The organism is Archangium lipolyticum (assembly GCF_024623785.1).
GTDB classification, from domain to species: Bacteria; Myxococcota; Myxococcia; order Myxococcales; family Myxococcaceae; genus Archangium; species Archangium lipolyticum.
This window is the reverse complement of sequence record NZ_JANKBZ010000002.1, coordinates 288,357-403,699: the sequence shown is the minus strand read 5'-3', so window position 1 is coordinate 403,699 and position 115,343 is coordinate 288,357. Positions and strand designations below refer to the sequence as shown.

The window sequence follows — 115,343 nt, the reverse complement described above, 5'->3', positions numbered from 1 at the left end:
GGCGATCCTCCGGCTTCAAGTCGTGCACGCTCAGCCGTTTCATTGAAACACCACCTCGACTCCCGGAACCACTGCCTTGGTTTCGTTCACGGCTGCCTTCAATACGTCTACATTCTTGGGCTTGAGGTCGCCTCCCTCGTAAATGAGACGAACCCTTGGAACCTGCACTTCGCCGCCCCCTGGGAGCAGGGACTGGAGGGAGCCTCGGCGGATATCCAGCGTCTCGCCGTAGTTCCGCAGAGCTTCCCTCGCGTCCGCCTTCATCTGCGCCTTCAATGCCTCTTCCTCTAATAGTGCGAGATTTCGGCTCTTGAAGCTGAACGTCTCCACGCGCCGTGGCTGCCCGCCGAGCCCACCCTCCTCGATAACGAGCACATCCGCGTAACGAAGGCCGGGGCCCGGCTTCCTCACGCCCACCTGCGTTTCAATGCGGGGCTTGTCGAAGTCCCCGAGGAAGCGGCGCTCAGCCCGCGGCTTCTCCGCGTCAGCCTTCAACACCTTCACCATGTCACGCTCAAAGGCCATGCCCCGGGCAAACCAGCCGCGCAGCCGCTCGTAGCCCGCCCATTTCAGGGGGCCTTCGACGGCCGTGCCCTCCTCCACCTCGATGAAGCGCTTCTTGTAGTAGTCGACGTACTCGCGCCAGCGCGGGTTGCCCCGGGCCTCCGGCGGCGGGGCGTCGAGGATGGGGCGGTGCTGCTCCAGTACCCTCACGTCCTTGGGCAGGCGCGGGCCCGTGGCCTCGTGTTCCGCCGCCGCCAGCTTTGCCTCCACCACCTGCCGCGTGTGGCCAACCCCCTCATCCACCAACGAGTCCAGGGTGCCATGGCGCTCCGTGACACCGGCCTTCTTGACAGAGGGACGCGCGGCGTCGTCCGCCGCGCCGACGGCTTCCCCAGCGCCGACGCCCACGCCACCCTTCACGGGCGGGGAGCCCGTGGCCCCAGGCCTGGCCTTGGACATGAGCGGCCGCGCCTTGGCCACATCTCCCCGGGCCTCGTAGAGCGCCAGCGCGGCGTCCCCCCCACCCACGGAGACGAAACGGCCTGCCTCCCGGCTCGCCTGGAGGTAGCGCACCAGGTCGCGCAGGCCCTCCAGGCTCATCACCCCTCGGAGCTGCCGCGCCGTCTCCGTCAGGGCCCGCAGCCGCGCTTCCGCGGCCTCGAGCCCGGTGAGGAGGTGCAGGCGCACACCCGCAGCGCCTTTCCCCTTGGAGAGGTAGCGCGGGCCCTTGCCACCCGCGACGAGGGCCACCACCAGCGCTGGTGCTACCTCGCGCGTGCCCTTCTCCAACTCTCCCTGCCAGAGCGACCGCCCGCCATGGAGGGTGGTGGTGACAAAGCCGTAGCCACCCAGCGGCACGCCAAAGGTGAGGTGGTCAAACACACTCAGCGCCAGGGTGTCCGCCGAGGCATCCCGCACCAACTCCTTCTCGGCCGTGGCGAGGGCCTCCTGGTACTCCGGCGGCAGTTGGCCTCGTATAGGGAGGAATGCGAAGTCCCCTCCGTCCGAGCTCATTGGAGAGCTGGAGAGCACGTCCCTTCCAGCTCGGACCAGGCCCCGGCCCACGTCTCCGAGCTCGGAGTCCCGGTCCACACGGGCCGTGGGTTTCAACCCCCGCTTCTCCAACGCCACCTGGAACGCGGGCAGCAGCGCGAGGGTTTCCGCCAGCCGATTGTCCTGGGCCAGCAGGAAGAGGATCTCCCTCAAGTCATTGTCGTAGGCCGAGTCGACAATGAAGACGGAGAGCACCTGCGCGTTGAGGCGCCCATAGGCCTCGGGAGCATTGAGGAGCAATGAGGTGCGCTTTTTATTGAGCAGGAGGGCAACGTCCTCGCGCGGTGGGCCCAGGGCACCGAGTCGCACGGCACGCCAGTCGTCCAAAGCGTCCACCAGCCTGGGCATGTCCACCCGCTCCTGCAGGGCGAGAACTTCCCCGGGCGAGGTGCAACTGAGGAAGGGGGCGAGCAGTGCCTCCCTGTCACTGGAGGAGAAGTCGGGCCACCCCGGGGGCAGCCCTCCGCACGAGGGCGGATTCTGGGAAGCAGGCCCCGCGCGGGCCACCTCGTACGCGGACGCCTCGCCCGAGCTCGCCGTGGAAGCAAGAGGAAAGGGCGCCTCGAGCGGGGGCGTAATGGTCCCCGCCTCTCGCAACGTGGAGAGGGAGAGGGGTCCCTCCGCGGTGCTGCCGGCCTGTCGCGGCGCCAGCGTGACGCAGCCGGTGAAGAGCAGCACAGCCCCCAGCAGCGCGGCCCACCTGTGCAGCAGCACGGCCCACGGGTAAGTCCTCATCGTGCACGCCCTCTCGAAGCGCCCCAGGCGGTGGCGCTCAATCAAGCAGTACCTGCCCACTCAGACAAGACCCCATCCTACGAGGAGAGCCCTGCCTTCCTACCGGGTCGTCCGATCACGAGCGATCTTCGGGCGGTTGTGCTCAAGGACGGCGAGCGCGTGGATGCGGCCAAGGAGGCGGAGCTCATCCGTGAGGAGGCGGCGGCCCGGAACGGCTGGAAGGTCATCCTCGGGCGATGCGCTTCCATCCGCCGGCCGCTCTCGAGCCCCTCGATCTCAAGAGCCACATGACGACGCTGGTACGCGTGTCGCGCTGAGGGCCCAGGGCCGACTACAACCTGCTTACCGCGCAAGAGGCTCGATGCGGCCCAGGTGCTTCTCGTGAAGAACGGGATGAGGGTCTACGCGAGGGCCCGGGTCCCCGAAGCGCCTCTCTTGGCAGGCCCGCTGGGGGCGGGAGGCACGGTGGCCCCTCCGTGGAGCAGCAGGCTCCGCATGAAGCGGAAGGCGAGCACGCTCTCACGGGCCGAGCCGAGGAAGGCCTGGGCGAGCACGCTGGCCTCGACCCGCAGCAGCTTCAAGGCGCCAGGAGAGGGAGCATCGGGACGGGGGGGGTTCACCAGGGACGCGACGTTCATGTGCGGCTCCTTTCGAGGAGTCAACACGCATGCTCCTCCACCCGTGCAAAGGCCCTGTTCCAGCCGGGTCAATTCGCGGTCACATCCGACTCCAGCGGTTGGCTCGCCCGGTGCACGAGCAAAGGAGCGGGCACTTCCTGTAACGTACTCTCCCACCACACCACCCCAGGGGGGATACCAATGAACGCAGACAAGGCGGCGCGCGCGTGGGTCGAGGAGAGCGCACTCCGCGCGGCGGGTGCCGCGGCCATTCCCATTCCCGTTCCCGGCGCGCACACGGCGGTCACGTCGGCCATCGAGGCCTACATGATCTACCACGTGGCCGGCATCTACGGAGAGAAGCTCTCCCTGGGCGAGGCGCTCGGGCTCATTCCCACGCTGGGCGCGGGCATCGTCGCGCGCAAGGCCGCCACCGCCGTGGTGGGCGAGACGGTGGGGTGGATTCCCGTCGCCGGCTGGCTCCTCAAGGGCGCCGCCAGCGGTGGCACCGCCTTCGCCATGGGCGTGGCCGCCGTGAACTACTTCGAGAAGAAGTACCCCCAGCGCCAGGCCACCGCCTTCGAGACCGCGTCCATCAAGGACTGGGTCAAGAACGCCGTGGCCCACATCATCAGCAGCACGGCGAAGAAGTAGGGCCCGGCCGTCAGAAACGCACGTTCGCGCTCACCAGGGCGTAGAGCGGCGGCAGCATCGCGTCATAGCGGCCGTGCCACTCGTAACCCGCTCGGAGCAACAGCTCGAACCGCTCTGACGAGAGCAATCCCACTCGCGCGCCCGCGCGAAGGGTGACGGCGGAGCCTCCGTACCAGCCAGAGCGCGCATCGGCGTAGATGCGGCTCCGGTGCTCGGCCGTGGGCTCCAGGTAGGTGAGCCACTGCTGGTCCCACGAGAGCTCCGCGGCCAACAGCCAGCGCTCTGCGTACCAGCCCGGTTGTACCCCGAGCTCGGTACCCCATCCCCTCGCCGAGAAGGAGACGTTTCGCGTACCTCGCAGCAGGACCGCCGCCTGCACGGGCAGCTCGAACCGGCCCGAGCGCAGGAGATGCACTCGCGCGCCCGAGCGCAGCGCGAAGTCACCGAAGTCCGGCCGCAACAACGGGATGGCCGCGTCGGCGAACACCCACGTGGGAGCCACGAACCCTGTCCCCAGCGCTCGCGCATAGCCCAGCCGCCCCGTCACGGGCGCACCATCCACCCCGAGGTCCAGATACAGGGCGTTGGGATGGCCCTCGGTGGGCCTGGAAGCCACGTCCGCCACCGCCCGCTGCGGAAACAGCACCACCCCGGCCAGGAGCCCCAGCAAGAGAGAGACGGCTCTCATCGGGCCCCCTCCAGGTCCAGCGTGCGCAGGTAGTCCCGGATGAGCGCCACGGACTCCGCGGCCCGCCAGTAGACGATGTCGTTGTGACCGGCGTCCGGAATGACCTCCAGACGCGAGCGCCGGAAGAGGACACGCTGCTTCTCCTGGAACGCGGCACCAAGGTCCTCGGTGGCTCCGCCCACGATGAACAGCACCTCCGGCTGGACCCGGTCCAGGTTCGCGGTGAAGTCGAAGCTCCGCTCCGAGAGCTGCGCCAGGTAGACGTGCACCTTCGACGCAACCCCCGTGCGCCAGGAGGGCACCGGCCTGTCATTGCGGCCCGGCTGGGAGTTCTCCGCGAGCAGGCCCACCGTGAGCGCGAAGTCGGCGCGAGCATGGTCATCCGTCGCCAACAACTGACGCGCCCACGCCCAGTCGTTGACCCACTCGGCGGTCAGGTCCGGGGCGAAGCCCGGCACCAGCTTCCCCAGCTCCGTGCTGAATTCTCCCGGTTCGAGCAGCACCACCCCCGCCACCCGCTCGGGATGCGCACTCATATACAGCGCGGCGTACTGGCCTCCCCACGAGTGACCCACGAGCACCACCTGGCGCTCGCCAGCGACGCGCTCCACCAGCTGCTCCAGGTCGCGCAGGTGGTTCTCCAGGCTGAGCGCCTCGGGAGCCGAGAAGCGCTCCGATAAACCCGCGCTCCGCTGATCCCAGAAGACCAGCCGATGCTCGTCCGCGAGACTCACCCCGTCATGCCGGTCCGCGAGCGGCAACAGGTACTGGTAGTCGTCGCCCGGGCCGCCGTGCAGGAAGATGAGCACGGGGGCTCCCTCGGGCCCGAGCTCCTCGATGTGGAAGGAGGCACCATTCCAACGCGCCCGCGGCAGCGAAGGGTCCTCCACCACTGTCGCGGGCACCAGATTGCCCGGCTCCGAGGCATCGAGACAGCCCACCGACGCGGCCACTGAAACACACAACCCCAGCGTCAACACCCGGCACAGGACACGCATACGTCCAGCCATCGGCTCCTCCCTGGCGGCCGAATGGATGAGCATCCTCGCGCCGCGCGAATGGAACACCCGGCGCGAAGACAGGTGTCACCCCTTGGCGCGCGTAGGGTCTACGCGAGCGGCAGCTCCAGCGTGGCCGTGGCGCCCTTGTCCGGCCCCTCGCTCTCCAGGGTGAGCCGCCCTCCCAACGACTTCGCCGCCAGCGCGCTCGAATAGAGCCCCAGGCCCTGCCCGTCCGCGCGGGTGGTGAAGCCTTGCGAGAACAGCCGCTCGCGGTGCTCCGTGGCGATCCCCTTCCCGCTGTCCACCACCTGGATGCGCGCCGTGCGCCCCTCCGCGTCGAGCCGCACGTGCAGGTGCCGCTTCGGCTCGGGCTGCCCGTTCATGGCGTTGCGGGCATTCGTGATGAGGTTGATGAGGATTTGCAGCACCCGGTGCTTGTCCAGCCGCGCCTTGGGCAGCACGTGGAGCTCCCGGGTGACCGTGATGCCGTAGCGCTGGAGCGCCGGCAGTTGGATGCTCAGGGCATCCTCGACCAGCTGGGAGAGCTCGCACTCCTCGGGCAGGAGCGTATGCCGTCCATAGGCCTGCTGGACGTGGAGGATGGCGCGCATGTGCTCGATGTGCTCCTTCAACTTCCCCACGCTCTCCTTCATCGACGCGTGCTCGCGCAGCAACTCATCGGCCAGGCCGAAGAGGTAGCTCATCAACTGGGTGCCTCGGGAATCCTTCGTCAGGAAGCCCGCCAGGTCCTCCTGATGCTCCTGGAGCATGACCGTGAGCTGCTTGAGCCGGACCATGCGGGAGACGTCCACCTTCTCGCGCAGCATGTGCGTGTTCAGGACGGCACTGGTGAGGACGTTGCCCACGTTGTGGAGCACGTTGGCGGCCACCTCGCTCAGGCCCGCCTCGCGCGTCGCGTCCATCAGCCGGGCCTGGGCCTGCCGGAGCTCCCACGCACGCTCCTCCAGGCGCTGCGCGAGCTCCTCGTTGACGTGGCGCAGGGCGGCCTCGGCGCGCTGGAGCTCGGCGTGCCGCCGCGCGTTCCCGAGGGAGATGGCGGCTTGTGAGGCCAGTTGTCCCAGCAACGCGAGGCGTGCCGGGGTGAACGCGTGCGGAGCGAGCGTGTTTCCCAGGTACAGCACTCCCTGGAGCACATCCTGGCGCACCAGCGGCAGGCACAGCACCGACCGGACCCGGCCGCGCTCGAAGCAGGCGTCGGACACGAAGGGGTGCGGCAGGGAGGCGTCGGCGACGAGCACGTGTTCCCCGGTGCGCTTGACGTAGGAGAGAAGGCTCCCTGGCAGGTCCTCCTCACCAAGCCCCGAGAGCGCCGCCACCGTGAGTTTGTCATCGTCCACGAGCAGCAAGGCGCCCTGTTGGGCCCCCGCGTGCTCGGCGGCCACGCGCACCAGCGTCGCCGCCAGCTTTTCGAGGTCCAACTCACCGGAGATGGCCTGCTGCACCCGCACCACGGCGAGCGCGTCGACCTGCTGGCCCGCCCCCGCGTCGGAGAGGGGAGCCTGAAGGGCCGTGAGGGGGACCAGATGGGGCCACTGATCATCCAGGTGCCGGACCTTCCCCAGCGCGCCCCACTTCAGATAGGCCTCCCGGGCATGCCGGGCGTAGGTGTCCGAGAGGGTCGGGACCTGGTGCTCGCGCCAGAACCGCGCCGCCAGCTCGTTGGCGAGGCCGACGTTCTGGATGAAGCCGTGCACGCGGGCGGAGTGGATGGCCTCCTCGTAGGCCCGGAGCGCCTCCTCCATGTGGCCGGTGACACGGAAGAGCTCCGCGGAGACCATCCGCTCGGGGGCGCGGAAGTTCTCGGGGCAATAGCCCGCCCACTCCGCCAGTTTCCCCTGGTACTCCCGCATGAGCTCGAGGTACCGCCGTTGCTCCTCCGGCGCCGCCGCCCGGTAACAGGCCGCCAGCGCCAGCGCGCGATAGAGGTAGAAGCTCATCAGCTGGATGTGGCCCAGTGAGGTGCCGATGAGCTCGGCGGCCCGCTCCCCCACCTCCAGCACCTGCGCGTAGGCGCCGCACATGAAGCGCGACTGCATCTTGATGATCCAGTACCAGCACCGCATGATGCTCATGTGCTGGGGGGTCAGCCTGGCCTCGAAGGCCTCCTGGTCGAAGTCGTCGCCGCTCATCGTGTCGAACGAGCGGGACAGCCCTCGCAACTGCTGCACGTAGCGCTGGACGTGGTGGATGACGTCCTCCACCGCCGGGTAGCCCGCCTGACGCGCGAAGTCGAGACGCGCGACGGACTCCTGGTAGACCTCCTCCAGGGGGTGCCCCAGGGTGAGGCGGTTCGTGACGATGTGGTTGCTGCAATAGCAGGCGATCTGGAAGTCCCCAGCCCTCAGCGCGTGGTGGAAGGCGTCGCGGACGTGCTCCAGCGCGACGGAGAGGGGCTGGACCCAGCAGCTGGTCATCTCCAGGCTGTAGAGCGCCCTCCCCCGCGCGGAGGTGAAACCGTGGCGCTCGACCAGCTCATACGCGAGCACACTGAAGGCATGGCCTTCCCGGTAACGCTTGAAGATGGACCCCAGCATCAAGCCGTACCAGCCGAACCCGTGGACGGATGCCTCGGTGTTGCCGTACCGCAGGCTCAGCGAGAGCATCCGGCACAGGTGGAGGACGAGCAGGTTCTGGTCGGTGGTGATGGCCGGCGTGAACAGCGAGGAGAGCACGTCCATCAACGCCTTCGTGTCCGGGTTGGTCATGAGGGGCAGCTCGATGAGGCTCTCGATGGGGCGCTCGCCCAGCAGGGCCCACGCCTCCTCGTTGGCGGTCACCACCTCTTCCCAGGAGGGATGGGGCGACATCGGCATGCCCATCTGCGCCAGGCCATCCAGCAGGCAGGTGACGGCGCCCTCGATTTCGTTGGCCGCCAGGAGGAGCTCACTCTCCAGGCGGTAGACCGCCGCCAGCTCCGAACGGGCCCTGGCCCGGAGCCGGAGCGCCTTCACCAGGCGGCGGGCCTCGGCGGCGTTGCCGCTCATGAACTCACTGTGAGCCCGGTCCAGCTGGAGCTTGAACGCCAGCTCCGGGTCCGTCTCCCAGGGGTCGCCTGGAATGAACGTGAAGGCCAACGCGAAGAAGTCCGCGGCCGAGCGGAACGCCGTCGAGGCCCGGGCCTTCCAGCCCGCCTCCGCGTTCAACCCTGCGACGCGGTGGCGCTCCCGCGCGTCGGCGATCAGCTCCGCCCCCTCGTTGAGCTGCCCCACCACATCGAAGATCTTCTCGCGCACCTCCTCCGGAGACAGGCTCGCCAGCATCAGGCGGCCGATGCGCAGGTGGACGGCCTTGCGCTCCTGCGCGGGGATGAGCTCGTGGGCCGCCTGCTGGATGCGGTCGTGGAGGAACCGGCACTGCTCCGAACCGGCGCGCACCAGCATGCCCTCCCGGAGCGCCTCCTCGAGGCCCGCCTCCACCTCGCTCGGCTCCGCGCCGGAGATGATGACCAGCAGCTGGCGAGGGAAGACGTTGCCCACGCAGGCGGCCAGTTGCAGCAGGTGCTGCGTGCGCATGGGCAACTGGCGCAGCCGGCTCACCATGAAGTCGACGACGTTGTCGGAGTAGTCCTTCGCCCGGACGCCCGCGGCATCCCACCGCCATCCGCCCTCGGGCGTCCGGGTCAGCAGGCCGTCATGGTGCAACGTCAACAGGAACTGGGTGAGGAAGAACGGGTTGCCGCCGGTCTTCTCGTGGACCAGGGCCGAGAGGGGCCCGACCGTGCTCTCCCCCGCTCCCGGCAGCGAATCCGCCACGAGCTGCTGGATGTGCTCGCGGCTCAGCGGCTCGAGCCGGAGATCCGTCATCCGCACGCCCGCCACGCGGAGGTCCGTCAGGAGCAACGCCAGCGGGTGGGAGGGGCTCACCTCGTTGTCACGGTAGGCGCCGATCAGCAGCAGCGGCGGCGTCTCGGGGTGGACGAGCAGGTGCCGGAGGAGCTCGAGGCTGGCCAGATCGGCCCACTGCAGGTCATCCAGGAACACGACGAGCGGGTGCTCGGGCGTGGCGAACACGCCGAGGAACTTCTGGCACACCCGATGGAAGCGGTGCTTCGACTCATTGGCGGGCAACTCCGGGACCGCCGGCTGCCGGCCCACCACGAGCTCCAGATGCGGCACCACGTCCACGAGGACCTGGCCCAGCTCTCCCCAGGCCTCGCCCAGCCGCTCACGCCACCGGGCGAGCTCCTCACCCGGGCCCGCCAGGAGTTGCTGCGTCAGCCCGTCGATGGCCTGCGCCAGGGTGGCGTAGGGGATGTCCCGCTGGAACTGATCGGACTTCCCGCTCAGGAAGAATCCGCCCCGCCGCACCACGGGCGCGCGCAGCTCGTACACCACCGAGGACTTCCCGATGCCGGAGTATCCACGAACCAGGATCAACTCCGACCGGCGTCCCTGGGCGACCCGCCCGAAGCCCTGTAGCAGCGTGGCGATGTGCGTATCCCGTCCGTAGAGACGCTGGGAGAGTTGAAAACGGAGGGGAGTGCCGGGGTGGTCTTGCATGGAAATGGAACAGCGGGAGGCGAAAGCGATTCGGTTCAATAGAGAGCATGCCATCTCCCCGCCTCAATCGCGCCAGAGGCCAATCCCCTGTCCCCTTCCTTCCATGGAGTTCCTCTGACCACAAAACGACAGCGGCAACCGGCCCGCCAAGGCCCTGCACGGTGAGGTCTCCAGACTTTCGAGTCCAACTATCAGCGGCCATCACCGCAGGTACACCGCTGGCGCCCGCCCGGCGCCAACCCCGTGGCAGCCCTCGCCCAGCGGGTGCATAGCAGAGGACGTGTCCGCCTCTCCCCTTCCCGCGAACCCGTCCGCGCAGGAGCCCACCGGATCGGCTCGTAGCACCCGGCTGGCCTCCATCGCCGTGGCCAGCGCGCTGTTCATGGAGTTCATCGACTCCACGGCGCTGTCCACCGCCCTGCCAGCCCTGGCGCGCACGTTCGGCGCGGATCCCGTCCACCTGAAGCTCGCGCTGACTTCCTACATCCTGGCGCTGGCGGTGCTCTCCCCGGCGAGCGGGTGGATCGCCGACAAGTACGGGCCCCGGCGCGTGTTCATGAGCGCCATGGCCGTCTTCCTGGTGAGCTCGGTGCTGTGCGGCTTCTCGCGGTCCCTGGCCCAGCTGGTCCTCTTCCGGACGCTCCAGGGACTGGGTGGAGCGTTGATGGTGCCGGTGGGCCGGCTCATCGTGGTGAGCTCGGCGCCTCGTGACAAGCTCGTCTCCGCGATGAGCTGGTTCACCATGCCAGCGCTCGTCGGCCCGCTCGTCGGGCCCCCGCTGGCCGGCCTCATCCTGGGCGTCGCGGACTGGCCGTGGATCTTCTTCATCAACGTGCCGGTGGGTGTGCTCGGCATGCTCGCGGTGGCGCGGTTCGTTCCGCCCCTGCATCAACCGGATCCAGGCCGGTTCGACGGCAAGGGCTTCGCCCTCGCGGCCCTCGCCATCACCGCCACCATCGGGGCGGCCGAGCTGGTGGGCGTCGGCCTCGTTCCAGTCCCCGTGCAGCTCGCGCTCGTGGCCATCGCGGCCGGAGCGCTGGTGGCCTACGTCGCGCACGCGCGTGGGAGCGAGCGGCCGGTGCTCGACCTGCGCCTGGCGAGCATCGACACCTATCGCGCGAGCCTGACGGGCGGCGTCCTGCTCCGCCTGGGGCTGGGCGCGACACCCTTCCTGTTGACGCTGCTGTTCCAGGTCGGGCTGGGTTGGGGTCCGTTCGAGACGGGGCTGGTGACCCTCTTCACCAGCGCGGGGGCCCTGGCGTGCAAGCCCGTGGCGCCCACGCTGCTGCGGCGGTACGGCTTCCGCTCCATCCTCATCGCCTCCAACCTCCTCACCGCCGCGCTGACGGCCGTCCCGGCCTTCTTCCGCGCCGCGACGCCCATCCCCTTCATCATCCTCGTCCTGGGAGTGAGTGGTTTCGTGCGGTCCCTGCAGTTCACCGCCCTCAACACCGTGGCCTACGCGGACATCCCCCCGTCCTCCGTCAGCAACGCCTCCACCCTGGCGGTGGTGATCCAACAGATGAGCGTGAGCATGGGCATCAGCTTCGGCGGTCTGATGCTGCATCTGGCGCGCGGAGGTGAGGAGGCGCACCTGACGCCCGAGCGCTTCATGCTGCCCTTCATCGCCGTGGGCGTGGTGTCCATGCTGGCCGGCCCGCTCTACCGGCGGCTGTCCCCCGACGCCGGCGCCAGCATCGGTGGGCGCCGGGTGGGATGACGGGCCGTCGACGCGGCGGCGCTACTTCAGCTCCCTGGCCAGCTCCTCGTACAAGTGGATGGCACTGCGCACCGCCTTCTCGTAGTCACCCAGGTGAAGGCTCTCGTTCTCCGAGTGCGCGTTGGTGTACGGGTCCTCCACGCCGATGAGCAGCGCGGGCACCCCGCCCAGCTCCCGGGCGAACGGCTCCACGAAGGGAATCGACGCACCGCATCCAATCGCCACCGGCTCCGTCCCGTAGCCCTTGCGCAGCGCCCGGAAGGCCGCCTGGAAGGCGGGATGCGAAATATCCGTGAACCACGGGCCCGCGGGCGGGTCCTGCTTGATGTGAAGCTCCAGTCCCCAGGGCACCACCTTCTCCAGGTGCTCCACCAGCCGCCGCTGTACCTCCTGGGCGTCCATGTCGGGGACGACGCGGATGCCCACGCGGGCCCACGCCACGTCGCAGATGATGTTGCGCGCGTCCTTGCGGCTGCTGGCCTGGATGGCGTTGATGGCCAGCGCCGGCTGCCGCCAGTTCATCTCCCACGGGTGGCGCCCCCCCAGCAGCTCGGCCTTCGGCACCATGCCCACCTGCTGCTTGAAGTACGCCGCGTCACCCGGCAGCGACTGGATGCTCTTGCGCTCGGCCTCGCTCAGCGGGCGCACCTTGTCGTAGATGCCCTCGATGGCGATGGAGCCGTCCGCGTTCGTCAGCGTGGCGAGCATCCGGCACAGCGCCATCACGGGGTCCGGCACCGGTCCGCCCCACATGCCCGAGTGCACCGCCTGCTTGAGCGCGCGCACCTCCACGTCCACCGTCACCAGCCCGCGCAGCGCCGTGGTGATGGAGGGCAGCCCCGTGTCGAAGTTGGTCGTGTCCGTCAGCACGATGGCGTCCGCCTTCAGCAGCGCCGAGTGCTTCTTGAGGAACGTGCCGAGGTGCTCACTTCCCACCTCTTCCTCGCCCTCGATGACGACCTTCACGTTCAGCGGCAGACTCCCCGTGCCCTTCAGCCACGCGTCCACCGCCGACGTGTGCACCACGATGCCCGCCTTGTCGTCCGCCGAACCGCGGCCGTACAGGCGCCCGTCCCGCACCTGCGGCTCGAACGGCGGGCTCTTCCACGCCGCCTCGTCCCCCGCCGGCTGTACGTCATGGTGCGCATACAGCAGCAGCGTGGGCTTGCCGGGCGCTTTCAGGATTTCGCCGTACACATAGGGGTGCGCGCCCTCTATCTCCAGCAGCCGCACGTTTTCGAAGCCACGCGACTTCAACAGCCGCGCTGTGGCTTCCGCGCTCTGGCGCACGTGGGCCGGATCGAACCCATCGAAAGACACACTGGGAATGCGGACGAGTTCCTTCAAATCTTCGAGATAGCTGTTCTTCCGCGCTTCGAAATGGGCGAGAGCCTGGTCGGTGGACATGCTTTCTCACTTACTCCAAAAACAGGCGGATTCACGCGGTGCGTCGACTTTCAGTCCATCATCTTTCACCGCGCGTTCATCGTTGCACGTGTTTCCCGACTCCACGGGCATTCAAGAGCCAGCTGGCTTATCATTCATGCGCATGTCCACCCCCACCCTTCTACTCGTCGACGACGATCGGTTCGTCCGCAGCCTCCTCAAGGATGCCATCCAGGAGAGTGGTCTCGAGGTGAGACTGCTCGAGGCCTCGGATGGTCAGGAAGGTCTGGAAGTGGCCGCGCGCGAGCGCCCCGCGGTGATGCTGCTGGACCTCTTCATGCCCCGGCGCAGCGGGCTGGAGGTCCTCGCGGCCATGAAGGACTCCTCTCCGGACACGCGGGTGCTCATCATCAGCAGCATGGACGCGGAGCCGGTGGTGGAGCAGGCCATGTCCGCCGGGGCGGTAGGCTTCGTGGGCAAGCCCTTCCACCCGTTGGAGATCGCCCTCGCCGTCCGCAAGGCCCTGGCCCACTGATTCCCGAGGAGTGCACGTGTCGAACTACTGGATTGGAGACTCCATTGGTCGCGTGCTGGGGCCCCTGACGCTCCAGGCGCTGCGTGAGCTCATCGGCTCGGGGCGGCTCAAGGCCGTCACCCGCGCCTCGCGTGATGGCACCTCGTGGCTGCCCATCGAGCAGCTCAACGAGGTGAAGGATCTGCTGAGCGCGAACGCGGCCAAGGCCCAACCGGCCAACGAGCTGCAGCAGGCCGAGCGGCTGCGGCAGCAGCTGCGCCAGATGCAGAACATGCCCGCGCACCAGCTCTTCGGCGTGCAGCCGACCGCGCCCCTGGAGGAGCTGCGCGGCGCCTTCTTCCGGGTGGCGAAGCGCTTCTCACCGGAGCACCACTCGCCCGACACCCACCCCGAGCTGCGCAAGGCCGCCGCCGAGGTGTACGAGCTGCTCGCGCGCCGCATGCGCGAAGCGGAGGCCAGTGCTCCCGCGCGTCCCGCCCCGCAGCCCGGAGCACGGGGGGCCACGGCCCAGATGTCGCGCGCGGCCCAGCAGGCCCCGGCCTACAGCTACTCGGCCGAGGAGTTCGTCGGGATGCAGGTGCGCAACGACAGGCTCCAGATCGCCATCAAGGTGACCGCGCGCAACGTGGGCATGTTCACCGACCACCGCATCATCAACATCCAGGCCGGTGGCATGTTCCTGCCCACGGACAATCCGTTGAAGCTGGGAACGCGCGTGGACCTGGTGCTCGACTTCGAGCAGCAGCAGCGTCAAATCAAGCTGCGCAGCTCCGTCATCTGGGAGTACACGCTGGATGACGGCAAGCAGCCGCGCGGGTATGGGCTCGGCCTGGCGGATCTCCGCCCGGAGGAGCGGTCCTTCGTGGACGAGTTCCTGCGCAACAGCCGTGTCCCGGCCACTACATCATCCGGCTGAGGAACACCGCGGTCAGCAAGAACCAGGTGGCGGCCACCACCACGACCGCCTTCAGCTCCAGTTCGTCCGGATTCGTCACGTTGGCGAAGCGCATGTGCGTACTCCCAGGAAGCCCTACGCTCTTGCATACGGACCACCCTGGAGGTGATTGCATGCGGAGCCACCCGGCGCCTGCCCGGAGGGTGACGAAGGGAGGAAGACGTGTCCGACACGGCTGAGTACCGGCCGCTCGATGGGCTCCCGGTACCGGCCCTGGTGGTGCGTGGCGACCAGGTGGTCCACGCCAACCCGGCGCTGCTGTCGCTGCTCGGCCTCGGCCTGGAGGAGGTGCGTGCCACCCCCGTGGCGCGGCTGCTGGCCCGCGCCGCCCCCTCGGACCGCGCGTGGCTGGAGCCGCTCCACCCGGAGAACGCGCTCGGGAAGATGGCCGCGGACACGCTGTGGCTGCGCGTGCGCGTGGCCGGCGGCCAGGAGCGGACGTTCTGCATGCGCCGGGGCAGCGGGTTGAGGCCCGAGGACACGCTGCTGATGCTGCTCGACGCCGAGGGCGAGGCCAGCATGCGGCGGCTCATCGACGCGCTCGTCACGGCCTCCAGTGAGATGGTGCGCTGCCGCGACGAGCAGGCCGTGCTGGAGATGGTCGTGGAGACCATCCACCGGCAGGGCTTCTACATCTCGGTGATGCTGGTGGAGGGGGACACGCTCCGTCATGGGCCCATGCGGCACGAGCCGGCCGCGGTGGCCGCCGCCGAGAAGCTCTACGGATGCCCCATCTCCGAGGTGCGCTTCCCGCTCTCGAGCGTGCCGCACCTCGAGGACGTCTTCACCCAGCGCAAGGCGGCCTTCCACCAGGACATCTTCCTCGCGCTCCAGCGCTTCCACAGCCCGGAAGTGCTGGAGCTGCTGAAGCGCACGTACACGGCCCGGCGCGCCCTGGACGCCCCCCTCTTCGTGGAGGGAGCGCCCTACGGAGTGCTGTCGGTGCAGGGCGAGGCGCTCACGCCAGCGAGCGCGGCCACGCTGGAGCTGTTCGCGCGGCAGGTGGGCGGGGCGTTGGAGAACGTGCGCCACCACCGGCTCGCCGCCGCGCGTCTGGCCGAGGTGTCGCGGCTGCAGGCGGAGCTGGTGGCGCAGGAGCGGCTGACGGTGCTCGGCGAGGCCGCGGGCGTGGTGGCCCACGAGGTGCGCAACCCCCTGAGCGCCATCCTCAACGTGGTGGCGGTGCTGAAGCGGGACACGCTGGGCCCCGTCAGCGCGAGCGCGGTGGAGATGTTGGAGGAGGAGGCCACGCGGCTGGATGCGATGGTGCGCGACCTGCTGGACGTGGTGCGCCCGCTGGAGCCCCGGCCGCGCACGCTCCACGCGGGTGAGCTGGCGCAGCGCACGCTGGAGCTCTTCCAGGAGCGGCGGCAGCTCGGCGGCGTACGGGTGTCGCTGGACGAGGAGCCGGACCTGCCCACGCTCCAGGCGGACGAGACGCTGTTGCAGCTCGCGATGGAGAACCTGGTGCGCAACGCGGTGCAGTCCTCGCCCCCGCGAGGCGAGGTGCGCATGGCGGTGGGGCGTGTACCGGAGGGCATCCTCATCACCGTGGAGGACGAGGGCCCGGGCGTCGCCCCGGCGGATGCCCAGCGCATCTTCGAGCCCTTCTTCACCACGCGCGCCACGGGCACCGGACTGGGACTGGCCGTGGTGCGCCGGGTGGTGCTGGCCCATGGCGGCACGGTGTCGGTGGGCCAGCGGCCCGGAGGAGGCGCGCGCTTCGAGCTGCGGCTGCCCCTCCACCTGGAGTCCAGGCCCCTTCCCCCCTCGAGGTGATCAGCGCAACGTGCACAGCAGGAGGCGGCAGCGCAGGCCTCCGTTGCGCACCGGGAGGTTCCGCTCCTCGGGCAGCCCCAGCGCGCGGATGAGGCCCGTGTCCTCCGGGACGAGCACCGCGGCACGCCAGCCCGTGAAGGCCCGCCGGAACGTGGCGCCCAGCGCCCGGTAGAGCCCCGGCAGATCCTCCGCCTCACCCACCCGCTTGCCATAGGGCGGATTCACCACCACCAGGCCGGGCCCCAGCCCCGCGGGTGCCGCCAGCGTGCGCACGTCCTGGCGCTCCAGCGTGAGCGTCACTCCCGCGCGCCGTGCGTTGCGCCGGGCCGTCCCCAGCGCTCCCGCGTTGATGTCGTAGCCCCGGAGCGCCGAGCGCGGCGCGGGCAGGGACTCCGCCTCCGCCCTCGCCTTGCGTGCACCCCAGTCGGCCGCGTCGAAGCCGGGGAAGCGCTCGAAGGCGAAGGCACGCTCGAGCCCCGGCGCCCGCCGCCGGGACATCCACGCGCCCTCGATGAGGAACGTGCCCGAGCCGCACATCGGATCCACCAGCGGCTCCACCCCGTCATACCCGGCCAGCACGAGGATGCCCGCGGCGAGCGTCTCGCGCAGGGGCGCCCGGCTCACCTCCTGCCGGTACCCCCGCCGGTGCAGCGGCTCCCCGCTGGTGTCCGCGCTCACCGTGCACGTGTCGCCTTCCAGCCGCACCAGCAGGGTGAGGCCCTCGGAGGACTCCTCGTCCAGCACGCCCGCGCGCTCCACCGAGGACAACCCCCAGGCCCGCGCCGCGGCGGCCAGCACCGCGTCCGGCCCCTTGAAGCGCGCGCGGTGCAGGGCCACCGAGAGCCTCGGTACCGCCCGCCCGTCCCACACCGAGGACAGGGGCAGCCCCGCCAGGCCCCTGGCGAGCGCCCCGGCATCCGGCGCGGGGAAGCGCCCCAGCCGCAGCAGGACCCGGCTCGCCGTGCGCAGGCGCAGGTTGGCCTCCTGGTGCAGCCCCGGCGCACCCGTGAGCTCCACCCCGCCCTCCACCCGCCGGGGTGAAAAGCCCAGGACACCCGCCTCGGACTCCAGGGCGGGCTCGAGCCCCGGCAGCGCCGAGACGAAGATGTGCTCCCTCTGTTGGACGTTCGTCACCTGAAGCGGCATTGTCCGCGCCCGACGCCCGGCCGCAACGCTTTCCTGGGAGGAACGTCCACCGGGCTGGTACGGAGGAGTCCATGAGCGCAACCGTGACGACCGCCCGGAACCGCCCCCGGGAGTACGAAGTGACGGTGACCGACGTGCGCCTGGAGACGCACGACACCGCCACCCTGTATCTGGACTTCGGCCCGGAGCGCCCCGAGTACCGCGCCGGCCAGTTCCTCAACCTGGATCCGCACCAGTTCCACGCGCTCGGCCGGTTCGCCACCTATCTCCAGGAGCAGAAGGGGCGCAAGGAGCCCGCGCGCTCGTACTCGCTCGCCTCCGCCCCTCACGAGTCCCTGGTGGCCATCACCGTGAAGGACGAGGACTACATCCCCGGCTTCACCCGCTACCCGCCCCTGCTCTCGCCCTACCTGGTCCACGCCCCGCTCACCGGCTCGAAGATGCGCGTGCTGGGCTTCATGGGTCCCTACGTGCTGCCGGATGACGTGGAGGAGCGCACGGACCACCTCGTCCACATCGTCGCTGGCTCCGGCGCGGTGCCCAACTTCGCCATCATCAAGGACGCCCTGCACCGGGGTCTCAAGCCGCGTCACACCGTCATCTGCTCCAACAAGACGTGGGGTGACATCCTCTACCGGGAAGCCTTCGAGGCGCTCGAGCGCGCGCACCCGGGGAAGCTGCGCGTGGTGCACACGCTCACCCGCGAGACGGACGAGTCCCGCTTCGGACCCGCCGTGCGCAAGGGCCGCATCGGCGAGGCGCTGCTGCGGGAGTTCCTCCCGGACCACGCCACGTGCCTCATCTACGTGTGCGGCCCGGCGATCACCCCGTGGGACCGGAAGAAGGCGCTGGAGACGCGCACGCCGGCCACGCCGCGCTTCATGGAGACGGTGCTCGGCCACCTCCATGACCTCGGCATCGAGGACAAGCGCATCAAGCGGGAGTCGTACGGGTAGCGCGGTGCGAGGCGCTCAGCCTGGAATGCAGTACCAGGGGGCCCGCGGGTCGCATGCCTTGCGGCATTCGTAATCGACACACACGTCCCCCTCGGGACAGGGGGAATCATGGCACCACGGTCCGCGCCATGAGACGCAGCCGGTCCACTCTTTGACCTGATAGGTTGACTCGCTGGAGGAACCTCCCGAGTGACCCTGGCCCTCACGCGCCGCGCCCTGTGTCTGTTGCCCCTGGTGGGTACCGCCTCGGCGGTGGCCCAGCCGCGTCTCCTCTCCGACCCCAGGCTCGAGGCCCGCGCCCTCGTGCTCCCCGACAGCCCCACCGCTCCCGCGCCCACGGTGCGCGCCGCTCCCGGCTACACCACCGTGCTCGAGTTCGATGCGGCGATCGACCCGGACTCGCTCTCGGTGGAAGGAAGGGAGGAGCGCTTCGCCCTCGTGGAGGTGACCACCCGCATGGTGGTGCTGCGCCCGGCCCTCGCGCTGCCCGAGGACAGGCCCCTGCTGCTCAAGGTGGGCTTCGCGGATGGCCTGCCGCCCACCCACGCCACGCTCGCGCTCGTGCCCGCCACCACCCAGGTGGATGCGCAGGTGCGGGTGATTCGCCACCCGCGCTCGGTGCCAGCGCTCGAGTCCGAGCTGGAGGCGATGCGCGCCCGGTGCGAGGCGGGCAACCTCGTCAAGCTCGCGCTCTCGGGGGAGCTCCAGGGGGGCGTGACCCACGAGCGGCTGCCGTCCGCGCTCTTGTCGAGCGAGGTGGAGGTGGTCGCTCACGACGTCTACCGCACGCTCGCCCATGCCTTGGTGACCGTGCAGCTCAAGCTCGCCCCGGGAGCCCAGTCCTGGGCGCCCGGCGAGGCGTGGCTGCGGGACGCGACGGGCCAGGTGCTCCGGCGGCTGCCCGTATGGATGGACGGAACGTGGCTCCAACCCGGAGAGGCCCGCTTCCTCGCCGTGGAGCTGGAGCCTCCCTCGCGGCCAACGCGGCCGCGCTGGAGCCTGGAGCTGCGCGAGCGTGACGGTGAGCGCCACCTGGCCCTCGCCCCCTTCACCCTCTGAGGAGAATCATGCACGAGACGACAACCTTCTTCCGGCCCGAGGCCCTCCCCTCCGGAACAGACATAGGCCAGTGGCGCGTGGTGGAGCCCCTGGGCGTGGGCGGCTACGGCGCCGTCTACCGGGTGGAGGACATCCACCACCCCCGCCTGCCGCTCGCCCTCAAGGTGGCGCTGCGCCGCGAGGATCCGCGGGCCCAACGCGAGGCAGTGCTGTTGATGGAGCAGGCGGTCCACCCCAACGTGGTGCGCTTCCACGGCTGCGGGCGCTGGCCGGACCCGAAGGGCCACACCTTCCACGTGATGGACCTGGTGCCCGGCCCACCGCTGGACCGGTGGGCCGAGACGCTCAACCCCTCCTTCCTCCAGTTCGCCGAGGCGGGGGCGAAGCTGGCCGGGGCGCTCGGGGAGCTCCACGGCCGGGGCGTGCTGCACCGAGACGTGAAGCCGGAGAACATCCTCATCCGCGAGCCGGACGGAGAGCCGGTGCTGGTGGACTTCGGCATTGGCACCTACGCGGGCGCGACCTCGCTCACCTCCACGCCCCTGCCACCGGGCACGACCCACCTGCGCAGCCCCGAGGCCATGCGCTTCTGGGTGGAGCGGGGCAAGCTCCCGGGAGCCTCGTACGAGGTGGGCGCCGCGGATGACCTGTACGCGCTCGGCGTGAGCCTGTACCGGGCGGTGACGGGGCACTACCCCTTCCCGCCCGAACTGCTGGGCGATCTGCTCCCGCTGGCCATCACGAGGAACCGGCCGCACGCGCCCCGGGACTTCAACCGACGGGTGCCCCAGGCACTGAGCGATGTGCTGGTGCGCATGCTGGCCAAGAATCCCCGGGAGCGCTACGCCACGGGAGCCGAGGTGCGCGATGCACTGGTGGAGGCGGCGTCCTTCGGCCGGCGCGCGGCGTGGGAGGCGAGCCTCTTCGAGTGGGAGCCCGTCCCGGCACGCGAGGCGGGAGAGGCACCGGGACGGCGCATCCGCCGGCCTGCCTTCCCCACCAGCCCGATGACGGTCACCGAGCCCGGAGTGCGGCTCCTCGAGGGAGGCTCCTCCGTCCGGCGGCGGAGAAGAGGAGCACCCGCACCGGCCCCGGAGGCGCGCCAGGCCTCGGGCCGGGCACTTCCCGGGAGAGCCCTGGTCGGGGTGCTGGGGCTCGGGCTCGCACTGCCCGGCATCTGGGTGGTGCTGGGAAACAAGGCCCCCGCTCCGCTCCCACCGGAGCCCGTGTTCCGAGGCGGCGAAGTGGCGCGAGCGCCGGAACCCTCCGATGCTGGGTCGGCCGCGGCCCCACTACCTTTGGAGTCAACCCCCGCGGCTGCCGCCCCCGTGGAGGCACGAGCCATGAAAGGCGCTCCCATGAAGAAGCCCCAACAGATGACCCCTGATGCATCCCCCCAGCGCGAGCCCGGCTCCGCGGGCAAGGCCCTCGGCACCGCCGCCTGCGTGGGCCTGGCCTGTGCCAGTGCCCAGACGCGCCCCGCCAGTACCGACTGCCCTCCCGAGTCTCGCATCGTGATGAGAGAGCTCCGTCTGGCCTGGGGGGACGGCCCGAGCATCATCACCGACATCCAGCAGGACAAGCCGACCCCGGACCAGCCGTACACCACAGTCCGCTCCGGCTCCATCGTCAGCAGGACACGCAATGACAGGGGCCTGCTCCCACGGGGCACGCTGCTCTTCGGCGAGCTCTTCACCGAGGGCCCCCGCGTCTACGGCCGCTACGAGAGAGCCCAGACGCCCGACGGCAAGGAGTACCCCGTGTGCTTCATCCTGGGCAACGTGGACGCGCAGGGGGAAGAGAAGCTCCCGGGCTCCCGGCCAGGGGCCGCCCGCATCCCGGGCTTCCCGTTCGTCACCGCCGTCAAGCGCTTCGTCTACAAGGAGCCGGGCGAGAACACGAAGCAGGACGAGTAGTCCGGGCGCGTCTCACCCGGACGACTCATCCTCCGGTGCCGACAGCCGCGCACGCGCCGACCACGCCGCGTCTTCCTCCGCCTGTCTCCGGGCCCGCGCCTCCTCGCGGGAGGCCACGAGCTCCTGGCCCCGCTGCAGGAAATCCGCGAACACCGGCCAGTGCTCCCGGAAGAACTCCATTTCCACCTTCGGGAACGGGGCGAGCCCGTACAGCGTCAAGATGATGGAAGCGGTATGACGCTCGGGGTCCACCTTGCTCTGCGCGTAGGCGCGGAGCAGCCGGATCCGGTCGCACGCCAGGCCATCCTTCACCACCAGCGGCCAGCTCTCGTCCAAGAACTTCAACGCCGCGCCCACGTGCCCGTCCCGGCAGAGAATGGCGACCCAGGGCATCACCAGGAAGGTGGGCATTCCATTGAAGCGGTGGCAGGCCTCGTGGATGAGGCGCGAGGCCCGCCGGGTCTCGCCCAGCATGGCCAGGCACAATGCGAGGTGCCCATGCAGGGCGATCTCGTCCAACCACAGCGAGCGCGGCAGCGGCTGCCGCGAGAGCGGCTCCAGGATGGCCGCGGCCTCGGCGTACGCGCCCTGTTTGAGGCGGCAGACGGCCACTCCCGAGAGCGCCACCGTGCGACGGAAGCCATACGACACCCGGGCCACATCCCGGAAGCGCGCCTCCGCCAGAACGCTCGAGCCCTGGTACAGCAGCTCGCGAGCACGGCCGTAGGAGCGCAACCAGTGGCGGTGCACGAGGTACTGCACCACCAGGGCGCAGGCGAACAGCAGCGCGCCCAGCGCCACCACGATGAGGACACCGCGCGCCAGCATCGGCAGCAGCGGCGGAATGGACGACAACCATGGCATGAGGAGGGCTCCAGGTGACGGCAGAAGTCTGGTTCCCCACACTATTTCATACGTCACCCGCAGTCACGCGCCACGGCCTGGCCCGCCCGGGCACGATTCATACAGATGAGGGATTCCCGGGTGCTCAGCCAGCGGTGGGCGCCGTGCGCGACGCGGGCTCCACGCCCAGCAACCGCGTCAGCTTGGGCCGCACCCCGAAGGAGCCCAGCAGCGACTCCAGCTTCGCGCGCGCCTGCCGGTTCTCCTTGTGCACCCGCCGGCCCAGGATCAGCTCGTTCTTCAGCGAGTGCTCCCAGCCCGTCAGCTCCGTCACCGTCACCTGGTAGCCGAAGGCCTCCAGCGTCAACGCGCGGATGACGTTGGTGAGGTGGCTGCCGAACTCGCGCCGGTGCCACGCGTGCTGGTAGAGCAGTGCCAGCGTCGGGTCCACCGCCTGCCGGCTCTCCTTGAGCTGCGTGGCCACCTCCGCCTGGCAGCACGGCACCACCGCCACGTGGTCCGAGCCCTTCTGGATGGCCACCGCCAGCGCGTCATCCGTCGCCGTGTCGCACGCGTGCAGCGCCGTGAGCAGGTGGATGCGATCCGGCCACTGCGCCGTCTCCAGGTGCGCCGTCTGGAACTCCATCCGCCCGAAGCCCAGCCGCCCGGCGCGCTCCTTCGCCCGCTGCGTCAGCTCCGGCCGCCCCTCGACGTTCAGCACCGTCCCCGCCTCGGCGTCCTTGAAGAACACCTCGTACAGGATGAACCCCAGGTACGCGTTGCCGCTGCCCGCGTCCACCACCACCGGCGCCCCGTGCCTGGACTGCACGTCCTCCATCGCCGGCTTGAGCAGGCCCACCAGGTGGTTCACCTGCTTGAGCTTGCGCAGGGCATCCGCGTTGAGGTTCCCCTCGCGCGTGAGCAGGTGCAGCTCACGCAGGAGCTCCTTGGACTGGTCCGGCAACAGTTCCCGCCGGACCTGCTGGCCTTTGACCTGCCGCCTCAGACGGACACCACCTCGGTGACCTCGGGGACGAGCTCACGCAGCCGTGACTCGATGCCCATCTTCAAGGTCGCCGTGGACGAGGGGCAGCCCGCGCACGCGCCCTTCATGTGCAGGTAGACGATTCCATCCTCGAAGCGGTCCAGGGTGATGTCCCCACCGTCCTGCGCCACCGCCGGGCGGATCTCCCCATCCAGGATCTCCTGGATGCGCGTCTCCACCGAGCCACCGCTTCCTCCCGCCGCCGCCGCCGCGCGCGCCGCCGCGAGCACGTCCTCGTTCACCGCCGGCAGCCCCGCGCCCAGGTGCTCGTCCAGCGTGGCCATCACCGCGTCGTTCAGCTCGTCCCACTCACCCTGCTCGCCCTTGGTGACGGTGACGAAGTTGCTGCCCACCATCACCGCCGTCACGCCCTGGATGCCCATCAGCTTGAGCGCCAGCGGCGACTTCTCCTCCGCCGCCTCCTTGCTCGTGATGTTCACCGCCCCGGACGACACGAGCCGCCGGTCCACCACGTACTTCAGCGTGCTGGGGTTGGGCGTCCACTCGAGTTGGATGTTCACCGACATGTCGAAATCTCTCCTGTGCCCTTCCTCTAAGCCGCCAGCCCGCCCCTGGCAACCACGAGCGCGGGGGAATGTCCCCCATGTGAGTTGCTCTATCGGACAATCAGATTCTTACCCGACTTCAGCGATTCTCTGTCGAGGCATGATAAGTTGAGAGAACGGTTGGACACCCAACCGGGGAGATGTGCCATGGAAAGTCCGAGTCTGCCGGCGAGGACCCCCAGCCCCGTCGTACAGCCCCGCATCCCCTCGAGTGTGTTCGAGGGGCTCTTCGTCCGGGGGCTGGAGCCGAACAGCCAGCTCGCCCGAGCGCTGGAAGCCGAGGGCTATGACCCGCGGTGTCCCGAGGTCGACTACCCGGTGCAGGTGTGGAAGCGGTGCGTCGCGCTCGCCAGGGACCTGGTCTGTGGCGAGCTCGGGGACGCGGACGCCTACCGGTTGCTCGGCCGCAAGCTGACCATGGGCTTCGCGGAGACGCTGGTGGGCCGGGTGGCCGCCGTGGCGCTGCCGATGATTGGCGCGGCGCGCGTGGTGGAGCGGCTGCCGCGCTACCTGGCGATGATGGGGCGGCCGGACCTGGAGGTGCAGCTGGTGTCCGTGGGCGAGCGCGCCCGGCGTGTCAGCATCATGGACGTGCACAACCGCCCCGAGCTCATCGCCGGTGCGCTGGAGGTCGCCCTGGAGCGGGCCCACGCCCAGCCCCTCATCACCGTCGAGGATCGCTCCCACCAGGGTTTCCGCCTCCTCGTCCGCTGGTAGAAGGCACAACACCATGGCCTACCCTCCCCGGCTCGCACACCTCGCCACACGCTCCGTCGTGGTGGCGAAGTTGACCCCCACCTACTCGCGCGCCCACCACATCGACGAGGAGGAGGCTTCTCAGCGGCTCTCCTCCGCCCTCCAGGGCCGGCTGTGGAGCTCGCTGCTGGAGGAGGCGTGGCTGGCCATGCGGGGCAAGTCCAAGCGGCTCGATGACGAGGCGCTCGTGGAGAAGGTGGCCACCACGCTGCGGGACAGGCCGATGCGCCCCGGACGGGTGGCGGAGCTGACCCCCGGGTGGAGCGCCTTCCTGGTGCTGGCGGATCTGGAGGCCGGTACCGCCAGCGACTCGGCTCGCCGGGTGATGGAGTCTCCCGAGGGCCGGGAGCGCGGACGGGCCGGGCTGGCCGAGGTGGGCGGCTTCCTGGCCGCCGAGCTCACCCGGGGCCGCTAGGCGGGGTCCGAGCTGGCTGGCGGGTCCACGGTCAGGCCGTTATAGGCTGACACCGCCCGACGATGTCCGACCCGCTGCCGCTCACCCTGCGCCTCCATCGCGCCATCACCGAGGTACCCCGAGGGGCCTGGGACGCGCTGCTCGACGACGCGGCACGGCCCTTCCTGGAGTGGGCCTTCCTCGCGGCGTTGGAGGAGAGCGGCAGCGTGGGCCCCCACACCGGCTGGCACCCGCGCCACCTCACCCTGTGGCAGGGCTCCCGGCTGGTGGCGGCGGCCCCCGCGTACCTCAAGGACGACAGCCACGGTGAGTTCGTCGCCGATGGCGCCTGGGCCACCGCCGCCGAGCGGCTCGGGGTGCGCTACTACCCGAAGCTGGTGCTGGCCGTGCCCTTCACCCCCGTCACCGGACGCCGCCTGCTGGTGGCTCCAGGCGAGGATCGGGCGGCCCGGGAGCAGGAGCTCGCCCGCGCCGCCCTGGAGTACGCCCGCGCCGAGGGCTTCTCCAGCGTCCACGTGCACTTCCCCACCGAGGCCGAGGCCACCGCCCTGGAGGCCGCCGGCTATGCGGTGCGCCTGAGCGTCCAGTATCAATGGCGTAACGCCGGCTACGGCTCCTTCGAGGACTTCCTCACCCGCTTCCACACCCACCGGCGCAATCAGATCCGCCGCGAGCTGCGCGCCCCGGCCGCCCAGGGCCTCACCCTGCGGACGCTGCGCGGCGAGGCGCTGGCCGAGGTGGACCCCGTCGACCTCCATCGCCTCTACGTCTCCACGGTGGACAAGTACCCGTGGGGCCGGCGCCTCCTCACCCCGGGCTTCTTCGCGCGGATGCTGTCCACCTTCCGCCAGGCCTGCGAGCTGGTGGAGGTCCGCCGGGACGGACGCCTGGTGGCCGGGGCCTTCAACCTGGTGGGGCCCCGGGTGCTGTACGGCCGTTACTGGGGCTGCTTCGAGGAGCACCCCTTCCTCCACTTCAACGCCTGCCTCTACCACCCGGTGGCCGAGGCGATCGCCCGGGGATTGGAGCGCTTCGAGCCGGGCTCCGGCGGGGAGCACAAGCTCACCCGGGGCTTCGAGCCACAACCGACCTGGAGCGCTCACTTGCTATTCCACCCCGGGGTCGACCGGGCGGTACGCTCCTTCCTGGAGCACGAACGGGCAGCCGTGCTGGCTGGCCTGCCCCGGTGGCGAGCCGAAACAGGATTCAAGCGGGGGCCGTTCGTGCCCCCTACTCGTTAGAGGGAGACCATGTCCCGAGAGAAGTCCGATCCGGATTCCAACGTCGTCACGGAGACGGTACCGCAGAAGAAGCTCAAGCGGCCCACCCTGTACAAGGTGCTCCTGCACAACGACAACTACACGACGCGGGAGTTCGTGGTCGCGGTGTTGAAGGAGATCTTCCACAAGTCCGAGACGGATGCCGTGCAGATCATGCTGCACGTTCATTACAACGGAGTCGGCGTAGCTGGCGTTTATACGTTCGAGGTCGCCGAGACGAAGATCAGGACCGTGGAGGCGGCGGCGCGGGAGAATGGCTTCCCGCTGCGCCTCTCGATGGAACCAGAGGAAGGTTGAAATCGTGGCAGGACCGCTGATTGCCAAGGAGTTGCAGGCCAGTTTCCGCAACGCGCTCGAAGAGGCGCGGCGGATGCGGCACGAGTACCTGACGCTCGAGCACCTGCTGCTCGCGCTCACCAAGGACGCACGCACCCGGGAAGTGCTCAAGGGCTGCGGCGCCAACGTCAAGCGGCTGCAGGAACGCCTGGAGGGCTTCCTGGAGGAGACCGTCGAGCGTCTGCCCGATGGGGTGGAGGCCGAGCCGCAACAGACCATCGGCGTGGAGCGGGTGCTGCACCGCGCCGCCATGCACGCCCTGTCCGCCGAGCAGAAGTTCATCGACGGCGGCGACATCCTCGTGGCCCTCTTCCGCGAGGAGGAGAGCCATGCCCTCTACCTGCTGCAGGAGGAGGGCGTCACCCGGTTGGACCTGCTCAACTACATCTCCCACGGCGTCTCCAAGGACGAGTCCTCCGACGGGAGCGAGTCCGAGAGCGCGCCGCGCGGCAGTGCACCCGCCAGTGACGACGAGGAGGGGGAGTCTCCACGCAAGAGCCCGCTGGAGGCCTACACCACCAACCTCAACGAGGAGGCGAAGCAGGGCCGGATCGATCCGCTCATCGGGCGCGAGAAGGAGCTGGAGCGCACCATCCAGGTGCTCTGCCGGCGCCGGAAGAACAACCCGCTCTACGTGGGCGAGACGGGCGTGGGCAAGACGGCCATCGCCGAGGGGCTCGCGCTCCACATCCACGAGGGCAAGGTGCCCGAGGCGCTGAAGAACTCGGTCATCTTCTCGCTGGACATGGGCGCGTTGCTCGCGGGCACCAAGTTCCGCGGCCAGTTCGAGGAGCGCCTCAAGGGCGTGCTCAAGGCGCTGCAGGACCACCCGGACGCCATCCTCTTCATCGATGAGATCCACACCATCGTCGGGGCGGGGGCCACCAGCGGCGGCTCCATGGATGCGTCCAACCTGCTCAAGCCCGCGCTGGCCAGCGGCCGGCTGCGCTGCATCGGCTCGACGACGTACCAGGAGTTCAAGGCGTCCTTCGAGCGGGACCGGGCCCTGTCGCGGCGCTTCCAGAAGATCGAAGTGGGCGAGCCGTCCGTGGAGGACACCGTCCTCATCCTCGAGGGGCTGAAGAGCCGCTACGAGGACCACCACGGGGTGAAGTACGCGCCGGAGGCCATCCGGGCGGCGGCGGAGCTGAGCGCCAAGCACATCAACGACCGCTTCCTGCCGGACAAGGCCATCGACGTCATCGACGAGACGGGCGCGGCCGAGCGGCTCAAGCCCGAGGGCAAGCGCACCGGCCAGGTGACGGTGGCGGACGTGGAGGCCGTCATCTCGAAGATGGCGAAGATTCCGGCCAAGAGCGTGTCCGCCAGCGAGGGCGTGCAGCTCAAGAACCTGGAGCCCGAGCTCAACAAGGTCATCTTCGGGCAGGAGTCGGCCATCAAGTCGGTGGTGGACGCCATCAAGCTGGCGCGCAGCGGCCTGCGCGCGCCGGAGAAGCCCATCGGCAGCTTCCTCTTCTCGGGCCCCACGGGCGTGGGCAAGACGGAGCTGGCCAAGCAGCTCGCCTCGGTGCTGGGCGTGGAGTTCCTGCGCTTCGACATGAGCGAGTACTCGGAGAAGCACACGGTGAGCCGGCTCATCGGCGCGCCTCCGGGCTACGTGGGCTTCGACCAGGGTGGTCTGCTCACCGACGCCATCCGCAAGCACCCCTACGCGGTGCTGGTGCTGGACGAGATTGAAAAGGCCCACCCGGACCTCTTCAACATCCTGCTCCAGGTGATGGACCACGCGACGTTGACGGACAACAACGGCCGCAAGGCGGACTTCCGCAACATCATCCTCATCCTCACCACCAACGCGGGTGCGCGGGAGATGAGCACCAAGTCCATCGGCTTCGGCGACAAGCAGGCACCGGCGGACGCCCTGCGCGCGAAGAAGGCGATCGAAAACACCTTCACGCCCGAGTTCCGCAACCGCCTGGACGGGTGGGTGCTCTTCTCCGGCCTGCCGCCCGAGGTCATCCTCAAGGTGGTGGACAAGGAAGTGGGCCTGCTCCAGAAGATGCTGGACGAGAAGCGGGTGAAGCTGGAGCTGACGCCGGCGGCCCGGGCGTGGCTGGCGGAGAACGGGTACGACCCGGCCTTCGGCGCGCGGCCCATGGCCCGGCTGGTGGACAACACGCTCAAGAAGCCGCTGGCCGAGGCGCTCCTCTTCGGCGAGCTGAAGGACGGCGGCACCGCGCGCTTCGACGTGGAGGGCGAGGGCTTGAAGCTCAAGGCGCTCCCCGCACCGCAGCCGGCTCCGGCGGCGTAGAAGCAGTGGAGGCGTAGAAGCAGTGGAAACGACAAGGGCCAGGTCGAGGGTCTCCCCTCTCCTGGCCCTTCGTCCTTCCCAGCTCCGTGACTACTGCACGCGGTAGGTCTTCACTGCGCTGTTGAGCTGGTCGGCGATGACCTGCAGCGTGGTGGCGGCCTCACCGGTGGCGCCGATACGCGACACGGTCTCGTCCATCATCTTGGACAGGTCGCTCACGGCGGTGGTGATCTGGTTGATGCCCACGTTCTGCTGGCCCACGGCGGCGGCGATCTGCCGCACGGCGGCGGCGTTGTCCTGGATGATGGAGGACAGCTCGCGCAGGTTCTTGCCGTAGGTGCGCACCTGCTCCAGGCCCGCCTCCATGCGCTGCGAGCCGCGCTCGGTGATGCGCACGGCCACGCTCACCGAGTTGCCGATATCGTCCAGCAGCTCGCGCACGCGGTCCGTGGACTCGATGGACTGGTCGGCCAGGGCGCGGATTTCACGAGCCACCACGCCGAAGCCCTTGCCGTGCTCACCCGAGCGCACCGCCTCGATGGCGGCGTTGAGCGCCAGCATGTTGGACTGGTCGGCCAGGTCCTTCACCGTCTGGGTGATGCTGCCGATCTGCACGGTGCGCTCGCCCAGCTCGAGGATCTTCTGGGCGATCTCCTGCACCTGGATGCGGATGTCGTTGAGGCCCACGAGCGTCTGCTCCAGGGCGGCCTCGCCCGTGCGGCTCAGCTCGTCGGCGCGCTCGGCCACGGAGAGCACCGAGTCGGCCTTCTGGGCGGCCAGGAGGCTCGTCTGGCGGATCTCCTGCGCGGTGACCTGCGTCTCCTGCAGGGCGGAGGCCTGACGGGACACGGTCTGCGACTGGTCGGCGGCGGAGTTGTTGAGCTGCTCGGTGGCGCCCTTGAGGGCCCCAGCGGCCTGCTGGAGGTTCTGCGTCACCCCGCGCAGCCGGCTCACCATCTGCTCGAAGGAGTGGGCCAGCTGGCTCACCTCGTCACTGCCCTTCACCTGGATGGGTCGGGTGAGATCGCCGGACTCGACGATGTGGGCGGCCACGTCGGTGAGCTCGCGCAGCGGGCCCACCACGGAGCGGCTCAGCAGGGCCGCGGCCCCCGCGCCACCGGCGGCGAGGAGCAGGCCCAGCAGCGCCATGTTGAGCAGCAGCATGTCCACCTGCCCGTCGATGGCCTCGTACTTCATGCCCACGTGCACCACGCCGCGCACGCCACCGGACAGGGGCAGGGCCAGGTCGATGACCTCCTGCTTGCCGGTGTCGAGCACCACCTTGGCCGGGTCAGCCACCTGCACGTTCTGGCCACCGGCGGGCGCCTCGGGCTTCAGGCTGTTGATGCCCAGCAGCACCTGGGGGAATTCCTTGGGGAACGAGTGGGCGATGACTTCGTTGTCGCCGCCCACCACGTACACGTAGCGCACGTTGCCAACGTTCTGGAACGCGCTCAGCAGCGGCCCGAACGAGGTGACGCCGTCCGCCGAGGCCCGCTCCGCGGCCGCCGAGAAGCCGACGATGATCGCCTTGCCCTCGCTCACGGTGGTGTCCAGGAGGCTGCTCCGCAGCCGCTGGGCGGCGACCACGGCGAGCACGACGGCCACGGCGAGACTGACGGCCGCCGTGATGAGGATGAATTTGGGTCCGATGCCCAGTGACTGCTTGGAGGTGGCGTTGGCGCTCACGGAAGCTCCTCAGCGGAGAAGATCGAAACCGGCACCAGGCGCCGGCGAACAGGAAGACTCAAGACACACCCTCCGGACCAGAAGTGCGGCCAGACATGGGGCCACGACGGCAGCTCATCCGGATGATGTCCGGCATGGCGGACAGGGGCACGCCCCGGTCCGCGGCCTTCAGCTCGATGGCCACCCGGGGCATGCCGAAGACGACGGAAGACGCCTCGTCCTGGGCGAAGGTGACGCCGCCGGCCTTGCGGATGTCCAGCAGGCCCCGCGCCCCGTCCTCGCCCATGCCGGTGAGCACGCCCCCACCGGCGCGGCTCCCATAGGTGCGCGCCAGCGAGGCCAGCAGCAGGTCTCCCGAGGGACACGGTCCGCCGCGCGTACGCGTCAGCCGCACCACCCCGGCGCCCTCCACCGTCAGGTCGTGCCCATCCAGCGGGAAGTACACCCGGCCCGGCTCCAGCCGCTCACCCTCCCGGCCGATGACCACCTTGAGGGGCGTCACCTGCGACAGCCAGCGCACCATGCCCGGGGTGAAGCCCTCGGTGATGTGCTGGGCGATGACGATGGGCACGGGCAGGTCCGCCGGCAGGCGCGAGAGCACCTCCGACAGCGCGGGCGGTCCACCGGTGGAGGCCGCCAGACCGAAGATGTCCACCCGGGCGCCCATCACCGGCGGCGGCGGCGAGGCGATGCGCATCCGCCGGGAGATGACGGGCACCTCCGCCATCAGACACACCGACTCGGCCAGCTGCCGGCCCCAGCGGCGCAGCTCCTCGCCACTGGTGACGGAGGGCTTGCCGATGAGCTCCAGCGCGCCCGCGCTCATCGCCTGGAAGCACACCTCCAGGTTGCGCTGATCCGCCACGGCGCTCACCACCAGGATGCGCGCCGGCGCCTCGGCCATGATGGCCGCGATGGCCGCCGGGCCGTCCAGGTCCGGCATCAGCAGGTCCATGGTGATGACGTCCGGGCGCAGCAGGCGCGCCAGCGTCACCGCGCGGCTGCCCGTGTTGGCGCGGCCGACCACCTCGATGCGGGGATCGTCCGTCAGCAGCGCGCTGACCGCGTCCGCCATCGTGGGCGAGTCGTCCACCACCAACACGCGGATGGGGTCCTTCCCGCCGCTCATGCCCGGGCCCCCCTCCGGCTCATCACGTCGAGCACCTCGGCGAGCAGACGGCCCGCGGCGCACTCACGCTTGCTGAGGAACCCGTCGGCTCCCGCGGACAGCCCGCGCGCACGCGCGCCCGCGCTGTCGTTGGCCGAGACGAGGATGACGGGGATGTCCTTGGTGTCCGGCTGCACGCGCAACTTCGCGATGAGCTCGGTCCCGTTCATCTCCTCCATCTCGAGGTCACAAATGATCACGTCGTAAGTCTCCGTCTGCAACCGCTCCATGGCACGAGCGCCACTGGCGGCCAGGTGCACCGTGAAGCCACCTGCCTCCAGCATCGCACGATGGAGGGCGCGCGCCGTGAGCGAGTCGTCCACCACGAGCGCCCGGCGGCTCTGCGGCATGGCGACCGTCTGCGGAGCCGACTCGCTCACCACCCAGCCAGGGCGGAGGATGAGCAGCAGCTCGCCGCGGCTGAGGATGGCGGCGCCCTGGTAGGCGGGCACGTCCCGGACCTCGGCGGGCAGCGGGCGGATGACGAGGTCGCGATCACCCACGACCGCATCCACCGCGAGCGCCATGCGCTTGCCACCACTCTGGACGATGATGAGCGGCTGGCCCTCGGACGGAGGCGCCGAGGCGCGCAGGCCCAGGCGGGCGCCCAGGTCCACCACCGGAACGAGCTGGCCGTTGTAGTCCAGCTGCGTCCTCATGCGGCCGATGCGCAGGTTCTCCTGGGAGGCCAGCTGGGTGGACTCCACCGCCAGCATGGGCAGGCCCACCGCGGTGTCGATGGCGCGCACCGTCAGCACCGGCGAGCTGCCCAGCTCCACCGGCACGGTGAGCATGAAGCGCGTGCCCGAGCCCTTGGTGCTCACCACCTCGATACGGCCCTGCATGGACTCCACCGCGGAGCGCACCGCGTCCAGGCCCACGCCACGGCCCGAGGTGTCGGTGACATCCACGCGGGTGCTGAAGCCGGGGCGGAAGATGAGGTCGCGGATCTGCGCCTCGTGCATCCGCGCGCCCTCGTCCGCGGTGATGAGCCCCTTGCGCTCGGCCGACGCGCGCACCACATGGACGTCGATGCCGCGCCCGTCGTCGCTCAGCTCCATCATGAAGATGTTGCCCTGCTGCTCCACGCGCAGCGTGAGGGCACCCTCATGGTGCTTGCCGGCGCGCTCGCGCTCGTCGGGCATCTCGATGCCGTGGTCCACCGCGTTGCGCAGCAGGTGCACCATGGCGCCCTTGAGCTTCTCCAGCAGCCGGCGGTCCAGCGACACCTCGGCGCCCACCACGGAGAGCCGGGCCTGCTTGCCCAGCTGACGCGACAGGTCGCGCACCATGCGCTGCAGCGGCTCGAGGATGGTGCGCACCGGGCGCGTGGTGATGGACTTGAGGCCCTCCTCCAGGCTGTCGACGATGTCGGTGGCCTCGTGGCCGTCCGAGCGGACGCCAGCCGTCACCGCCGCCAGCACCGCGCGCGCCCGGGCCGTGGGGGCCATCAGCTCGCGCACGGCCAGCAACTCCACGGCCTTGGAGATGTCCCGGAGCCGGTCCTCCAGGCGCATGCGGAACTCGCGCAGGCGCTCCACTTCGCGCATCAGCGCCGTCACCTGGTGCGCGGCCACGCGCCAGCCAGCGTCGAGCGACTCGGAGTCGTCCGCCGCCAGGGACAACGCGGGGGCCGCCGCGGCCGGAGCGGGCGCGGGCGCGGCCTTCGCGGGCGCGGCCTTCGCGGGCGCGGGCTCCGGCTCGGGGGCGGTCATGCCGGCGGCGGCCTCGGGGGGCGGCGCCTCCGCCACGAGCTGGGCCAGCGCATCCGTCGGATCCGGCAGCGCGTCTCCGCGCCCGTCCGCGTGCGCCTGCGCGCGCAGCAGGAAGAGATCCAACCCGTGCAGCAGCAGGTCCACCATGGACCGCGGCATGGGGATGATGTCCTTGCGCAGCGGCGCGAGGGCATCCTCCAGCTTGTGGGCGATGGCGCTCAGGTCCTGCAACCCGAGGCTGGCCGCACTGCCCTTGAGGGTGTGCAGGTGCCGCGCGAGGCGGGTGTACACCTTGCTCAGCGCCTCGTTGTCGATGCCCTCCCGCTCCAACTCGAGCAGGTCCAGGGTGACTTTCTGACAGACTTCCTGCGCCTCGGACGAGAAGCCCGCCACGAGGCTCTGCAGCATGGGGTCAACCGGCATTGCGAGCCCCGGCGCCGCGCGCGAAGAGGCGCGGCAGGTCGATGAGGTGGATGATCTGACGGTTGTTCTTGAGAGGGACCTCGACCACGGGACCCTCCGCCTGCGTGCGCGCCGCCTCCACCGCCGCGGTGGGCAGGCTGAGCGGGCGCGGAATGGCTTCGCAGTCCAGGGCGCACAGCTCCCCGTCACCACGGTCCAGCACGAGCAGCACGGCGGGGTCCTGCCGCCAGCCGTGGCCGCCCATCAGCGCCGCGAGGCTGAGCGCCGCGAGCACCTGGCCCTGGTAGCGCAGCACGCCGATGACGTGCGGCATGGACAGGGGCACCGGCGTCACCAGCCGCAGCGGCAGCGCCGCGCGCAGCGACTCGAGCGGAATGGCGTACCGCTCCTCGCCCAGGGGGAACTCGGCCACCATGAGCACCGTCTCGTCGGCGGTGCCATCGGCACGTCCACGAAGGCGCGTCGCGCGCTCCTCCAGGAGGGCTTTGACCTCCTGATCCTGGACTTCCTCGGGGCCTCGGGGGGTGGAGGATGTCATTCGATGGCTCCCAGCGTGAGGAAGGCGTCGGCGGACGCCCTATAGAAGCGGGCCGGTAGCGGCTCTGGCCCCTCGATGATCAGATCCGGCGGAAGCCGGGCGGCGTTGTCGCGCACGGTGTGCATGAGAGCGAAGGCTGCCTCGCGTGCCCCCGCGCGCTCGCGCAGGAGGGCAAGCTCCAGCATGCCGGGCAGGTAGTCCCTGAACTGCTGCAGCAGCTTTTCCAGGACGGTGGCGGCGCCGGCCTCGTCGCCCCCCTCGATGCGCTGGAGCGCCTCCAGGTGGAGGCGCACGGGCGAGGGGGCGGGTTGGGGCGGCGGCGGCGCACGGACGGGAGCCGGCCGGGGAGGCTCGGGCTCGCGGACCGCGGCGGCGGCTCGGGGCGGCGGCGTCAATTCCCGCGGGAGCGGGCGGCGGAAGGCCTGCAGCTCCGGAGGCCCCACGCGCACCAGCCCCGCCGGAGGATGATCCACCTCCACCGTGCCCAGCAGCAGGAAGCCACCCGGAACGAGCGCGCGCGCCAGGTGGCCCAGGGCCACCTGCACCGCGTCCGGCGAGAAGTACGTCAGCACGTTGCGGCAGAAGATGACGTCGAAGCTGCCGTGGACCTCCGGCAGGGGCTCCAGCAGATTCGTCTGGGCGAAGCGGGCGACGGCGCGCACGGAGTCGAGGATGCTCACCCGGCCCTCCGCGGCGTCTTGATAGAGGGGATAGAGCAGCGGCCCGGCCTCGCGGCGGGACCAGGAGCCATACACACCCCGGCGCGCGTATTCCAGGCGGCCCTCGTGCAGGTCCGTGCCGAGCACCTCCACGCGCACGCCCTGCGGCACCGTCCCCTGCAGACACGCGGCGATGGAATAGGCCTCCTCGCCCGAGGCACAGCCCGCGCTCCACCCACGCACCACGGGGCCACCCCGGCGCAACGCCGCGGGCACCGCCTCGGCGGCGAGGAACCGGAACTGCTCCGGGTGGCGGAAGAAGTACGTCTCCCCCACCAGCACGGCATCCAGCAACGCCCGCTCCAGGGCCGTGCCGGAACGCTGCAGCTCCGCCAGCAGGTCCGACGCGCTGCGGCCCCGCGCCAGCTCCGCGCGCACGACGCGATCCACCGCCGAGGGCGAGATGGCCGTGTCACGGAAACCCGTGCACGACGAGACGACCTCACGCGCTCGCGCGAGAACCTGCTGCGGCTCCACCCCCGTACTCATGCGCTGCGCTCCACCTCCGCCGGGCGCAGCACCGCGAGCGCCTCGCGCAGCAGTTCCTGCGTGGCGAAGGCGCCCGGCTCGAAGATGGGCACCGAGCGCTCACCCGCGCGCAGCATGCCCACCAGGGTCTCCTTCAGCTGCCCGTGCCCGGAACCACCCACGCGCTCGGCCCGCTCGATGTCCGAGGACTGGTACTCCTCGGGGTCCTGCACGGCATCCACGCTCAGCGCCAGCTGCACGCCGTTGATCTCCAGGATGACCAGCTTGCGCTCCTCGACGACCTCGCGGTGGTCCACGTCCAGCCGGCGAGCCAGGTCCAGCACGCACACCGGCTGGCCCCGCAGCTCGAAGAACTCGGACATGTACGAGGGCCCCAGCGGCAGCGGGCGCGTGGCGGGCTGGAGGATGACCTGACGCACGGCATCCAGGGGGATGGCGAACTCCAACCCACCCACCGTCAGCCGAAGCAGGGCCATGGAGCCGGCCCGGGCGCGGCGCCGTGCGTTGGCCAGCGCGTTCTCCACCGCGCTCAGCAGCTCATCGGCGCGGAAGGGCTTGGCCAGGAACAGCTCCGCGCCCAGCGACAGGCACGCCTCCGCGCGCGCCGCCTCCGAGGAGATGATGATGACGGGGATCGCCGAGGTGACCGGGTTCGCCTTCAAACGCCGGAGGACCTCATCGCCGTCCATCTCCGGCATGGAGAGGTCCAGCAGGATGGCGGCGGGCTGCACCAACCCCACCTTCTCGAGCGCTTCCTTGCCATTGCTCGCGGTGTTCAGCGCGTAATGGCCGGAGAGGATCGCGCGCTCGAGCGCGAGGATGGCATCACTGTCGTCGACGAGGAGCAGGGACGGGAGGCTCACGGCTCGACTCTCAGTTCTGGGCCAGGAACTTGCGCACGGTCTCTGTCAGATCGTGATGCGAGACGGGCTTGTTGATGAAGGCATTGGCTCCGGCTTCGACGCCTCGCTGGCGCAGGTCTCCGCCCCGCTCCCCCGTGAGGAGGATGACGGGGACGTCGCGCACCTGAGCCAGGGGGCTCATGCGCACCTGCTTGACGAAGGTGATGCCGTCCATGCCGGGCATGTTGATGTCCGCGATGACCAGCTTCACCGGTACCAGCCGGAGCAGCTGCAGTGCCCGCGTCGCATCCTCCGCCTCGACGAACCCCATCTTCAGGTTCATGAGGTAGATCTTGAGGATGTTGCGTACGGTCGGGCTGTCATCCACGAGGAGGATGTTGGCGCTCAAACCCAGGCTCCTACCGGGCCCGAAAATCGGGACCTGGTTGAAGGAAACGATCAGACTGTAGCGTGACCCCGCCGTTCAGCAAAAGCGGGGGCCATCAAAACTCGGGCTTCAGAGGGAAGAGCGAGCTCGTCCCACCGGGAGGCGGTCAGCCGGCCGAGCCGGTGGAGCCGGACTCGCCGCCACCTTCCTTCTCCTCCGGGTCCGGGCTCACCGGGGGCGCGCCGATGGCGTGGTAGCCGCCGTCCACGTGCACCATCTCTCCCGTGGTGGAGGGCAGCCAGTCGGAGAGGAGCGCACATGCGGTGCGAGCCACCATGTCATGGCTGTTGCGGGCATCCCACCCCAGGGGCGCCTGGGTGCCCCACCCCTTCTCGAGGGCCTTGAAACCCGGAATTCCCTTGGCCGCCACGGTGGCCAGCGGGCCGGCGGCCAGGGCATTGACCCGGATGCCCTTGGGCCCCAGGTCGCGCGCCAGGTAGCGCACGGTGGACTCCAGGGCCGCCTTGCACACCCCCATCCAGTCGTAGATGGGCCAGGCCACGCGGTTGTCGAAGTCCAGCGTGACGATGGAGCCGCCCTGGGTCATCAGCGGCATGGCCGCCACGGCCAGCTCCTTGAGGGAGAACGCCGAGATGCGGAACGCGGTCTGCACACTCTCCCAGGGGGTGTTGAGGAAGTTGCCGCCGAGCGCGTCCTCGGGAGCGTAGGCGATGGAGTGCAGCACGCCGTCCACCCGGCCCCAGCGCTGGCGCAGGGCCTCGGTGAGGGCGGGAAAGTGGGCGGGGTTGGAAACATCCAGCTCCAGCACCTCGGTGCCCGCCTTGAGGCGCTTGGCGCTGCGCTCCGTGAGGGAACGCGCCCGGCCAAAGCCGGTGAGGATGATGTCCGCCCCCTGCTCCAGCGCGTGCTCGGCAATTCCGTAGGCGAGCGACTGGGGGGTGAGCACTCCGGTAATGAGGAGCTTCTTGCCCTGCAGCAGCATGCGAAGGCCTTTCTCGATAAGTAGAAGGAAGTCCGGGCGGTTTATCACTCCCGGAGGCCCGGGTAATCCAGGAAGAGGCCCGGCTCCTCCATCCGCCCGGGAAAGACAGGGGTGAAGTTGCGCTCACGTGGCGCATCAATCCTGCTGCTCGCCCCAGGGTGGATGGGGCGGCGATCAATGCTCCCCTGATCAACAAATCGTGCCGAAAACCCCCCAACGGGGCGGCCTTCCAGTAAAAGACAGCACGCCATGGCGAATTTCCAGGACTCGTACCTCTCCGGCGGAAACATCGACTTCATCGAGGGGCTCTACGCGCGCTACCTCGAGGATCCGTCCAGCGTGGACCCGAGCTGGCGCGAGTTGTTCGAGCGCAACGACGGCGCCGGCCGGCCCATCTTCAACCGCACCCTCATCGAGCCGCCCGCGCCCGTGGTGCCGGGCAAGGAGGGCAAAGAGGGCAAGGGAGCCAAGGCGGCGCCGGCTCCGGCCGCCGCCGCGGTGGCGCTGGCCCCGCAGACGGCCCCCACGGTGGCCTTCGAGCAGGACATGAAGCTGCAGTCCCGGGTGGATCAGGTCATCTCGGCCTTCCGCCTGCGCGGCCACCTGCGCGCGAAGCTCGACCCCCTCGGCCGGCCGCGCCCGCCCCTGGAGCACGTGGCCGACGTGGGCCTGGTGGACGACTCGCACTTCTCCACCACCGAGCTGGAGCAGATGGTGGAGAGCTCCAACGTCTTCGCCGAGGCGCGGGTGAAGCTCAAGGAGCTGATGGGCCGGCTGCGCCGCACGTACACCGGCTCCATCGGCGTCGAGTTCATGCACATGCTCGACAGCGAGCGGCGGCGCTGGCTGCTGCGGCGCATGGAGTACACCGAGAACCGCACGGAGTTCACGGTGGAGGAGCAGCGCCACATCCTCACCAAGCTGTCCTACGCCGAGGGCTTCGAGAACTTCCTGCACACCAAGTTCGTCGGCGCCAAGCGCTTCGCGCTCGATGGCGGTGAGGCCCTGGTGCCCATGATGGACGCGGTGCTCGAGGTGGGCGGCGACCTGGGCCTGCGCGAGGTCGTCATCGGCATGGCCCACCGCGGCCGCCTCAACGTGCTGACGAACATCCTGGGCAAGAAGCCGGACCAGATCTTCAGCGAGTTCGAGGGCCCGAAGGATCCCAAGCAGCACATGGGCCGTGGCGACGTGAAGTACCACATGGGCTTCAGCTCGGACCACGGCACGCGTGGCGGGCAGAGCATCCACCTGTCGCTGGCCTTCAACCCCAGCCACCTGGAGGCGGTGAATCCGGTGGTGGAGGGCCGCGTGCGCGCCAAGCAGGATCGCGGCGGAGACGGCGAGCGCACCAAGGTGATGCCGCTGCTCATCCACGGCGACGCGGCCTTCATCGGCCAGGGCGTGGTGGCCGAGACGCTCAACCTGGCGCGGCTCAAGGGCTACGAGACGGGCGGCACGCTGCACCTGGTCATCAACAACCAGGTGGGCTTCACCACGGATCCGTCCGACTCGCGCAGCTCCATCTACTCCACGGCGCTGGCGCAGATGCTGGACGTCCCCATCTTCCACGTGAACGGGGACGACCCGGAGGCGTGCGTCCACGTGGCGCGCCTGGTGGCCGAGTACCGGCAGACCTTCAAGAGCGACGTGGTCATCGACCTGGTCTGCTACCGCCGCTACGGCCACAACGAGGGCGACGACCCCTCGTTCACCCAGCCGGCGATGTACGACATCATCCGCAAGCACCCCACGGTGCGCACGCTCTACGCGCAGCAGCTGGCGGAGAAGGGCCGCGTGCCCGCGGACGAGTCCGAGGCCATCAAGCAGCGCTGCCTGCAGGAGTTCGACGCGGCGCTCAGCCGCGCCCGCGCGGAGAGCCAGTTCAAGGAGCCCAACGCGCTCGAGGGCCTGTGGAAGCCCTACAAGGGCGGGCCCGAGTCGGGCGTGCCCGACGTCACCACCGGGGTGAGCAAGGAGACGCTGCGCTCCGCCCTGGCGAAGCTGACCGAGGTGCCCGAGGGCTTCAACGTCCACCGCGACGTGGAGCGCACGGTGCTCAAGAAGCGCCAGAGCATGTTGCAGACCGAGGAGTTGCAGTGGAGCGAGGGCGAGTCGCTGGCCTACGCCACGCTGCTGTCCGAGGGCTACATGGTCCGCGTGAGCGGCCAGGACGTGGAGCGCGGCACCTTCAGCCACCGCCACGCCGTGCTGAATGACGTGAAGACGGGCGAGAAGTTCGTGCCGCTGCGGCAGTTCACCACCGGCAAGGCCCGCTTCGACATCTACAACAGCCCCCTGTCCGAGATGGGCGTGCTGGGCTTCGAGTACGGCTACAGCCTGGACGTGCCCGACGGCCTCATCATCTGGGAGGCCCAGTTCGGTGACTTCGCCAACGGCGCTCAAATCATCATCGACCAGTTCATCGCCGCCGGTGAGAGCAAGTGGCGGCGGCTCAGCGGCATCACGCTGCTGCTGCCGCACGGCTACGAGGGCCAGGGTCCCGAGCACTCCAGCGCCCGCCTGGAGCGCTTCCTCAGCCTGAGCGCCCAGGACAACATCCAGGTCGCCTACCCCACCACGCCCGCGCAGATCTTCCACCTGCTGCGGCGCCAGGTGCTGCGCCCGCTGCGCAAGCCGCTCGTCGTCATGTCGCCCAAGAGCCTGCTGCGCCGCCCCGAGGCGGTGAGCAAGCTGGACGAGCTGACCAGCGGCACCTTCCAAGAGGTCATCCCGGACAAGGTGGACCCGGCCGGCGTCACGCGGCTCCTGCTGTGCAGTGGCAAGGTCTACTACGACCTGGTCAAGGCCCGGGACGAGCGCAAGGACGACTCCATCGCCATCGTGCGCCTGGAGCAGCTCTACCCCTTCCCCTTCGACGAGCTGGCAGGCCTCGTCGCGAAGATGCCGAAGCTCACCGAGCTCTTCTGGGTCCAGGAGGAGCCTCGCAACTCGGGTGCCTGGCACTTCATGTTCCCCCGCCTGCACGACCTGGCCGCCGCTCGAGGCCAGGGTCCACTGAAGCTGGGCTACATCGGCCGCGCGGAGGCCGCCAGCCCCGCCACCGGCTTCACACAGACGCACAACCTCGAGCAGCAGCTCATCGTCGAGGAAGCCATCCTCCGAGGAACCAAGAATGGCCGTTGAACTGAAAGTCCCGCCCCTGGGCGAGTCCATCACTGAAGCCGTCGTCGGGAAGTGGAACAAGAAGAAGGGCGACGCGGTCTCCGCGGACGAGCCCCTCGTCGTCCTGGAGACCGACAAGGTCACCATCGACGTGCCCGCCCCCGCCGCCGGCTCCATCGTCACCATCGCCTTCAACGAGGGCGACAAGGTGCGCGTGGGCGACGTGCTGGGCACCATCGAGGCCGGCGCTGGCGCCACCGCCACCGCCCCCCAGGCTCCCGCCGCCGCTCCGGCTCCCGTCGCGGCCGCGGCTCCGGCTCCCGCCGCCTCGGCCTCGTCCGATGCGCGCATGACGCCCACCGCCCGGAAGATCGCCGAGGAGAACAAGGTGGACGTGGCCCAGCTCAAGGGCTCCGGCACCGGCGGCCGCATCACCAAGGAGGACGTGCTCGGTCAGCTCAACCGCCCGGCCGAGGCTCCCGCCCAGCGCGCTCCGGCTCCCGCTCCCGCCCCCTCCGGTCCGCGCGCCCGCGCTGACCGCGAGGAGCGCGTGAAGATGACGCCGCTGCGCCGCCGCGTGGCCGAGCGCCTCATCCAGGCCCAGTCCACCGCCGCCATCCTCACCACCTTCAACGAGGTGGACATGGGCGCGGTGATGGACCTGCGCAAGCAGTACAACGAGAAGTTCCAGGCCAGGCACGGCATCAAGCTGGGCTTCATGAGCTTCTTCGTGCGCGCGGCCGTCGAGGCCCTCAAGGCCTTCCCCCAGGTCAACGCGGAGATCGACGGCGACGACGTCATCTTCAAGCACTACTACGACATCGGCGTGGCGGTGAGCGGCTCGCGCGGCCTCGTGGTGCCCGTCGTTCGTGACGCGGACACCCTGTCGCTCGCCGACCTGGAGAAGAAGATCGGCGACTACGGCACCCGCGCTCGCAACGACAAGCTGACGCTCGCGGAGCTGCAGGGCGGCACCTTCACCATCTCCAACGGCGGCATCTTCGGCTCGATGCTCTCCACCCCCATCCTCAACCCGCCCCAGACGGGCATCCTGGGGATGCACAACATCGTGGAGCGCCCCGTGGCCCGCAACGGCCAGGTCGTCATCCGGCCCATCATGTACCTGGCCCTCTCCTACGACCACCGCCTCATCGACGGCCGCGAGGCCGTTCAGTTCCTCGTGCGCGTCAAGGAGTGCATCGAGGACCCCACTCGGCTCCTGCTGGAAATTTGAAATCCGGATAAACTGACCAAGCGGGAAAACAGGGCAGCCGACTGGACAGGCGCGCGGCTGCCCGCCTACAACTTCACTTGTCACCCGACGGACGGGGGACGGGAAAGCGAGCGGATTCCGGTCCGCTCCTGACAAGGAAGCACCATGGCAACTGGTACCGTGAAGTGGTTCAACGACGCGAAGGGCTTCGGATTCATCGTGCAGGACGGCGGTGGTGAGGACGTGTTCTGCCACCACACCGCCATCAACATGGACGGGTTCCGGACCCTCGCCGAGGGGCAGAAGGTGGAGTTCGAGCTGGCTCGCGGTCCCAAGGGACTGCAGGCTCAGAACGTTCGCGCGGTTTGATGTCGCCCCGAGCCACTCCGTACAAGTAGTGGCCTCGGAAAAAGGCCCGGCCCCCACGAGGAGAGCCGGGCCTTTCTCTTTGCGGGCAGTGCTCGCGGGCTACTTCGCCAGGTGCTGCTTGAAGTGGTTCATCACCCACTCGTACTGACGCTGGGTGACGAGCGGATCCGGCACCATGTGCGTGAGGCCGCTGAGGGGCAGCAGCTGGTGCGGCTTGCCGGCGCGGAAGAGGGCGTCGGACAGCTTGAGCGTGTGGAAGAAGTAGACGTTGTCGTCCGCGGTGCCGTGCATGAGGAGCAGCGGGGAGATGCCCTTGCCCGTGTCACGCGCGTAGGTGAGCAACGAGCTCTTCTCATAGGCCTCGGGGTGCTGCTGGGGCAGGTGGAGGTAGCGCTCGGTGTAGTGGGTGTCGTAGTCGAGCCAGTCCACCACGGGAGCGCCGGCCACCGCGGCCTTGAAGAAGTCCGGGCGCTTGAGGGCGGCGAGCGCGGACATGTAGCCGCCAAAGCTCCAGCCCTCGATGCCCACGCGCTGCAGGTCCACCTCGGGCACCTGGGCGGCGAGCGCCTGGACGGCGGCGACCTGGTCCTCCAGCGTCACGCCGGAGAAGTCGAGGTGCACGGCGCGCTGCCACTTCGCGCCGCGCAGCGGAGTGCCCCGGCCATCGAAGCGGGCGATGAGGAAGCCCTGGTCCGCCATCCACTGCGACAGCAGGTGCGGAGCCATGCTCTTGTGGACGACGGTGACGGTGGGGCCAGCGTACACCTCGATGATGACGGGCAGCTTCTGGCCGGGCTTCATGTCGCGCGGGCGCACCAGCGAGGACTGGAACTTCAGCGGGCCCACCTCGCGGTACTCGACGACGGGGGTGAAGCCGGGCTCCACGGCCACGGAGGGCAGCTCGCCCACGCGGGTGCCGTCCGCGCGCGCCACGTAGGTGCGCGGCATGGAGGTGGGGCTCGCGTGCGTGATGACGACGAGGCCACCGGACTTGGACACGCTGCCGCTCTCCACGGCCGGGCCGGTGGTGCCGGGACGCACCACCTCGGGGGCGCCGCCGTCCTTCACGCGCCACAGGTAGCTCTCGGAGGGGTTGGGGCCGCCGACGAAGTAGAGCGTGCCGTCCTTCTCCGAGTAGCGGGCCAGGGCGCGGAAGCCCGCCTCCGGCTTCACCAGCGAGCGCACGAGGCTCCCGTCCGCCTTGCGCAGCTCCACCTCGGGGCCGCCATTGCGCTCGGTGTACCAGAGGAAGCCCTGGCCACTCTCGAGCCACTTGGGGAAGGTCTGATCCAGTTCGAGCCAGGCCTCGTCCTTCTCGGTGAGCAGCTCACGCGTCCTGCCCGTGGCCGTATCCACCGCGAGCAGCTTCTGCTCCGTCTGCGTGCGGTTCTGCACGAGGACGGTGAGGGAGCCCGCCTTCGGCCAGTCCACGGTGGCCAGGTAGGGGTACTTCTCCGCGTCCCACTGCACCCAGACCGTCTTCCCGCCCGTGACGGGGGTGATGCCCAGGCGCACCCTGGCGTTGTTCTTGCCCGGCCGCGGGTACGCGTAGTCCTCCGCGCCGCGCTCGGGGTGCATCACGTCGACGATGGAGAGGTTCTCCACGTCGGAGGTGTCGGACTCGGTGTAGGCGATGAACTTCGCGTCCGGGCTCCACCACCAGCCGGAGAAGCGGCTCATCTCCTCCTGGGCGACGAACTCGGCCAGGCCGTGCGTCTTCTTCGCGGTGCCTCCGCTGGTGACGCGGCGCTCCTTGTTGGTGGCAAGCTCGATGCGGAAGACGTCGTTGTCCCGCACGTACGCCACCTGCTGGCCGTCGTGGGAGAAGCGAGGGTCGATGACGCCCGCGCCCGTCTTCAGCTCCAGGGACTTCCCGGTGGAGCGCTCCACGACGTAGAGCTTGCCGGAGAGCGACACGAGGATGCGCTGGCCGTCCTCGGAGAGCTGGTAGGAGGTGAAGCCCCGGGAGCTCACGCGCATGCGCTCGCGGCGGGCCTTCTCCTCGGGGGTGAGCGTCTCCTCGCCCCCCTTGAGGATGGACTCGGGGGTGAGCAGCTCCCTCGTCTCACCGGAGGCCACGTCGAAGGCGAAGAGCGTCTGGACGGGAGCGCGGGGCTGGCCGCGCAGGAAGAGGACCGTCTTCTCGTCCGGGGTGATGCGGGGGTTGACGGGACGCCCGCTCATGAAGCGGCGCGTCTCGGCGAAGTCCTTGAGGAAGGTGTCTTGCGAAGCGGTCATGGTCTTGGCGGGGGGCTGCTGGGCAAGAGCGGGAGCGCTCACGAACAGGAGCGCGGCGGCGAACAGGATGCGCATGCGAGGCTGGCGCCCGGAAGTGGGCGCTCCCTCCTTTGAGCTGGGAAGCGCGCGCAGCCTACACTCTGGCGGCGCGCGGCCCGCGAAATGCCGCGCGGAAACGGTTATTCCCCAGGGATGGACGATTCACAGAGACACCTGCGTCTGGCGGGCGTCATCCGGCTGGCGCTCGGCGGTGGACGGGGGCCGGCGGATGCGTACGTCTTCGATCCGCACCGGCTGGCCCTGCCCGCGTGGGCCTGTGCGCTCGGGGAGGACGGACCGGCGGCGCTGCTGGTGACGCTGGACCGGCACCTGGACCTGGTGGTGCCGGTGGCGCCCGGGGCGGTGCCGGATCGCTCGGCGGGGCTGAGGGCCCTGGACGAGCACGCGCGGTGGGCCCTGGACGTGCGCAACTACGACCACGTGCTGGCGGCGATGGAGGCGGGGCTGGTGGGGGACGCCCTCGTGATTGCCCGGGGACGGCCCCGGGGGACGTACTCGGGAGACGTGTACGTGGACACGCGCGGGCGCTCGCACCGGCTGGTGGTGGTGCCCACGGTGGACCGGGCGGCGGAGGCCTTCAACGCACCCGCCCCCGGAGACGCGGTGCGCGAGGTGCTGGAGGTGGCGGAGCGGGTGTTGCTGGACGTGGACCTGGACTGCTTCACCAGCCTGAGCGACGCGGACCCGACGACGGTGCTGCCCTGGCCCCGGGGTGTCATCCGTGAGTACCTCCTGCCACCGGACTCGGAGTCCTTCTGGGAGGCGGTGCTGGGCAGGTGCGTGGCGCTGACGCTGGCCAGGGAGCCGCACCACTGTGGCGGGCTGCTTGCCTCGGGAGAGCTCTTCCGGGACGTGGCGGAGGTGCTCTTCCGGGAGTTGCTGGGAACAGATCCGCCTTAATCCAGACTTTCCCTGCTAGCATCCGGCTACCCGAGGAGCATCCTGGCAGGCCCTGCTCCGCGTCTCCATCCCCCCGCCACGTCTCCCTCCTGGGAGAATGGCCCCGCCTCATGAACGGCTCCCCCCCGCAGACCGTCCCCCCTGACCTGCTCCGACGGATCTTCCTCGTCGTGTCGGCGTGGCTCGCGCCCTCGGCGCCCATCTCCGTCTACCTCGTCGGGTTGTCGCTCGGGTTGTCGGCCCAGGACATCCTCTGGACCATGATTCACCTGCTCCCCCCGGCGTTCCTGGTGGCGGGTGTGCTCATGACCTGGACGGGCATGTCCATGCTGCTGCGCCGGAACTTCAGCCCGCTCCCCGGCGAGCCCCCCCACGAGCGCCTCATCCGCCTGCAGATGCTTCCCTGGAAGCTCTCGTTCGTGGGGACGCAGGTGGCCTACCTCCTGGGCGGTGCCCTCGTCACCATTCCGCTGGTGCTCCGGTTCAACAAGAGCCCCATGCACGTGGGGATCGGGCTGCTCGTGGCCGCCGCCTTCTCCCAGTCCCTGTCCCTGCCCGTGGGCATCAAGCTCGAGAAGATCCTGATGCCCTACGTGGTCGAGGAGCAGAACCGCGTGCGGGTGCGCGCCATGGGCCGGGGGGCCTTCTGGCCGCGGCAGCGCTGGTACCTGCCCTACGCGTTCGCCTCCACCCTGACGAGCACCGTGGTGCTCACGGCGCTGGTGGTCATCCTCCAGACGCTCGAGCTGCGCGACTCCGAGACGCGGGCCATCCTCGCCGACCCCACCATCCCCCACGGCCAGGCCGCGCTGATCGCCGAGAGGATCCATGGCTTCAGCAACACCCTGCTCTCGTCGATGGGGCCTCCGCTGTTGACGCTCGGCGCCTTCATCCTGCTCGTTCCCTCGCTCACCGCCTGGCTGCTGGCGCGCCGGCAGGTGCGGGCGGCGACGGCGGTGCAGGCGGCCATCGAGGCGCTGGCCCACGGCAAGCCCTTCCCCCCCGCCTGGGCCTCCACCGATGAGATGGGAGACCTGGCGGCGGGCATGGTCGAGGTCCTGGAGGGGCTCCAGGAGATTCCCACCCGCCTGCACGCCTCGGCCAGCCTGCTGCTCTCGGCGGGTACGGCGCTCGGCTCGGCGAGCCACCAGCAACGCCAGCACCTGACCGAGCAGGCCGCCGTGCTCCAGCAGGCGCAGATCACCTCGGAGGAGATCCGCACCACCTCCGAGCTGGCCTCCTTCAAGGCCGAGACCGTGCTGCGCGTGGCCGGCCACGCGGAGCAGCTCGGGCGCTATGGCGAGGAGTCCCTGGAGCGGACCCTGACGGGGCTGAGCACCATTGGAGACTTCGTGGACGGCATCCGCGGCAAGGTGCTGCGGCTGCACGAGAGCGCCACGCAGATCGCCAACATCGCCGTCACGGTGAAGGACCTGGCCGACCAGTCCCACCTGCTGGCGCTCAACGCCTCCATCGAGGCCGCGCACGCGGGAGACCAGGGCACGGGCTTCGCCGTGGTGGCCAGTGAGATCCGCAAGCTGGCCGATCAATCCATCCGGGAGACGTCCCTCATCCGCAAGAGCCTGCTGGACATCGGCACCGCCATCCGGGACGTGGTCTCCATGAGCGAGCAGGGCGCCCTGCAGGTCGCGGGCGGACTGGAGATGGTGCGCTCGTCCGGGGAGAACCTGCGCGAGATGTCGCTGATCATCCAGGAGAACGCCGCGGCCGTGCGGCAGATCGCCAGCGCCGTGAACCAGCAGAACAGGGGCATCTCGCACATCTTCAACGCCATCGCCCACCTGTCGGCCGGCATGGACGAGACGATGAAGCGTCTGGACACCACGCTGCAGGCCACCGAGACGCTCCAGGCCGTCACCCGGGAGGTGACGGAGATCGCCCGCAGGTACCAGCTCAAGCGCCAGGACCCCCCGGCATGAGCGGCGAGTCGTCACGCTACGCCAGGCTGCTCGCGCTCCCGCTTCCAGGAGGAGGCTGGCCGTGGCCCGAGGAGGAGGTCCGGACGCCATGAAGCGGCGCGTACTGCATCGCGGGGTGTTCACCGCCGCGGCCCTCTACAACCTCCTCTGGGGCCTCTACGCGGCGGTGGATCCCCAGTGGCTCTTCCGCTTCGCGGGCATGCCGCCACTGAATCAACCCGCCCTCTTCTCCTGCCTGGGCATGGTCATCGGCGTCTACGGTCTCCTCTACGCCGAGGTGGCGAGGCGGCCGGAACACGGCTTCGCGCTGGCGGCGGTGGGCCTGTTGGGCAAGGTGCTGGGACCGATCGGGCTCGCGCTCCTCATCCTCCGGGGCGAGTGGCCCCCGGCGACGCTGGTGCTCTGCCTCACCAATGACTTCATCTGGTGGGTGCCCTTCTCCCTCTACCTGTGGGACGCGTGGCCCGACTACCGCCGTACCTTCAGTCCCGCCTGAGACAGCGCTTCCAGAGCACCACCCCGCCCCACTGGCGCTGGTGGCAGAAGCCGGCCGAGCGCAGCGAATCCTCTCCCACCGCCCCGCCATCCACGAGCGCATGGGAGAACCGCGCGTCCGAGAGCTTCTCCTGGAGCTCCGCCTCGGGGCGTCCGTACCCCACGAACAGCGGCACGTCGCGGTGCAGGTAGAAGCGGCCGCCGGTGTTCCACTCGGGCGGACCGGCGATGACGAGCCCGGTGAGTGACGGGTCCCTGCCCGCGGAGACGGTGGCGTCGAGCACCCCCGCGCGCAGCCCGACCGGGAACAACACGGTAGCCGCAGCCACGGAGGAGAGCACGTACAGGCCCACGAGCAGCCCCAGCACCCGGCGCCGGCCCGACAACCGGGCGAGGTCTCCCGAGGCGGGCCCGGCGGCGATGGCCACGAAGAGGGGCAGCAGCGGCACCAGGAAGCGCGCTTCCTTGTGTCCCAGCGCGCTCACCACCACGAGGTAGAAGGCGAAGGCCCCCACGACGACGTCCCTCCGGGCCAGCCCGCGCCCGAAGTGCCAGACGAGCAGCAGGGGCGCCATGCCGGCCAGGATGGGCGCGTACCACCACCACGGCCGCTGGCCGAACTGGGACGCCGAGGAGCCGCTGGAGATGTTGAACTGGAAGTAGCGCCAGGCGGAGTGCCAGGGCGAGCCCCAGGTGAGCCAGTCGAGCACCCCGAGTCCCAGCAACACCGCGCCCACGCCCACCGAGAAGCCCGCGAGCGAGCGCCAGCGCCGGGCCCCCAGCAGGCTCGCGGCGAGGGGCACCCCGAAGACGGCCGAGGGGTAGCGGATGACGAAGGCCATGCCCAGCAGCACGCCGCTCCACAGCCCCTCGCGCCATCCGTCCCGGTCCCGGGCCCGTTGCGTCCAGAGGAGCGCGCCCAGCAAGGGCACCGCGCTCAGCACATCGCCGATCGGCCGCGCGGCGTAGATGAGGAACCCGCCCCAGGTGACGTGGATGCCCGCGGCCAGCAGCGCCGCCTCGCGGCCGTCCCGCTCCTCCACGAGCCGGAACAGCGCCCACGTGCCCAGCGCCTGGACCCCCGCGCACGCGCACCACACGACCGCCGCCAGGGCCCACGGGTGCTCGAGCCCCACGGCCCCGCACAGCGCGAGCAGTCCCCCGAGCACTCCGGGCACCGCCTGGTTGCGCAAACCGTCCACCCACTCCCAGGCGACCACGCGGTACCCGAAGGCCAGCCCATGGGCCGGCTCCAGGAACTGGAAGACCTCGTCCGGATGCACCCGGCCGCGTGCGAGCGCCGCCACTCCCACCGCGAGCAACGCCCCCACCGCGGCGAGCCACGAGGGCCGGGCCAGGAGCCTAGATGGGCGCATCCAGAAACCCTGGCCGGAACTCCGTCACCTGCCCTCCGCTGAAGGAGAAGCGTCCGCCGAAGTCGGGCCGGTCGTCGTTGAGGACGTACCCGAAGTCGAACCGGAACGGGAAGGTGTTGAACTGGGGGAAGAGCAGCCGCACGCCCACGCCCACCGAGTGCACGAAGCCCGGACGCCGGTCGAACGCCGAGCCCGTGTCGTAGAACAGCACGCCGCCCAGATGCACCGTGTAGAGGATGAGCGGCGGGGTGCGGTACTCCACGTTGACCAGGAGCATGCGCTTGCCCGGGTACGCCTCCGGCAGTGCGCCCCGCAGCCCGTTGCCGCCTCCGAGCAGCAGCACGCGCTCGTTCAGGTCATCGATGTTCACGTCCAGCAGGCCCCGGACCACGAAGCGCCCGCCGAGCACCTTCGGAGACACCTGCTGCACCTCGGCGGCCCAGCGGCGGTTGACCCAGGTCCCCTGGCCTTCCCCTCCGAGGAGCCGGCGGATGGAAGCGGCGGCGGCCACCGAGGAGAGCGCATCCCCCAGGCGGACGCGGTAGCGGGCGGTGAGGCCCAGCTCGGCGAAGTTTCCCGAGGAGGCCAGCAGCGCGGGCGCGTAGCGCGCCGTGGCCGTGGCGTAGGGCCCCACCTGGAAGTCCTCGGAGAGCGCGTAGGAGTCCACGTCGCGCATCACCTCGTAGCGCGTCTCCCAGAAGCGCGCGTAGCCGAGCACGTAGGTGGCGTCCTCGCTGCGAGGCAGGTGCGTCTCCCGGAACCACGTGCGCCGGGCCTCGTCCAGCCCGGAGCTCGCGGGAGCCCCATAGCGCCGGTGGTACGCGCCAATTCCCCCGCCCGCGTCCAGCTTGAACCGCGAGCCCCACGAGCGCAGGTACAGCGCGTTCCCGCCGAGCTCACGCGCATCGTAGATGTAGGGCACCGTCCCGCCCTCGGGGTACGGCAGCTCCCACACGTCGGCGCCGCGGAAGACACGCACGGGCTGCACGCGCCACACCACCTGTGTCTGGAAGCTCCACGGCGTCTCCAGGGAGAAGAAGGGCCGGTTCACCAGCACACTCCCCTTGGAGCCCTCGAGCCCGCTGCCCTCGCGCCCGAAGATGAGCGCGGCCGACTCGTTGAGGGACCAGCGGCTGCCGCCCAGGCGCGGGTCCAGATACGTCTGCCCGAGGCTCACCGAGTCGCGGCGCAGCAGGAAGTCCACCGCCACCTTCTTGTTGAGCCCGAGGAAGTTCTGCTCGGTGCCCTGAAGGCGCAACGACTGCACCAGCGAGCCCACCAGCTGGATGTCCTGGTTGAGCCGCAGCGACCACAGGTCCTTGGTGACGATGAGCAGCGACACCGTGTCCGGCGTGGAGCCCCGCACCGGCACCACGCGCACCACCGCGAAGATGCCCAGCTTGCGCAGGTTGCGCGCCGTCTCCAGGGCGAGCTCCGATGACCAGACCGCTCCCGGCTCCAGGAGCACCTCGCGCCGGATGACCCCCTCGCGGGTGCGCACGTGGAACACGTTGAGCAGCATCGGGTACGGGTCGCTCGGGGCGACGACGTCCTCGGAGGCCACCAGCACCGCCTCCAGCCGCTTGCCCTCGGGCTCGGGCTCGACCGGGTGGCCATGTTGAGCCAGCCCCCACTGCACGAGCTCATCCTCGTACCCTTGGACGGGCGGCGGAGCGGGGTCGGCCGCCAGCAGGGGGGCGGCGATCAATGCGAGCCAGGCGAGCGACACGGGGCCCCATCCTGGCACGCCCCCAGCACCAGGGAATACGGTAGTGAACAGCTCCTGCCTGATCGGAAGGGCCGGGGCTTTCCCACCCTGGGTGGAAGCGGGAGACTCCCGTATTTACGAGAGATGGACCCCGTAGAGTCCGGACGCAACGTGAAGATTCTCCTGGTAGAGGACAACGAGGACATCCGCGAGGGCCTGACCGACCTGCTCGAGAGCGAGGGCTATTCGGTCGCCGGTAGCGGCTCCGCGGAAGAGGGACTGGACCGCTTGAGGGCGGAGTCCTTCCATCTCGTCATCACCGACTACATGCTGCCCGGCGAGAATGGCGGGTGGCTGTTGGAGCAGGCGACGCGAGAGCAACGGCTGCACGACACGGGCGCGGTGATGATCACCGCCCACCCGAGGGTACGGCCTCCGGCGGGCGTCCGGCTGGTGCACAAGCCGCTGGACATCGACGACTTCCTGCGGGTGGTGAGCGAGTCCATCCCCCTGTTACGCATGGCCAACGGGTAGCGGCGCCGCGCGCAGGTCTCCAGGACGGGGCGACGGCAGCTTCTCTCCCCGGGCGATGGCCGCCACGATGGCCGCGAGCTGATCCACCCCATCCGTCAGCGCCGCCGGCCCCGGTTGGAGGATGAACGAGCTCTTCACCTCGTAGAGCTGGTCGTCCACCACCGCCCTCACCCGCTCCCAGCCCGGCCGTGTAACGATTTTGTCACGCTTCGCCTTGCGGCCACACCAGCTCGCGATGACGCCCTCGGGGTCGCGCCGGGCCACCTCGGCCGGGTCGAAGATGCGGCCCTTGGCGCCCTGCTGCTCGCGCGACTCGCGGCACACGTCCTCACCGCCCACCAGTTCCACCAGCTCCGAGCACCAGCGGATGCCGGAGATGAGCGGCTCGTGCCACTCCTCGAAGAAGACGCGGGGCCGGCGCGGCAGCCGCTCCGCCGCCTCGGCATGCCGCGCGAGGTTGGCCTCCAGGGTGTCCGCCAGCTTCTCGGCGGCCTCGGCCCGGCCCACCAGCGCGCCCACCACACGCACCGTCTGCAATATCTCCGCGAGCGAACGCTGGTTGAAGAGCACCACCGGCACCCCTCGCTTGCACAGCTCACGGCCCAGGTCCGCCTGCAGGTCCGAGAAGCCCAGCACCAGATCCGGCTTCAGCTCGAGGATGCGCTCGAAGTTGGCGTCCAGGAAGGAGCTGACGCGCGGCTTCTTGCGCGCCTCGGGCGGCCGGACGGTGAAGCCGGAGACGCCCACCACGAGGTCCCCCGCGCCGATGCGGTACAGCGTCTCCGTCGTCTCCTCCGTCATGCAGACGATGCGCTGGGGGTAGCGCGGCGCGGAGGCGAGCAGGGCCTTCAATCGGTCGGTCATGGAGCACAGTGTAAGGCTTCGGCCTCGCTGGAATGGGGCGCGGAATCACCTGGGGGTGGGCTTCCCTCTGACGCGCCTTCGGACGATGCTCTCCCCTGGCCCGATGACTTCCGCACGTACGACCTCCGCGACCTGGCTGACCCTTCTCCTGCTGGTGGTGACCCTGACCGCCTGTGGCGGCCACAGCACGAAGCAGCAGCGCCAGAAGCACGGAGAGGATCGGACGGATGAGGCCACCCTGCTGCTCAACGAGGCCGAGCAGTTGCTGCGCAACCTGGACGTGGAGAGCGCCGAGCCCAAGCTCGCGATGGCCCGGGAGATCCTCTCGCACCCGGATGTCGACCTCTCGCCCGAGGGGGAGATGTGCCGCTCGCAGCTCGCGCAGCTCCAGGCGTTCGTCCCCCGGGTCCGCGAGGAGCGGGTGAAACGGCAGAACCGGGCCGTCGAGGAGAAGGCGCGCAAGGAGCTCGAGGCCGCGGTGGAGAAGCAGCGGGACTCGGTCGTGGAGGCCATGTTCGCGGTGACGGAGGCGCTCGACGCCCTCGAGGGGAAGGACGCCGGGGCCGCGCAGGTGACGGCGGTACGCGAGGCCATCAAGCGCACGCGCGAGCAGATCCAGACAGGCAAGGAGCTCGAGGCGAAGGACGCGGACTACGCGGCCTCCGCGCGGAACACCGAGCGGCGCCTGGAGCAGGCGGAGGCGCGGGTGCGGATCGCCCAGCGGGTGATTGATTTCATCTCCGGGCCGCTCACCGGCAGCCAGGAAGTGCCGGAGCTGGAGAAGAAGGCCCGGAAGGAGCGGGACCTGGACGCCCGGCTCTCGCTCTACAAGGACATGCGCGAGCGCTTCCAGCGCTGCGAAGAGGAAGCGGAGAAGCTGCTCACCGAGGTCCCCGAGCTCGCTCGGGGCACGGTGCCGGTCCAGGGCCGGCCGATGGCGCTCAAGGCCGTCGCCACCCGGTGCGACAAGAAGGAGAAGTCCGTCCAGCGCGTGGTGCTGACGCTGGAGAAGGCCCGGGTGAAGCGGGACAAGCTCGAGGCGAAGCGGGAGAAGGCCAAGGCGGCCCGCGAGAAGCTCAAGGCGGCCCGGGAGGCGAAGCGGGAGAAGGCCAAGGCGGCTCGGGAAGCGGCCCGCGAGAAGGCCAAGAAGGCGCGGGAGGCGGCTCGCGAGAAGGCCCTCGCGCGCAAGAAGCGGTAGGCCGGCATGTCGCGTCGTCCCACGGAGCGCACCGCTCCGCCCGTGAGCCCGCTCGCCGAGCAGACGAACGACCCTCGCCTCGGACGTGATGCGCAAATTCCCAGTCCTTGAGACTGCATCCCATAGAACGCAGCGCGTCAGGGAAGGACTCGCCAGGTGAACCTGTCCGGCAGATGACGGTTCTGCGCCCGCGCCGTATTCTCGGGCCTCGTAGCGCGCCATCCCGGTAGCCCCGGACTTTTCGGACAGGGAAGGTCTGGTGCTAGCATCCAGTACAAGTCACATCTTCCACCGCCCCACCCGGCGGGCCGCGGGGGAGCTCATGGTACAAAGCGGCGCCCAGGCGCATAGCGCACCGGCCGACGTGGGAGATCCCCTCATCGGCCGCGTCCTCAACGACAAGTTCCGTATCGTGGAGGCACTCGGCTCGGGAGGCATGGGCCGGGTGTACAAGGCCGTGCAGGCACCGCTGGACCGGCTGGTGGCCCTCAAGGTCCTCAACCCCCAGTACAGCGAGGGCAAGGACCCCGGCTTCCAGAAGCGCTTCTTCCTGGAGGCCGCCGTCACCTCCAAGCTGCGCCATCCCAACACCGTCACCATCATCGACTACGGCAAGACGGATGACGGCGTGCTGTACATCGCCATGGAGTACCTCGAGGGACAGACGCTGGCGCAGCTCCTCACCCAGCTGGGTCCCCTGCCGTGGATGCGCGTGCTGAACATCGTCGCGCAGGTGGCGCGCTCGCTGCGCGAGGCCCACCGCGTCGGCCTCATCCACCGCGACCTCAAGCCCGCCAACATCATGGTCCTCAACCAGGAGGACGACCATGACGTGGTGAAGGTGCTCGACTTCGGTCTGGTGAAGTCCTTCCTGCCGGACCGCGGCCGGCCCGATGAACCGGAGATCACCCAGGCCGGTGTCATCCTCGGCTCGCCGCAGTACATGGCGCCCGAGCAGGCGCGCAACGTGTCCGACCCGCGCAGCGACGTGTACTCGCTGGGCGTGGTGATGTTCCAGATGCTGATGGGGCGTCCCCCCTTCCAGGCGCCGCAGAGCATCGACGTCATCTTCAAGCACATCAACGAGGCCCCGCCCACCTTCGCCTCCATCTGGCCCGCCAACTCCGTGCCGCAGGAGGTGGAGGCCCTGGTGATGCGGTGCATCCGCAAGCGCCCCGACGAGCGCTTCCAGTCCATGGACGAGGTGCTGGAGTCCGTGCGCCGCGCCGCCTCGTCCGCGGGCTTCAGCGGGGCCTTCTCCAGCCCCCGAATCATCACCGGCTCCACGCCCATTCCCGTCACCGGCAGCGGCCCCGTCTCTGGCCCGCAGACCGGACCCCTGCCCGGCCCCGGCGCCACCGGCGCGAGCACCGTGGCGCTGGACATCGCCGTGGAGGAGCCCGCGAGGCCGGCCGCCCGGCGCACGCTGCCCCTGGCCCTCTTCGGCGGCTCGCTGCTGCTCGGCCTCGGCGTGGCCGCGGTGGTGGCCCTGCGCTCCACCTCGCCCCAGGCCTCCCCGCCTCCCGCTCCCGTCGCCGCGGCGGCCGCGGCGCGTCCCTCCACGCCGGAGCCGGAGCCCGAGCCCATCCCCGCGCCCCTCGTCCCCCAGCAAGCCGTGGCCCAGCCCACCACCGCGGAGACCGCCCCGGCCGAGGACGCCCAGCCCACGCCCATCCGCATGCTGATCGCCAGCGAGCCCGGTGGCGCGAAGGTGATGTACGAGGGGCGCGTGCTGGGAGAGACGCCCGTGGAGCTGATGGTGCCCCCGGGCGTGGATGGACGCGCGAGCGCCCGGCTCACCTTCGCGCTGGATGGCTACCAGCGCCACACCGCCATCGCCGAGGGTCCGGGGCCGGTGGTCCGCTTCAAGCAGAAGCTGACGAAGAAGAAGTCCACGTCCCGCACCTCGACGGACAGGGACTCCGCCGGGTACAAGGACGACCCCTACTGAGATTGTGATGAACCCGACCGCCTTGAAGCGAGCGGGCGCCCTCGCGCTGGTGCTGTACGCGGGGACTGCCCTCGGCGACGCGCGCCTGGAGGCCCGCCGTCATTTCCGTAACGGCATGAGCCTCATTGCCCAGGGGAAGTACGACCAGGGCATCGCCGAGTTGCAGGAAGCGTACGCCATCAAGCCCCACCCCAACGTCCTCTACAACATCGCCCGCGCCTACCAGGACGCGGGCCGGGTGCCCGAGGCGGTGGACTTCTACAGGCGCTACCTCGCCACCAACCCGCCGGACTCGGCTCCGGTGAGGACCGCGCTGGCGGGCCTCGAGGAGAAGCTGCGGGCCAGCGAGGCGGCGGCGTCCTCCGAGGATCCGGCGAAGAAGTCCGGACTGCCTCCCATGCCGCCCCCGCCCGGTACCGAGGCGGCGAAGTCCCTGGCGGTGCTCGTCGAGCGGCTGGAGAAGGCCATCGCCCGCGCCGAGGCCCTGCCCTCCGCGCCCACCGCGTCCGCCCCGGGGCAGGCCGCGCCGGGCACGACCGCGACCGATGGCACCGGTACCGCGGTCGCCGCCTCCGACGAGGACGCGGGCGCGGTGCCCTACGAGGAGCGCGTGGTGACGGCCAGCCGCCGCGCGCAGTCCTCGCTGGAGGCGCCCAACGCCACCAGCGTCATCACCTCCGAGGACATCCGCCTCTCCGGCGCCACCAGCCTGCCGGAGTTGCTGCGCCGGGTGCCGGGCGCGGAAGTGATGATGATGGGCCAGGGCAGCGCCAACCTGTCGCTGCGCGGCTTCAACCAGCGCATCGCTAACAAGGTGCTGGTGCTGGTGGACGGCCGCACCGAGTACCAGGACTTCCTGGGCATGACCATCTGGTCGTCCATCCCGGTGGAGTTGGAGGACATCGAGCGCATCGAGGTCATCCGCGGCCCGGGCAGCGCGCTGTACGGCGCCAACGCGATGCTGGGCGTGGTCAACATCATCACCCGCGCTCCGGGCACCGGCCCGCGCGCGCGCTTCCAGGGCCACTTCGGCAACGGCAACACCGCGGGCGGCAGCTTCGTGAGCCACGGCGGCACGGGGGCGCTGCGCTACCGCGCCTCGGCGGCGTACTCGCAGGCGGACAAGTGGAGCCGCGACTTCGCGGCCGGCCGGCCCGACATGGCCGTGACGGATCCCCAACCCGACCTGGCCCTCCGCAGCGCGCGCGGCACCCTGTCCACCGTCTACCAGTTCCGCTCGGGCAATGAGCTGGGCCTGTCCGGCGGCGTCAACCGCCTCTACACCGAAGCCTACCCCCTGGGTCTGCTGCGCAACTACTACCTGGATGGGGTGAACGCCTTCGTCAAGGCGGACGCGGGCCTGGGCCCGCTCAAGGTGAAGGCCTTCTGGAACCACATGTCGGCGGACGTGGGGCCGCAGTACGAGGCCCTGGGGCAGCGCTCGCTGGCCACGCGCGTCTCCTCCAACCTCTTCAACGGAGAGGTGCTCTTCAGCAGGGGCTTCCACCTGCTGGGTGAGCACCAGGTGAACCTGGGCGTGGAGGGCCGCCTCAAGCGCGTGGCCTGGAACTACCTCGGCCCGCTGCGCCAGGAGTTCCACGCCGCGGCCTTCGTCCAGGACGAGTGGCGCATCGCGAAGCCCTTCCGCGTGCTGGCCTCCTACCGCGTGGACCGGCACCCGCTGCTGGATGGCGGCAAGCCGGGCCTGGCCCACTCGCCGCGCGTGTCCGCCCTCTTCATGCCCTTCGAGGGGCACGCCTTCCGCGCCAGCGCCGCCTCGGCCTTCCGCGAGCCCACGTTCCTCGAGAGCTACACGGGCCTGCGCATCCCCCTGCCCGGGGTGAATGGCGCCAGCGCGCTCACCAGCGGCAACATGGCGCTCAAGCCGGAGCGGCTCGTGGCCTTCGAGCTGGGCTACCGCGGCGAGGCCCCCGCGCTCGGCATGGACTGGGACGTGGCGCTCTACCAGAACACGGTGAGGGACCTCATCGGCCTGTCCGCCGTGGAGCGGCTGCCGGCGGGCGAGTCCTGGGACGCGGCCACGGGCACCTACCTGCTGGGCCGCTCCTTCTTCCAGAACGAGGCGGCCGTCTACACCGCTCGCGGCGCCGAGGCCGGCGTGACGCTGGCCCCGGTGGATGGCCTCGGCATCAAGGCCAGCGCCGCCTTCCAGCAGGTGGCGGCCGAGGGTGAGGAGGGGCTGTGCGGCCCCTGCAGCCAGGCCCCCCAGTTCAAGCTGTACGGCGGCGTCACCTACCGCACGCGCTCGGCGCTGGAGCTGGGCGTGGACGCGGCCTGGACGTCCTCCACCACCTGGGTGGAGCGTGAGCCCGCGGCGCAGGACCCCACGAGCATCGAGCCCCTGGCCAACCCGCTGCCCGCCTACGCCATCATCAACGCCCGCGTGGGCTACACGCCGGTGAAGGACCGGGTGTCCGTGGCGCTGGTGGGCTCCAACCTGGGCCCCACGCACGCCCAGCACCCCTTCGGCAACCGCGTCGAGCGCCGCGTGCTCGCCATCCTGACGGTGACCCCATGAGCTCCTTCCGCCAGAAGACGCTGACGGGCCTGGCCCTCGCGTCCCTGCTCGCCCTCGGCTGCGAGCCCCCGCCCGTGCTGCCCACGGCGGACCGCCGCCAGAACCAGCAGCTCTCGCGCATCGAGGGCCACGTGGTGGTGCAGAGCCGCGCCCGCGGCAACGCCATCGTCCTGCTCTACGACGCGGACCGTCCGCCTCCGCCCCAGGGCTCGGGCCGCCCGCTGACCTTCACCGTCATTCCCGCCGAGCGCCTCTTCGGGCCGGCCCTGGCGGACACGGCCAGCTCCGGCCCCTTCACCGCGCCCTTCTCCCTCAGCCTGGTGGGGCCGGGGCGCTACGTGCTGCGCGGCTTCATCGACGCGGACACGTGCCGCACCGGCGCGCAGCCCTGCCATGGCTCGGACTTCATCCCCTGGTACACCGTCACCGGCGAGCCCAACGCCGGAGACGTGGGCGGTGCCTCGGTGGACGCCGCCACCCAGGCCCCTCGCGTGGTGGAGGTGGCCGCGGGCCCGGACGGCGCCCTCCAGGCCGTCACCGGTGTCAGCGTGAGCTTCAGCGACTCGGCCCGCGTGCCCACGGACCGGCCCGCCTTCCAGGTCATGAGCGAGCCCCGCTTCGACCCGACGCTCGGTCCCAAGCGGCTGGACTTGAAGCCCCTGCCGCTCCAGGAGGGCGTGGTGGACCAGCGGCCCGCCGCCTTCCTCCTGCACTACGCGGACAGCGACAAGAACGGCGTCGCCGATGACACCAACGGCGACGGCCAGCCGGACCTCTGGCCGCGCGTGCTGGTGCGCAAGCTGGCCGACGGCGAGAACCTCACCGGCACGGCGGCGCTCGCCGACGAGAACGACCTCGACCGCGACGGCGTCCTCGATGACCAGGGCGCGGACTACCCCCGGGCCGATGGGACGGCCGACGGACTGCCGGACCAGGTGGTGCTCAACGCGGTGCTGGAGCCGGACCCCGCGGCGCAGGACGCCCTGCGCAAGGCCGATGGCACGCCGAAGCTGGATGCCCTCGTACCGGTGACTTCACTGCGGGTGCAGGTGGCTCCCAAGGCCCTCGATGTGCGCGATCCACTCCATCCGGTGGCCCTCAAGTCGGTGCCTCGCGGACGCTACGCCCTCACGCTCGTCCAGCTCACCGGGCAGACGTGGCGCGTGCCCAACGAGCTGTCCCCCGCCGTGGCCCCCGCGCTCGGGCTGCCCTCCGTGGCGAGCCAGTCCTTCGTGCTCGAGGTGCCGTGAAAACGGCTCATCCCTGCTGAACGAAAATCTCCTGTTTCGAGGTCTACGCCGCTTTGACTTCAAGCTGTGGGTCGTCCAACATACCCACTGTCCAGCAGGACAGCGCGCGGGGGGGGACAGTGCAGGGAGACTCTCCAATGAAGCCGGCAACGGTTGTGCCCGAAGCAGCGGCGAATGCATCGCCCCGAACCCCGTCGGCTCCCTCCGAGCCAACGCGGCCGTCCGTTGCGTCCAGCACCACTCCAGCGCGGCCACCCGTGGCGCCCATGACGCCGGCGCATACGCCCATCCCGCTCGCCGAGACGACGCCCCGTCCCTTCGGCTCGCTCAACGCCGAGGCGGCCAAGGCCTTCGCGGCCGCCAGCGCCTCCGAGTCGCGGCCCTTCGCCCGCCCGACGCCCAACGTGCAGCCGCAGCGCGTGCTGCTGGTGGATGACAGCCGCTCCATCCGCACGCTGCTGAAGATCTACCTGATGGCGCGCTCCTTCGAATACATCGAGGCGGAGTCGGCCGAGGCGGCGCTGGACGTGCTGAAGACGCAGACGGTGGACCTCATCCTCACCGACTTCCACATGGACGGGATGAACGGCGCGGACTTCGCGGCGTCGGTGCGCGCCAACCGCGACGTGAAGGTGTCCAAGATTCCCATCCTGATGATGACGGGCGACGCCAACGCGGCCGAGGTGCGCAACAAGGGCCAGAAGGCGGGCATCAACGCCTTCGTGCGCAAGCCGGTGAGCTGTGCCCAGCTGATGACGCTGGTGGACACCATCCTCCCGCCGCCGAAGAAGGTCTGAGCGGGCCGCTCCCGCCTCCCCTCGAAGGAGGAGGCGGGCCGCGCCCACCTCAGGCGGCGTGGAAGCGCATGGGCATCACCACGGGACCGCGGACCGTCATGGAGCGGTTCCACACGATGGGCTCCGGGTCCCTCGAGAAGCCCGAGAAGCGGTCGAGCAGCGTCTCCAGGCCGATGCGCGCCTCCATCCGGGCCAGCTGCGAGCCCAGGCAGAAGTGGATGCCGTACCCGAAGGACAGGTGATTCTGACCCGTGCGCTCGGGGTCGAAGCGCTCGCCATCGGGGAAGTGCTCCTCGTCCCGGCCGGCGGCGGCCAGCAACACGAGGACGCGGGTGCCCTTGGGCAGAGGAACCCCTCCCAGCTCCGTATCGGCGGTGGTGTGCCGCGGCACGGAATGGACGGGGGGCTCGTAGCGCAGCACCTCCTCGAGGAGCTGGGGGATGAGGGATCTGTTCGCGCGCACGCGGGCCAGGACGTCCGGGTGCTCCGCCAGCAGCCGCACCGAGTGGTTCAACAGGTGGACCGTCGTCTCCAGCCCGGCCACCAGCAGCAGGAAGAGGAAGCTGTGCACCTCCGCCTCGGTGAGGGCCTCGCTTCCCGTCTGCGCGCGGAGCAGCTCGCTCACCAGGTCCTCACGCGGCTCGCGGCGCCGCAGCTCCAGCACCTCGGAGACGTACCGCTCGAACTCCGCCACCGTGTCGCGCACCTGCGCCTGCTTCGCGAGGTCATCCGGAGCCGTGCCGGTGATGCTGGTGAGGTCGTCCGTCCAGCGCTTGAACCGGGGCCGCAGCGACGCATCCAGCCCGAGCAGTTCTCCGATGACGCTGGCGGGCAGGGCCGAGTTGAAGGCGTCGATGACATCCACCGTGCGCCCGGAGGGAAGCGCGGCGGCGAACGACTCGGCATAGGCGCGCACGCGCGGCTCCCACCGGGCGAGGGCCGCGGTGCCGAAGACGCGGTTGACGAGGGCCCGCAGCCGGGTGTGGTTCGGCGGATCCATGCAGATCATCGAGTCCGCGAACGGGTTGTGTCCGAGCCAGGCCGGCCTGACGGCCCTGCCGAAGCCCTCGGAGGAGTAGAGCAGGGGGTTCTTCATCACCGTCATGACGTCCGCGTACCGGGTGACGGCCCACATGCCACCTGGGTCCACCTGGCTCAGGTGACGGTTGCGCCGCAGCTCGGCGTAGACGGGGTACGGGTTGGCGCGGACATCGGGCGCCAGCAGGTTGAACCTGTTGCTCATCGAGAGGGTCTCCGGGCTGGGTGGAGCGAGCGAAGCTCCCCGCTCCCCACACGGAGTCTAGAGGGGACGAGGGTCCGGAGTCGCGCCCCCCTGCCCTCACACGGCCGAGACGGGAGCCCCCGGCCGCGCCCGCCGCTTGCGCAGGGCCTCGGCCACGCGGATGGCGAAGAGCAGCGCCAGCACACCGCCATACACGAGGGGCTCGGTGACATCCTTCTTCACGCGCCAGAAGAAGTGCACCACGCCCAGTGAAGCCGCCACGTAGGACAGCCGGTGAAGCCGCTGCCAGGTGGGGAAGCCCAGGCGGCGCACCATGCGGTTCGTGCTGGTGACGGCCAGGGGCACGAGCAGCACCAGCGCGAGGAAGCCCACGGTGATGAAGGGCCGCTTCGCGATGTCCTCGAGGATGGTGCCGAGCGCCAATCCCTGATCCACCACCACGTACGTGAGGAAGTGCAGCACGGCGTAGGCGAAGCCCAGCAGGCCGAGCAGCTTGCGCACGCGCATGGGCCACGTCCACCCGGACACCACCTTCAGCGGCGTGCACGCGAGCGAGGCCACCAGGAGGATGAGGGCGAGCATCCCCGTCTGGTTGAGCACGCGCTCGATGGGATTGGCCCCGAGGGTGTCCCGCGCGAGCTGGAGCGCCAGGATGGCGAGCGGGGAGAGGCCGCCCACGAGGACGGCGGGCTTGAGCCAGGGGAGCGGGGGCGAGGCCATGGGCGTCAGAAGTTGCGGCGCAGGTCCAGGCCCGAGTAGAGGCTGGCCACCTGCTCGGCGTAGCCGTTGAAGGGGAGCGTGGGCCGGCGGCGGAGCTCGCCGATGCGGCGCTCGGTGGCCTGGCTCCAGCGCGGGTGGTCCACCTCGGGATTCACGTTGGCGAAGAAGCCGTACTCCCGGGGGTTGGACTTGTTCCAGGTGGTGGGCGGCTGCTGCTCGGTGAGGGTGATGCGGACGATGGACTTGATGCCCTTGAAGCCGTACTTCCACGGCACCACCAGCCGCAGGGGCGCGCCGTTCTGGTTGGGCAGGACGCGGCCGTAGAGACCCACCGCGAGCATCGTGAGGGGATGCAGGGCCTCGTCCAGACGCAGCCCCTCGACGTACGGCCAATCGAGCACGGCGGTGCGCTGGCCGGGCATCTGCTTGGGGTCCTTCAACGTGGTGAAGGCGACGTACTTCGCCTTGCTGGTGGGCTCCACGCGGCGCAGCAGGCCCGCCAGGGGGAAGCCCATCCACGGAATCACCATGGACCAGGCCTCCACGCAGCGCATGCGGTAGACGCGGTCCTCGAGCGGGAACCAGGACTGGAGGGTGTCGATGTCCACCGTCTGCGGCTTGTGCACCTCGCCGTCGATGACGACGGTCCAGGGCCGCGGCTTGAGGACGTGGGCGTTCTCCGCGGGGTCGCCCTTGTCGAGGCCGAACTCGTAGAAGTTGTTGTACGTGGTGACGTCGTCGTACGAGGTGGGGGTCTCGTCGGTGTCATACGGGCCCCGGGGCTTCTTCCTGGGGGCCTCGCCCGGAGCGGCCGGAGCGGAGGGCAGACCACCGTCCGTGCCCGAGGGCCTGCCGCTGAGCAGTTGCAGGCCGCCGCCCACACCCGTGGCGGTGCCGGTGAAGAGGACGGCGCTCTTGAGGAACTCACGCCGGCGCAGGTACAGCGACTCGGAAGTGATTTCGGAGCTCGGGGGCTCGGGCACCTTCTTGCTCATGATACCCACCATAACGCCCGAGCCGGAATCCGGTTACATCCGGGCGGGAGACTCGGAAGGACGGGCCCCGGCGCGGACGCGGGCATCGCGCATCGTCCACAGGCGCCACCAGGGAGTGGAGGGAGATTCGTGGTGCTCCCAGTGGTAGCCGAAGAAGTAGCAGGAGAGCATGGCCCACAGGTGGTTGCGCGGCAGGGAGCGCGCGTGGTGGGGGGCCATGTCGGGGGTGTCTGGGCGGCGGTGGGGCAGGAAGGTGCCGAAGTAGAAGAGCTGCACGGTGCCGATCATCGCGGGCACCACCCAGAAGGCGAGGATGCGCCACTGGGCCACTCCGAGGAGCAGCAACAGGTTGAACTTGGCCGCCATGACGAGCAGCTGGGGCCAGGTGGTGTAGCGCACCATGAAGGTGGCGAACCACGGCCAGAAGGACTGGGTGCGGGTGGAGAAGTCGGGGTCGTCCGGGCCGGTGGGGTCGATGTGGTGGGCGCGGTGGTTGACGACCAGACGACGGTAGGAGAGCCCGGCGAAGAGGAAGCAGGCGGCCGTGCCCACGGTCTGGTTCACCCACCGGTGGCGGCTCACCGTGCCGTGCATGGCGTCATGACCAGTGATGAACAAACCGGTGCTCAGGTACGCCTGCAGGGCGATGTGGAGCCAGGTGAGCGGCGAGGCGAGGGACAGGTCGGCCGCCGCCAACAACCAGACGAGATGACCCAGCCACGCGCCGAGCACGGTGAGCGCGATGAGGACACCCCAGGGACCGCGAGGAACGTGGCTGCGCATTCGCCTCATCTCTCATCACGCCCGGGCCGCCGCGCACGGGAAAACGCACGCGGCGGACGAGCGGACGACGATTACTTCTTCGCGGGCTGGGAGGCCTCGGCCGCGAGCTTCTCGGCGGTGACGTAGCGCGGATCGATGTCCACGGGGACCTTCTCGAGCTTGTCGAGGACGCGCTTCACCTCGGGACGCACCACGCCCATCTTCTCGAGCAGCGACTCGGCGGCGGCGCGGTTGCCGGCGGCCTGAAGCTCCATGAGCTGCTTCGTCAGGGAGGTGACGGACTCGCGGATCTTCCCCGGCACCACGGAGAAGGTGCCGTCCTTGTTCACCACCACGGCGCCGGTATCGAGGAAGTGGTTGAGCTGCAGCGCGATGCCCTTGCCGTGGGCCTCGTTGATGCCGAAGCGGATGGAGCGGAACGCGGAGGCGAGGAAGGTGGTGTACATGGTGCGCTCCATCTCCTTGCCGATGACGCCCTTGTCCACCAGGCGCTGGAGGGCCCAGAGGCCGGAGACGTCCGCCTTGGCCTCTTCGATGGCGCTAGAGGACGCCTGGAGCGCCTGACGCACCGTGGTCTGCTTGCCCTCGAGGGTGATGTTGTGGGGCCCGAGCCCGTGCATCAGCTCGTGCATGAGGATGTGGGTGAAGAAGGCATCGAAGGCGACGTCCTTGCGATCCTTGGCGGGGAGGGCCACCTGGGTGATGGGCATGAGCACCCGGTTGAACTTGGCCTCCTGGACGTTCTTGAGCATGACGCGCTTGGTGCCCTTCTCGGCGGCGACACGCTCGTCATTCGGGAGGTTGAAGGCGGCGGTCTGCACGCCGCGGTTGGCGTCACCGGAGGAGAAGATGCTGTTGATGACGCGGATGGGCGCGAGGGCACCCAGCTTGGGGTTGCGCAGCTTCGGATCGATGGGGAGGTTGTTCTCCAGGTCCTGCAGCTCGCCGCTGAACTTCGCGAGCTTCTGCGTCTCCGCGTCATCGCGCAGACCGACGAAGGCCTCGAAGGCGGCCTTGTAGTTGAACCACTCGTCCTCGTAGACCTCATAGGGGCCGACGGTGGGCTCGATGCTGGCGTCGAGCTCCATCCAGGCCACCTCGCTCGGGTAGTAGTCGTTGCTGAGGAAGGCGTCGGCGCGCTTGGAGAGGAAGGACTTCAGGGTGGGCTGGGTGGTGAGCTCCGAGGCCTCGCGCAGCAGTCGGGCGGCCTGGGCGAGCTCGCCCTGGTACTCGATGCTGTAGGGGACGGAGACGAACTTGCCGGCGGGGTCGCGGCGGATGGTGGTGAAGAAGCCGGTGGCCTCGCGCTGCTGGGCCTCGGGGAGGGACTTCACCCAGGCCTCGATATCGGCCTTGGAGGCGCCGGCCGGGTAGAAGTTGCCCTCGGGGGGCTTGGAGGGGACACCGGGGATGAAGGGGGCGTTGTGGTCGAGCCGGGACCAGGGGCCCTTGTTGAGGAGGAAGGAGTGGAGACGCTCGCGGCCGAGCGGCGAGGTGTCCTCGATGAGGTCGAGCAGGAGGGTCTCATTGCCGGCCCAGACCTGGCGGAGGAAGAGGGGGTCCATGATCTTCGCGGCCTGGACGATCTTCGCGAGGGCTCGGCGCTCGTTGTCGGGGAGCTTGGAGATGTCGGCCTGGATGTCGACGGGGGCGAAGCGAGCCGTCATGCGCTGGAGCTCGGGAGCGGTGGGCATACGGGAGGAGGCGGGCTGAGCCTCTGCGGCGCTGGCGGAGCCCGAGAAGAGCATCGCGGCGGCGGCGAGGGAGAGGAGTTTGCGTGTCATGGGGGCCCCTTTTAGCCGAAGCCATCGGGCATGCCAGCGAGCACCACACCCCTCTCCCTCCGGGAGAGGGACGGGGTGAGGGTATCGAACATCCCGGGTTGAGTCGGTGTGCGCCCCCTCTCCCTCTGGGAGAGGGCTGGGGTGAGGGTCTACGCCGGACCAGCCCCGTGCACACAGTAGAGATTCGTGATGTCTGAGGACCTGGTCTCATCCTCATAGGAAGACGTTCGATGTTGGATCCCGCGACACGACAGCACCGCAGACGCATCTCTCGTGAATCGGGCATCGAGATTCACACGTACGATTTCCTCATCGATGCGTGCACCCGATTGATTCCGGGTGGGTAGCTCCGTGCCCATGGAGCACCCGGCTGAGTCCCACGCAAAGGCTCTCAACCTCGTCACAACCTCACACGGCCGGCAACAAGATGACGATGAGCACGTCCCACAGCGAGTGACTCACCCACGAGGCCGCGAGGCTGCGGCGCCACTCGGCGAGCAGCCCCCACGCGAGGGACGTGGGGAACGCCGCGAGGGCCAGCAGCGGCTCACGGAAGGCCAGCAGCGCGAGGCTCGACAGCACCGCCGCCACCACCGTGCACCCCACCCTCCCGAGCCTCGGTCGCAATGCCTGCTGCACCACGCCTCGCCAGAACAGTTCCTCGGCTGGGGCAATCACCAACGCCAGTGCCAGCCCCGCCCCCACCGAGCCCGTTCCGAAACGGGCGTAGACGCCCATCAAAGGCTCGCACAGGAAGTTCGAGAAGCCTCCGCACAGCGCCCACAGGACGGCTCGCGCACCGACGTACAGCACTCCCGCGAGCGCCACGCCCCACAGCAGGTCCGCTCTCCTCGGGCGGAGACGCTGTCTTCCCTCGTTGCCCAGCGCCTTCCACGACAGTGCGTTCCAGACCGCGCAGTAGAGCGTGGCCCAGGCGAAGAAGTGCGGCGGGTGCTCGTGCACCAGCGCGGTCCAGAAGACCAGGGCCACTCCGGTGGCCACGAGCCAACCCCAGTGACTTCTACCCTCACCCCGTCCCTCTCCCAGAGGGAGAGGGGTATTTGCTCTCACAGGAGGACTCATGGCAGCGCTACATCCCGGTCTCTCAGCAACGCCTCCGCCGCTCGTCTCCCCGACACCATCGCTCCGTCGATCGACCCGTTCTCCCGGTAGTCTCCACACGCGTACAGCCCCGGTGACATCCTCACCCTCCGGTGCGGCTCCTCGAGCAGCTCGGGTTGTTGCGCCGGCAGCGCGTGCGGAATCGCGTACGTGCGCAGGTGCCTCCACTTCGCCACCTCTCCGCCGAACCACTCCGTGAGCTGCTCGCGCACCCGCCTCTCCAGTTCCTCCGAGTCCTCCGCCGTCTCCAGCACCGACACGGACACCAGCGCCTGCCCCTCCGGCGCGTACGAGGGCGCCACCTCGCTCATCACCGCGAGGTTGTTCACCGGCCCCCTCCCCTCCCCGTTCAGCACCAGGTAGGGGCCTCGCACCGGCGGCTCCGGCGCCGCGAAGTACAGGCACGTCACCGCGTTCATCTTCCTCGGCGGCATGCCGAGCAGCAGCTCCTCCGCCGCGGGCGCGTCCGTGGCCACCACCACCGCGTCCGCTTCCATCACCGTCCCCGACGCCAGCTTCACCCGGTGGCCCCAGACCTCCTCCACCGGCGAATTCAGCTTCACCACCCCGAACGGGAACTTCGCGGCGAGCTGCTCCGCCAGCGCCCCCATTCCCTTCGCCGGCACCGCCGTGGCCCCCGTGGCGAACATCCGGAAGACGAACTCCAGCATCCGGCTCGACGTGCTCAGCTCCTTCTCCAGGAACACGCCCCCGAAGAAGGGCCGGAAGAAGGCGTCCACCATCTCCTCGGAGAACCCCACGTCGCGCAGGTACGTCAGCGATGTCCGCTGCCTCCGGTGGAACACGTCCTCCACCGAGCCCGCCAGCGACTGCTGCCGCAAGTCGAGAACGTGCAACTTGTCGGCGAACGAGCCCACCTTGTTGAAGGCGTGCGCCGCCGCTTGCAGCGGCCGGCGGAGCGGATCCGCCACCTGGTGCAGCTTCCCCTCGCGCCACACCAGCGCTCCCGGGAAGAAGCGCTGGAAGTCGAGCGCCTCGTAGTCCAGCCAGCGCTGGGGCTCCGGGTAGGCCGTGAGGAAGACCTGGAAGCCCCTGTCCAGCCGGAAGCCGTCCACCACGTCCGTGCGCGCCCGGCCCCCTACTCCGTCGCTCGCCTCCAGCACCCGCACCTTCGCCTTGGCCTGATGCAGCACCCTCGCGCACGTCAGCCCGGCCAGCCCCGCCCCCACCACGATGACGTCCGGACCCGCCAAGCCGTACCCTCCGTAAAAGTGAAAATTCCCGTCCTGCATTGATTCCCGGACACCACCCGGCGAGACTCGCCGGGAATACGGGAAGACGTGGACACCTTTCTTCACTGAAAAGCGTCCCGCCTTCTTCTACTAAAGGCACTGCCTCAAACCGACCGCCTTCTCTTCCCCAGGCGGCGGAATACTTCGGAGACCCGCAAGCCATGTTGATCGTGATGCGACCGGATGCGACGGCCCAGGACATCGAGCGTGTAAACGACGAGATCCGCCGTCGCGGCTGGCAACCGCACGACAAGGTGATGGCCGAGGTGGGCGCGGTGGCCGCCGTCCTGGGCCGCGACGTGGCGCGACTGGAGTAGACACATGACGCTCAAGGAAGCGCTGGGCAGGGTAGTGGGCCGGCGAGATCTGACTCGCGAGGAGATGGTCCAGATCATGGGCCTGATGCTCGCGGGAGAGGCGACGCCTGCCCAGGTGGGCGCGTTCGCGGTCGCGTTGCGCATGAAGGGAGAGACCGAGGAGGAGATCCTCGGCGCGGCGGAGGCCATGCGGGCCTGCGCCACGCGCATCCACCCCAGGGCCGAGGTGGTGCTGGACACCTGCGGCACCGGCGGCGATGGGGCGCACACCTTCAACATCTCCACGGCCGTGGCCTTCGTGGCCGCGGGCGCGGGGGTGACAGTGGCCAAGCATGGCAACCGCGCGGTGTCCTCGCGATGCGGCAGCTCGGACGTCTTGGCCGCGCTGGGCGTGGGCATGGACCGGTCGCACGAGCAGGTGACACGCGACGTGGACGAGCACGGCGTGGGCTTCCTCTTCGCGCCCTCACACCACAGCGCCTTGCGGCACGTGGCGCCGGCGCGGCGTGAGATCGGCCTGCACACGGTGTTCAACCTGCTGGGTCCGCTGACCAACCCGGCGGGGGCGCGCTACCAGCTGCTCGGCACCTTCGCGGGCGAGCGGCTGGAGCAGACGGCGCGCGTCCTCTACAGGCTGGGCAGCAAGCGGGCCTGGGTGGTGCATGGCCACGACGGGCTGGACGAAATCTCCCCGTGCACGACCACGGACGTGGCGGAGCTGCGCGAGGACGGCTCGGTGAGGCGCTTCTCCATCACCCCGGAGGACGCGGGGCTGGAGCGGGTGCCGCCCGAGTCCATCGTCGGCGGGGACGTGGAGGACAACGCGCGGCGCTTCAAGACGCTGCTGGCCGGAGAGCGCTCGGGGGTGCGCACGGCGGTGCTGCTCAACGCGGCGGCGGCGCTCGTGGTGGTGGGCAAGGCGACGAACCTCAAGGAGGGCGTGCAGCGAGCGGTGGAGGCCATCGACTCGGGCACGGCGGCGGCCAAGCTGCAGGCCCTGGTGAAGGGAGGCGCGACATGAGCAAGCCCACTACCCCTCTCCCTCCGGGAGAGGGACGGGGTGAGGGTACCTCGGGCCCCGAGTCCGACAAGCTGGCGGCCATCTTCGCGCGCAAGCGCCGGGAGCTCGCCGCGCGCAAGCCCCTGGTGGCCACCACCCCGCGCCCCCCATCCCGGGACTTCGCGGCGGCGCTCACCCGGCACCGGCCCGACCTGCCAGTCAACGTCATCGCCGAGGTCAAACGCCGCAGCCCCTCGGGCGGGAACTTCCCGCACCATGACCTGGTGGCGGTGGCAAAGGCATACGAGGCCGCCGGAGCGAGCGCCATCAGCGTGCTCACGGACGACGTGGACTTCGGAGGCTGCCTCGACGACCTGCTCCAGGTGCGCGCGGCCATCTCGCTGCCGGTGCTGCGCAAGGACTTCCTGGTGGCACCGCAGGAGGTGGAGGAGAGCGCGGCCATGGGCGCGGACGCGGTGCTGCTCATCGCGGACGCGCTGGAGGACGGGCCACTGGCGGAGATGGTGGCCGCGGCGAAGGCCTGCCGGGTGGCGGCGCTGGTGGAGGCCCATACGCAGGAGCACGCCGAGCGCGCGCTGAAGGCGGGCGCGGAGCTGGTGGGCATCAACAACCGGAACCTGGCCACGCTGCGCACGGACGTCTCCACGGCGCTCCGGGTGATTCCGTCGCTGCGCAGCCGGGCGAAGGCGCTGGTGGCGGAGAGCGGGCTCAAGACGCGCGAGGACTTCGCGGCGGCACGGGCCGCGGGAGCCGACGCGGTGCTGGTGGGCGAGTCCCTGCTGCGCGACGCGGAGCCGGGCCGGGCGCTGGCGCGGCTGCTCGCGGGTGGGCCGTGAGCACCCGGGTCAAGATCTGTGGCGTCACGCGCGTGGAGGACGCGCGGCGGGCGTGGGCCGAGGGCGCGGACGCGTTGGGGCTCAACTTCTACCCGCGCTCGCCCCGGTACGTGACGGCGGAGGTGGCGGCGGAGCTGGCGCGCACGCGGCCAGCGCTGGGCTCGGTGGTGGGCGTGTTCGTCAACGAGTCACCGGACGTCATCCGCGCGCGGGTGCGCGAGTGCGGGCTGACGGCGGTGCAGCTGCACGGTGACGAGCCGCCCGAGGCCTGCGCGGGCTACGGCGTGCCGGTCATCAAGGCGATGCGGGTGCGCGGCCCCGAGGACGTGGAGAAGGCCCGCACCTACGTGGGCGCGGGCGACGTGGCGGCGCTGCTGCTGGACGGAGCGGCGCCGGGCTACGGGGGCGGAGGCGTGGGGTTCGACTGGTCGCTGGTGGCACGGCTCGCGGACGCGGGCGTGCCGGTGCTGGTGGCCGGAGGGCTCAACCCGGACAATGTGAGAGAGGCCGTGCGGGCCACCCGGCCCTACGGCGTGGATGTGGCGAGCGGGGTGGAAGTCAGCCCCGGCATCAAGGATGCGGACGCGGTGCGTGCCTTCGTGCGCGCCGCGAAGACCGCGCTTTGGGAGTGACACGAACCATGGAAACGCAAACCGCCCCTGGCCGCTTCGGGCGTTATGGCGGCCGTTATGTGCCGGAGACGCTGGTCCCGGCGCTGCTGGAGTTGGAGCAGGCGTATGCCGAGGCCCGGAGGGATCCGGCCTTCGACGAGCAGGTGTCGCAGGTGCTGCGCGAGTACGTCGGGCGCGAGACGCCGCTGACGCCCGCGCGCAGGCTCACCGAGCTGTGGGGTGGGGCCGAGGTGTGGCTCAAGCGGGAGGATCTCGCGCACACGGGTGCCCACAAAATCAACAACACCATCGGCCAGGTGCTGCTGGCGAAGCGGATGGGCAAGAAGCGCATCATCGCGGAGACGGGCGCGGGCCAGCACGGCGTGGCCACCGCCACCGCGTGTGCGCTGTTCGGCCTGCCCTGCGAGGTGTTCATGGGCGCGGTGGACGTGGAGCGCCAGTCGCTCAACGTCTTCCGCATGAAGGCGCTGGGGGCCAGGGTGCACCCGGTGGAGTCGGGCTCGCGCACCCTCAAGGACGCGATGAACGAGGCCATGCGCATCTGGGTGTCGCAGGTGGAGGACACCTACTACGTCATCGGCAGCGCGGCCGGTCCGCACCCCTACCCCACCATCGTCCGCGACTTCCAGTCCGTCATCGGCCGGGAGATCCGCACGCAGTCGCTGGTGGCCTTTGGCAGGCTGCCGGACGCCGTCATCGCGTGCATCGGCGGCGGCTCGAACGCCATCGGCGCGCTCCACCCCTTCGTCGAGGACAAGCAGGTGCGGCTGGTGGGCGTGGAGGCCGGTGGCCACGGCCTGGACTCGGGCCAGCACGGCGCGTCCCTGACGCTGGGCACCGAGGGCGTGCTGCACGGCTCGCGCTCGCTGGTGCTGCAGGACGAGAACGGGCAGATCATCGAGGCCCACTCCATCTCCGCGGGCCTGGACTACCCGGGCGTGGGGCCGGAGCTGGCGCACCTGGCGAAGACGGGCCGCATCGAGGTGCGCACCGCCACGGACGACGAGGCACTTCAGGCCTTCTACCTGGTGTCCCGTACCGAGGGCATCCTGCCCGCGCTGGAGTCCTCGCACGCCTTCGCGCGCGCGGGGGACCTGGCGCGCGAGCTGGGCAAGGGCAAGCACCTGGTCGTCAACTGCTCGGGCCGCGGTGACAAGGACGTGGCCACCATCGCGGCGCGCGGGATTCCCGCCGCCATCGGTCAGGAGGGAGCATGAGCGGGGAGATCGCGGAGGCGTTCGCCCGGGCGAAGGCCCGCGGTGAGGGCACGCTGGTGGCGTACGCCATGGCGGGGGATCCGGACCTTCCCCGCTCGGTGGACGTGTTCGCCGCGTGCGTGGAGGGTGGCGCGGACATCCTGGAGATTGGTGTCGCGTTCAGCGATCCCATCGCCGACGGCCCCGTCATCCAGGGCGCGTCCGAGCGGGCCCTGAAGGCTGGCTCCACGCTCAAGCGGGTGCTGGACGAGGTGGTGCCGGCGGTGCGCGCGCGCTGCCCCCAGACGCCGCTGGTCATCATGACGTACGTCAACGTCGTCATGGCCATGGGCGAGGAACGCTACGCGAAGCTGGCGCGGGAGCGCGGTGTGTCGGGCACCATCCTGCCGGACCTGCCGCCCGAGGAGAGCGCGAGCCTCCGCGCGGCCTTCGACAAGGAGGGGCTGGAGCTCATCCCGCTGTGCGCCCCCACCACGTCGCCGGCCCGCGCCGGGTCCATCGCGAAGGACGCGCGGGGCTTCGTCTACTGCGTGTCGGTGGCGGGCGTGACGGGCATGCGCTCGGAGCTGCCCGCCAACCTCTCCGAGCGGCTGGAGCTGGTGCGGCGCCTGTCGCCCGTGCCCGTGGTGGCGGGCTTCGGCATCTCCAGCGCGGAGCAGGCCCGGGTGGTGGGCGCCCACGCGGATGGCGTGGTGGTGGGCAGCGCCATCGTCCGCGCGGCACAGGCCGATGGACCCGCGGCGGCCCGTCAGGTGTGCGCCGACATCAAGCGCGGCCTCAAGCGCTGAACCGTGCCGGGTGGGGCCTTGTGGGGGGCCCCGCCTTTCTCCCCTTTCGGATTAGAGGGGTTTGACTCAGCGAGAAGTGGACGCTTACGCTGGGCATTCCCCTTTCACACAGGAGAGCGGCACATGAACAAGACCGAGAAGAAGCCGGTGTTCCCGCGGACCGAGGTGGTGGATCGCCAGAAGGAGCGCGCGCGCAAGCTGCTGGATCTGGACAAGGAGTCCCTCGAGACGGTTCGCGGCGGCGCGGCGCGTTACGGCCTGCCCCCGACCGAGCTCGAGCTGTGCTTCCCCACCGGCAAGTAGCCCCTCCGTACCGGCTGTCCTGAACCGCCCTCAGCCTCCTCGACGACCTTGGCACCTCCAGAGACCAGCGTTTCACAGCCCGAACCCGCGCCCATGCGACGCCGCCGCACGGCGTACGCCGTGTGGGAGCTGACCCTCAAGTGCAACCTCGCCTGCAACCACTGTGGTTCGCGGGCAGGGAGCCAGCGGGAGAACGAGCTGACGACGGACGAGGCGTTGGATCTGGCGCGGCAGCTCGCCGAGGTCGGCATCACCGAGGTGACCATCGAGGGCGGTGAGGCCTTCCTGAGGCCCGATTGGTTGCAGATCGCGCAGGCCATCACCTCCCATGGGATGACCTGCTCGATGACCACGGGCGGTTACGGCATCTCGCGCGAAACGGCGCGCAAGATGAAGGAGGCGGGCATCAACCAGGTGTCCGTCTCCGTGGATGGGCTGCAGGCCACGCACGATCGGATCCGCGGCCGGGACGGCTCGTTCTTCTTCTGCTTCCAGAGCTTCCGTCACTTCCGTGACGTGGGCCTGCTGTACACGGCCAACACCCAGGTGAACCGCTTGTCCGCGCCGGAGCTGCCCCAGCTCTACGAGCGCCTGCGGGACGCGGGGGTCAAGGGCTGGCAGATCCAACTCACCTCGGCCATGGGCAACGGTGGGGACAACATCTGGATGCTGCTCCAGCCGGCCGAGCTGGATGCCTTCTACCGGACGCTGGCGCGGGTGGCCCTGCGCGCGCAGGCGGAGGGCGTCATCGCCGTGCAGCCGGCCAACGACATCGGCTACTTCGGTCCGTACGACGACACCATCTTCGCCAAGAGCCCGGGGCAGATCTGGACGGGCTGCATGGCCGGCATCTCCGTGCTGGGCATCCACGCCGACGGCTCCATCAAGGGCTGCCCCACCCTGCCGGCGGAGTACATCGGCGGCAACATCCGCAAGCAGCCGCTCAGTGAGATCCTCCAGTCGCGCGAGCTGACCTTCAACACCACCGCCGGCACGGATGAGGGCGCCGCCCATATGTGGGGCTTCTGCGGAAGCTGCCGCTATGCCGAGGTGTGCCGGGGCGGCTGCAGCCAGATGGCCAGCGTCCTCTTCAACCGGCGCGGCAACAACCCGTACTGCCACTCCCGCACGCTCGAGCAGGCCCGGCGCGGAGTGCGCGAGCGGGTGGTGCGCGACGTCCCCGCTCCCGGCCAACCGTTCGACCATGGCGTGCTCCGCCTCGTGGAGGAGCCCGTGGACGCCCCCTGGCCCGAGGGCGATGAGCTGCACTTCACCTACGACCGCGTGCAATGGCCCGCCGGGTGGGAAGCCTGGCCGGTGCCCGAGCCCAAGCGCTCCGTGGCGTGAAGCAGTGGACGCCCATCCTCGAGGGCACGCGGGCTGAGCGGGCCCTGGCCTTTCTCCAGGCCGTGGCCGAGGCGTTCGACGCTCCGGCGCCCGAGAACCGTGCGCGCTCCGCCACCTGCGTCGTGAGGAGCCAGCAGGCGCTGTGGTGGAACTACCTCGCGCGCGCCTACCCGGACGAGGGCCACGAAGAGCGGCGGGATGCGTGCCTCGACGAGGCCATCGATACGCTCCGCTCGGCTGGCCTGGGCCCGGGGCTCCACGAGGGCCTCACCGGCGTAGCCTGGGTGGTGGAACACACCTGGGGGCAGGAGTCCCAGGAGGTCGACCTCAACGCGAACATCGACGGCGTGCTGCTGGAGACGCTCGCCGTGCCGCGCTGGGAGCGGAAGTACGATCTCATCTCCGGCCTCGTCGGCCTGGGCGTCTACGGCCTCGAGCGGCACCGGCGCCCGCGGGGGCACGCCCTGGTGCGGCGGGTGTTCGAACACCTGCGCGCGCTCGCCGAGCCCCAGCCAGAAGGATGGAGCTTCCGGACGCCTCCGCAGCTGCTCTCGCCCGAGCGCCAGTCACGCTACCCGGAGGGGTGTGTGGACCTCGGGGTCGCGCATGGTGTGCCAGGGGTCATCGGCTTCCTGGCGCGGGCGCGGAGCTTCGGCGTGGGCGGCGAGGAAGGACACCAACTGTTGGAGGGGTGCGTGCGCTGGCTCCTCGCGCAGCGCTTCTCGGAGGGAGAGGCACCCGGTGACTTTCCGGCCCTCCTCGCGCCCGGAGCGCCCCGCGAGCCCGCGCGCAGCGCCTGGTGTTATGGGAACCCGGGCGTCGCCGTCACGCTGCTGCTGGCCGCGCGTCACCTGGGGGAGCCCTCCTGGGAAGAGGCGGCGCTCGCGGGAGCCCGCCGTGCCGCCACCCTCGCTCCCGAGAAGACCGGCGTCGTCGATGCGTTCCTCTGCCACGGCGCGGCCGGACTGGGACACCTCTACAACCGCCTGTATCAGGCCACGAACGAGGCCCTGTTCCTCGATGCGGCGCGGAACTGGTTCGACCGGGCGCTCGACCTGTGCGGGCCCGAGGTGCCGAGGGAAGAGCGCCTGCTGATGGGGGCCACGGGACTCGGACTGACCCTGCTCTCGGCCGTCACGTCGGTGGAGCCCGAATGGGACAGGCTGCTGCTGATGGACATTCCATGAGGAACGCCTCCGCTTGCGCCCGGCCCGCGGGCTTCTTCGTTCTCCGGACTCCCCTGCTTCCCTTCGACGAGCTGGTGCGCTGGGGAGAGGCTCTCTCTGGCGTGACGGCGCTCGCCGAGCCGGAACGGCTGGGGGATGCACTGGCCGCGGACAGGGCCCTGCTGCGCGCCCGGCTCGCGGCGCTCGTGGACCGGCCCGAGGTGCGCGAGGCGCTCTTCATCGCCTCTCCCGGCCTGGAGGCGCATCTGGCGCGCTGGCGCGAGGCGGCGGACAGCAGGTCCGGCCTCCAGGTGGAGCGCGCCCTGGTGCGCTACGTCCAGCGCATGGCGGCCCGGGCGACGCCCTTCGGCCTCTTCAGCGGCAGCTCGAGCGGAAGGCTGGGAGCCGACACGCGGCTTTCGCTCGCCGGGCACGCGGACTACCAGCGCCGGACACGGCTCGACATGGGCCTGCTCGTGGTGCTCTCCGAGTCCCTCGCGCGGGAGCCAGCACAGAGGGAGCGCCTCACCTGGCGGCCCAATTCGAGCATCTACCGCGCCGCCGGCCAGCTCCGCTTCTCCGAGGTGCTCCCGAGCACATCGGGCCAGGAGGGGCGTGCCTACCGCGCCACCTCGCTGACGCCCTCGGAGTACCTCGAGCTCACGCTGGAGAAGGCCCGGCACGGCGTGCGTCGCGGCGCGCTCGCCGAGGCCCTCGCCGCGCACGACCCCGACATCGACCTGGAGGACGCGGAACAGTTCATCGACAAGCTCATCGACAGCCAGGTACTGGTGCCGGACCTCGAGCCGCCGGTGACCGGCATCGACCCGGCCCTGGCGCTCGTCCAGGCGCTCCGCGGCGGGCCACCGCTCGAGTCCGGCACCGACGCGGCGGCCGTGCTCGAGGAGACCCGGGTGGCGCTGGAGGCCCTCGACCGGGAGGGACTCGGTGTCCCCCCCGTGCGGTACCACGCCGCCACGAGGCCGCTGGAAGCCCTGCCGGTGCCCACGGGCGGGCAGCCCGTGTTCCAGGTGGACCTGATGAAGCCGGTGCGGGAGGCGCGGCTGGGCCCGGGCGTCCTCGAGGAGGCGCTCGCGGCCGTCGAGCTCCTGCACCGCATCTCCCCGCGCCAGGACGATGCCCTGCGGCGCTTTCGCACGGCCTTTCGCGAGCGCTACGAGCGGCGCGAGGTGCCCCTCCTGGAGGTGCTCGACGCGGAGTCCGGCATTGGCTTCCCAGACGATGGAGAGGCCCCGGCCCTCGAGGCCGCGCCACTGTTGTCGGGGTTGGAGCTCGACGGGGAGGAGGAGAGCCCCACCACGCCCTGGGAGGAGCGCCACACCTTCCTCCAGCGCAAGTTGCATGACGTCCTGCGCTCGGGCGCGTCCGAGCTGGTGCTGGAACCCGAGGACCTCCAGGTCCTGGAGCAGAAGGGGCGGCTGCCGCTGCCGGCGGCCTTCTCCATGGTGGCCACGCTCGCCGCCGCCTCCGAGGCCGCGGTGGATGGAGGGGAGTTCCGCCTCTGCGTGCACTCGGTGAACGGTCCCTCGGGAGCCAACGTGCTCGCCCGCTTCTGCCATGCCGATGCGGGCCTAGCCGACCACGTCCGGGCGCTGCTCCGGGCCGAGGAGGCCCACCATCCCGAGGCCCTTCACGCGGAGCTCGCCCACCTCCCGGAGGGACACGTGGGCAACGTCCTGCTCCGGCCCCTGCTGCGCGAACACGAGATTCCGTTCCTCGGCCGCTCCGGTGCGCCAGAGGAGCAGCGGATTCCGCTCAGCGAGTTGCTCGTGTCCGTGGTGGGTGAGCGGGTGGTCCTCCGTTCCGCGAGGCTCGGCCGCGAAGTCCTCCCGCGCCTCACCACCACGCACAACGTCAAACGAGGCCTCCCGGTCTACCGGTTCCTGGGCGCGCTGCAGGGACAGGGTGTGGCCGCGAACCTCCGCTGGCGCTGGGGACCGTTGGAGGGCGCGCCCTACCTGCCAAGGGTCGTCTCGGGGCGGCTCGTGCTCTCCCTGGCGCGCTGGTGGCTGCCGGAGCAGACGCTGCGCATGCTGGGCTCCACGAGCGGCGAGCCCCTCTTCCGAGCCGTCCAGGCGCTGCGCCAGCAGCTGCGGCTCCCCCGGTACGTCGCCCTCGAGGAGAACGACCAGCGCCTTCCCGTCGATCTCGACAATCTCCTGAGCATCGAGGCGTTCGCCCAGCGGGCCAGGGGGTTGAGCCAGGCACGGCTGGTCGAGCTGTTCCCCGGACCGGATGCGCTCCCCGTGCAGGGGCCGGAAGGACGCTTCGTCCACGAGCTGGTCATTCCGTTCGTCCGCACGCCGGAGCCCGCCCGGACCGCTCGCGAGGTGCCGGTTTCGGCGCGGGTTCCCGCGCCCAGCCTCCCGCGCCTGTTTCCTCCCGGCTCGGAGTGGCTCTATGTGAAGCTCTCCTGCGGCCCGGTCACCGCGGATCGCGTCCTTCGCACCGTGGTGGCGCCGCTGGTGGAGGACGTCCTGGGCTCAGGCGCGGCCGATGGCTGGTTCTTCATCCGTTACAGGGACCCTGAGTGGCACCTGCGCCTGCGCTTCCACGGAGAGCCCCGGCGGCTCCTGGGCGAGGTGCTTCCCGCGCTCCACGAGGCCACCGCGCCACTGCTCGCCGATGGCCGGCTCTGGCGCGTCCAGCTCGATACCTACCAGCGTGAGGTGGAGCGCTACGGCGGCGAGACGGGCATCCTCCTCGCCGAGCAGCTCTTCCAGCTCGACAGCGAGGCGGTGCTGGCGCTCCTCTCCAGCCTGGGAGGAGCCGTGAGCTCACCATGGCGCTGGCGGCTCGCGTTGAGAGCCATTGATGCGCTCTGGGAGTCGCTCGGGCTCGACATGGCCGCACGCGGCGAACTGGCCCGGAAGCTCCGGGAGGGCCTCTGGCGGCAGCTCCGTCCCAAGGCCGCACTGGAGCACCAGCTCGGCGCCCGCTACCGACAGGAGCGCACGGAGCTCGAGCGCCTCTTCACGCCCGGGCCCCTCGAGAGGCATCCGCTCACGCCCGCGATGGACATCCTCCGCCACCGCTCCGAGCGGATGGCCCCCATCGCGGCGGCGCTCCGCGAGGCGGAGACTTCGGGCCGGTTGGGCGTGCGCCTTCCCGAGTTGGCGGCAGCCTTCGCCCATATGCAGACGAATCGACTCCTGCGCGCGGCGGGGGCGCGGGAGGAGCTCGTCTTCTACGACTTCCTCTCGCGCCTGTACGCCTCGCAACTGGCGCGTGGGGCCCGGAGAGAGACACCGGACGAGTGAGCCGCTGCGGGGAGGCCATTGAGTGCCTTGTCGAGCAGCATCATCCGCGATCCAGACGCACGGCTATCGGCCGCACCGACGCTCCCCTCACCTTCTCCGCGGCCAGCGCCTGGACCACGTCCTGTGAAACCAGGACCCTCCTATGTGCCGACGCTCCACTGCCGAAATACTCCCGGGTCTTCACCATCCGGACTGAAGGCTCATTCGCGGGTGGAGGAAAGGCACCTCGTGTCACAGGGAGGAACTTCACGCGGCCACAGCGTGCACACCGCTCCGCAGTGAGCCCCTCCACTCCTACACCCACTTCCTCCCGGACGACGAGCTGTACCACCGTCTTCAGCTCGGCGCCCTTCGCGTCGAGAACGGGCCGGCAACCGATTCCGTTCGGATGGAAGACAGTGCGCCAGACCTCCGGCATCACGAAGAACTCGTCGAAGACCCAGTGGAGTTGAAGGATGCCGTTGCGGCCCCACTTCGGCTCGGACTTCATCTGGAAGGGAGCCTTCTGCTTCAATCCAATGCCACACTGCTCACAGAAATCCGACACCTCGAAGGTAGCTTCCCGGTAGCCAAGGCGACCCTCGTCCGGCTGCGGGTATCCGTGGTGCCAGTCCGGCTCCAGTGCGAACCATCGCGCATCGCCAAGTTCCTTCTTCGAGAACTTCGTGCTGACGATGTCAACAGCCCCTCTCCTGGCTATCCACTGTTGTAGAGCAGGCCACGCATCGAAGGATTCGTCGACCTCGAAGGTCACCAGCCCGCTCGCCCCCACGACGACGCCCATGGCCGCCAATTCGCTACGAATCTCGGGCGTTGAAGAGATGGAGACGCGATGGATGATCTGCATCGTCTGCCTCCTACAACCCAAGGGCTTTCAAGACTTCGGGCGAGCGTGAGTAGATCTGCCTCGCTGCGTCGAGCACCTGCTGCCGCGTGGCGCTCACAGTGCCCTGGCCGTAGGGGATGACTTGGCGCCACGCGTTCGTGAATGCTTGATGTTCGGCCGGCGTCACTGCGATCGCGAGCATCTTCCGCGCGTCCTGCCCCATCAAGCTCGCGAACCTCTGCTCGATCAAGTGATGTGCCCGTAAACCGGATCCCAGGAGGATGCTCCGTAATTCTCCGTACGGCTTGATTCCAAACTCGGCAGCCCGCGACAGATTTCCGAATGCACTTGTCGCGCCCCGCGCAGCAAGCTCGACTGGCTTTGACACAGGCGGTAAAGCAGCCGCGTTCGCAGCCGATGTCTGACTCAGCACCCGCAGCGTATCGGCCATCCCCTGGTAGTACTGGCCACTGATTTCCTCCTGAGCGTCATCAAGTTCGTCGGTGCCGAAATTGGCCGGCATCGGAATTCCCGGCGCGGCCTCCTGGAAGAGAGCTCGCCGCTCCGCAGGCGACATCTCCGAGAGTTCTCCCGCCGTAACACGATCCAGAGCGCGCGGTGCGGCCCCGGAGGAAGTGGTGTCATCGCTGGCAGCGGCCATTGGCGACAGAAGCAGCACGAGCCACGCGGCGAGCACGCGTACCAAGGTAGAGAGCATCATGGATGGCGGCAGCCTATGCGGGCAGAGTGCATGAGGACCAGGACTTTGTAGTTCCACCTACTCCAAAGGGTCGAATCCGCACGTCGTGACTCTCCGCGTCGCTGGCGGCGAAAGCAGCAGCTTGCCCAGCTCCGCGCTGGTGCGCGGCTGTTCCTCAAGCAGGGCACAACCCACGGCCACTACCTCGTGGGCATCCAGCCCCTCGAACCGACGCCCGTAGGATCCGTTGTGAAGACGCTCCAGGACCGGCTGCGGCACCGGGCGCAACTTCAGGAAGTCACGCGCGGTGACCAAATGCAGCGTCCCGCGCATCAGGGCCGAGCGCACCACGCGCCGCTCCTCCATCAAGCGGCCGAGTGAAGCACGCTTGCTCCTCCTGGAGCTCACTTCCGGGCCTGCGCGTCCTCCTCGCCGAAAATCAGGCTGATGCCCAGCTCGAGCTGGCTGTCCAGGGCCGCCAGGAAGCTCTGGAAGTCGCGCGCGGAGAGCCCCAGCCGCGCCTGCAGCCGACGCCGGGTCTCGTTGAAGACCGTCTGCCGCACGCCCTTCAACCAGCGAGAGACCGTGGACTGGTTCACGCGAAACAGCGCTCCCAGCTCGACCGTCGACAGCTGGTCCACGATGTGGAGCCTCAGCAGGTGCCGCTCATCCATGGACAGCGTGGAGAAGGCCTCGCGGACGGCCTGGCGGAACTCGGCGTGATGGCGCCGCCGGATGAGGTCCAACTCCACATCCCCCGGCGCTGGAAGCGACTCGAGCACCTCCACCACGCCCTCGTCAGGCGCGGGCTTGTCCAGGGCACACACCCTGAGGGCAATACGCACCGCGGTGATTCGCACCCAGCTCAACAACGAACCCTGGCCCGTGTAGTCGTTGAGCCGGGGCGGCCCCTCGGGCGTGTGGACCAGCAGCTTCACCCGTGTCAGCTGGCAGACCTCGTCAATGCTTGCCGCTGGCTGCCTCAAATATCCAAGCAGCCCTGGCAGCCTCGACAGGTAGTGCCTGTCAAAGGCCTCGGTGGCCTTGGCAATACCCTGCACACATGCACACGCGAGATAGAGCTCCGGCAAGGACAGCTGTTCGAGCCGTGACACGAGCTGCCCCTCGGAGCCCGTCTCGGGCAGCCGCTCGGCCAGGTGCCGGATGAACTTCTCGGCGGGCAGCTCCACCTCTGGCCACGGTGCACGGACATCCTCCCACACGCGACGCAGCAGCCCCTCCAGTGCGTCTGCCTCCACGGACGCATCGAGGCGCCCTCTCGCGTGGGTGAGGAACGTGGCGACCAGTTCCGGCGGTTGTGTCATGCTCCACAGCCTACCACTCCGCCTCGCATCGCCATGAGCCGAGTTCCCGCGGAACAACCCTCGGGCCCTCACCGGAATCCACGTCGATGAACTCCGTGAGACCGAAAGCCTCACCCAAGGGCGGATCCGACGCGAGCGACTGCCTCACGGACGAACTGATGGTGGAGTTGATGGAGGGCCGTCTGCCGGAAGAGCAGCTGGCGCGCGCCCATCGTCACGCCGCCCAGTGCAATGATTGCCGTGCCCTGCTCGCCACGGTCGCGCGCGGCGGCCTGGCGGTGCAAGGCGCTCCCCCCGAGGCGAAGCACCAATCCCTGAGCGACAGCACCTTCACGATGGAGAGAGCGGGTCCACGCGACAGCCCCGTGCCCGGTGGAGTGCCGCCGGCCAGCAAGCCCTGGTCGCCTCCCTCCCAGTTCGACGAGTTCCGCCTCATACGCCCCATCGGCCGAGGCGGCATGGGCGTCGTCTACCTGGCGCAGGACACCTCCCTGGAGCGGCTCGTGGCGGTGAAGTTCATCGCCTCCGAGCAGCCCACCCCCCAGGTCCGTGCGAACTTCGAGACAGAGGCCCGCGCCATCGCCCGCCTGCAACACCCCAATGTCGTCACCGTCTTCCGCGTCGGTGAAATCGAGGGGCACGCCTATATCGTCTCCGAGTATGTCGTTGGCCAGAGCCTTGCGAAGCTGCCCCGGCCGATGCCCTGGCGGCGCGCGCTCGCGCTGGGGCTCGGCCTGGCCCGGGGACTGGCGGCGGCGCATCGCCAAGGGGTGCTGCACCGCGACATCAAACCTACCAACGCCCTCGTCACCGAGCGGGGCGAGGTGAAGCTGCTCGACTTCGGCCTGGCCGAGCGCTTCGACCGTAGCGCCGACTCGCTCCCCTCGGGCCGACGGATCTTCGCGGGCACACCGCGCTACATGGCTCCCGAGCTCCTGAGTGGCGGTTCGGCCACACCTCGGAGTGACATCTACTCCCTGGGCCTCGTGCTCCATGAGTTGTGCACGGACCGGCTGCCACGTGCCCAGGAGGAACTGCTCGCCCGCCTCAGCCGCCGGGCTCCCGCCCAGGAGCCGCATGACGCCCCCGTGCCGGCCGGGCTCGCCGAGGGCATGGACCCGGACTTCGCCGCGCTCATCCACCAGTGCCTGGCGCCCAACCCCTCCGAGCGATTCGCCTCGGCCGAACGGGTCTGCGAGTTGCTGGAGCCGCTGGAGAAGAACAACGCGTCCGCGCCCCTGGCCACCGGCAATCCCTATCGCGGCCTCGCCCCCTTCGAGGCCAACCACCGGGCACTCTTCTTCGGACGCGACGACGACATCCGCGCCCTGATCGAGCGCCTCCAGCGTCAGTCCCTGGTGCTCGTCGCCGGGGACTCCGGGGTGGGCAAGTCCTCGCTGTGCCGCGCCGGCGTGCTGCCCCGGGTGGCCGCGGGCGAGCTGGACCAGGGCCGTGAGTGCACCACGGTGACGCTCTGCCCCGGCCGCCGCCCGCTGCAATCCCTGGCCGCCGCGCTCGCGCCCCTGCTGCATCGCAAGGAGGCCGAGCTCTTCGAGGCGTTCTCCTCCACTCCCACCGGCTTCGGGCAGGCGCTGCGCGAGGCGCACGAGGGCCGGCGCGCACTCCTGCTATTCATCGACCAGCTCGAGGAGCTCATCACCCTGGCAGAGCCCGAGCAGGCGGAGCGTTTCGCCCTGCTGCTGGGCGAGTTGGCCCTGCCCTCCACGGGCGTGCGCGTGCTGCTGACGGTGCGCGGCGACTTCCTCACGCGCGTGTGCGCGCTGCCGGGGCTGGGCGAAGAGGCCGAGCGAGGGCTCTACATCCTGCGGCCGCTGAGCGCCGAGGGTGTGCGCGAGGCCATCGTCGGCCCCGCTCGCGCCCAGGGCGTCGTCTTCGAGTCCGACGAGCTCATCCAGGCACTCGTCTCGTCCACGGCACAGGGCGCGGGCAGCCTGCCGCTGCTCCAGTTCGCGCTCACCGAGCTCTGGCGGCGGCACGACCCGGTGCACGGTCGCATCACCCGGACGGCCCTCGAGGAGATGGGCGGGGTCGCCGGAGCGCTGTCGCGGCACGCCGATGGGGTGCTCGCCCGCCTCGACCCAACAGGGCTGCAGGCGGCACGGCGCCTGCTGCTGCGGCTGGTGACGGCCGAGGGCACGCGCGGAGAGGGTGGTGAGCGGGAGCTCGGCACGGCGGAGGACGCGGCCACCAGCACCGCCCTGCGAGTGCTCGTCGAGGGCCGGCTGCTGCACGCGAGCACCGCGGCGGGCGAGGCCCGGTATCAAATCGCCCACGACTCGCTCCTCACCAGTTGGGGCACGCTGCGCAACTGGCTCGACAACGACATTGGCAACCGCGCGGTGCGTCAGCGCATCGAGGCGGCGAGCACCGAATGGGAGCGCCTGTCGCGTCCCCGGGAGGCGCTGTGGGGCCAGCGTCAGCTCGACGAGGCCCTCCCGCTGGACCCCTCCACGCTGGGGGTGCGCGAACGGGCCTTCCTGCTCGCCTCCTCCCGCGCCGCGAGGCTCCGGCGCTGGGGGCGGCGCCTGGCACAGCTGATGGTGCCGCTCGTGCTCGCCGTCATCTACGGTGCTTCCCGTCTGCAGAAATACCTGGACGACGAGAGTTTCGTCTCCGCGCGTCTCCAGGAGGCACGCGGAACACTCGACGAGGGCACCACCTTCGGAAAGCAGGGGCGGGCAAGCCGGGAGGAGGCGCTCGCGTGGTTCGACGGTCATCCCCCTGCCTCCTCCAGCCTCGCCGGGGGAAAGGACCCCGCGGACTCCCGGCGCATCGCCGAACAGCGCTGGAGCGATACGCTCACCCGGCTCAAGCAAGCGGAGGGGGCCTACGCTCGCGCCACCCGCTCCCTGGAGCGGGCGCTCGAGCGCGGGCACGCCCAGGACGAGGCGCGCGAGTTGCTTCTGCGGGTCACCTACGAGCGCCTGCTGCTCGCCGAGAGCTTCCACCAGCAAGGAGCGCAGGAGGAGCTGCGACAGCGACTGGAGCACCTGATCGAAGATGCCAGGGATGGAGCGCAGTGGCGGCAGCGGGTATCGGCCCCGGCCGAGCTCGAGCTGGTGACCGAGCCCCCTGGCGCGAAGGTCGCCATCGAGCGCTACGTCCGCGACGCCCAGGGAGTGCTGCGCCGCGAGCCTGTCAGCGAGCACGGTCCCACGCCCCTCTCCCCCACGCCGCTCCCCGCGGGCTCCTATCACCTGCGCGTGACGCGTCCTGGCCGTGCTCCCGTCGACCTGCCCCTGCTGCTCACGCGCGGCGGCCGCGAGCAGCTTCACCTCGTGCTCCCCGAAGCCGTGCCCGAGGGCTATGTCTACATTCCTCCTGGCTGCTTCCTGCTGGGCAGCGCCGACCCGGAGCAGGTTCGGATCTTCATGAGCGCCGCGCCGCTGCACCGCTTCTGCCTCGGCGAGGGCTACCTCATCGGGCGCGGGGAGGTGACGTTCCAGGACTGGCTGGACTACCTCGACACGCTGCCCCCCGGGGCCGAGGCCCGGCGCGTCCTCGAGCAGCCACATTTCAGTACCGCCGGCGCCGTCACCCTGCGGCAGCAACCAGGAGGAGGCTGGACCTTTTCCTTCCGCCGCTCCAACGACATCGTCCTCACGGCGCGCGAGGGGGAGCCGATCCGCTACCCCGGCCGCGAGGAGCGACAGACGGTGGATTGGCGCAAGCTGCCCCTGACCGGCATCTCGGCCGAGGACCTCCAGGGGTACTTCTACTGGCTCGACCAGTCCGGGCGGATGCCCGGGGCGCGCCTGTGCAATGAGCTCGAGTGGGAGCGTGCCGCCCGGGGCGCCGACGGCCGCACCTACCCGCATGGCGACCGGCTGCGGCCCGACGACGTCAACATCGATGTGACGTACGGACGGGAGTCCACGGCCTTCGGGCCCGACGAGGTCGGCGCCCATCCGGCCTCGGCGAGTCCTTTCGGTCTGCTCGACATGGCGGGCAACGCGTTCGAGCTGACAAGGCCCGCGACGGCGGACCTCGGCCGCATCGTCCTGCGTGGAGGCGCCTGGTACTACGACCAGTTTGGCGCCCGCGTCGCCAACCGCACGGCGGGCGATCCGACCCAGCGTGACGTCCTCATCGGCGTGCGCGTCTGTGCGCCATTCGCCCCTCGACCGTAGCAGGTACGAATCCGTGCATAGCTCGCCGCGTGCCTGTGTCCAGCCAGGGCAAACGGAGAGCCAGCATGAGGCGGATACTCGGATGGACGGCTGTGGTCGTTCTGCTCTGTGCAACGAGCAAGGCGGCGGCGGGGGCGAAGCAGCCGGATCCACGGCTGTCCAAGGCACGAATGCCCTATGAGGCAATGAGGCTCGAGAATCGCTCGGAAGCCGAGCTCATGCTCGAGTTGGAGCAGGAGCTCAAGCACGAAGAGGCCAGGTTCGGTGACTCGCACCTGGAAGTGGCGATGAGGCTCCTGCAACATCTCCGCTCCGAGGAAGAGTTCCTCTACGCCCTGCTGCGCACGTACCCGGGCGATGCCAGCGTGCGGCGGCTGGCGATCTCCTCCGTCCTGCTACGAAAGGGCCGCTCCGTCGAGGAGACCGCCAACACCTCCCGCACCATCGTCGACCACGTCGCCGCCGCGCTCCCCTGGCCCGGCACGCCTGAGTCCCCCAACCGGCAAACCCATCCCCACCCCTACGACTGGACTCCCTTCATCGACCTGGAACGGGATGCTCCTCATCTCTCTCTCGCTCCTCCCCCCAAGGAATAGGAGGCGGAGCAGGTACGAATTCGTGCATAGCCCGCCGCGTGCATGTGTCTAGCCCCACAGAAGGGAGGACACTGGCCTGCCGCCAGCGCTCCCCACGGGAGGAATGCCATGAAGAGCGTGATGAGGAAGCCCGTACTTGCCGGCTTGTGCCTTGTCCTCGCCGGGCCTGCGTTTGCCGGCGAGCCGAGCACCCCCACGCAGAAGAAGCCGAGCCCGGGGCTGACCGTGGCCCCGCTATCCGAAGCCGAGCGGTACGCACGGCGCTGCCAGGGCCGTGCACCCGACCGGGCCGTGTGGCCCCAAGGCACCATGCTGTGGGGCACCCGGCGTGCATGGGGCGACCGGCAGGAGCCCGACGAGCGGCGAAGCGTGCTCGTCTCGGTGGACCTGGCCCCGTTGATGCCGGTGTCTCCCGAGGTGCCCTCGCTGCGACTGGTGGGAGGGCGGCTGGTGGCCGCTCCCGAGGCCTCCAGGAGCCTGGTGGGGACGGTGCTCCAAGGCACGTCCAGCGACGGCAAGCCGGTGGAGGTCGCGGTGTGCGGCGCCGAGCCCTCGCCTGGAGACCCGGAGGTGGTGTGGTACCGCATCGAGGCGTGGAATCCGCTGGCTCGGCGGTGGGAGAACCCATGTGTGGGCACCAGCCAGACACCCGACCCGCGGGCGCTGGCGGTGAGCGGGGTGTGGGATGCAGGCGGGGCACACCAGGCGGTGGAGGGCAAGCTCACCCTGGCGTGCGAGAATGGCGCCATCACCAAGTGCATCAGCTGGGGCTACAAGCCGTGGGCGAGCCACGACGGGCACTCGCTGGCCGAGTTGCACCAGGCGTGCACGCGCATGGCGCGCGCGGACTACTGCGGCAATGGCCTGAGCCATACGCGCCAGGACACCCCCATCGACATGTATGACAGGCTGGGGGTGCTCGCGCCCACGACGGAGCGCTCGGCGGCGTGGGACCCGGAGCGAGCCTCGTTCGAGGCGACCTGGGCCGCCGACGGAGCCTCCTGCCTGGCTCGAACCCGGGACAGGCGCGCGCTCGAGACGATCCTGCGGGAGTGCCCCGGACGTTTCCAGGCGGGTCAGGAAGTGGAGTTGGGCAACGGGGACCGATGCACGGTACAGCGCGCGGGGGTGAGCCCCGGGGCGGCGCTGCTGCGCAACCGGGTGTACTGAGCCGGGCACGCCCTCCTGACCCGGGAGGGTGGACCTGCGGATGAAACGAGCTTTGACAGGCGAGCGATTGAACCACGGAGTGCCAGCATGTGGCGGTTCCTCGGATGGATGACAGCGGCCGTTCTGTTCTGTGCGGCGGGCAAGGCGGTAGGAGAGGAGCAGCTGGATCCACGGCTGTCCGAGGCACGGACAGCATTCGAGGAGGCGAAGAAGCTGGAAAAGGCTGGCAAGTACGCCGAGGCCATCAACCAGGGGGAGCAAGCGCTCGAGCTCGGAGAGACCGTGCTGGGTGACTCGCATCTGGATGTCGCCGCCAACCTGAACCTGCTGGGCAACTTGTACCGGAAGCAGGGGGGCCATGCCCGCGCGGAGCTACTCCTTCAGCGCGCGCTTGCCATTCGGGAAGCGGCCCTCGGCACGCAACACCCGGACGTCGCCCAAACGCTCAACAGCCTTGCCAACCTCTACTGGAAGCAGGGGTTGTACAACCGGGCGGAGCCTTTGTATGAGCGAGCGCTCGCCATCCGGGAAGCGGCCCTCGGCAAGCAGCACCCGGACGTTGCCGCCTCGCTCAACAACCTCGGCGTCCTCTACAATGAGCAGGGGAAGTACAGCCGGGCTGAGCCGCTGTACGAGCGCGCGCTCGTCATCCGGGAAGCGGCCCTCGGCAAGCAGCACCCGGACGTCGCCCAAACGCTCAACAACCTCGCCTCTCTCTACAAGGAGCAGGGGAGGTACAGCCGGGCCGAGCCGCTGTATGAGCGCGTGCTCGTCATTCAAGAAGCGGCCCTCGGCACGCAGCACCCGGATGTCGCCCTGGCGCTCAGAAGCCTCGCCAACCTCTACTGGAAGCAGGGGAGGTACAGCCGGGCCGAGCCGCTGTACGAGCGCGTGCTCGTCATTCAAGAAGCGGCCCTCGGCACGCAGCACCCGGATGTCGCCCTGACGCTCAACGACCTCGCCATCCTCTACAGCGATCAGGGTGTGTACAGCCGGGCGGGGCCGCTGTATGAGCGCGCGCTCGCCATTTGGGAAGCGGCCCTCGGTAAGCAGCACCCTCTCGTCGCCACCTCGCTCAACAACCTCGCCACTCTCTACTGGGAGCAGGGGATGTACAACCGGGCGGAGCCTCTGCTCGAGCGCGCGCTCACCATTCGGGAAGCGGCCCTCGGCAAGCAGCACCCGGACGTCGCCTCCTCGCTCAACAACCTCGCCAACCTTTACAGGGTGCAGGGGGCGTACAGCCGGGCCGAGCCTCTGCTTGAGCGCGCGCTCGCCATTCGGGAAGCGGCCCTCGGCAAGCAGCACCCGAACGTCGCCCAAACGCTCAACAACCTTGCCAACCTCTACAAGGAGCAGGGGAGGTACAACCGGGCGGAGCCTTTGTATGAGCGCGCGCTCGCCATTTGGGAAGCGGCCCTCGGCAAGCAGCACCCGGACGTTGCCGCCTCGCTCAACAACCTCGCCAACCTCTACAAGGAGCAGGGGTTGTACACCCGGGCGGAGCCTTTGTATGAGCGAGCGCTCGCCATTTGGGAAGCGGCCTTCGGCAAGCAGCACCCGAACGTCGCCGGCTCGCTCAACAACCTCGCCAACTTCTACAAGGAGCAGGGGAGGTACAGCCGGGCGGAGCCTCTGCTTGAGCGCGCGCTCGACATCCGGGAAGCGGCCCTCGGCAAGCAGCACCCGAACGTCGCGAAATCGCTCGAAGGCCTCGCCGAACTCCGCCTTGCCCAGAACCAACGTGCCCAGGCCCTCTCCCTCCTCACGCGCGTCTTCCGTATCTCCGAGCTGCGCCTGCGCCAGGAAGGACTCGAATTCTCCGAGTCGCGTCTGACGAGTTTCCTGCAACATCTCCGCTCCGAGGAAGAGTCCCTCTACGCCCTGCTGCGCACTCACCCGGGCGATGCTCGCGTGCGGCGGCTGGCCCTCTCCTCCGTCCTGCTGCGAAAGGGCCGCTCCGTCGAGGAAACCACCAACACCTCCCGCACCATCTACCTCAGCCTCGGCGAGGAGGACCGCAACACCTTCGAGCAGCTGCGCGGCCTGCGCACCCAACTCGCCACCCTGTCGCACCAGGGCCCAGGCGCCCTCTCCTCCGCTGATTACCAACAGCGCCTCAAGTCCCTGGCCGAGCAGGGCGACGCCCTGGAAACCCAGCTCGCCAGACACTCCGCTCCCTTGCGCGCCCTCACCGCGCTCCCCGGCCCCGCGCAAATCGTCGATCGCGTCGCCGCCGCTCTCCCCAGGGACGGCGCCCTCGTCGAGTTCGTCGCCTATAAGGACCGCCCGGTGGTGTCCAGGCCCGGCACGCCCAAGTCCCAAGTGACTGGCGAGCTTCGCTACCTGGCACTGGTGCTTCTTCCCAACGCCACCATCCGCACCGTCGACCTCGGACCCGCGGCTGCCATTGACCAGGCAGCCTCCGCCTTCCGAGACGCACTGGCCAGCAGTGATGCCGCCTGGCAGGGCCCCGCCCAGGCCCTGTACTCACTGGCCTTCCGCCCCCTGCGGCCTCTGCTGGGCAACGTCCGCCGCCTCTTCCTCTCCCCGGACGGCCAGCTCAACCTCGTCCCCTTCGCCGCCCTCCACGACGGCAAGGGCCTCCTGGTGGACTCCTTCCATTTCACCTACCTCACCTCCGGCAAGGATTTGCTGCCCCGTCCCCAGGACGTTGCTCCCTCCCGCTCCGTCGTTGTCCTCGCGGACCCGGACTTTGGCGCCTCCCCCGCCTCGGCCCCCGGCGCACCGCAACAGCCGTCCTCTCTGGCCTCGCGCTCCTCGTCCGCCGAGCGTTTCTTCTCCACCCTCCGGGCCGACGTCGCCTCTCGCACCTGGGTGCCTCTGCCTGGCACCCGCCAGGAAGCCGAAGCCATTCAACTGCTGCTCCCCCAGGCCCAGCTCTTCCTCGGCTCCGCAGCCTCCAAGCAGCGACTGCTTTCACTCCCGACTCCAGGCGTCCTGCATATCGCCACCCACGGCTTCTTCCTCGAGGACTCCGCCACGCCCGAGGGCGCTCGCGCCGTCGTCCTCTCCGGCGCCCTCTCGGAAGGCCCCCCCACCCAGCACCCGCCCGACCCTCTGTTGCGCTCCGGCCTCGTCCTTTCCGGGGCCGCCGCCCAGGTGCCCCACTCCCCGGAGAGTTCCCTCGTCACCGCGCTGGAGCTCGCGGGCCTGGACCTCTGGGGTACCGAGCTGGTCGTCCTCTCCGCCTGCGAAACCGGTCGCGGTGACGTGAAGTCTGGGCAGGGCGTCTATGGCTTGCGGCGAGCCCTCATCTCCGCGGGCGCGGAGACGGTGGTGAGCAGCCTGTGGAAGGTGAATGACGACACCACCCGGCAGCTCATGCAGGGCTACTACCGGCACCTGCTAGCGGGCAAGCCACGCGTCTCGGCACTGCGCGAGGCCATGCTGGAGTTGCGACAGACCCACCCTCATCCCTACGCCTGGGCTCCCTTCATCGCCCTGGGACGGGATGCTCCGCTTCGCTCTCTCGGGAGTCCCGCACGGTGATGCGATCGGAAGCCTCATCCAGCGACACCTGGGGCACGGCGCGCACGGCGGTGGCCAGCTGCTCGGCGGAGAGTCCCCACTGGCGCATGAGCCGCTCGCACAGGGGCCGCCACGGCGCCGCGCGCTCCTCGCCCGACACCGCCGTGCCATGGAAGTTGAGGTGCAGCAACACCTCGCGCGCCAGATGGGCCGCGTCCACCTCCGCGGCCAGCACGCTCGTCCTCCGGTCCACGTCATGGAAGCGCCGGGCCAGCGAGCGCACCACCCGGTTCATGATGAACGTCATCTGTAGTTCCTGCTCCAACGCCTCGCGGCCCACCTCCGAGACGACCGTCTCCTCCAGCGCCTCCACCGTCGCGGTGCGCACCTGCGAGGCGAAGATGGCCGTCTCCCCGAAGATGTCCCCCGGCCCCATCTCGCGCAGCACCTGCCGCCGCCCTCCCACCAGCTTGTACGCCACGCACCGCCCCCGGTGGATGACGTAGGCCCGCTCTCCCTTCTCGCCCTCGCGGACGATGACCTGTCCCGTCCCGAAGGACCTCAGCGGGTAGCGCCCCACGCCCCGCATGTAGGACTCCACGTCCTCCTGCAACGACTCCACCCGGGGGTGGCGCTCCTCCTGTCCGAACGACAGGGCCCGCATGGCGATGGCGCACAACCACCTCGGCAGCCGCTTGTCCGGGGCCATCTCCTCTGGAGGCGTTACCTCCGCGTAGAGGGAACGTCTGTAGGCCTCCTTCCCCGTGGAGTCCGAGTAGGGCCGCCGGCCCGTGAGGATGCGGTAGAGGATGGCCCCGAGCGCGAAGATGTCCGTGCGCGCATCCACCGCGTGGTGGTGACCGCGCGCCTGCTCGGGCGCCATGTACCCCGGTGTCCCCATCACGTTGCCCGTGCGCGAGGAACGCCGCTCCTCGGGGCCGACGCTGACGGGGCGCTCTCCCAGCTCGTTGAGCAGCGCGATGCCCCAGTCCATCACGTACACCTGGCCATGGCTGCCCACCATGATGTTGGAGGGCTTGAGATCGCAGTGCACCACGCCCCGGCTGTGCGCGAAGGCCACCGCGTCACACACTTTGAGGAACACCTGCAGCACGCGGAACAACCGCGCCTCGTCCTCCACGTCGAAGTCCGGGTCGCGCAGGATGGCATCCAGCGTGCGCCCCTCCACCAGCCGCATGGAGAAGTAATGCTCGCCGTTGGACGCCAGGCCCATCTCGTGCACCGGCGGGACATGGGGGTGCTCGAGCTGCGCCGTCACCTGCGCCTCCTCCTGGAAGCGCCGCACCGCTTCCGGGTTCTCCGCCAGCTCCGGGGCGAGCACCTTCACGGCCAGCTCGCGCCGCAGCCGCGTATCCCGCGCGCGCCTCACCCGGGCCATGCCTCCCTGGCCCAATTCCCCCAGGTCCTCCAACCCCTCACCCCACGAGGGACCCATCGGCTTCTCGTCCGTCATTCCCACGCCTCCTGGGGGCACCCTTCACCTCCGTAGGACGACGGGAAGACCCTTTCGTGACGCACTGAAAGCTCGTACCCGGAGGGTGTTCCGCCGGGCCCTCGGGGGATGGCAGAGTGCTCCGTCCCCCAGAGGAACCTCATGAAGCCCCGATCACCCGTGCTCGTCCTCGTCCGCCATGGAGAAACCGCGTGGAGCCGCACCGGCCAGCACACCGGCCGCACGGACATCCCCCTATTGGAAGAAGGCCGCCACATGGCCACCGAACTCCGCGCCCCGCTGCGCGCCTGGAGCTTCTCCGCGGTGTGGACCAGCCCCCTGAGCCGCGCCAGCGAGACATGCGCCCTGGCCGGCTACGGCGACGTGGCCGAGATGCGCGCGGACCTGATGGAGTGGGACTACGGCTCCTTCGAGGGCAAGACGAAGAGCGAGATCCGCGCCGCCAGCCCCAACTGGACCATCTGGACGGATGGCGTGCCCTGCGGTGAGTCGGCGCGCGACGTGGGCGCCCGCGCGGACCGCGTCATCTCCGAGGCCCGCGCGGTGGAGGGCAACGTGCTCCTCTTCGCCCACGGCCACCTGCTGCGGGTGCTCACCGCGCGATGGCTCGGCCTGCCTCCCTCCGAGGGACGTCTCTTCACCCTGAGCACCGCCTCCATCAGCGTGCTCGGCTTCGACAGCGAGGGGGACCAGCAGGTCCTCCAGCTCTGGAACGACACCACGCACCTGCGCGGCTGAGGCCGAGGGCTCTCCACGAGCTCCGTGTCTCCCCCCCCATTTTGACATTGATTTTCAATCTCGCTATCAGACCTCCCCATCCGTCGGACGGACACACGGCCGCCCAGAGCGCGCGGCCCGAGTGCAAGAGGGGAACACATGAAGAAGCAGGGTTGGATGGCACTGGTGGCGGGAGCGCTGGTCTCCATGGGCTGTGGTGAGGAGCCGCTGGAGGAGGCGCGGGCGCGGCCGGTGGTGGAGCGCTACGCGGCGCTGGTGAACGAGAACTACACGGATGCGGTGGCGAAGGCGCGGGCGCTGCAGACGGCGGTGAACGTGTTCGTGGCGGACCCCACGGAGGCGAAGCTGACGGCGGCGCGCAGCGCGTGGCTGGCGTCACGGCCCGCCTACGGCCAGAGCGAGCCCTTCCGCTTCTACGGCGGCCCCATCGACGACGAGGACACCGGCCCCGAGGGGCGCATCAACGCTTGGCCGCTGGACGAGGCCTATATCGACGCGGTGGAGGGCGCGCCGGCGGCGGGCATCATCAACGCCACGGACAGCTACGCGCAGCTCGACGAGGAGCTGCTCAAGTCGCTCAACGAGCGGGACGGTGAGACGAACATCGCCACCGGCTACCACGCCATCGAGTTCCTCCTCTGGGGCCAGGACCAGAGCGAGACGGGCCCGGGCAACCGTCCGGCCTCGGACTTCGTGGACGGGGGCACGGCGCCCAACGCCGCGCGCCGCCGCACGTATCTGAAGCTCGCGACGGACCTGCTGGTGAAGGACCTCGAGTCCGTGCAGGCCCAGTGGGCTCCGGGCGGGGACAACTACGCGAAGCGGTTCGTGGCGCTGGACGTGGAGGAGGCCGTGCAGCGCATCCTCACCGGCATGGGCAGCCTGAGCGGCGCCGAGCTGTCCGGCGAGCGGATGACGGTGGCCTACGACAACAAGGACCAGGAGGACGAGCACTCCTGCTTCAGCGACAGCACGCTGGCGGACCTGTACGCCAACGCGGTCGGCATCCAGAACGTGTACCTGGGGCGCTACGGCGGCCAGGATGGCGCGGGCCTGGACGAGCTGGTGGCCCAGGTGGATCCGGCGCTGGACAGGAAGATGAAGGAGCAGCTGCAGGCCAGCCTGGACGCCATCCAGGCGATTCCCGGCCCGTTCGACCAGGCCATCCTCGGCGCGGACAATAGCCCGGGCCGTCAGAAGGTGAAGGCAGCCGTCGAGGCGCTGAAGGCGCAGACGGAGACGCTCGTCGACGTGGCCACCGCGCTCGGCATCGAGCTCAACCTGGAGTGATGAACCATGCGGCGCACGATCAGTCTGCTGCTCCTCCTCGCCTGCGCCTGCGGTGAGGAAGAGCCGGAGCCGGGTGAGGAGCTGTCCGGCGGATCCACCACCGTCCACGACACCACGCGCAACGCCTTCACCCTGGCGGCGCGCAACCTCCAGGGCGAGCGGCGCGATGCCTTCTTCGTCGGCAACGCGCTCTTCAATCGCAACTGGGTGACGGCGCCCTCCTCCACCGAGGGCCTGGACGGACTGGGGCCCATCTTCAATGCCCCCTCGTGCGCCGGATGTCACTTCAAGGACGGGCGCGGCAAGCCCCCGACCGAGCCGGACGAGAAGCCGCTGTCGCTCCTCTTCCGGCTCAGCATCCCCGGGCAGGACGCTCACGGCGGCCCGGTCGGGGACGCGACCTACGGCGGTCAGCTCCAACCCCAGGCCATCCTCGGCGTGCCCGCCGAGGGGCAGGTGGCCCTCACGCACACCCCTCGCGAGGGCAGGTACGCGGACGGAACGGCGTACACGTTGGAGGAGCCGCACTACACGCTGGTGGACCTGGCCTTCGGCCCGGCGCACCCGGAGCTGATGATGAGCCCGCGCGTGGCACCGGCCATGGTGGGACTCGGCCTGCTGGAGGCCATCCCGGATTCGGCGCTGGAGGCGCTCGCGGATCCGGACGATAAGAACGGGGATGGCATCTCCGGCCGCATCAACCATGTCTGGGACGTGGAGCACGGTGAGGCCCGCGTGGGCCGCTTCGGCTGGAAGGCCAACCAGCCCTCGCTGCGTCAGCAGAACGCGGGAGCCTTCCGCGGGGACATCGGCATCACCTCGGAGCTGTTCCCCGAGGAGGAGTGCACTCCGGCGCAGCAGGTGTGCCGGGAAGCTCCCTCGGGTGGGGCGCCGGAGCTGGACGCGCACAAGCTGGAGCAGCTGACGTTCTACACGCGGATGCTGGCGGTGCCCGCGCGGCGGGACGTGGACGCGCCCGAGGTGCTGCGCGGCCGGAGGCTCTTCCGCGAGCTGGACTGCGCGGCGTGCCACGTGCCGCGCTTCGAGACGGGCACGGTGCCGGACGCACCGGAGCTGTCGAAGCAGGTCATCTTCCCGTACACGGACCTGCTGCTGCACGACATGGGACCGGAGCTGGCCGACGACCGCCCGGACTACGAGGCCACGGGCCGTGAGTGGCGCACACCGCCGTTGTGGGGTATCGGGCTGGTGGAGACGGTGAACCGTCACACGCGCTTCCTGCACGATGGCCGCGCCCGCTCGCTGGAAGAGGCCATTCTCTGGCACGGTGGAGAGGCCGAGCGCTCGCGGGAGCGCTTCCGCAACCTGTCCGCCACTGATCGCGCGGCGCTGCTGCGCTTCCTGGAGTCGCTGTGAGCCCCCTCATCCGCCGTCTCATCCCCGCCGCCGTCCTGCTGTCGCTCGCCGTGGCGAGCTGCGGTGATTCACAGAACACCGCCCTGCGCTCCGCGTTCCTGAAGGAGCTGGGCAACGACGTCATCCTCCCCACGTACCGGGACTTCGACACGCGCGCCGAGGCGCTGGCCGGGGCGCTCGCGACGCTGGAGGCCACGCCCACCGAGGCGACGCTCACCGCGGCCCAGTCGGCATGGCGGGCCGTTCGCATCCCGTGGTCGACGCAGGAGTCCTTCCACGTGGGCCCCTCGGAGGAGCTGCACACGGGAGCGGCGGTGGACCAGGTGCCCAGCACGACGGGCATCGACAGCCTGCTGGCGGGGAGCACGCCGCTGGACGAGAACACCGTGGCGGAGCTGGGAGCGAACCGCAAGGGCATGCTGGCGATGGAGTACGTGCTGTTCGACGCGGAGGGAGGCAACGCGGCGGTGCTCTCGCGGCTCACGGCACAGGGGAACGCGGGCACGAGACGCCGGGCGTACCTGAAGGCGCTCGGGGCGGTGATGAACAAGGACGCCAAGGCGGTGCGCGGCGCGTGGGAGCCCGACCAGGGAAACTTCATCGCGCAGCTCTCCAGCGCGGGGAACAGTGGCAGCAAGTACGCCACGCAGAAGGACGCGGTGGACGAGGTGGTCAACCGGCTCATCGCGAGCGTGGAGACGGCGGAGCTCAAGCTGTCGAAGCCGCTCGGGTTCGACACGGGAGGCACGATCCGCCCCGACCAGGAGGAGACGCGGCGCAGCGACAACACGCTGAAGGACCTGCTGGACACACTGCAGGGAATGGAGCGCGTGTGGCTGGGGCCGAACGGGGACGGAGGCCTGTCGCGGGTGGTGGCGGCCAACAACAAGGCGCTGGACGAGACGGTGCGCGGAGACCTGGCGGCGGTGCGCACAGCGCTGGAGGCCATTCCTCCTCCGCTGCGCACGGCCCTCTACAACCACCGGGAGTCAGTGGAGAGCGCTCGAGCGGCCATCGCCAACCTGCGAGCGACCCTCACCACGGAAGTGGTTGCCAACCTGGGCGTGACGCTCAAGTTCAACGACAACGATGGTGACTGAGCGTACTCCCCTCTCCCTCTGGGAGAGGGGCGGGGGTGAGGGTCTACGCCGCTTCACCCGAGCCCTCCTCGCGCCAGTGGATCCAGCCTCACTGGTGGCGTACCGGGTGACCTTCGGGCTGCTGATGGTCATCGCGGTGGGGCGCTTCTTCGCGTACGGGTGGATCCACGACCACTACCTGGCGCCGGGGGTGCGCTTCCCATTCGCGGGGTTCGAGTGGATCCGCCCGTGGCCAGGGGTGGGCATGTACCTCCACTTCGGGCTGATGGGGCTGGGAGCGCTGGGGATCGCGTTCGGGGTGGCGTACCGGGTGAGCGCGCTCACGTTCCTGCTCACCTTCACGTACGCGCACCTGATCGACAAGACGTACTACCTGAACCACTACTACTTCATCTCGCTGGTGGGGCTGCTGCTCGTGCTGCTGCCGTTGCACAGACCAGGTGCGGCGCGAGCGTGGTGGCTGTGGCTGCTCCGGGCGCAAGTGGGGCTCGTGTACGTCTTCGGGGGTGTGGCCAAGCTGAAGAGCGACTGGCTCGTCCACGCGCAGCCGATGAAGATCTGGCTCGCGGCGAGCACGGATCTGCCGGTGCTGGGCCGGCTCTTCGAGCAGCCCTGGGCGCCGCATGCCTTCAGCATCGCCGGAGCGGTGTTCGACCTGTGCGTGGTGCCCGCGCTGCTGTGGAGGCGCACGAGGTGGCTGGCGTACGTGGCGGTGGTGGGCTTCCACGTGCTCACACGGCTGCTCTTCCCCATCGGCATGTTCCCGTGGCTGATGATGGCGGGCGCCCTGCTCTTCTTCCCGCCCGACTGGCCGAGGCGGCTGGCGAGCCGCATCCTCCGCCGGCCGGTGCGAGCCCCCGAGCCGCGAAGCCCGCCAGCACCTCTCTCGAAACGAGCCTGGGTGGGGCCGACGCTGGCCGCGGCCTTCATCGGTGTGCAGCTCGCCATGCCCTTCCGGCACCTGCTCTACCCGGGTGACGTGATGTGGACGGAGGAGGGCTTCCGCTTCTCGTGGAACGTGATGCTGATGGAGAAGGACGGACTGGCGGAGTTCCGCGTGACGGAGCCGGGCACGGGGAAGCGCTGGGTGGTGTCGCCGAGGGAGCACCTCACGCCCTTCCAGGTGAGGATGATGGCCACGCAGCCGGACATGCTGCTGACGTTCGCGCACCACCTGGCGCGCCACTTCGCCGAGCGGGGACACCCGGACGTGGAGGTGCGCGTGGATGCCTTCGCGAGCCTCAATGGCCGGCCTCGGCAGAGGCTGGTGGACCCGAACGTGAACCTGGCGGCGGTGGGACCCTGGGACGACCTGCACGGCTGGGTGCTGCCCTTCCGGGCGGTGGATCCTCCCTGAGTGAAAAACGGTCGTACATGGTAGACTCGCCGCCTTCACCGGAAGCCGTCACCGGCGTGAACCCGAACCCGCGGTGGGTACCCCATGGACTTCCTCGATCGCGTCTTCAAGCTCTCGGGCTCTCTCGGGCCCGCCCTGGAGGCCGGGCACGAGAACCAGGCCACCGTCACCGTCTCCACGCTGGCCCAGCTCATCCCGCTCATCGCCGAGCGGCTGGACGGACGGCGCACCGTGCGCGAGGTCATCCGCGCCATCGAGCCGCAGGCCACGGCCGAGCAGATCCGCGATGCCCTCAAGCGCCTGGCGGAAGAGGGGCGCATCATCGAGGTGACGGAGGGCGACGCACGCCCCACGCCGGGCGAAGCCCTCGCGCGCTCCGCCGGCGGCGCCGTCCTGCTCTCCAACGACTCGGAGACACACACCTCGCCTGGAGGCTCCACCCCGGGCGGCAACACGGCGGAGGCCGAGCCCCTCCCGGAGCGGCTCGGTCCCTACAAGGTGCTGCGGCGGCTCGGGATGGGAGGCATGGGCGTCGTCTACGAGGCCGAGGACGAGGCGCGCCGCCAGCGGGTCGCGCTCAAGACGATGCCCCGGCTGACGCCCGCGGCCCTCTACGAGTTCAAGAAGGAGTTCCGCAGCATCGCCAACGTCGCCCACCGCAACGTCATCACGCTCTACGAGCTGAGGGTGGACGGCGGCACGTGGTTCTTCACCATGGAGCGGCTCCAGGGCCAGGACTTCCTGCACCACGTCTGGGGCGGGGCACCTCCGCGCCCGGGCGAGCCGCTCGACCCGGGGGTGCTGGAACGGCTGCGAGCCGCGCTGGTTCAGCTGGCCGAGGGGCTCTCCGCCGTGCACACCCACGGCCTGCTCCACCTCGACATCAAGCCGAACAACATCATCGTGGAGCCGGGCGGCCGGCTGGTGCTGCTCGATTTCGGCGTGGTGCTGCGCTACGTGCCCGAGGAGCGGCTCCCGGTGGGCCTGCGTGGAACCCCACGCTACCTGTCCCCGGAGCAGGCCCAGGGCCGGCCGCTCTCCGCGGCCTCGGACTGGTACGCGGTGGGCGTGATGCTCTTCGAGGCGCTCACCGGCACGGTTCCCTACGACGGTGGCACCCTCAAGGAAATCCTGCGCAACCGCGGCCAGGAGCTCGCCCCGCGCGCCTCCAGCGTCAACCCCACGGTGCCGCCGGAGCTCGATGACCTCTGCGCCCGGCTCCTCAGCCGCAACCCCGCCGACCGTCCCGACGCCGAGGAGGTGCTGCGCCTGCTGGCCCCCGCGCATGCCCGCCCGGCGGCACCGGCCGAGGCCGTGCGCCTGTCGCTCGTGGGCCGGGACTCGCACCTGCGGGCGCTCGAGGACGCCTACCAGCTTTCGCGGAAGGGCCCGGTGTACCTGCACGTGCGCGGCCCCTCCGGCGTGGGGAAGAGCGCGCTGGTGCAGTCCTTCCTCCACGGCCTCCGCAAGCGGGACGAGGCGCGCGTCATCACCGGCCGCTGCTTCGAGTGGGAGTCGGTCCCCTTCAAGGGCTTCGACGCGGCGGTGGACGAGCTGTGCCGCAACATCCACCTGCTCCCGCTGGACGTGCAGCAGGAGCTGCTGGACGCCTCCACCGTGGAGACGGCCCGCCTCTTCCCGGTGCTGCGCAGCCTCCCATCGCTCCAGGAGGCGCGTGCCACCACGGAGACGCTCGAGCCCTCCGAGCAGCGGCGGCGCGCCTTCCAGGGGTTGAAGAACCTCCTCACCCGGCTGAGCCGCACCGGCCCGGTGGTCCTCTTCCTGGACGACGTGCAGTGGGGAGACGTCGACGGCGCCCGGCTGATGATGGAGCTGCTCGCGCCTCCCGAGCCCCCACCCATCCTGTTCATGACGAGCTGCCGCTCGGACGAGGAGGCGCGCAGCCCCTTCCTCCAGGAGCTGGAGGCGCTGTCCCGCTCGCAGCAGCTCGCCTTCGAGCGGCGGGAGCTGGAAGTGGGGCCGCTCTCCCTCGAGGACGCGGCCGCGTTCGCCCGGACGCTCGGGGGCGAGGGCATGACGTCCTCCCGCGCCGAGACGATCGCCCGCGAGGCCAACGGCCACCCCTTCTTCGTGGAGCAGCTCGTCCGGTATGCACGGGACGGAGGCTCGCGTGAGGACCAGCCCCTGACCCTGGAGCAGGCGCTCCAGGCGCGCGTGGCGCTGCTGTCCGAGGAGGCCCGGAACATCCTCCGCGTGGTGGCCGTGGCCGGCCGGCTCCCGGAGCAGGACCTCGCCGTCCAAGCCGCGCGGGTGTCCCACAACGGCCCCGGCGCGCTCGCCCACCTGCGCTCCCACTGCCTCATCCGCACCAGCGGGCCCCGGGGGAACGACCTCGTCGAGGCCTACCACGATCGGATCCGCGAGAGCGTCGTGGCCCGGCTCGAGCCGGAGGTGCTGCGCTCGGTGCACGCGGCCCTGGCGCACACCCTGGAGCCGCGCGAGGACATCAACCCCGGCGTGCTCAGCCACCACTTCCACGGCGCGGGAGAGCTGGACAAGGCGCGGACGTACGCCGTGCGCGCCGCGGAGCAGTCCTTCGAGTCGCTCGCCTTCGACAGCGCCGCCTCGCACTACCGCAACGCCCTGGCCTGGGGTGGAGAGACCTCGGCACAGGCCCGCGAGCTGCGCGAGAAGCTGGCCCGCGCGCTCTTCAACGCCGGCCGCGGGCCCGAGGCGGCCTCGTGGTACCTGCGCGCGACCGAGGGCGCCCCCGTGCAACACCAGCGCGAGCTGCGCCGGCTGGCCGTCGAGGGCTATCTGATCGGCGGGCACACGAAAGAGGGCATCGCCATCCTCGAGCCGCTGCTGGCGGAGATGGGGCAGCGCTACCCGGGCTCGCCGGCCCAGGCGATGCTGGAGCTGCTGGGGCGGGTCGCCTGGATGTCGTTGAAGGGAACGGACCTCCAGCCGCGCTCCCCCCGGGAGCTGGCGCCGGAGGAGCTCTTCGCCGTCGACCTGTGCTGGTCCAGCGGCAAGGGGCTGGCGACGGTCCACCCGATGGAGGGCATCGTCTTCTTCGTCCGCAGCCTGGCCAGTGCCCTGAAGCTGGGGGACGCCACGCGCACCGGGCGGGTGCTGGGAATGCTGGGCGCCAGCCTCATCAACATGGGAGGAAGCATGGGCGCCCGTGGCGAGCGCTTCCTCACACGCGCGGAGCGGCTGGCCGAGGAGACGAAGGATCCGTACCTGCAAGGCGCGGTGAAGGTCTTCCGAGGCATGGCCGAGACGGGACAGGGTGGCCGATGGGAGGTCTCCCGGGCCCACGCCGAGGAGGGAGTGCGCCGCCTCAAGGAGCGCTACGCCGGGGTGAGCTGGGAATGCGCCCTGGGGGTGACCACCGTGGCGAAGGTGCTGGAGCGCAAGGGCGAGCTGGCCGAGATGGGCGTCCGGGTGAACGCCTGGATGCGCGACGCCATCGAGAGAGGAGACCTCTACGAGCAGGCGATGCTCGCCTACCCCCTGGGGCTGGAGAAGCTCGCGGCGGGAGACCCCACCGGCGCGCGCGAGCTGATGGCCTTCCACATGCGGAACTGGACCTCCAGCTACGCCATCCAGCACCTCTACGTGATGCAGCTGGAGGTGCTGTGCGATCTCTATGAGGGGCGGCTGGACGAGGCGTGGCGGCGCTACCAGGGGCAGAAGCGCGACATCGAACGGGCCAACCTGATGCGGCTGGCCATCTCGCGCATCGAAGTGCTCACCCTGGAAGGCGCGCTCCGGTTGATGCTGGCGGCGAGGAACGGCTCGGAGCGGGCCAATCACCTGAAGGAGAGCGAGCAGCTCGCCCGGAAGCTGGAGCAGGAGGTGCGCGCGGACGGCAAGCCGCACGCGTTGATGCTGCGCGCGGGGATCGCGATGGTGGCGGGCGGGCAGGCACGGGCGGTGGCGCTGCTGGACGAGGCCATCGCGAGCTTCACCACGGTCGGCATGGGCCAGTACGTCAGCTACCTGCGGCGCCGGAAGGGCGAGCTGACGGGCGACACGGCCCTGGTGGCCGAGGCGGATGCGTGGCTGGCGCGCCAGGGCATCCGGGAGCCGGGGCGCTGGACGGACTGCCACGTGCCGCCCCTGCCGCGCGCGTCCTAGAAGAGGACGCGGCGCGCGTCGAAGCAGAGGTAGGCCTTGGACTCCAACCGCCCATCCTCGTGGGCGGTGAGCTTGAAGAAGACGGTGCGATCCAGGCGGACCCGCCACGCCGAGGACGGCAGCGACACCGTCTCCCCGCCGCGCCAGCGCAGGGCCGCCTCGGCCCGCTCCGGCGTACACGCTCCCCGGCGGACGAGCTCCGAGAGGACGCGCGATTCCTCCCCAGTGAGCCGCGGAGCGGCATCGTCGAAGTAGTAGTCGAAAGCCAGGGTGGGCCGCGGACGTCCCCCGGGCTCCACCTCCAGTTGGACGTGCCGTATGCCCGGAGTCCGGCCCACCACCGTCCAGAGCGACTCGAGCTGCGCGTCCGAGCCCGTCCACCCCACCTCGCGCAGCCACGCGTCCACCCCCTCACTCGGGAGCAGCGCACCGAACCGCACGTTGCCACTCCCGCGCTGAGGCATGGTCACCGAGTGGTGCATCCGGCCCCCCGGAGGAAGGAGCGCGGCACATCGCTCGAGCACCGCCAGCTGGGCCTCCTCCGGCGCGCGTCCGTTGAGGAGGCAGAAGCCCTCTCGCGCCAGGCGGGACACCTCGGGGGCCGACAACCGCCTCCCCTGGGCCGAATCCCCGAACAGGCGCTCGATCTGCGCCGGATCCAGGCCCACGAAGACGAGTGGCACCGGCTCAGGACGGCCCGGGTGCAGGTCGTACTCCAGCCAGATGAGGGGAACATCCCGCTCCAGCGCACTGCCCGGACGGCACCACTCCTCGAGGTACCTCCGGCACGAGCGGAGCGCGGGCGGGCACTTCCCCGTGGCGAGCAACTGCCTCAGCGCGTCCTGGCCTCCGGAACCACGGGTGGCACAGACCAGTACGTCCACCCGCTCCAACCCGGGCTCCAGCCGGCACTCGAACGAGCCAGCGCACCAGTGGGACGGGAGCTGCTCCGCCTGCTGGAGCAGCCGTTGGCGCGCGCCCTCGGAGACGAGCTCCGCCGGGAGGTGGGGCCGCAGCGCGAGGAACTGCTCCAGGAAGGGAAAGGCCAAGAGGTGACCCGGCGGAGAGGGGGACTCAGGCCGTGGCGGTGAAGCCCTGGGATTTGGTCCCGGAGGTGCCGGTGGTTGGATTCTTCACCACCACGTCGTAGGACCCCGCCTCGGAGGCCATCACGATGGCCTCGAGCTCCGTCGTGCTCACGGACTTCACCGACTTCGCCTGGAGGGTCACACCGGGCTTCTGGAGCGTCACCTCGGCATCCGTCGGGAAGTTGGTCCCGGAGATCGTCACATGCACCCGCGTGTTCACCTTCCCGGTGTCGGGCGAGACGCCCGTGACGGTGATGTCGGCGCCACCCCAGAAGAACACCCGCCGGCCCTGGCCGAGCAGGGCGTGGTTGCTCAGCTCCTCCGCGAGGTGCTTGAGCATCCCTGCGACGTTGCCCGACTGAAGCTGCTTCAGGGACTCGGGCGGGATGCCGTACTTGGCGCAAAGCTCGTCAGGGTTGTCCGAGAACTGCCTACGCACGTCGGGATTGCGGATGTAGTCCGACAACAGATGGATGAGCACGCGGGGCTCCTGGAAGAGTGGCCGCAGCTTGCCAGGGAGGAATCGCGCGATCCAGACGGGAGCAGTTCCTCGTCAGGGATTGGCGCAACCTCCGGAGGTGGGCTCGTACCAGCTATAGAGGAAGTAGCTGGCCAGGTTGGGCGTGGAGACGGCGGTGAAGACGTCGAGCACGGGCGAGGTGGTGTACTCCACCTCCAGCGTCTCTCCCGGCCCGAGCGGCCGCTTCAGGGAGATCCAGTTCCCACCGGGTGCCCAGGCGAAGCGCTCCACCGGGGACCCGTTGCGCCGCACCGACTTCACCGAGAACACCTGGCGCTCCTTCAACGTCACCACCGAGAGCGGAGTCTCCGATTGGAAGGACTGGGAGCAGGAGCGTACCGCCTTGTTCCGCAGATCTCCGACGGCCAGTTGCTGACCGATGGCGCTCACGGAGCCCTGGTAGCCGCTCTTGTGCTCGAAGGAGGTGCTCGTGCCCTGGAAGAAGACGACGGGCGCGCCGGAGAACTGGATGCCCATCTGGCTCGTCAGCAGATCCAACCAGCCATCGCCGTTGACGTCCGCGAGCAGCACCTTCGAGCTGTTCTGGGCGGTGGTGTTGCTCCAGACGGGCTGGGTCCCCTGGGACGGCTGGTAGAGGAAGAAGCCGGTGGTGCAGGGCGAGGCGTTCTCACAGTTGAGGCCGGCCGCGAGGGCCAACCGGTTCCCGCTCCCCACCCGCCCGACATCCAGGCCATAGAAGCAGGACCCCGGGGACGTGCGCGGCGAGGAGCGCCAATCCGGCGAGCCCTGGAAGGGCACCGGCCGGCCCGCCCGAGCCTGTCCGTAGAAGACCGCGACATCCGTGGCGGCGAAGGCGAGATCCATCCGGCCGTCCTGGTCGATGTCCGCGCCCAGCACCGAGGTGGACTTCAGCCGCACCTCGCTCTTCCAGGCCGGCGTGCCGCTCAACCCCTGGCCATCGTTGAGGTAGATGCGCTGGTGGCCACCCGGGGACGTCCCATCCGGGGGCTCGTTCTCCTGCAACACCGCCACGACCAGGTCGAGGTCTCCATCTCCGTCCACGTCCGCGAAGGTGCAGCCCGTCGGCATGAAGCCGGAGTCGGTGTGGTAGGAGGGCACGGCCTCCAGCGTCCCGCCCCGGTTGAAATAGACATCCACCCGGCCCGAGCCCCCGTTGCGAAGCTTGTCGAAGGGAACCGCCGCCGCCACGTCGGGCAGACCATCGCCGTTGATGTCTCCCACGGCGAGCCCACCATGGTAGTCATAGCCCTCGGAGAACCAATCCGGGGTGGCGCCGCCGGGGAACGGCTGCTGCGCCGACTTGCGGTTGTAGAAGGCCACGAGCCCCTGGGGAGCCACGTCGTTCCCGTTGGCCATCACCAGATCCGTCCAACCATCTTGGTTGATGTCCACCAGGGCGGCGCCCGTGGAGAAGTTCCCCATCATGCTCAGGGAGTTCGACGGCCCCGCGGTGTAGACGCGGTTGATGGGGGTCGTCGCGGGGGCGGGCTGGAAGAAACGGCAGGCTGGGGAGACCCCCACCAGCAGCGCCAGCCCCCCCCAGGACAGGACACATCGGAGGCGGAGAAGAGAAAGGCTCACACACGGGTTCTCAATCCACCGCCGAGCACGCTGTCAAGGGACGGTGCGACGAGAGAGCACCACGCCCGAGGGCGACACGGCATAGGACTCGAACCAGCCGGGGATCCGGTTCCTCGAGCCGCCGCACCTGTCGAACCGCTCGTCCACGGTGACGTAGTACAGGCCGCGCCACTTGGAGACCCGGACATCCAGCGCCTCCGCCGGGCTCGGGCACCGGGCGAAGAGCTCGCTCCGCGGCCCGAGCGACTGGATGACCTCACGGATGACGACACTGGCCGCGAGCGCCGCCCCACCATCCATGGAGCCCAGGTTCGTGACCTCCGTGATGTCCCTCCTGCCCGGCCACGAGACGTTCCCTCCAGGCCCGCGGGAGGTGGTGGTGCTGGAGGTGGTGGCACAACCCACGCAGCCGAGGACGGACAGCACCTGGAGGAGAGAGAGGCACCAGTGGGAGACAGGACGAGGGATGCACTTCATCATGGGCCACCTCCATCAACGGGACGTGACCATCATCCGGTATGAGTCCATCTCAGAGCATCATGAGGGATTCCTCTCTTCCTCATGGTTTCGTCATGACGCAGCATGAGCCTGGATGCCGGAAGACTCACGCGGAGGCAGGCCGATGGACACGTGGCGTCAGCTCGCGAACCAGCTCGGAATCGAACACCCCATCATCCAGGCGCCGATGGCGGGCGGCAGCACGACGCCGGAGCTGGTCGCCGCCGTCTCGAACGCGGGCGGGCTGGGCTCCGTGGGCGCCGCCTACCTGAAGCCCGAGGACATCGTGCGGTTCGGTCAGCGGGTGCGAGAACTCACCGATCGGCCCTACTCCATCAACCTCTTCGCGCCCCAGCCGCCTCCCGGCGAGGTCGACCCGAGCCGGATGCTGGCGGTGCTGGCCCGGCATCACCAGGAGCTCGGGCTTGCGCCTCCGCGCCCCCCCACCTCCCCCTTCCCTCCCTTCGAGGAGCAGGTGGACGCCGTCGTGGAGACCGGTATCCGGCTCTTCAGCTTCACGATGGGGATTCCACCGCCCGCGGTGCTCGAGAGGCTGAAGGCGCGGAAGATGGTGCTCATGGGCACCGCCACGAACGTGCGAGAGGCGAAGCTGCTCGAGGCCGCGGGGGTCGACATCATCATCGCGCAGGGCAGCGAGGCCGGTGGACACCGGGGCACCTTCGCGGAGCCCTTCGACGCCGGGATGGTGGGCACCATGGCCCTGGTCCCGCAGGTCGCCGACGCGGTGCGCCTCCCGGTGGTGGCGAGCGGGGGCATCATGGACGGGCGGGGAATCGCCGCCGCGCGCATGCTCGGGGCCAGTGGCGTGCAGTTGGGGACGGCATTCCTGAGCTGCCCGGAATCGGGCGCCTCTCCTGCCTACAAGGCCGCGCTCCGTGCGGCGCGGGACGAGTCGACCCTCATCACCCGGGCGCTCTCCGGCAGGCCGGCGCGCGGCCTCCCCAACGCCCTCACGGAGGAGCTGGGGAATTCGGAGGACATCCTCCCCTTCCCGCTCCAGCACGCGGCCACGAGCCCGCTGCGGAGCGCCGCGGCGGGCCGGAACGACCCCCGCTTCATGACACTCTGGTCGGGTCAGGCCGCGCCGCTCTCCCTGGGCATTCCCGCGGCGGAGCTGGTGCGGAAGCTGATCGCGGACACCACGCGGCTCCTCGGTTGAGCAGCGGCCGGCCCACCAGGGGCTCGTGCCGCACAGGAGCGTGCACCTACCGCGCCCAAGACCTTATGAAGGGGGGTGCACGGGCGCACAGGCCGCCCAGGGAGACGACATGTTCCGGATCGAAACAGAGAAAGACCTGCTGCAAGCATTCCGCCCGAGAGACCGGAAGACGCTCGAGCTCCCCGAGGGCATCAAGTTCCCGCTCTTCGTCCGCGACTACCTGGCGTGGACGGAGCCCGCCGGGACGCGGGTGTTCCTGATGCTCCCCTCGCCGGGCGACAGCAGGCGGCCCATGGGCATCGCGTTCCGCCGGGACTCGCAAGGCGGTGGGCCGGGCTCGTGCATGTGCGACTGGTGCCACTCCTACGGCGCGGCGGACGAGATCGGGCTGCTCACCACGGACGTGAATTCGAAGCGCCGGGTGGGCATCAACCTGTGCATGGACCTGCGCTGCAAGGAGAAGCTGGAGTCGGTGGCGGACCGGTCCGGCCGGCACCCGCTGGAACTCATGCAGCCGCTGATGGAACGCATGGTCCGCTTCGCGCGCGAGGCGCTCGGGGTCGACACCGTTCCACAAGACTGAGCGCGGCGGCTACGGTCCGTGCGAAACACGGGGCCCGGCGGAGTGCACGGGCCCCGCTCCGAGGCGCCTGACTACAGGCGCCCGTCGAGGAAGTTGCGCACCAGCTTCGGGCCCTCGGGGGTGAGGACGCTCTCGGGGTGGAACTGCAGGCCCACCACGGGCCGCTCGCGGTGGCGCAGCCCCATGATGAGCCCTTCCGGCGTCCATGCCGTGGCCTCCAGCTCCGCGGGCAGGCTCGCCGCCTCCACCACCAGCGAGTGATAGCGCGCCGCCTGGAAGCCCTGGGGCATGCCCTCGAAGATGCTGCGGTTCTCGTGGCGGATGGCCGCCGTCTTGCCGTGCACCGGCTCTGGCGCCCGCACCACCTTGCCGCCGAAGACGGCTCCGATGGACTGGTGGCCCAGACACACGCCCAGCACCGGCACCTTCGCGCCGCGGATGGCCTCCATGCTGACCCCGGCCTCCGTCGGCGTGCACGGCCCCGGCGACACCACCAGGTGCGACGCGCCCGAGGCCGCCACGCCCGCGGCGTCGATCTCATCGTTGCGAGCCACCTTCACCTCGGCACCCAGCGTGTAGAGGAGCTGCACGAGGTTGAAGGTGAACGAGTCGTAGTTGTCGATGACGAGGATCACCGCACACCTCCCTCACGCGCCTGCTTCAGGGCCGTGGCGAGCACCCGCGCCTTGGCCTCCGTCTCATCCGCTTCCTTCGACGGCACCGAGTCCGCCACGAGACCCGCGCCCGCCTCCCACATCGTGCGGTCCCCATCGATGAAGAAGGTGCGCAGGGCGATGGCCAGGTCGAGTGCGCCGCAGAAGGACAGGTAGCCCACCGCGCCCGCGTAGGGGCCACGGCGCGTGGGCTCCAGCTCGTCGATGATCTGCATCGCGCGAATCTTCGGAGCCCCCGACACCGTACCCGCGGGGAAGGTGTAGGCCAGGGCGTCGAGCGCGTCGTACTTCGCGTCGAGCTTCCCGCGCACCTGCGAGACGATGTGCATGACGTGGCTGTAGCGCTCGATGACCATGAGGTCCTCGACACGCACCGAGCCCGGCGCGGCCACACGGCCCACGTCGTTGCGGCCCAGGTCCACCAGCATCATGTGCTCGGCGCGCTCCTTCTCGTCGGCGAGCAGCTCCTTCTCCAGGGCCAGGTCCTCGGCCTCGGTGGTACCGCGGCGGCGGGTGCCGGCGATGGGACGCACCACGACATCGCCCTCGCGCACCTGCACCAGCAGCTCCGGGGAGGCGCCCACCAGCGCGCGCGCCTCTCCCAGCTCGATGTGGAAGAGGTACGGCGAGGGGTTGATGCGACGCAGCGCCCGGTAGAGAGAGAGCGGCGGCGGAGCGCCACGGGCCTCGAAGCGGCGGGCGAGCACCACCTGCATGCAGTCACCGGCGCGGATGTACTCCTTCACCCGCTCCACGGCGGCCTCGTAGCCAGCGCGGTCCCAGTGGACGGAGACCTCCGCTTCGCCGCGCATGGGCGGGTTGGGGACGTAGGCATCCACGGGGAGCGGCCGGAGCAGGCGCTCGGCGAGAGCCTCGGCGCGGGCCTCGGCATCCCTGAGGGCCTGGGCGGCGCTGCCATGACGGGATGGCCGGGCGATGACGGTGGCGTGCAGCGTCTGGGTGCGCGAGTCGTGGGTGACGAACTCATCGCACAGCAACCACTCGGAGTCGGGGAAGGAGATGTCAGGCGAGTGCCGGTCGGGCACATGGCGCTCGAACCAGGACATGCAGTTGTAGCCGAGGTAGCCGACCAGGCCGCCGACGAAGGGGGGCTCACCGGGGAGGGTGGCGACGGCATGCTCGCGCCAGACGGAGCGGAGGACATCGAGCGGCTTGCCATCCAGACGCTGAGACTGGTCGCCGCGCCAGAGGGTGCCGCCGTTGCGGTCGAGCCGGAGCCGGCCGGAGGGAGCCGAGCCGACGTGGCTGTAGCGGCCGAAGCGCTCGCCACCGTGGCAGGACTCGAGGATGAAGCCGCGCGCGCCACCGAGCTTGAGGTAGGCGGACAGCGGGGTGTCGAGGTCGGCGGGGAGCACGACCGAGACGGGGACCGCCTCGCCCTTCTCCGCGCGTTGGCGGTAGGCCGCCTTGCGCTCCTGAGCGTTCATCAGTTCCTCTGTGTAGGCCCCCTCTCCCTCTGGGAGAGGGTTGGGGTGAGGGTCTTCGTGACCAACACTCCGTCACTGGGGGGTAGCCTCCGTTATCCCCCGTCCGGCGCGGCCGGAAAAGGGCCTCTCCGCCAGCGCGCCGGCTGCCCTCTGGCTTGACAACGAGGAACGACCCCCTGGCCACCCGCCTGCCCGGGGAAGGCTCACCGGGGACATTCGGCCAGCTTCACATCGGCCCTGGCGCGGCGTGCCTGGGCGAAGGCCGTCTGGAACTCATCGCCCGACAGCGTCCACAGCACGCGGCACAGGGACGCCTCGGCGGCGCGCCGGACGGAGGCATCGGGGTCATTGAGGGAGGGGATCGCCAGCTCGAAGTCATGACGCGAGGCACCGCGCTTCTCCATCTGGTGAAGCGCGGCCTTGCGGACGCGGGAGGACGGATCCCGCAGCGCGAACATCAAGACCTTGCTGAAGTCCTCTCCTGCCCGCCCGCCCAGGTGCGCGAGGGCGCGCTCACGAAGGTGCTCGGGAGGGCGCCGCTCCTGGATGACATATAAGGAGAAGCGCACGGCATCCTCGGGGAGCCGCCGCTCGAACAAGGAGAGGAGGGCCGCGCTGGAGTCCTCCACATCGGCGGGCAGGGAGGCCTCGGCCAGGCGGCGGATGTCCTCGTCCGTGCCGATGAAATCGAGGGCCTCGGTGGCGAGGTGGTACAGGTCCTTCGCCTCGCTGGGGTCGCGCAGCACCTCCAGCCAGAAGCGGCTCAACTCGGGAGCGCCGCCGCGGCGATCGGCCTCGTGCGCGCGTATCAACAGCTCCCTGGCGATGCCGAAGCGCACGGACGTGCGGGTCTCCCGCCGGAAGGCCTGAATGAGAGAGGCGGTGCTCGGAGGAGGAGGCAGCGCGCCCCGGGTGATCCGGTTCGTGGACAGCTCGATGCGGAAGGGAGTGCCCTGGAACAGGGAGTCAGCGGGAGGGGGACGTTGAGGCATGGACACGATGCGGGGGACGCGCAGGGTGAGCACATCGCCATCGAGTTGGGGCGACTCCACCCAACTGACGCCACAAGGGGTCTCGACGAGCCGCCGCCGCTCGGAGGGCAGGAGCGGGGACCCCAGGGACCACTGACCGCTCTCCTTTCCCTCGGGTCCGTAGGCGACCACCGTCTCCGAGAAGCTTCGGATCAGGACCACATAGCGGCCATCCGCCGAAACGAGGGCCTCACCCCGGGAGAGGCCATACTCGAGCTCACGTTGCCAGACGACCTTGCCCGCCCGGTGGTCGAACAGGGTGAGCGAAGCCCTGGGGGAATCACCCTGCGGCTTCATGGACAGCTCGAAGCGCTCATCGGGAGTGCGCAGCGTCCAGGGGTTGGGCACAGCGCGCGAGCACGCCAGCACCACCCCGGGCCCCAGCAGCACCAGGGCCGCGAGCAAGAGTCCCCCCACCCTCTTCCAGGCTTTCATCCGGGCAACGGTAGCGCCAGTGGCGCGAGCACCTCAACCCGAACGACGGACTCAGCGCCCTGGGCCGTAGAGCCACTCGAGGCCGCGCCACACGTCATCGCGCCAGGCCGAGTAGTTGTGACCGCCGTGATACTCGCGGTACTCCGCCCGGTGACCGGAGGACTGGAGGACCGGGAGCATGCGCTCGTTGCCCTCGACGAGCGCCTCGAAGTGGCCGCAGTCCATCCACACGTCGAGTGGCCGGGACGGGGCCCTGCGAGCGAGGTCGAACACCACGAAGTCGCGGTCCCACACGCTGAAGGCGCCCGACTGGGAGAGCACGTGGCCGAAGACCTCCGGGGCGCGCAGCCCCGTGTACAGGGAGATCAGCCCGCCCAGGGACGCGCCGAGCACGCCATGGACGCCGGGCTCGCGCTTCTCGTCGAGGAGGTTCAACTCCTTGCGAGCGAGCGGCAGGACGATGCGCAGCAGGAAGGCCAGGGTGGCCTCGCTGCACGTGTACTCGACGGTGCGAGCGTGGCCGCCGTTGGCCACCATGGCCAGGGCGATGGGGCGGATGCGGCCCTGGGCGATGAGGTTGTCCACGAGGGTGTGCAGCTTCGCGCGCCGCAGGTAGTCCGGTCCGTCGAACACCACCACCAGGGGGCAGGGCTCGGAGGTGGGAGGCGCGTAGAGGAACACCGCGCGCTTCCGCCCCACACAGAACTCCTGTGTCTCCACCAGGTGGCGCGAGACGAGCCCCCGTGGCACGTCCCGCTGCCGCCGCGAGAGGGGCGTGGGCCCGGACTCGGGCATGTGGAAGTAGTGGTTGAAGTCCCCGAACCCGTTGGGAGTGAGGCGCGAGTTGAACGCATCGCGCACCCGCTGCCCCTTCGCATCCAGGAAGGCGTACTCCACATAGGTGTCACGAGGCAGCGTCAGCGTGTGCGTCCACAGCCTCGGCGCCACCTCCTTCAGGGGGATGGGCTCACCCGACCAGTCCTGGAAGTCGCCCGCGACGGACACGGGCTTGCGCCCGCGCCAGACGAAGGTGGCCTCCTCTCCATCGATGACCGGCGAGCCCTCGGCGCGGGCCCGCTTCTCCAGCGTAATGGCGTCCATATGATTCACCCCAAGGCCGACGGGATGGCATCGGCGGCCACGAAGCTGAATGCCATGATGGAGAGGCTGGGATCCACCGAGGGCGCGGAGGGGTCAGCGCGCGAAGGCGGTGCGCAGGGGGCGGATGGACACCCATCCCAGCAGGGCGGTGAGCAGCCATCGGCCCCAACGCATGCGAGCCTTCACCGGGTGGTTGCGAGGGGCGTGCTCGTCGAAGAGCTGCACCATGCCCTCGATGAAGTGGGGCAGGTCATGCGGCCCGCGGCTGGAGAACCACCGCGCATCGCGCACGCCCGATTCATCCAACCACTCTCCGCCCGCGTTGCGGATGTCATCCTTGATACCGGGCCACGAGGCCAACCTGCGCCCGCGCACCAGGCCCGCGGACACGAGCACCCAGGGACCATGGCACAGTGTGGCGATGGGCCGGCCCTGCTGGTCGAACTCGCGGACGAACTGGAGCACCTCCTCGCTCTGGCGGAGGGCATCCGGGTTGACGAAACCTCCGGGGATGAGGAGCGCGTCGAAGTCGTCGGGACGTACCGCTTGCACCGTCTCGTCGACGCGGACCTTCTTGCCCGGGTACATCAGGTTCATCCCGCGGATGCGGCCCTTGTGCAGGGAGATGATGTCCACCTGCGCGCCCCGCTTGCGGAGCGCCTTGACGGGAATGGTGAGCTCGACCTGCTCGAAACCATCCGCGGCCAGCACCCCCACCCGGACACCCTTCAGAATCTTTTTCGCCATACCTGTGCCTCCCGGTCTTCGGACCCGAGAGATCGTCCGCATCCCCCTCGCGCCCGGCACGCGGGGCTCCCCAGGCGGTAGGGCGGCCAGGGGAGCATTGCCCCTGGATCAATGGCCCATCGACTCGGTTGCCTCCCGCGAGGCGCCGTAACGGACCAGCACCTGCCGGGCGAACTCCGTCGTGCAGACCGTCACCACGTCGTCGAGGTCCTGATTGAGGTGGAGCACCTCGACGGGCGCTACCCCGGCTGGCTCCTCGACCCAGAGGCCGATCAGCACCTCGCGCAGCACCGCGAGCTCGGCCAACACCTCCACGAGGTCGAACTGGTCCCCGACCCGCTGGAAGGCGTGCTCCCGGGAGAGCATCCGGGTGCCATAATCATTGGTCGAGGCGCGCTCACGGAGCCGCTCCGCCAGCCAGTCGAGCAGGTGCGGGACGTGATTCTCCAGACTCTCCTCGGAGAGTTTCCGTGCATCACTGAGCGTGCGCACCATCTCCTTCCAACGGACGAGAACCTCTTGTTTGTGGTTTTCAATGAGTTGGGCGAGTCCCATGGTTGTTTGAATGTCTGTGTGCCCGGTGGAACCCACAAGACCCCCCTGTCCTCCGGGACAACGGACATACCCCCAGGCAGGATGGCGACCATCCGGGAGGGAGCACGATGTCGAAGGCCTTCACGAAAGAGGACTCCGGTGGGGACGAGGTTCTCCTGCCCCCCCGCCCCCGCTCGGCCTCCGGAGAGAAGCGGCACATCACGCCCGAGGGCTACCGGGCCCTCCAGGAAGAGCTCGCGGCGCTCACGGACCCCGCCTCGCGCCGGGCGCTGCAGCTCGCCGCCATCCTGGAGGAGGTCCAGGTGGTCACCACCGAGATTCCGGACGAGGAGCACGTCTACTTCGGCGCGTGGGTGACGCTCGAGGACGAGGAAGGCGAGGAGACGACGTACCGCATCGTCGGTCCGGACGAAGCGGACGTGAAGGAGGGCCGCCTCAGCGTCGAGTCCCCGCTGGCCAGGGCACTCATTGGAAAGGAAGTGGGCGAGTCCATCCAGTTCGAGCGCCCGCGCGGAGCCATCGAGTACACCATCGTCCAGGTGTCCTACCGTCCGCCCGTGTCCTGAGCGTCGCGGGCAGCGTCAGGGCCGCACCTGCTTCATCATCCGCACGGCGAGGCGGTCGACCACGCCCGGCACGAGCGCCTTGATGGCCATCATCAGCCTGGCGGCCGGCATCATCACCACCTCGCGCTCGCGGCGCTCCATGGCGCGAAGGATGAGGTTCGCGCAGGTGGGCGCGTCCATCATCTTGTTGCTCTTCTCCTCCACGGTGTCCCCGTGGCCGGCGATTCCGTCGGCGCCGAGCGCCCGCGAGCGGATGGGGGTGACGACGAATCCGGGTGACACGACGAGCACGTCCACCCCAGTGCCATCCAGCTCGATGCGCAGCGAGTCGAAGAACCCCTGCATCGCGTGCTTGCTCGCGGCATAGCCGCTGCGGCCGGGCACGCCGCTCTTCCCCGTGAGCGAGGAGACGGCGACCACCAGGCCCCGCCGCGCCTTCAGATGCGGGAGCGCGAAGTGCGTGCAGTAGACCGACCCGAGGTAGTTCACCCGCATGAGGCGCTCGAAGAGGGACAGGTCCGTCACCTCCTCGAACCGGGCGCTCATCGTCACCCCCGCGTTGTTCACCAGGAAG

94 protein-coding genes (2 of these 94 cut by a window edge) are annotated in these 115,343 nt (G+C 69.9%); 48 read left to right on the top strand and 46 right to left on the bottom strand.

The genetic code is table 11. The features are described 5' to 3' along the window. The 3 genes from NR810_RS05315 to NR810_RS05305 all read right to left on the bottom strand — a co-directional run. A protein-coding gene (locus NR810_RS05315) for a hypothetical protein (protein WP_257448563.1) crosses the window boundary here: on the bottom strand, positions 1-43 show its start. 1,298 nt of this gene lie to the left of the window's left edge; the window shows 43 of its 1,341 coding nt (coding positions 1-43); the start codon lies at positions 41-43; its stop codon lies off the left edge, out of view. Further along, positions 40-2,292, bottom strand: a complete 2,253-nt coding sequence (locus tag NR810_RS05310) for a hypothetical protein (RefSeq protein WP_257448561.1) — start codon at positions 2,290-2,292, stop codon at positions 40-42. The genes NR810_RS05315 and NR810_RS05310 overlap by 4 nt, the downstream gene beginning before the upstream one ends. A gap of 401 nt (positions 2,293-2,693) precedes the next feature. Then, positions 2,694-2,930: a hypothetical protein gene (locus NR810_RS05305; RefSeq protein WP_257448558.1), complete on the bottom strand. Its 237-nt coding sequence runs from the start codon at positions 2,928-2,930 to the stop codon at positions 2,694-2,696. Positions 2,931-3,110: 180 nt separating this feature from the next. Between NR810_RS05305 and NR810_RS05300 the strand changes: the two genes are divergently transcribed. Next, positions 3,111-3,563, top strand: coding sequence for a DUF697 domain-containing protein (locus NR810_RS05300; RefSeq protein ID WP_257448556.1), 453 nt, complete (start codon positions 3,111-3,113; stop codon positions 3,561-3,563). 10 nt (positions 3,564-3,573) lie between these two features. Here the strand turns inward: NR810_RS05300 and NR810_RS05295 are convergent, their stop codons facing one another. From NR810_RS05295 to NR810_RS05285, 3 genes are all read right to left on the bottom strand, one after another. Next, on the bottom strand, positions 3,574-4,251 hold the full coding sequence (locus NR810_RS05295; RefSeq protein ID WP_257448554.1) for a hypothetical protein: 678 nt from the start codon (positions 4,249-4,251) through the stop codon (positions 3,574-3,576). Next, entirely contained in the window at positions 4,248-5,261 is a 1,014-nt protein-coding gene (locus NR810_RS05290) for an alpha/beta fold hydrolase (RefSeq protein ID WP_257448552.1), read from the bottom strand. Before NR810_RS05290 ends, NR810_RS05295 begins: the two co-directional genes overlap by 4 nt. A gap of 98 nt (positions 5,262-5,359) precedes the next feature. Next, positions 5,360-9,772, bottom strand: coding sequence for a trifunctional serine/threonine-protein kinase/ATP-binding protein/sensor histidine kinase (locus NR810_RS05285; RefSeq protein ID WP_257448550.1), 4,413 nt, complete (start codon positions 9,770-9,772; stop codon positions 5,360-5,362). A gap of 280 nt (positions 9,773-10,052) precedes the next feature. Between NR810_RS05285 and NR810_RS05280 the strand changes: the two genes are divergently transcribed. Further along, positions 10,053-11,492 (top strand): MFS transporter, encoded by a 1,440-nt coding sequence (locus tag NR810_RS05280; RefSeq protein WP_257448548.1) that lies wholly within the window; start codon positions 10,053-10,055, stop codon positions 11,490-11,492. 21 nt (positions 11,493-11,513) lie between these two features. Here the strand turns inward: NR810_RS05280 and NR810_RS05275 are convergent, their stop codons facing one another. Beyond that, positions 11,514-12,899 carry a M20/M25/M40 family metallo-hydrolase gene (locus NR810_RS05275; protein WP_257448546.1) on the bottom strand — a complete coding sequence of 462 codons (1,386 nt, stop codon included), beginning with the start codon at positions 12,897-12,899 and terminating at the stop codon, positions 11,514-11,516. 142 nt (positions 12,900-13,041) lie between these two features. On the opposite strand from NR810_RS05275, the gene NR810_RS05270 reads away from it, so the two are divergent. The 3 genes from NR810_RS05270 (at position 13,042) to NR810_RS05260 (ending at position 16,147) form a co-directional block, all read left to right on the top strand. Beyond that, positions 13,042-13,413, top strand: a complete 372-nt coding sequence (locus NR810_RS05270; RefSeq protein WP_257448544.1) for a response regulator — start codon at positions 13,042-13,044, stop codon at positions 13,411-13,413. Positions 13,414-13,429: 16 nt separating this feature from the next. Continuing rightward, entirely contained in the window at positions 13,430-14,329 is a 900-nt protein-coding gene (locus NR810_RS05265) for a TIGR02266 family protein (RefSeq protein ID WP_257448542.1), read from the top strand. Between the two features lie 201 nt (positions 14,330-14,530). Beyond that, positions 14,531-16,147, top strand: coding sequence for an ATP-binding protein (locus NR810_RS05260; protein ID WP_257448540.1), 1,617 nt, complete (start codon positions 14,531-14,533; stop codon positions 16,145-16,147). Here the strand turns inward: NR810_RS05260 and NR810_RS05255 are convergent, their stop codons facing one another. After that, positions 16,148-17,293, bottom strand: coding sequence for a THUMP domain-containing class I SAM-dependent RNA methyltransferase (locus NR810_RS05255; RefSeq protein WP_257448538.1), 1,146 nt, complete (start codon positions 17,291-17,293; stop codon positions 16,148-16,150). 71 nt (positions 17,294-17,364) lie between these two features. Between NR810_RS05255 and NR810_RS05250 the strand changes: the two genes are divergently transcribed. The 3 genes from NR810_RS05250 (at position 17,365) to NR810_RS05240 (ending at position 21,224) form a co-directional block, all read left to right on the top strand. Then, positions 17,365-18,249: a ferredoxin reductase domain-containing protein gene (locus NR810_RS05250; protein WP_257448537.1), complete on the top strand. Its 885-nt coding sequence runs from the start codon at positions 17,365-17,367 to the stop codon at positions 18,247-18,249. A 189-nt stretch (positions 18,250-18,438) separates the two neighbouring features. Then, positions 18,439-19,308, top strand: coding sequence for a DUF2381 family protein (locus NR810_RS05245; protein ID WP_257448535.1), 870 nt, complete (start codon positions 18,439-18,441; stop codon positions 19,306-19,308). Between the two features lie 8 nt (positions 19,309-19,316). Then, positions 19,317-21,224: a serine/threonine protein kinase gene (locus NR810_RS05240; RefSeq protein WP_257448533.1), complete on the top strand. Its 1,908-nt coding sequence runs from the start codon at positions 19,317-19,319 to the stop codon at positions 21,222-21,224. A 12-nt stretch (positions 21,225-21,236) separates the two neighbouring features. On the opposite strand, the gene NR810_RS05235 is transcribed toward NR810_RS05240, so the two are convergent. The 3 genes from NR810_RS05235 to NR810_RS05225 all read right to left on the bottom strand — a co-directional run bounded on the left by NR810_RS05235 (position 21,237) and on the right by NR810_RS05225 (position 23,639). After that, entirely contained in the window at positions 21,237-22,088 is an 852-nt protein-coding gene (locus NR810_RS05235) for a hypothetical protein (RefSeq protein ID WP_257448531.1), read from the bottom strand. Between the two features lie 124 nt (positions 22,089-22,212). Continuing rightward, positions 22,213-23,031, bottom strand: a complete 819-nt coding sequence (locus tag NR810_RS05230) for a class I SAM-dependent methyltransferase (RefSeq protein ID WP_257448529.1) — start codon at positions 23,029-23,031, stop codon at positions 22,213-22,215. 38 nt (positions 23,032-23,069) lie between these two features. Beyond that, positions 23,070-23,639 (bottom strand): NifU family protein, encoded by a 570-nt coding sequence (locus NR810_RS05225; RefSeq protein ID WP_257448528.1) that lies wholly within the window; start codon positions 23,637-23,639, stop codon positions 23,070-23,072. 186 nt (positions 23,640-23,825) lie between these two features. On the opposite strand from NR810_RS05225, the gene NR810_RS05220 reads away from it, so the two are divergent. From NR810_RS05220 to clpA, 5 genes are all read left to right on the top strand, one after another. Beyond that, on the top strand, positions 23,826-24,395 hold the full coding sequence (locus tag NR810_RS05220; RefSeq protein WP_257448527.1) for a DUF2378 family protein: 570 nt from the start codon (positions 23,826-23,828) through the stop codon (positions 24,393-24,395). A 13-nt stretch (positions 24,396-24,408) separates the two neighbouring features. Further along, entirely contained in the window at positions 24,409-24,849 is a 441-nt protein-coding gene (locus tag NR810_RS05215) for a hypothetical protein (RefSeq protein WP_257448526.1), read from the top strand. A gap of 62 nt (positions 24,850-24,911) precedes the next feature. Beyond that, complete coding sequence (locus tag NR810_RS05210) at positions 24,912-26,090, top strand: GNAT family N-acetyltransferase (RefSeq protein WP_257448525.1); 1,179 nt, start codon at positions 24,912-24,914, stop codon at positions 26,088-26,090. A 9-nt stretch (positions 26,091-26,099) separates the two neighbouring features. Continuing rightward, positions 26,100-26,426 (top strand): ATP-dependent Clp protease adaptor ClpS, encoded by a 327-nt coding sequence (locus tag NR810_RS05205; RefSeq protein ID WP_204225573.1) that lies wholly within the window; start codon positions 26,100-26,102, stop codon positions 26,424-26,426. Between the two features lie 4 nt (positions 26,427-26,430). Then, positions 26,431-28,737 (top strand): ATP-dependent Clp protease ATP-binding subunit ClpA, encoded by a 2,307-nt coding sequence (clpA, locus tag NR810_RS05200; protein WP_257448524.1) that lies wholly within the window; start codon positions 26,431-26,433, stop codon positions 28,735-28,737. 90 nt (positions 28,738-28,827) lie between these two features. On the opposite strand, the gene NR810_RS05195 is transcribed toward clpA, so the two are convergent. From NR810_RS05195 to fabI, 8 genes are all read right to left on the bottom strand, one after another. Further along, positions 28,828-30,426 carry a methyl-accepting chemotaxis protein gene (locus NR810_RS05195; RefSeq protein WP_257448523.1) on the bottom strand — a complete coding sequence of 533 codons (1,599 nt, stop codon included), beginning with the start codon at positions 30,424-30,426 and terminating at the stop codon, positions 28,828-28,830. Between the two features lie 58 nt (positions 30,427-30,484). Then, positions 30,485-31,555, bottom strand: coding sequence for a chemotaxis protein CheB (locus NR810_RS05190; protein WP_257448522.1), 1,071 nt, complete (start codon positions 31,553-31,555; stop codon positions 30,485-30,487). After that, a complete protein-coding gene (locus NR810_RS05185) occupies positions 31,552-33,732 on the bottom strand; it encodes a hybrid sensor histidine kinase/response regulator (RefSeq protein WP_257448521.1) in 2,181 nt (726 codons plus the stop codon). Before NR810_RS05185 ends, NR810_RS05190 begins: the two co-directional genes overlap by 4 nt. Next, entirely contained in the window at positions 33,722-34,270 is a 549-nt protein-coding gene (locus NR810_RS05180) for a chemotaxis protein CheW (protein WP_257448520.1), read from the bottom strand. Before NR810_RS05180 ends, NR810_RS05185 begins: the two co-directional genes overlap by 11 nt. Further along, a complete protein-coding gene (locus NR810_RS05175) occupies positions 34,267-35,478 on the bottom strand; it encodes a CheR family methyltransferase (protein WP_257448519.1) in 1,212 nt (403 codons plus the stop codon). The genes NR810_RS05180 and NR810_RS05175 overlap by 4 nt, the downstream gene beginning before the upstream one ends. Continuing rightward, complete coding sequence (locus NR810_RS05170) at positions 35,475-36,341, bottom strand: response regulator (RefSeq protein ID WP_257448518.1); 867 nt, start codon at positions 36,339-36,341, stop codon at positions 35,475-35,477. Before NR810_RS05170 ends, NR810_RS05175 begins: the two co-directional genes overlap by 4 nt. 10 nt (positions 36,342-36,351) lie before the next feature. Next, positions 36,352-36,729, bottom strand: a complete 378-nt coding sequence (locus NR810_RS05165; protein WP_257448517.1) for a response regulator — start codon at positions 36,727-36,729, stop codon at positions 36,352-36,354. Between the two features lie 145 nt (positions 36,730-36,874). Further along, positions 36,875-37,711: an enoyl-ACP reductase FabI gene (gene fabI / locus NR810_RS05160; RefSeq protein WP_257448516.1), complete on the bottom strand. Its 837-nt coding sequence runs from the start codon at positions 37,709-37,711 to the stop codon at positions 36,875-36,877. Between the two features lie 249 nt (positions 37,712-37,960). Between fabI and NR810_RS05155 the strand changes: the two genes are divergently transcribed. The 3 genes from NR810_RS05155 (at position 37,961) to NR810_RS05145 (ending at position 42,419) form a co-directional block, all read left to right on the top strand. Continuing rightward, positions 37,961-40,858: a 2-oxoglutarate dehydrogenase E1 component gene (locus NR810_RS05155; protein WP_257448515.1), complete on the top strand. Its 2,898-nt coding sequence runs from the start codon at positions 37,961-37,963 to the stop codon at positions 40,856-40,858. Next, entirely contained in the window at positions 40,848-42,071 is a 1,224-nt protein-coding gene (gene odhB / locus NR810_RS05150; protein ID WP_257448514.1) for a 2-oxoglutarate dehydrogenase complex dihydrolipoyllysine-residue succinyltransferase, read from the top strand. The genes NR810_RS05155 and odhB overlap by 11 nt, the downstream gene beginning before the upstream one ends. A 144-nt stretch (positions 42,072-42,215) precedes the next feature. Further along, a complete protein-coding gene (locus NR810_RS05145) occupies positions 42,216-42,419 on the top strand; it encodes a cold-shock protein (protein WP_108066901.1) in 204 nt (67 codons plus the stop codon). Between the two features lie 99 nt (positions 42,420-42,518). On the opposite strand, the gene NR810_RS05140 is transcribed toward NR810_RS05145, so the two are convergent. After that, on the bottom strand, positions 42,519-44,732 hold the full coding sequence (locus NR810_RS05140; protein WP_257448513.1) for a S9 family peptidase: 2,214 nt from the start codon (positions 44,730-44,732) through the stop codon (positions 42,519-42,521). Positions 44,733-44,849: 117 nt separating this feature from the next. Here NR810_RS05140 and NR810_RS05135 point away from each other — a divergent pair, with 117 nt between their 5' ends. The 3 genes from NR810_RS05135 (at position 44,850) to NR810_RS05125 (ending at position 48,053) form a co-directional block, all read left to right on the top strand. Beyond that, positions 44,850-45,617: a UPF0489 family protein gene (locus tag NR810_RS05135; RefSeq protein WP_257448512.1), complete on the top strand. Its 768-nt coding sequence runs from the start codon at positions 44,850-44,852 to the stop codon at positions 45,615-45,617. 110 nt (positions 45,618-45,727) lie between these two features. After that, positions 45,728-47,557, top strand: a complete 1,830-nt coding sequence (locus NR810_RS05130) for a methyl-accepting chemotaxis protein (RefSeq protein WP_257448511.1) — start codon at positions 45,728-45,730, stop codon at positions 47,555-47,557. An 88-nt stretch (positions 47,558-47,645) separates the two neighbouring features. Next, on the top strand, positions 47,646-48,053 hold the full coding sequence (locus NR810_RS05125) for a hypothetical protein (protein ID WP_257448510.1): 408 nt from the start codon (positions 47,646-47,648) through the stop codon (positions 48,051-48,053). Here the strand turns inward: NR810_RS05125 and NR810_RS05120 are convergent. Next, positions 48,040-49,428 carry a glycosyltransferase family 39 protein gene (locus NR810_RS05120; RefSeq protein WP_257448509.1) on the bottom strand — a complete coding sequence of 463 codons (1,389 nt, stop codon included), beginning with the start codon at positions 49,426-49,428 and terminating at the stop codon, positions 48,040-48,042. The two genes, NR810_RS05125 and NR810_RS05120, sit on opposite strands and share 14 nt — an antisense overlap. Continuing rightward, positions 49,415-51,157 (bottom strand): BamA/TamA family outer membrane protein, encoded by a 1,743-nt coding sequence (locus tag NR810_RS05115; protein WP_257448508.1) that lies wholly within the window; start codon positions 51,155-51,157, stop codon positions 49,415-49,417. Before NR810_RS05115 ends, NR810_RS05120 begins: the two co-directional genes overlap by 14 nt. Before the next feature lie 150 nt (positions 51,158-51,307). On the opposite strand from NR810_RS05115, the gene NR810_RS05110 reads away from it, so the two are divergent. Then, positions 51,308-51,670 (top strand): response regulator, encoded by a 363-nt coding sequence (locus NR810_RS05110; protein WP_257448506.1) that lies wholly within the window; start codon positions 51,308-51,310, stop codon positions 51,668-51,670. On the opposite strand, the gene NR810_RS05105 is transcribed toward NR810_RS05110, so the two are convergent. Beyond that, entirely contained in the window at positions 51,650-52,534 is an 885-nt protein-coding gene (locus NR810_RS05105; RefSeq protein ID WP_257448504.1) for a cobalamin-binding protein, read from the bottom strand. The genes NR810_RS05110 and NR810_RS05105 overlap by 21 nt on opposite strands. Positions 52,535-52,637: 103 nt before the next feature. Here NR810_RS05105 and NR810_RS05100 point away from each other — a divergent pair, with 103 nt between their 5' ends. The 5 genes from NR810_RS05100 to NR810_RS05080 all read left to right on the top strand — a co-directional run bounded on the left by NR810_RS05100 (position 52,638) and on the right by NR810_RS05080 (position 60,269). Beyond that, a complete protein-coding gene (locus tag NR810_RS05100) occupies positions 52,638-53,732 on the top strand; it encodes a coiled-coil domain-containing protein (RefSeq protein WP_257448502.1) in 1,095 nt (364 codons plus the stop codon). Positions 53,733-54,054: 322 nt separating this feature from the next. Beyond that, positions 54,055-55,683, top strand: a complete 1,629-nt coding sequence (locus tag NR810_RS05095; protein WP_257448500.1) for a serine/threonine protein kinase — start codon at positions 54,055-54,057, stop codon at positions 55,681-55,683. 7 nt (positions 55,684-55,690) lie between these two features. After that, positions 55,691-58,222 (top strand): TonB-dependent receptor domain-containing protein, encoded by a 2,532-nt coding sequence (locus tag NR810_RS05090; protein WP_257448498.1) that lies wholly within the window; start codon positions 55,691-55,693, stop codon positions 58,220-58,222. Then, positions 58,219-59,472, top strand: a complete 1,254-nt coding sequence (locus NR810_RS05085) for a hypothetical protein (protein ID WP_257448488.1) — start codon at positions 58,219-58,221, stop codon at positions 59,470-59,472. Before NR810_RS05090 ends, NR810_RS05085 begins: the two co-directional genes overlap by 4 nt. A 266-nt stretch (positions 59,473-59,738) precedes the next feature. Beyond that, positions 59,739-60,269, top strand: a complete 531-nt coding sequence (locus NR810_RS05080) for a response regulator (RefSeq protein ID WP_257448486.1) — start codon at positions 59,739-59,741, stop codon at positions 60,267-60,269. A gap of 49 nt (positions 60,270-60,318) precedes the next feature. Here NR810_RS05080 and NR810_RS05075 read toward each other — a convergent pair whose 3' ends face one another. The 7 genes from NR810_RS05075 to NR810_RS05045 form a co-directional block, all read right to left on the bottom strand. After that, a complete protein-coding gene (locus NR810_RS05075) occupies positions 60,319-61,512 on the bottom strand; it encodes a cytochrome P450 (protein ID WP_257448484.1) in 1,194 nt (397 codons plus the stop codon). 96 nt (positions 61,513-61,608) lie between these two features. Beyond that, entirely contained in the window at positions 61,609-62,232 is a 624-nt protein-coding gene (locus NR810_RS05070; protein WP_257448482.1) for a protein-methionine-sulfoxide reductase heme-binding subunit MsrQ, read from the bottom strand. 5 nt (positions 62,233-62,237) lie between these two features. Next, positions 62,238-63,227, bottom strand: coding sequence for a protein-methionine-sulfoxide reductase catalytic subunit MsrP (gene msrP, locus NR810_RS05065; protein ID WP_257448480.1), 990 nt, complete (start codon positions 63,225-63,227; stop codon positions 62,238-62,240). Positions 63,228-63,260: 33 nt separating this feature from the next. Beyond that, positions 63,261-64,010 (bottom strand): fatty acid desaturase, encoded by a 750-nt coding sequence (locus tag NR810_RS05060; RefSeq protein WP_257448478.1) that lies wholly within the window; start codon positions 64,008-64,010, stop codon positions 63,261-63,263. A gap of 71 nt (positions 64,011-64,081) precedes the next feature. Continuing rightward, entirely contained in the window at positions 64,082-65,794 is a 1,713-nt protein-coding gene (locus NR810_RS05055; RefSeq protein ID WP_257448476.1) for a dipeptidyl-peptidase 3 family protein, read from the bottom strand. 408 nt (positions 65,795-66,202) lie between these two features. Further along, complete coding sequence (locus NR810_RS05050) at positions 66,203-66,796, bottom strand: CPBP family intramembrane glutamic endopeptidase (RefSeq protein WP_257448474.1); 594 nt, start codon at positions 66,794-66,796, stop codon at positions 66,203-66,205. Between the two features lie 77 nt (positions 66,797-66,873). After that, complete coding sequence (locus NR810_RS05045; protein ID WP_257448472.1) at positions 66,874-68,130, bottom strand: NAD(P)/FAD-dependent oxidoreductase; 1,257 nt, start codon at positions 68,128-68,130, stop codon at positions 66,874-66,876. 200 nt (positions 68,131-68,330) lie between these two features. Here NR810_RS05045 and NR810_RS05040 point away from each other — a divergent pair, with 200 nt between their 5' ends. The 10 genes from NR810_RS05040 (at position 68,331) to NR810_RS04995 (ending at position 79,077) form a co-directional block, all read left to right on the top strand. Next, on the top strand, positions 68,331-68,486 hold the full coding sequence (locus tag NR810_RS05040; RefSeq protein ID WP_257448470.1) for a hypothetical protein: 156 nt from the start codon (positions 68,331-68,333) through the stop codon (positions 68,484-68,486). Between the two features lie 4 nt (positions 68,487-68,490). Continuing rightward, on the top strand, positions 68,491-69,507 hold the full coding sequence (gene trpD / locus NR810_RS05035) for an anthranilate phosphoribosyltransferase (protein ID WP_257448468.1): 1,017 nt from the start codon (positions 68,491-68,493) through the stop codon (positions 69,505-69,507). Beyond that, on the top strand, positions 69,504-70,343 hold the full coding sequence (locus NR810_RS05030) for an indole-3-glycerol phosphate synthase TrpC (protein ID WP_257448466.1): 840 nt from the start codon (positions 69,504-69,506) through the stop codon (positions 70,341-70,343). Before trpD ends, NR810_RS05030 begins: the two co-directional genes overlap by 4 nt. After that, positions 70,340-70,975: a phosphoribosylanthranilate isomerase gene (locus tag NR810_RS05025; RefSeq protein WP_204225537.1), complete on the top strand. Its 636-nt coding sequence runs from the start codon at positions 70,340-70,342 to the stop codon at positions 70,973-70,975. Before NR810_RS05030 ends, NR810_RS05025 begins: the two co-directional genes overlap by 4 nt. 8 nt (positions 70,976-70,983) lie before the next feature. Further along, the gene (gene trpB, locus NR810_RS05020) at positions 70,984-72,192 is read left to right on the top strand and encodes a tryptophan synthase subunit beta (protein WP_257448461.1); all 1,209 of its coding nucleotides are present in this window, start codon (positions 70,984-70,986) and stop codon (positions 72,190-72,192) included. Further along, complete coding sequence (trpA, locus tag NR810_RS05015) at positions 72,189-72,980, top strand: tryptophan synthase subunit alpha (protein ID WP_257448458.1); 792 nt, start codon at positions 72,189-72,191, stop codon at positions 72,978-72,980. Before trpB ends, trpA begins: the two co-directional genes overlap by 4 nt. Before the next feature lie 123 nt (positions 72,981-73,103). After that, positions 73,104-73,283 carry a hypothetical protein gene (locus NR810_RS05010; RefSeq protein WP_257448456.1) on the top strand — a complete coding sequence of 60 codons (180 nt, stop codon included), beginning with the start codon at positions 73,104-73,106 and terminating at the stop codon, positions 73,281-73,283. A 93-nt stretch (positions 73,284-73,376) separates the two neighbouring features. Next, positions 73,377-74,630 carry a radical SAM/SPASM domain-containing protein gene (locus NR810_RS05005; protein WP_257448454.1) on the top strand — a complete coding sequence of 418 codons (1,254 nt, stop codon included), beginning with the start codon at positions 73,377-73,379 and terminating at the stop codon, positions 74,628-74,630. Beyond that, entirely contained in the window at positions 74,627-75,817 is a 1,191-nt protein-coding gene (locus tag NR810_RS05000) for a lanthionine synthetase C family protein (protein ID WP_257448452.1), read from the top strand. The genes NR810_RS05005 and NR810_RS05000 overlap by 4 nt, the downstream gene beginning before the upstream one ends. After that, positions 75,814-79,077, top strand: a complete 3,264-nt coding sequence (locus NR810_RS04995; protein ID WP_257448450.1) for a lantibiotic dehydratase — start codon at positions 75,814-75,816, stop codon at positions 79,075-79,077. Before NR810_RS05000 ends, NR810_RS04995 begins: the two co-directional genes overlap by 4 nt. Positions 79,078-79,117: 40 nt before the next feature. On the opposite strand, the gene NR810_RS04990 is transcribed toward NR810_RS04995, so the two are convergent. Genes NR810_RS04990 through NR810_RS04975 form a run of 4 tightly spaced genes read right to left on the bottom strand, consistent with a single transcriptional unit; the run spans position 79,118 to position 81,928 of the window. After that, complete coding sequence (locus NR810_RS04990; RefSeq protein ID WP_257448448.1) at positions 79,118-79,924, bottom strand: hypothetical protein; 807 nt, start codon at positions 79,922-79,924, stop codon at positions 79,118-79,120. A gap of 10 nt (positions 79,925-79,934) precedes the next feature. Continuing rightward, a complete protein-coding gene (locus NR810_RS04985) occupies positions 79,935-80,624 on the bottom strand; it encodes a hypothetical protein (RefSeq protein WP_257448446.1) in 690 nt (229 codons plus the stop codon). Positions 80,625-80,681: 57 nt separating this feature from the next. Further along, the gene (locus tag NR810_RS04980; protein WP_257448444.1) at positions 80,682-81,011 is read right to left on the bottom strand and encodes a winged helix DNA-binding domain-containing protein; all 330 of its coding nucleotides are present in this window, start codon (positions 81,009-81,011) and stop codon (positions 80,682-80,684) included. Then, entirely contained in the window at positions 81,008-81,928 is a 921-nt protein-coding gene (locus NR810_RS04975) for a sigma-70 family RNA polymerase sigma factor (protein WP_257448442.1), read from the bottom strand. The genes NR810_RS04980 and NR810_RS04975 overlap by 4 nt, the downstream gene beginning before the upstream one ends. Positions 81,929-82,023: 95 nt before the next feature. Here NR810_RS04975 and NR810_RS04970 point away from each other — a divergent pair, with 95 nt between their 5' ends. The 4 genes from NR810_RS04970 to NR810_RS04955 all read left to right on the top strand — a co-directional run bounded on the left by NR810_RS04970 (position 82,024) and on the right by NR810_RS04955 (position 91,358). Next, entirely contained in the window at positions 82,024-86,079 is a 4,056-nt protein-coding gene (locus NR810_RS04970) for a bifunctional serine/threonine-protein kinase/formylglycine-generating enzyme family protein (protein ID WP_257448440.1), read from the top strand. A 65-nt stretch (positions 86,080-86,144) separates the two neighbouring features. Next, entirely contained in the window at positions 86,145-86,675 is a 531-nt protein-coding gene (locus NR810_RS04965; RefSeq protein ID WP_257448438.1) for a hypothetical protein, read from the top strand. A 108-nt stretch (positions 86,676-86,783) separates the two neighbouring features. Continuing rightward, the gene (locus tag NR810_RS04960) at positions 86,784-87,845 is read left to right on the top strand and encodes an ADYC domain-containing protein (protein ID WP_257448436.1); all 1,062 of its coding nucleotides are present in this window, start codon (positions 86,784-86,786) and stop codon (positions 87,843-87,845) included. 87 nt (positions 87,846-87,932) lie between these two features. Then, complete coding sequence (locus NR810_RS04955) at positions 87,933-91,358, top strand: CHAT domain-containing tetratricopeptide repeat protein (RefSeq protein WP_257448435.1); 3,426 nt, start codon at positions 87,933-87,935, stop codon at positions 91,356-91,358. Here NR810_RS04955 and NR810_RS04950 read toward each other — a convergent pair. After that, the gene (locus NR810_RS04950; RefSeq protein WP_257448434.1) at positions 91,303-92,811 is read right to left on the bottom strand and encodes a serine/threonine protein kinase; all 1,509 of its coding nucleotides are present in this window, start codon (positions 92,809-92,811) and stop codon (positions 91,303-91,305) included. The two genes, NR810_RS04955 and NR810_RS04950, sit on opposite strands and share 56 nt — an antisense overlap. 141 nt (positions 92,812-92,952) lie before the next feature. Between NR810_RS04950 and NR810_RS04945 the strand changes: the two genes are divergently transcribed. The 6 genes from NR810_RS04945 to NR810_RS04920 all read left to right on the top strand — a co-directional run bounded on the left by NR810_RS04945 (position 92,953) and on the right by NR810_RS04920 (position 102,780). Beyond that, positions 92,953-93,549, top strand: a complete 597-nt coding sequence (locus NR810_RS04945; RefSeq protein ID WP_257448432.1) for a histidine phosphatase family protein — start codon at positions 92,953-92,955, stop codon at positions 93,547-93,549. A gap of 138 nt (positions 93,550-93,687) precedes the next feature. Next, positions 93,688-94,839 carry an imelysin family protein gene (locus NR810_RS04940; protein ID WP_257448430.1) on the top strand — a complete coding sequence of 384 codons (1,152 nt, stop codon included), beginning with the start codon at positions 93,688-93,690 and terminating at the stop codon, positions 94,837-94,839. A gap of 6 nt (positions 94,840-94,845) precedes the next feature. Beyond that, positions 94,846-96,216: a di-heme oxidoreductase family protein gene (locus NR810_RS04935; RefSeq protein ID WP_257448428.1), complete on the top strand. Its 1,371-nt coding sequence runs from the start codon at positions 94,846-94,848 to the stop codon at positions 96,214-96,216. Next, positions 96,213-97,316 carry an imelysin family protein gene (locus tag NR810_RS04930; RefSeq protein ID WP_257448426.1) on the top strand — a complete coding sequence of 368 codons (1,104 nt, stop codon included), beginning with the start codon at positions 96,213-96,215 and terminating at the stop codon, positions 97,314-97,316. Before NR810_RS04935 ends, NR810_RS04930 begins: the two co-directional genes overlap by 4 nt. 76 nt (positions 97,317-97,392) lie before the next feature. Then, complete coding sequence (locus tag NR810_RS04925) at positions 97,393-98,673, top strand: HTTM domain-containing protein (protein WP_257448424.1); 1,281 nt, start codon at positions 97,393-97,395, stop codon at positions 98,671-98,673. A gap of 84 nt (positions 98,674-98,757) precedes the next feature. Then, positions 98,758-102,780 carry a protein kinase domain-containing protein gene (locus NR810_RS04920; RefSeq protein WP_257448423.1) on the top strand — a complete coding sequence of 1,341 codons (4,023 nt, stop codon included), beginning with the start codon at positions 98,758-98,760 and terminating at the stop codon, positions 102,778-102,780. On the opposite strand, the gene NR810_RS04915 is transcribed toward NR810_RS04920, so the two are convergent. The 4 genes from NR810_RS04915 to NR810_RS04900 form a co-directional block, all read right to left on the bottom strand. Next, positions 102,777-103,829: a hypothetical protein gene (locus NR810_RS04915; protein ID WP_257448421.1), complete on the bottom strand. Its 1,053-nt coding sequence runs from the start codon at positions 103,827-103,829 to the stop codon at positions 102,777-102,779. The two genes, NR810_RS04920 and NR810_RS04915, sit on opposite strands and share 4 nt — an antisense overlap. 25 nt (positions 103,830-103,854) lie before the next feature. Then, positions 103,855-104,349: an IPT/TIG domain-containing protein gene (locus NR810_RS04910; RefSeq protein WP_257448419.1), complete on the bottom strand. Its 495-nt coding sequence runs from the start codon at positions 104,347-104,349 to the stop codon at positions 103,855-103,857. A 72-nt stretch (positions 104,350-104,421) separates the two neighbouring features. Beyond that, positions 104,422-105,951 (bottom strand): FG-GAP and VCBS repeat-containing protein, encoded by a 1,530-nt coding sequence (locus NR810_RS04905; protein WP_257448417.1) that lies wholly within the window; start codon positions 105,949-105,951, stop codon positions 104,422-104,424. A 33-nt stretch (positions 105,952-105,984) separates the two neighbouring features. After that, positions 105,985-106,431, bottom strand: a complete 447-nt coding sequence (locus NR810_RS04900; RefSeq protein ID WP_257448415.1) for a hypothetical protein — start codon at positions 106,429-106,431, stop codon at positions 105,985-105,987. 142 nt (positions 106,432-106,573) lie between these two features. On the opposite strand from NR810_RS04900, the gene NR810_RS04895 reads away from it, so the two are divergent. Together NR810_RS04895 and NR810_RS04890 are read left to right on the top strand one after the other, a co-directional pair. Further along, positions 106,574-107,629, top strand: a complete 1,056-nt coding sequence (locus NR810_RS04895) for an NAD(P)H-dependent flavin oxidoreductase (RefSeq protein WP_257448414.1) — start codon at positions 106,574-106,576, stop codon at positions 107,627-107,629. A gap of 109 nt (positions 107,630-107,738) precedes the next feature. Beyond that, positions 107,739-108,212 (top strand): FBP domain-containing protein, encoded by a 474-nt coding sequence (locus tag NR810_RS04890; RefSeq protein ID WP_257448412.1) that lies wholly within the window; start codon positions 107,739-107,741, stop codon positions 108,210-108,212. A gap of 71 nt (positions 108,213-108,283) precedes the next feature. On the opposite strand, the gene NR810_RS04885 is transcribed toward NR810_RS04890, so the two are convergent. From NR810_RS04885 to NR810_RS04860, 6 genes are all read right to left on the bottom strand, one after another. Next, entirely contained in the window at positions 108,284-108,847 is a 564-nt protein-coding gene (locus NR810_RS04885; RefSeq protein ID WP_257448410.1) for an anthranilate synthase component II, read from the bottom strand. After that, positions 108,844-110,334, bottom strand: a complete 1,491-nt coding sequence (locus NR810_RS04880) for an anthranilate synthase component I family protein (RefSeq protein WP_257448408.1) — start codon at positions 110,332-110,334, stop codon at positions 108,844-108,846. The genes NR810_RS04885 and NR810_RS04880 overlap by 4 nt, the downstream gene beginning before the upstream one ends. A gap of 203 nt (positions 110,335-110,537) precedes the next feature. Next, positions 110,538-111,770, bottom strand: a complete 1,233-nt coding sequence (locus NR810_RS04875; RefSeq protein WP_257448406.1) for a HEAT repeat domain-containing protein — start codon at positions 111,768-111,770, stop codon at positions 110,538-110,540. An 81-nt stretch (positions 111,771-111,851) separates the two neighbouring features. After that, the gene (locus tag NR810_RS04870) at positions 111,852-112,901 is read right to left on the bottom strand and encodes an alpha/beta hydrolase-fold protein (RefSeq protein ID WP_257448404.1); all 1,050 of its coding nucleotides are present in this window, start codon (positions 112,899-112,901) and stop codon (positions 111,852-111,854) included. A gap of 93 nt (positions 112,902-112,994) precedes the next feature. Continuing rightward, a complete protein-coding gene (locus NR810_RS04865) occupies positions 112,995-113,648 on the bottom strand; it encodes a type 1 glutamine amidotransferase domain-containing protein (RefSeq protein WP_257448402.1) in 654 nt (217 codons plus the stop codon). Between the two features lie 108 nt (positions 113,649-113,756). After that, positions 113,757-114,203 (bottom strand): RsbRD N-terminal domain-containing protein, encoded by a 447-nt coding sequence (locus NR810_RS04860; protein WP_257448400.1) that lies wholly within the window; start codon positions 114,201-114,203, stop codon positions 113,757-113,759. A 107-nt stretch (positions 114,204-114,310) separates the two neighbouring features. On the opposite strand from NR810_RS04860, the gene NR810_RS04855 reads away from it, so the two are divergent. After that, positions 114,311-114,769, top strand: coding sequence for a GreA/GreB family elongation factor (locus NR810_RS04855; RefSeq protein WP_257448398.1), 459 nt, complete (start codon positions 114,311-114,313; stop codon positions 114,767-114,769). 15 nt (positions 114,770-114,784) lie between these two features. Here NR810_RS04855 and NR810_RS04850 read toward each other — a convergent pair whose 3' ends face one another. Next, positions 114,785-115,343 carry the 3' portion of an SDR family oxidoreductase gene (locus NR810_RS04850; RefSeq protein ID WP_257449303.1) on the bottom strand. It continues 245 nt past the right edge of the window, so 559 of the gene's 804 nt are visible here — the last part of the coding sequence; its start codon lies off the right edge, out of view; it ends in the stop codon at positions 114,785-114,787.

Coding starts and splice junctions, on each gene's coding strand:
- NR810_RS05060 (WP_257448478.1), bottom strand. CDS start 64,010: ATGCGCAGCCACGTTCCTCGCGGTCCCTGGGGTGTCCTCATCGCGCTC.
- NR810_RS05255 (WP_257448538.1), bottom strand. CDS start 17,293: ATGCCGCTTCAGGTGACGAACGTCCAACAGAGGGAGCACATCTTCGTC.
- NR810_RS05155 (WP_257448515.1), top strand. CDS start 37,961: ATGGCGAATTTCCAGGACTCGTACCTCTCCGGCGGAAACATCGACTTC.
- NR810_RS04920 (WP_257448423.1), top strand. CDS start 98,758: ATGGACTTCCTCGATCGCGTCTTCAAGCTCTCGGGCTCTCTCGGGCCC.
- msrP (WP_257448480.1), bottom strand. CDS start 63,227: ATGAGCAAGAAGGTGCCCGAGCCCCCGAGCTCCGAAATCACTTCCGAG.
- NR810_RS05140 (WP_257448513.1), bottom strand. CDS start 44,732: ATGCGCATCCTGTTCGCCGCCGCGCTCCTGTTCGTGAGCGCTCCCGCT.
- fabI (WP_257448516.1), bottom strand. CDS start 37,711: ATGCTGCTGCAGGGCAAGAAGCTCCTCATTACCGGAGTGCTCACCCCC.
- NR810_RS05270 (WP_257448544.1), top strand. CDS start 13,042: ATGTCCACCCCCACCCTTCTACTCGTCGACGACGATCGGTTCGTCCGC.
- NR810_RS04860 (WP_257448400.1), bottom strand. CDS start 114,203: ATGGGACTCGCCCAACTCATTGAAAACCACAAACAAGAGGTTCTCGTC.
- trpB (WP_257448461.1), top strand. CDS start 70,984: ATGGAAACGCAAACCGCCCCTGGCCGCTTCGGGCGTTATGGCGGCCGT.
- NR810_RS05220 (WP_257448527.1), top strand. CDS start 23,826: ATGGAAAGTCCGAGTCTGCCGGCGAGGACCCCCAGCCCCGTCGTACAG.
- NR810_RS05105 (WP_257448504.1), bottom strand. CDS start 52,534: ATGACCGACCGATTGAAGGCCCTGCTCGCCTCCGCGCCGCGCTACCCC.
- NR810_RS05300 (WP_257448556.1), top strand. CDS start 3,111: ATGAACGCAGACAAGGCGGCGCGCGCGTGGGTCGAGGAGAGCGCACTC.
- NR810_RS04895 (WP_257448414.1), top strand. CDS start 106,574: ATGGACACGTGGCGTCAGCTCGCGAACCAGCTCGGAATCGAACACCCC.
- NR810_RS05100 (WP_257448502.1), top strand. CDS start 52,638: ATGACTTCCGCACGTACGACCTCCGCGACCTGGCTGACCCTTCTCCTG.
- NR810_RS05005 (WP_257448454.1), top strand. CDS start 73,377: ATGCGACGCCGCCGCACGGCGTACGCCGTGTGGGAGCTGACCCTCAAG.
- NR810_RS05095 (WP_257448500.1), top strand. CDS start 54,055: ATGGTACAAAGCGGCGCCCAGGCGCATAGCGCACCGGCCGACGTGGGA.
- NR810_RS04960 (WP_257448436.1), top strand. CDS start 86,784: ATGAAGAGCGTGATGAGGAAGCCCGTACTTGCCGGCTTGTGCCTTGTC.
- NR810_RS05080 (WP_257448486.1), top strand. CDS start 59,739: ATGACGCCGGCGCATACGCCCATCCCGCTCGCCGAGACGACGCCCCGT.
- NR810_RS05135 (WP_257448512.1), top strand. CDS start 44,850: ATGGACGATTCACAGAGACACCTGCGTCTGGCGGGCGTCATCCGGCTG.
- NR810_RS05010 (WP_257448456.1), top strand. CDS start 73,104: ATGAACAAGACCGAGAAGAAGCCGGTGTTCCCGCGGACCGAGGTGGTG.
- NR810_RS05090 (WP_257448498.1), top strand. CDS start 55,691: ATGAACCCGACCGCCTTGAAGCGAGCGGGCGCCCTCGCGCTGGTGCTG.
- odhB (WP_257448514.1), top strand. CDS start 40,848: ATGGCCGTTGAACTGAAAGTCCCGCCCCTGGGCGAGTCCATCACTGAA.
- trpD (WP_257448468.1), top strand. CDS start 68,491: ATGACGCTCAAGGAAGCGCTGGGCAGGGTAGTGGGCCGGCGAGATCTG.
- NR810_RS05055 (WP_257448476.1), bottom strand. CDS start 65,794: ATGACACGCAAACTCCTCTCCCTCGCCGCCGCCGCGATGCTCTTCTCG.
- NR810_RS05030 (WP_257448466.1), top strand. CDS start 69,504: ATGAGCAAGCCCACTACCCCTCTCCCTCCGGGAGAGGGACGGGGTGAG.
- NR810_RS04865 (WP_257448402.1), bottom strand. CDS start 113,648: ATGGCGAAAAAGATTCTGAAGGGTGTCCGGGTGGGGGTGCTGGCCGCG.
- NR810_RS04955 (WP_257448435.1), top strand. CDS start 87,933: ATGTGGCGGTTCCTCGGATGGATGACAGCGGCCGTTCTGTTCTGTGCG.
- NR810_RS04965 (WP_257448438.1), top strand. CDS start 86,145: ATGAGGCGGATACTCGGATGGACGGCTGTGGTCGTTCTGCTCTGTGCA.
- NR810_RS04870 (WP_257448404.1), bottom strand. CDS start 112,901: ATGGACGCCATTACGCTGGAGAAGCGGGCCCGCGCCGAGGGCTCGCCG.
- trpA (WP_257448458.1), top strand. CDS start 72,189: ATGAGCGGGGAGATCGCGGAGGCGTTCGCCCGGGCGAAGGCCCGCGGT.
- NR810_RS04890 (WP_257448412.1), top strand. CDS start 107,739: ATGTTCCGGATCGAAACAGAGAAAGACCTGCTGCAAGCATTCCGCCCG.
- NR810_RS05075 (WP_257448484.1), bottom strand. CDS start 61,512: ATGAGCAACAGGTTCAACCTGCTGGCGCCCGATGTCCGCGCCAACCCG.
- NR810_RS05130 (WP_257448511.1), top strand. CDS start 45,728: ATGAACGGCTCCCCCCCGCAGACCGTCCCCCCTGACCTGCTCCGACGG.
- NR810_RS05285 (WP_257448550.1), bottom strand. CDS start 9,772: ATGCAAGACCACCCCGGCACTCCCCTCCGTTTTCAACTCTCCCAGCGT.
- NR810_RS04900 (WP_257448415.1), bottom strand. CDS start 106,431: ATGATGAAGTGCATCCCTCGTCCTGTCTCCCACTGGTGCCTCTCTCTC.
- NR810_RS05310 (WP_257448561.1), bottom strand. CDS start 2,292: ATGAGGACTTACCCGTGGGCCGTGCTGCTGCACAGGTGGGCCGCGCTG.
- NR810_RS05275 (WP_257448546.1), bottom strand. CDS start 12,899: ATGTCCACCGACCAGGCTCTCGCCCATTTCGAAGCGCGGAAGAACAGC.
- NR810_RS05215 (WP_257448526.1), top strand. CDS start 24,409: ATGGCCTACCCTCCCCGGCTCGCACACCTCGCCACACGCTCCGTCGTG.
- NR810_RS04985 (WP_257448446.1), bottom strand. CDS start 80,624: ATGATGCTCTCTACCTTGGTACGCGTGCTCGCCGCGTGGCTCGTGCTG.
- NR810_RS04945 (WP_257448432.1), top strand. CDS start 92,953: ATGAAGCCCCGATCACCCGTGCTCGTCCTCGTCCGCCATGGAGAAACC.
- NR810_RS04995 (WP_257448450.1), top strand. CDS start 75,814: ATGAGGAACGCCTCCGCTTGCGCCCGGCCCGCGGGCTTCTTCGTTCTC.
- NR810_RS05120 (WP_257448509.1), bottom strand. CDS start 49,428: ATGCGCCCATCTAGGCTCCTGGCCCGGCCCTCGTGGCTCGCCGCGGTG.
- NR810_RS04880 (WP_257448408.1), bottom strand. CDS start 110,334: ATGAACGCTCAGGAGCGCAAGGCGGCCTACCGCCAACGCGCGGAGAAG.
- NR810_RS04990 (WP_257448448.1), bottom strand. CDS start 79,924: ATGCAGATCATCCATCGCGTCTCCATCTCTTCAACGCCCGAGATTCGT.
- NR810_RS04975 (WP_257448442.1), bottom strand. CDS start 81,928: ATGACACAACCGCCGGAACTGGTCGCCACGTTCCTCACCCACGCGAGA.
- NR810_RS05290 (WP_257448552.1), bottom strand. CDS start 5,261: ATGGCTGGACGTATGCGTGTCCTGTGCCGGGTGTTGACGCTGGGGTTG.
- NR810_RS05205 (WP_204225573.1), top strand. CDS start 26,100: ATGTCCCGAGAGAAGTCCGATCCGGATTCCAACGTCGTCACGGAGACG.
- NR810_RS05190 (WP_257448522.1), bottom strand. CDS start 31,555: ATGAGCGGCGGGAAGGACCCCATCCGCGTGTTGGTGGTGGACGACTCG.
- NR810_RS05250 (WP_257448537.1), top strand. CDS start 17,365: ATGAGCGCAACCGTGACGACCGCCCGGAACCGCCCCCGGGAGTACGAA.
- NR810_RS05305 (WP_257448558.1), bottom strand. CDS start 2,930: ATGAACGTCGCGTCCCTGGTGAACCCCCCCCGTCCCGATGCTCCCTCT.
- NR810_RS05085 (WP_257448488.1), top strand. CDS start 58,219: ATGAGCTCCTTCCGCCAGAAGACGCTGACGGGCCTGGCCCTCGCGTCC.
- NR810_RS04940 (WP_257448430.1), top strand. CDS start 93,688: ATGAAGAAGCAGGGTTGGATGGCACTGGTGGCGGGAGCGCTGGTCTCC.
- NR810_RS05070 (WP_257448482.1), bottom strand. CDS start 62,232: ATGGCCTCGCCCCCGCTCCCCTGGCTCAAGCCCGCCGTCCTCGTGGGC.
- NR810_RS05185 (WP_257448521.1), bottom strand. CDS start 33,732: ATGCCGGTTGACCCCATGCTGCAGAGCCTCGTGGCGGGCTTCTCGTCC.
- NR810_RS04855 (WP_257448398.1), top strand. CDS start 114,311: ATGTCGAAGGCCTTCACGAAAGAGGACTCCGGTGGGGACGAGGTTCTC.
- NR810_RS05145 (WP_108066901.1), top strand. CDS start 42,216: ATGGCAACTGGTACCGTGAAGTGGTTCAACGACGCGAAGGGCTTCGGA.
- NR810_RS04950 (WP_257448434.1), bottom strand. CDS start 92,811: ATGACGGACGAGAAGCCGATGGGTCCCTCGTGGGGTGAGGGGTTGGAG.
- NR810_RS04935 (WP_257448428.1), top strand. CDS start 94,846: ATGCGGCGCACGATCAGTCTGCTGCTCCTCCTCGCCTGCGCCTGCGGT.
- NR810_RS05175 (WP_257448519.1), bottom strand. CDS start 35,478: ATGAGTACGGGGGTGGAGCCGCAGCAGGTTCTCGCGCGAGCGCGTGAG.
- NR810_RS05225 (WP_257448528.1), bottom strand. CDS start 23,639: ATGTCGGTGAACATCCAACTCGAGTGGACGCCCAACCCCAGCACGCTG.
- NR810_RS05295 (WP_257448554.1), bottom strand. CDS start 4,251: ATGAGAGCCGTCTCTCTCTTGCTGGGGCTCCTGGCCGGGGTGGTGCTG.
- NR810_RS05240 (WP_257448533.1), top strand. CDS start 19,317: ATGCACGAGACGACAACCTTCTTCCGGCCCGAGGCCCTCCCCTCCGGA.
- NR810_RS05125 (WP_257448510.1), top strand. CDS start 47,646: ATGAAGCGGCGCGTACTGCATCGCGGGGTGTTCACCGCCGCGGCCCTC.
- NR810_RS05040 (WP_257448470.1), top strand. CDS start 68,331: ATGTTGATCGTGATGCGACCGGATGCGACGGCCCAGGACATCGAGCGT.
- NR810_RS05180 (WP_257448520.1), bottom strand. CDS start 34,270: ATGACATCCTCCACCCCCCGAGGCCCCGAGGAAGTCCAGGATCAGGAG.
- NR810_RS05235 (WP_257448531.1), bottom strand. CDS start 22,088: ATGCCATGGTTGTCGTCCATTCCGCCGCTGCTGCCGATGCTGGCGCGC.
- NR810_RS05210 (WP_257448525.1), top strand. CDS start 24,912: ATGTCCGACCCGCTGCCGCTCACCCTGCGCCTCCATCGCGCCATCACC.